Source organism: Allocoprococcus comes (assembly GCF_013300725.1).
GTDB lineage: Bacteria > Bacillota > Clostridia > Lachnospirales > Lachnospiraceae > Allocoprococcus > Allocoprococcus comes_A.
Map to the genome: position 1 here is coordinate 1 of NZ_JAAIMM010000009.1, position 113,062 is coordinate 113,062.

At 41.3% G+C, this 113,062-nt stretch carries 112 protein-coding genes, 2 tRNA genes and 4 pseudogenes; 85 read left to right on the plus strand and 33 right to left on the minus strand.

Features of this window, described 5'->3' with window-relative positions; translation table 11 throughout:
- Positions 1–399: 399 nt before the first annotated feature.
- The 5 genes from G4407_RS06390 to G4407_RS06410 form a co-directional block, all read right to left on the minus strand.
- Positions 400–487 (minus strand) — tRNA-Ser (locus G4407_RS06390).
- A 224-nt stretch (positions 488–711) separates the two neighbouring features.
- The gene (locus G4407_RS06395) at positions 712–1,434 is read right to left on the minus strand and encodes a lysophospholipid acyltransferase family protein (RefSeq protein WP_055158168.1); all 723 of its coding nucleotides are present in this window, start codon (positions 1,432–1,434) and stop codon (positions 712–714) included.
- 12 nt (positions 1,435–1,446) lie between these two features.
- Entirely contained in the window at positions 1,447–1,998 is a 552-nt protein-coding gene (locus G4407_RS06400; protein ID WP_173688204.1) for a Fe-S-containing hydro-lyase, read from the minus strand.
- Between the two features lie 65 nt (positions 1,999–2,063).
- Positions 2,064–2,504 carry a C-GCAxxG-C-C family protein gene (locus tag G4407_RS06405; RefSeq protein ID WP_173688205.1) on the minus strand — a complete coding sequence of 147 codons (441 nt, stop codon included), beginning with the start codon at positions 2,502–2,504 and terminating at the stop codon, positions 2,064–2,066.
- 131 nt (positions 2,505–2,635) lie between these two features.
- Positions 2,636–3,478 carry a fumarate hydratase gene (locus tag G4407_RS06410; protein WP_173688206.1) on the minus strand — a complete coding sequence of 281 codons (843 nt, stop codon included), beginning with the start codon at positions 3,476–3,478 and terminating at the stop codon, positions 2,636–2,638.
- 194 nt (positions 3,479–3,672) lie between these two features.
- Between G4407_RS06410 and bioB the strand changes: the two genes are divergently transcribed.
- Together bioB and G4407_RS06420 are read left to right on the plus strand one after the other, a co-directional pair.
- The gene (bioB, locus tag G4407_RS06415; protein ID WP_173688207.1) at positions 3,673–4,644 is read left to right on the plus strand and encodes a biotin synthase BioB; all 972 of its coding nucleotides are present in this window, start codon (positions 3,673–3,675) and stop codon (positions 4,642–4,644) included.
- A gap of 149 nt (positions 4,645–4,793) precedes the next feature.
- The gene (locus tag G4407_RS06420; protein WP_173688208.1) at positions 4,794–5,351 is read left to right on the plus strand and encodes a biotin transporter BioY; all 558 of its coding nucleotides are present in this window, start codon (positions 4,794–4,796) and stop codon (positions 5,349–5,351) included.
- Between the two features lie 280 nt (positions 5,352–5,631).
- Here G4407_RS06420 and gyrA read toward each other — a convergent pair whose 3' ends face one another.
- The 6 genes from gyrA to dnaA form a co-directional block, all read right to left on the minus strand.
- Entirely contained in the window at positions 5,632–8,166 is a 2,535-nt protein-coding gene (gyrA, locus tag G4407_RS06425; RefSeq protein ID WP_173688209.1) for a DNA gyrase subunit A, read from the minus strand.
- Positions 8,167–8,176: 10 nt separating this feature from the next.
- Positions 8,177–10,093 carry a DNA topoisomerase (ATP-hydrolyzing) subunit B gene (gene gyrB / locus G4407_RS06430; protein ID WP_173688210.1) on the minus strand — a complete coding sequence of 639 codons (1,917 nt, stop codon included), beginning with the start codon at positions 10,091–10,093 and terminating at the stop codon, positions 8,177–8,179.
- Positions 10,094–10,103: 10 nt separating this feature from the next.
- Positions 10,104–11,189 carry a DNA replication/repair protein RecF gene (gene recF / locus G4407_RS06435; protein ID WP_173688211.1) on the minus strand — a complete coding sequence of 362 codons (1,086 nt, stop codon included), beginning with the start codon at positions 11,187–11,189 and terminating at the stop codon, positions 10,104–10,106.
- A 12-nt stretch (positions 11,190–11,201) separates the two neighbouring features.
- Positions 11,202–11,411: an RNA-binding S4 domain-containing protein gene (locus G4407_RS06440; RefSeq protein ID WP_022220243.1), complete on the minus strand. Its 210-nt coding sequence runs from the start codon at positions 11,409–11,411 to the stop codon at positions 11,202–11,204.
- A 22-nt stretch (positions 11,412–11,433) separates the two neighbouring features.
- Positions 11,434–12,543 (minus strand): DNA polymerase III subunit beta, encoded by a 1,110-nt coding sequence (dnaN, locus tag G4407_RS06445; protein ID WP_173688212.1) that lies wholly within the window; start codon positions 12,541–12,543, stop codon positions 11,434–11,436.
- Between the two features lie 182 nt (positions 12,544–12,725).
- Entirely contained in the window at positions 12,726–14,126 is a 1,401-nt protein-coding gene (gene dnaA, locus G4407_RS06450; protein ID WP_173688213.1) for a chromosomal replication initiator protein DnaA, read from the minus strand.
- Positions 14,127–14,365: 239 nt separating this feature from the next.
- On the opposite strand from dnaA, the gene rpmH reads away from it, so the two are divergent.
- The 8 genes from rpmH to rsmG all read left to right on the plus strand — a co-directional run bounded on the left by rpmH (position 14,366) and on the right by rsmG (position 22,017).
- Positions 14,366–14,500: a 50S ribosomal protein L34 gene (rpmH, locus tag G4407_RS06455; protein WP_022220244.1), complete on the plus strand. Its 135-nt coding sequence runs from the start codon at positions 14,366–14,368 to the stop codon at positions 14,498–14,500.
- Between the two features lie 58 nt (positions 14,501–14,558).
- Positions 14,559–14,903 carry a ribonuclease P protein component gene (gene rnpA, locus G4407_RS06460; protein WP_173688214.1) on the plus strand — a complete coding sequence of 115 codons (345 nt, stop codon included), beginning with the start codon at positions 14,559–14,561 and terminating at the stop codon, positions 14,901–14,903.
- Between the two features lie 50 nt (positions 14,904–14,953).
- Positions 14,954–15,166: a membrane protein insertion efficiency factor YidD gene (gene yidD, locus G4407_RS06465; RefSeq protein WP_008371384.1), complete on the plus strand. Its 213-nt coding sequence runs from the start codon at positions 14,954–14,956 to the stop codon at positions 15,164–15,166.
- A 54-nt stretch (positions 15,167–15,220) separates the two neighbouring features.
- Complete coding sequence (locus G4407_RS06470; protein WP_173688215.1) at positions 15,221–16,492, plus strand: YidC/Oxa1 family membrane protein insertase; 1,272 nt, start codon at positions 15,221–15,223, stop codon at positions 16,490–16,492.
- Between the two features lie 13 nt (positions 16,493–16,505).
- Positions 16,506–17,405, plus strand: coding sequence for an RNA-binding cell elongation regulator Jag/EloR (jag, locus tag G4407_RS06475; protein ID WP_173688216.1), 900 nt, complete (start codon positions 16,506–16,508; stop codon positions 17,403–17,405).
- A 297-nt stretch (positions 17,406–17,702) separates the two neighbouring features.
- Entirely contained in the window at positions 17,703–19,082 is a 1,380-nt protein-coding gene (gene mnmE, locus G4407_RS06480; protein ID WP_173688217.1) for a tRNA uridine-5-carboxymethylaminomethyl(34) synthesis GTPase MnmE, read from the plus strand.
- A complete protein-coding gene (gene mnmG / locus G4407_RS06485; protein WP_173688218.1) occupies positions 19,048–20,940 on the plus strand; it encodes a tRNA uridine-5-carboxymethylaminomethyl(34) synthesis enzyme MnmG in 1,893 nt (630 codons plus the stop codon). Before mnmE ends, mnmG begins: the two co-directional genes overlap by 35 nt.
- A gap of 360 nt (positions 20,941–21,300) precedes the next feature.
- Entirely contained in the window at positions 21,301–22,017 is a 717-nt protein-coding gene (gene rsmG, locus G4407_RS06490) for a 16S rRNA (guanine(527)-N(7))-methyltransferase RsmG (RefSeq protein WP_173688219.1), read from the plus strand.
- Positions 22,018–22,617: 600 nt separating this feature from the next.
- Here rsmG and G4407_RS06495 read toward each other — a convergent pair.
- On the minus strand, positions 22,618–23,571 hold the full coding sequence (locus G4407_RS06495; RefSeq protein ID WP_243868775.1) for an alpha/beta fold hydrolase: 954 nt from the start codon (positions 23,569–23,571) through the stop codon (positions 22,618–22,620).
- Between the two features lie 653 nt (positions 23,572–24,224).
- Here G4407_RS06495 and G4407_RS06500 point away from each other — a divergent pair.
- From G4407_RS06500 to G4407_RS06555, 12 genes are all read left to right on the plus strand, one after another.
- The gene (locus tag G4407_RS06500; RefSeq protein WP_173688221.1) at positions 24,225–24,992 is read left to right on the plus strand and encodes a ParA family protein; all 768 of its coding nucleotides are present in this window, start codon (positions 24,225–24,227) and stop codon (positions 24,990–24,992) included.
- 2 nt (positions 24,993–24,994) lie between these two features.
- On the plus strand, positions 24,995–25,891 hold the full coding sequence (locus G4407_RS06505; RefSeq protein WP_173688222.1) for a ParB/RepB/Spo0J family partition protein: 897 nt from the start codon (positions 24,995–24,997) through the stop codon (positions 25,889–25,891).
- A 3-nt stretch (positions 25,892–25,894) separates the two neighbouring features.
- Positions 25,895–26,437, plus strand: a complete 543-nt coding sequence (locus G4407_RS06510; protein WP_173688223.1) for a DUF4446 family protein — start codon at positions 25,895–25,897, stop codon at positions 26,435–26,437.
- Positions 26,438–26,729: 292 nt separating this feature from the next.
- Entirely contained in the window at positions 26,730–28,010 is a 1,281-nt protein-coding gene (gene serS, locus G4407_RS06515; protein ID WP_173688224.1) for a serine--tRNA ligase, read from the plus strand.
- Between the two features lie 15 nt (positions 28,011–28,025).
- Complete coding sequence (locus G4407_RS06520) at positions 28,026–28,904, plus strand: DUF3881 family protein (protein ID WP_173688225.1); 879 nt, start codon at positions 28,026–28,028, stop codon at positions 28,902–28,904.
- Between the two features lie 784 nt (positions 28,905–29,688).
- Positions 29,689–29,762, plus strand: a tRNA-Arg gene (locus G4407_RS06525).
- Positions 29,763–30,088: 326 nt separating this feature from the next.
- Positions 30,089–31,054, plus strand: coding sequence for a ParB/RepB/Spo0J family partition protein (locus tag G4407_RS06530; RefSeq protein ID WP_055160129.1), 966 nt, complete (start codon positions 30,089–30,091; stop codon positions 31,052–31,054).
- Between the two features lie 14 nt (positions 31,055–31,068).
- Positions 31,069–31,854 (plus strand): ParA family protein, encoded by a 786-nt coding sequence (locus G4407_RS06535; RefSeq protein WP_055148854.1) that lies wholly within the window; start codon positions 31,069–31,071, stop codon positions 31,852–31,854.
- Positions 31,844–32,746 (plus strand): ParB/RepB/Spo0J family partition protein, encoded by a 903-nt coding sequence (locus G4407_RS06540; RefSeq protein WP_101872287.1) that lies wholly within the window; start codon positions 31,844–31,846, stop codon positions 32,744–32,746. Before G4407_RS06535 ends, G4407_RS06540 begins: the two co-directional genes overlap by 11 nt.
- 78 nt (positions 32,747–32,824) lie before the next feature.
- The gene (locus tag G4407_RS06545; RefSeq protein ID WP_101872286.1) at positions 32,825–33,823 is read left to right on the plus strand and encodes a DUF6017 domain-containing protein; all 999 of its coding nucleotides are present in this window, start codon (positions 32,825–32,827) and stop codon (positions 33,821–33,823) included.
- 9 nt (positions 33,824–33,832) lie between these two features.
- Positions 33,833–34,129, plus strand: a complete 297-nt coding sequence (locus tag G4407_RS06550; RefSeq protein WP_005349852.1) for a hypothetical protein — start codon at positions 33,833–33,835, stop codon at positions 34,127–34,129.
- Positions 34,130–34,136: 7 nt separating this feature from the next.
- Entirely contained in the window at positions 34,137–34,544 is a 408-nt protein-coding gene (locus tag G4407_RS06555; protein WP_101872289.1) for a hypothetical protein, read from the plus strand.
- A 198-nt stretch (positions 34,545–34,742) separates the two neighbouring features.
- On the opposite strand, the gene G4407_RS06560 is transcribed toward G4407_RS06555, so the two are convergent.
- A complete protein-coding gene (locus G4407_RS06560) occupies positions 34,743–35,102 on the minus strand; it encodes a helix-turn-helix transcriptional regulator (RefSeq protein ID WP_101872283.1) in 360 nt (119 codons plus the stop codon).
- A gap of 228 nt (positions 35,103–35,330) precedes the next feature.
- Here G4407_RS06560 and G4407_RS06565 point away from each other — a divergent pair, with 228 nt between their 5' ends.
- The 6 genes from G4407_RS06565 (at position 35,331) to G4407_RS06590 (ending at position 41,450) form a co-directional block, all read left to right on the plus strand.
- The gene (locus G4407_RS06565) at positions 35,331–36,023 is read left to right on the plus strand and encodes a response regulator transcription factor (protein ID WP_007890426.1); all 693 of its coding nucleotides are present in this window, start codon (positions 35,331–35,333) and stop codon (positions 36,021–36,023) included.
- On the plus strand, positions 36,020–37,051 hold the full coding sequence (locus tag G4407_RS06570) for a sensor histidine kinase (protein WP_101872282.1): 1,032 nt from the start codon (positions 36,020–36,022) through the stop codon (positions 37,049–37,051). Before G4407_RS06565 ends, G4407_RS06570 begins: the two co-directional genes overlap by 4 nt.
- A gap of 182 nt (positions 37,052–37,233) precedes the next feature.
- Positions 37,234–37,899 carry an ABC transporter ATP-binding protein gene (locus G4407_RS06575; protein ID WP_101872281.1) on the plus strand — a complete coding sequence of 222 codons (666 nt, stop codon included), beginning with the start codon at positions 37,234–37,236 and terminating at the stop codon, positions 37,897–37,899.
- A gap of 14 nt (positions 37,900–37,913) precedes the next feature.
- Positions 37,914–40,406 (plus strand): ABC transporter permease, encoded by a 2,493-nt coding sequence (locus G4407_RS06580; RefSeq protein ID WP_101872280.1) that lies wholly within the window; start codon positions 37,914–37,916, stop codon positions 40,404–40,406.
- A gap of 30 nt (positions 40,407–40,436) precedes the next feature.
- Positions 40,437–40,850 carry a hypothetical protein gene (locus G4407_RS06585; protein WP_243868777.1) on the plus strand — a complete coding sequence of 138 codons (414 nt, stop codon included), beginning with the start codon at positions 40,437–40,439 and terminating at the stop codon, positions 40,848–40,850.
- A 132-nt stretch (positions 40,851–40,982) separates the two neighbouring features.
- Complete coding sequence (locus G4407_RS06590; RefSeq protein WP_005340973.1) at positions 40,983–41,450, plus strand: hypothetical protein; 468 nt, start codon at positions 40,983–40,985, stop codon at positions 41,448–41,450.
- 147 nt (positions 41,451–41,597) lie between these two features.
- On the opposite strand, the gene G4407_RS06595 is transcribed toward G4407_RS06590, so the two are convergent.
- From G4407_RS06595 to G4407_RS06605, 3 genes are all read right to left on the minus strand, one after another.
- On the minus strand, positions 41,598–42,251 hold the full coding sequence (locus G4407_RS06595; RefSeq protein ID WP_101872278.1) for a CpXC domain-containing protein: 654 nt from the start codon (positions 42,249–42,251) through the stop codon (positions 41,598–41,600).
- A 65-nt stretch (positions 42,252–42,316) separates the two neighbouring features.
- Complete coding sequence (locus G4407_RS06600) at positions 42,317–42,832, minus strand: ImmA/IrrE family metallo-endopeptidase (RefSeq protein WP_243868778.1); 516 nt, start codon at positions 42,830–42,832, stop codon at positions 42,317–42,319.
- Between the two features lie 91 nt (positions 42,833–42,923).
- Positions 42,924–43,382, minus strand: coding sequence for a helix-turn-helix domain-containing protein (locus G4407_RS06605; RefSeq protein WP_096240145.1), 459 nt, complete (start codon positions 43,380–43,382; stop codon positions 42,924–42,926).
- 247 nt (positions 43,383–43,629) lie between these two features.
- Between G4407_RS06605 and G4407_RS06610 the strand changes: the two genes are divergently transcribed.
- The 28 genes and pseudogenes from G4407_RS06610 (at position 43,630) to G4407_RS06745 (ending at position 74,182) form a co-directional block, all read left to right on the plus strand.
- On the plus strand, positions 43,630–44,919 hold the full coding sequence (locus tag G4407_RS06610) for a Y-family DNA polymerase (RefSeq protein WP_459076695.1): 1,290 nt from the start codon (positions 43,630–43,632) through the stop codon (positions 44,917–44,919).
- A 14-nt stretch (positions 44,920–44,933) separates the two neighbouring features.
- On the plus strand, positions 44,934–45,350 hold the full coding sequence (locus G4407_RS06615) for a hypothetical protein (protein ID WP_330586000.1): 417 nt from the start codon (positions 44,934–44,936) through the stop codon (positions 45,348–45,350).
- A 234-nt stretch (positions 45,351–45,584) separates the two neighbouring features.
- Positions 45,585–45,812 carry a hypothetical protein gene (locus G4407_RS06620; RefSeq protein WP_173688227.1) on the plus strand — a complete coding sequence of 76 codons (228 nt, stop codon included), beginning with the start codon at positions 45,585–45,587 and terminating at the stop codon, positions 45,810–45,812.
- Between the two features lie 620 nt (positions 45,813–46,432).
- On the plus strand, positions 46,433–47,092 hold the full coding sequence (locus tag G4407_RS06625) for a sigma-70 family RNA polymerase sigma factor (protein ID WP_015514779.1): 660 nt from the start codon (positions 46,433–46,435) through the stop codon (positions 47,090–47,092).
- A 473-nt stretch (positions 47,093–47,565) separates the two neighbouring features.
- Entirely contained in the window at positions 47,566–52,827 is a 5,262-nt protein-coding gene (locus G4407_RS06630; RefSeq protein WP_173688228.1) for a SpaA isopeptide-forming pilin-related protein, read from the plus strand.
- Positions 52,828–52,895: 68 nt separating this feature from the next.
- A complete protein-coding gene (locus G4407_RS06635; protein ID WP_164492145.1) occupies positions 52,896–53,039 on the plus strand; it encodes a hypothetical protein in 144 nt (47 codons plus the stop codon).
- Positions 53,029–53,307: a hypothetical protein gene (locus G4407_RS06640; RefSeq protein ID WP_055183036.1), complete on the plus strand. Its 279-nt coding sequence runs from the start codon at positions 53,029–53,031 to the stop codon at positions 53,305–53,307. Before G4407_RS06635 ends, G4407_RS06640 begins: the two co-directional genes overlap by 11 nt.
- Positions 53,308–53,871, plus strand: coding sequence for a PcfB family protein (locus tag G4407_RS06645; RefSeq protein WP_118447861.1), 564 nt, complete (start codon positions 53,308–53,310; stop codon positions 53,869–53,871). It abuts the gene before it with no gap.
- Positions 53,868–54,629: pseudogene (locus G4407_RS06650) on the plus strand (type IV secretory system conjugative DNA transfer family protein); the annotation flags it as partial. The gene G4407_RS06645 and the pseudogene G4407_RS06650, both read left to right, overlap by 4 nt.
- Before the next feature lie 700 nt (positions 54,630–55,329).
- Positions 55,330–57,237: a group II intron reverse transcriptase/maturase gene (gene ltrA / locus G4407_RS06655; RefSeq protein ID WP_173688230.1), complete on the plus strand. Its 1,908-nt coding sequence runs from the start codon at positions 55,330–55,332 to the stop codon at positions 57,235–57,237.
- 446 nt (positions 57,238–57,683) lie between these two features.
- Positions 57,684–59,570: a recombinase family protein gene (locus G4407_RS06660; RefSeq protein ID WP_119217052.1), complete on the plus strand. Its 1,887-nt coding sequence runs from the start codon at positions 57,684–57,686 to the stop codon at positions 59,568–59,570.
- Complete coding sequence (locus G4407_RS06665) at positions 59,567–59,911, plus strand: TnpV protein (protein WP_002593326.1); 345 nt, start codon at positions 59,567–59,569, stop codon at positions 59,909–59,911. The genes G4407_RS06660 and G4407_RS06665 overlap by 4 nt, the downstream gene beginning before the upstream one ends.
- Before the next feature lie 215 nt (positions 59,912–60,126).
- Positions 60,127–62,091: a DUF1430 domain-containing protein gene (locus G4407_RS06670; protein ID WP_002593327.1), complete on the plus strand. Its 1,965-nt coding sequence runs from the start codon at positions 60,127–60,129 to the stop codon at positions 62,089–62,091.
- Complete coding sequence (locus G4407_RS06675) at positions 62,088–62,696, plus strand: ATP-binding cassette domain-containing protein (RefSeq protein WP_002593328.1); 609 nt, start codon at positions 62,088–62,090, stop codon at positions 62,694–62,696. The genes G4407_RS06670 and G4407_RS06675 overlap by 4 nt, the downstream gene beginning before the upstream one ends.
- Positions 62,697–63,078: 382 nt before the next feature.
- Positions 63,079–63,438, plus strand: coding sequence for a DUF3847 domain-containing protein (locus tag G4407_RS06680; RefSeq protein ID WP_002593329.1), 360 nt, complete (start codon positions 63,079–63,081; stop codon positions 63,436–63,438).
- Positions 63,404–64,900: a MobQ family relaxase gene (mobQ, locus tag G4407_RS06685; protein WP_173688231.1), complete on the plus strand. Its 1,497-nt coding sequence runs from the start codon at positions 63,404–63,406 to the stop codon at positions 64,898–64,900. The genes G4407_RS06680 and mobQ overlap by 35 nt, the downstream gene beginning before the upstream one ends.
- A complete protein-coding gene (locus G4407_RS06690; protein WP_173688232.1) occupies positions 64,897–66,768 on the plus strand; it encodes an AAA family ATPase in 1,872 nt (623 codons plus the stop codon). Before mobQ ends, G4407_RS06690 begins: the two co-directional genes overlap by 4 nt.
- 142 nt (positions 66,769–66,910) lie before the next feature.
- Positions 66,911–67,069 (plus strand): transposon-encoded TnpW family protein, encoded by a 159-nt coding sequence (locus G4407_RS06695; protein WP_009243220.1) that lies wholly within the window; start codon positions 66,911–66,913, stop codon positions 67,067–67,069.
- A 41-nt stretch (positions 67,070–67,110) separates the two neighbouring features.
- Positions 67,111–67,962, plus strand: a pseudogene (locus G4407_RS06700) (VirD4-like conjugal transfer protein, CD1115 family); the annotation flags it as partial.
- Positions 67,963–68,086: 124 nt separating this feature from the next.
- Complete coding sequence (locus G4407_RS06705; RefSeq protein ID WP_005334815.1) at positions 68,087–68,302, plus strand: Maff2 family mobile element protein; 216 nt, start codon at positions 68,087–68,089, stop codon at positions 68,300–68,302.
- A 19-nt stretch (positions 68,303–68,321) separates the two neighbouring features.
- Positions 68,322–68,801, plus strand: a pseudogene (locus G4407_RS06710) (VirB6/TrbL-like conjugal transfer protein, CD1112 family); the annotation flags it as partial.
- A gap of 19 nt (positions 68,802–68,820) precedes the next feature.
- Positions 68,821–69,570, plus strand: coding sequence for a DUF5688 family protein (locus G4407_RS06715; RefSeq protein WP_330586002.1), 750 nt, complete (start codon positions 68,821–68,823; stop codon positions 69,568–69,570).
- 82 nt (positions 69,571–69,652) lie between these two features.
- Entirely contained in the window at positions 69,653–71,674 is a 2,022-nt protein-coding gene (locus G4407_RS06720) for a YodL domain-containing protein (RefSeq protein ID WP_173688233.1), read from the plus strand.
- Positions 71,671–71,931 (plus strand): transposon-transfer assisting family protein, encoded by a 261-nt coding sequence (locus G4407_RS06725; RefSeq protein ID WP_173688234.1) that lies wholly within the window; start codon positions 71,671–71,673, stop codon positions 71,929–71,931. The genes G4407_RS06720 and G4407_RS06725 overlap by 4 nt, the downstream gene beginning before the upstream one ends.
- Positions 71,921–72,805 (plus strand): YodL domain-containing protein, encoded by an 885-nt coding sequence (locus G4407_RS06730; RefSeq protein WP_173688235.1) that lies wholly within the window; start codon positions 71,921–71,923, stop codon positions 72,803–72,805. The genes G4407_RS06725 and G4407_RS06730 overlap by 11 nt, the downstream gene beginning before the upstream one ends.
- A gap of 3 nt (positions 72,806–72,808) precedes the next feature.
- Positions 72,809–73,099 (plus strand): molecular chaperone, encoded by a 291-nt coding sequence (locus G4407_RS06735; protein WP_118001299.1) that lies wholly within the window; start codon positions 72,809–72,811, stop codon positions 73,097–73,099.
- Between the two features lie 224 nt (positions 73,100–73,323).
- Positions 73,324–73,638 carry a helix-turn-helix domain-containing protein gene (locus G4407_RS06740; protein ID WP_003864550.1) on the plus strand — a complete coding sequence of 105 codons (315 nt, stop codon included), beginning with the start codon at positions 73,324–73,326 and terminating at the stop codon, positions 73,636–73,638.
- Between the two features lie 115 nt (positions 73,639–73,753).
- Complete coding sequence (locus tag G4407_RS06745) at positions 73,754–74,182, plus strand: hypothetical protein (RefSeq protein WP_003864549.1); 429 nt, start codon at positions 73,754–73,756, stop codon at positions 74,180–74,182.
- Between the two features lie 130 nt (positions 74,183–74,312).
- On the opposite strand, the gene G4407_RS06750 is transcribed toward G4407_RS06745, so the two are convergent.
- The 6 genes from G4407_RS06750 to G4407_RS06775 are packed head-to-tail and all read right to left on the minus strand — an operon-like array spanning position 74,313 to position 78,038.
- Positions 74,313–74,591: a helix-turn-helix domain-containing protein gene (locus tag G4407_RS06750; protein ID WP_118001297.1), complete on the minus strand. Its 279-nt coding sequence runs from the start codon at positions 74,589–74,591 to the stop codon at positions 74,313–74,315.
- A 4-nt stretch (positions 74,592–74,595) separates the two neighbouring features.
- Positions 74,596–75,009 carry a dUTP diphosphatase gene (locus tag G4407_RS06755; RefSeq protein ID WP_118001296.1) on the minus strand — a complete coding sequence of 138 codons (414 nt, stop codon included), beginning with the start codon at positions 75,007–75,009 and terminating at the stop codon, positions 74,596–74,598.
- Entirely contained in the window at positions 74,999–75,778 is a 780-nt protein-coding gene (locus G4407_RS06760) for an FAD-dependent thymidylate synthase (protein ID WP_118700680.1), read from the minus strand. The genes G4407_RS06755 and G4407_RS06760 overlap by 11 nt, the downstream gene beginning before the upstream one ends.
- Positions 75,765–76,091: a hypothetical protein gene (locus tag G4407_RS06765; RefSeq protein ID WP_173688236.1), complete on the minus strand. Its 327-nt coding sequence runs from the start codon at positions 76,089–76,091 to the stop codon at positions 75,765–75,767. The genes G4407_RS06760 and G4407_RS06765 overlap by 14 nt, the downstream gene beginning before the upstream one ends.
- Before the next feature lie 29 nt (positions 76,092–76,120).
- Positions 76,121–77,674, minus strand: coding sequence for a relaxase/mobilization nuclease domain-containing protein (locus G4407_RS06770; protein ID WP_173688237.1), 1,554 nt, complete (start codon positions 77,672–77,674; stop codon positions 76,121–76,123).
- Positions 77,652–78,038, minus strand: coding sequence for a plasmid mobilization protein (locus tag G4407_RS06775; RefSeq protein WP_118700682.1), 387 nt, complete (start codon positions 78,036–78,038; stop codon positions 77,652–77,654). Before G4407_RS06775 ends, G4407_RS06770 begins: the two co-directional genes overlap by 23 nt.
- A gap of 185 nt (positions 78,039–78,223) precedes the next feature.
- Here G4407_RS06775 and G4407_RS06780 point away from each other — a divergent pair, with 185 nt between their 5' ends.
- Positions 78,224–78,424, plus strand: coding sequence for a hypothetical protein (locus tag G4407_RS06780; protein WP_015541494.1), 201 nt, complete (start codon positions 78,224–78,226; stop codon positions 78,422–78,424).
- Positions 78,421–78,852, plus strand: a complete 432-nt coding sequence (locus G4407_RS06785) for a GNAT family N-acetyltransferase (protein WP_173688238.1) — start codon at positions 78,421–78,423, stop codon at positions 78,850–78,852. The genes G4407_RS06780 and G4407_RS06785 overlap by 4 nt, the downstream gene beginning before the upstream one ends.
- A gap of 42 nt (positions 78,853–78,894) precedes the next feature.
- Here the strand turns inward: G4407_RS06785 and G4407_RS06790 are convergent, their stop codons facing one another.
- The 4 genes from G4407_RS06790 to G4407_RS06805 all read right to left on the minus strand — a co-directional run bounded on the left by G4407_RS06790 (position 78,895) and on the right by G4407_RS06805 (position 83,771).
- The gene (locus G4407_RS06790) at positions 78,895–81,222 is read right to left on the minus strand and encodes an ABC transporter permease (RefSeq protein WP_173688239.1); all 2,328 of its coding nucleotides are present in this window, start codon (positions 81,220–81,222) and stop codon (positions 78,895–78,897) included.
- Between the two features lie 14 nt (positions 81,223–81,236).
- A complete protein-coding gene (locus G4407_RS06795; RefSeq protein WP_173688240.1) occupies positions 81,237–81,902 on the minus strand; it encodes an ABC transporter ATP-binding protein in 666 nt (221 codons plus the stop codon).
- 151 nt (positions 81,903–82,053) lie between these two features.
- Complete coding sequence (locus tag G4407_RS06800) at positions 82,054–83,085, minus strand: sensor histidine kinase (protein ID WP_173688241.1); 1,032 nt, start codon at positions 83,083–83,085, stop codon at positions 82,054–82,056.
- Positions 83,082–83,771 (minus strand): response regulator transcription factor, encoded by a 690-nt coding sequence (locus G4407_RS06805; protein WP_201856663.1) that lies wholly within the window; start codon positions 83,769–83,771, stop codon positions 83,082–83,084. Before G4407_RS06805 ends, G4407_RS06800 begins: the two co-directional genes overlap by 4 nt.
- Positions 83,772–84,042: 271 nt before the next feature.
- Between G4407_RS06805 and G4407_RS06810 the strand changes: the two genes are divergently transcribed.
- The 7 genes from G4407_RS06810 (at position 84,043) to G4407_RS06840 (ending at position 91,011) form a co-directional block, all read left to right on the plus strand.
- Positions 84,043–84,318: a hypothetical protein gene (locus G4407_RS06810; protein ID WP_243269444.1), complete on the plus strand. Its 276-nt coding sequence runs from the start codon at positions 84,043–84,045 to the stop codon at positions 84,316–84,318.
- A 171-nt stretch (positions 84,319–84,489) separates the two neighbouring features.
- Complete coding sequence (locus G4407_RS06815; protein WP_173688243.1) at positions 84,490–85,224, plus strand: MerR family transcriptional regulator; 735 nt, start codon at positions 84,490–84,492, stop codon at positions 85,222–85,224.
- A 297-nt stretch (positions 85,225–85,521) separates the two neighbouring features.
- The gene (locus G4407_RS06820; protein WP_020994096.1) at positions 85,522–85,761 is read left to right on the plus strand and encodes a DUF6061 family protein; all 240 of its coding nucleotides are present in this window, start codon (positions 85,522–85,524) and stop codon (positions 85,759–85,761) included.
- A 227-nt stretch (positions 85,762–85,988) separates the two neighbouring features.
- Positions 85,989–86,663: a response regulator transcription factor gene (locus G4407_RS06825; protein ID WP_008707461.1), complete on the plus strand. Its 675-nt coding sequence runs from the start codon at positions 85,989–85,991 to the stop codon at positions 86,661–86,663.
- Between the two features lie 4 nt (positions 86,664–86,667).
- Complete coding sequence (locus tag G4407_RS06830; RefSeq protein WP_055066700.1) at positions 86,668–87,573, plus strand: sensor histidine kinase; 906 nt, start codon at positions 86,668–86,670, stop codon at positions 87,571–87,573.
- Between the two features lie 73 nt (positions 87,574–87,646).
- Positions 87,647–88,357 carry an ABC transporter ATP-binding protein gene (locus tag G4407_RS06835; RefSeq protein ID WP_008707470.1) on the plus strand — a complete coding sequence of 237 codons (711 nt, stop codon included), beginning with the start codon at positions 87,647–87,649 and terminating at the stop codon, positions 88,355–88,357.
- The gene (locus G4407_RS06840) at positions 88,351–91,011 is read left to right on the plus strand and encodes an ABC transporter permease (protein ID WP_008707471.1); all 2,661 of its coding nucleotides are present in this window, start codon (positions 88,351–88,353) and stop codon (positions 91,009–91,011) included. The genes G4407_RS06835 and G4407_RS06840 overlap by 7 nt, the downstream gene beginning before the upstream one ends.
- 128 nt (positions 91,012–91,139) lie before the next feature.
- On the opposite strand, the gene G4407_RS06845 is transcribed toward G4407_RS06840, so the two are convergent.
- The 4 genes from G4407_RS06845 to G4407_RS06860 all read right to left on the minus strand — a co-directional run bounded on the left by G4407_RS06845 (position 91,140) and on the right by G4407_RS06860 (position 94,556).
- A complete protein-coding gene (locus G4407_RS06845; RefSeq protein ID WP_044952226.1) occupies positions 91,140–91,844 on the minus strand; it encodes a DUF6040 family protein in 705 nt (234 codons plus the stop codon).
- A complete protein-coding gene (locus tag G4407_RS06850) occupies positions 91,822–93,543 on the minus strand; it encodes a MobA/MobL family protein (RefSeq protein ID WP_173688244.1) in 1,722 nt (573 codons plus the stop codon). The genes G4407_RS06845 and G4407_RS06850 overlap by 23 nt, the downstream gene beginning before the upstream one ends.
- Positions 93,544–93,870: 327 nt before the next feature.
- Positions 93,871–94,185 carry a hypothetical protein gene (locus G4407_RS06855; protein ID WP_006859613.1) on the minus strand — a complete coding sequence of 105 codons (315 nt, stop codon included), beginning with the start codon at positions 94,183–94,185 and terminating at the stop codon, positions 93,871–93,873.
- Positions 94,186–94,325: 140 nt separating this feature from the next.
- On the minus strand, positions 94,326–94,556 hold the full coding sequence (locus G4407_RS06860; protein WP_004843519.1) for a helix-turn-helix domain-containing protein: 231 nt from the start codon (positions 94,554–94,556) through the stop codon (positions 94,326–94,328).
- A gap of 171 nt (positions 94,557–94,727) precedes the next feature.
- Here G4407_RS06860 and G4407_RS06865 point away from each other — a divergent pair, with 171 nt between their 5' ends.
- From G4407_RS06865 to G4407_RS06920, 12 genes and pseudogenes are all read left to right on the plus strand, one after another.
- The gene (locus tag G4407_RS06865; RefSeq protein ID WP_015529844.1) at positions 94,728–95,357 is read left to right on the plus strand and encodes a helix-turn-helix domain-containing protein; all 630 of its coding nucleotides are present in this window, start codon (positions 94,728–94,730) and stop codon (positions 95,355–95,357) included.
- An 86-nt stretch (positions 95,358–95,443) separates the two neighbouring features.
- Positions 95,444–96,739 carry a tyrosine-type recombinase/integrase gene (locus tag G4407_RS06870; RefSeq protein ID WP_006859611.1) on the plus strand — a complete coding sequence of 432 codons (1,296 nt, stop codon included), beginning with the start codon at positions 95,444–95,446 and terminating at the stop codon, positions 96,737–96,739.
- A 404-nt stretch (positions 96,740–97,143) separates the two neighbouring features.
- Positions 97,144–97,320 (plus strand): helix-turn-helix domain-containing protein, encoded by a 177-nt coding sequence (locus G4407_RS06875; RefSeq protein WP_003864535.1) that lies wholly within the window; start codon positions 97,144–97,146, stop codon positions 97,318–97,320.
- Between the two features lie 120 nt (positions 97,321–97,440).
- Positions 97,441–98,430, plus strand: a complete 990-nt coding sequence (locus G4407_RS06880) for a helix-turn-helix domain-containing protein (RefSeq protein ID WP_173688245.1) — start codon at positions 97,441–97,443, stop codon at positions 98,428–98,430.
- A 1-nt stretch (position 98,431) separates the two neighbouring features.
- Entirely contained in the window at positions 98,432–99,823 is a 1,392-nt protein-coding gene (locus G4407_RS06885) for a tyrosine-type recombinase/integrase (protein ID WP_173688246.1), read from the plus strand.
- 839 nt (positions 99,824–100,662) lie between these two features.
- Positions 100,663–100,920, plus strand: coding sequence for a helix-turn-helix domain-containing protein (locus G4407_RS06890; RefSeq protein WP_243868781.1), 258 nt, complete (start codon positions 100,663–100,665; stop codon positions 100,918–100,920).
- Positions 100,921–101,095: 175 nt separating this feature from the next.
- Positions 101,096–102,529: a phospholipase D family protein gene (locus G4407_RS06895; protein ID WP_173688247.1), complete on the plus strand. Its 1,434-nt coding sequence runs from the start codon at positions 101,096–101,098 to the stop codon at positions 102,527–102,529.
- Complete coding sequence (locus tag G4407_RS06900; protein WP_173688248.1) at positions 102,508–103,218, plus strand: response regulator transcription factor; 711 nt, start codon at positions 102,508–102,510, stop codon at positions 103,216–103,218. The genes G4407_RS06895 and G4407_RS06900 overlap by 22 nt, the downstream gene beginning before the upstream one ends.
- Entirely contained in the window at positions 103,218–104,261 is a 1,044-nt protein-coding gene (locus G4407_RS06905; RefSeq protein WP_173688249.1) for a HAMP domain-containing sensor histidine kinase, read from the plus strand. Before G4407_RS06900 ends, G4407_RS06905 begins: the two co-directional genes overlap by 1 nt.
- A gap of 33 nt (positions 104,262–104,294) precedes the next feature.
- Positions 104,295–105,359 carry an FUSC family protein gene (locus G4407_RS06910; protein ID WP_173688250.1) on the plus strand — a complete coding sequence of 355 codons (1,065 nt, stop codon included), beginning with the start codon at positions 104,295–104,297 and terminating at the stop codon, positions 105,357–105,359.
- Positions 105,349–105,921, plus strand: a complete 573-nt coding sequence (locus tag G4407_RS06915; RefSeq protein WP_173688251.1) for a CDP-alcohol phosphatidyltransferase family protein — start codon at positions 105,349–105,351, stop codon at positions 105,919–105,921. Before G4407_RS06910 ends, G4407_RS06915 begins: the two co-directional genes overlap by 11 nt.
- Positions 105,922–106,100: 179 nt before the next feature.
- A pseudogene (locus G4407_RS06920) lies at positions 106,101–107,015 on the plus strand (ATP-binding protein); the annotation flags it as partial.
- A 144-nt stretch (positions 107,016–107,159) separates the two neighbouring features.
- Here G4407_RS06920 and G4407_RS06925 read toward each other — a convergent pair.
- Positions 107,160–108,392 carry an ATP-binding protein gene (locus G4407_RS06925; RefSeq protein ID WP_173688252.1) on the minus strand — a complete coding sequence of 411 codons (1,233 nt, stop codon included), beginning with the start codon at positions 108,390–108,392 and terminating at the stop codon, positions 107,160–107,162.
- Between the two features lie 275 nt (positions 108,393–108,667).
- Here G4407_RS06925 and G4407_RS06930 point away from each other — a divergent pair, with 275 nt between their 5' ends.
- From G4407_RS06930 to G4407_RS06945, 6 genes are all read left to right on the plus strand, one after another.
- Positions 108,668–108,910: a type II toxin-antitoxin system Phd/YefM family antitoxin gene (locus G4407_RS06930; RefSeq protein WP_173688253.1), complete on the plus strand. Its 243-nt coding sequence runs from the start codon at positions 108,668–108,670 to the stop codon at positions 108,908–108,910.
- A complete protein-coding gene (locus G4407_RS17020; RefSeq protein WP_334297095.1) occupies positions 108,907–109,002 on the plus strand; it encodes a cell filamentation protein Fic in 96 nt (31 codons plus the stop codon). Before G4407_RS06930 ends, G4407_RS17020 begins: the two co-directional genes overlap by 4 nt.
- A 12-nt stretch (positions 109,003–109,014) precedes the next feature.
- Positions 109,015–109,284, plus strand: coding sequence for a type II toxin-antitoxin system death-on-curing family toxin (locus G4407_RS06935; protein ID WP_330586004.1), 270 nt, complete (start codon positions 109,015–109,017; stop codon positions 109,282–109,284).
- Between the two features lie 159 nt (positions 109,285–109,443).
- Positions 109,444–109,584 carry a Maff2 family mobile element protein gene (locus tag G4407_RS06940; RefSeq protein WP_173688254.1) on the plus strand — a complete coding sequence of 47 codons (141 nt, stop codon included), beginning with the start codon at positions 109,444–109,446 and terminating at the stop codon, positions 109,582–109,584.
- A 166-nt stretch (positions 109,585–109,750) separates the two neighbouring features.
- Positions 109,751–109,879, plus strand: coding sequence for a hypothetical protein (locus G4407_RS16720; RefSeq protein ID WP_274597648.1), 129 nt, complete (start codon positions 109,751–109,753; stop codon positions 109,877–109,879).
- Between the two features lie 3 nt (positions 109,880–109,882).
- A complete protein-coding gene (locus G4407_RS06945; protein ID WP_274597649.1) occupies positions 109,883–110,341 on the plus strand; it encodes a DUF1349 domain-containing protein in 459 nt (152 codons plus the stop codon).
- Between the two features lie 77 nt (positions 110,342–110,418).
- Here the strand turns inward: G4407_RS06945 and G4407_RS06950 are convergent, their stop codons facing one another.
- Complete coding sequence (locus G4407_RS06950) at positions 110,419–110,751, minus strand: winged helix-turn-helix transcriptional regulator (protein ID WP_150310618.1); 333 nt, start codon at positions 110,749–110,751, stop codon at positions 110,419–110,421.
- Between the two features lie 146 nt (positions 110,752–110,897).
- Between G4407_RS06950 and G4407_RS06955 the strand changes: the two genes are divergently transcribed.
- Complete coding sequence (locus tag G4407_RS06955) at positions 110,898–111,443, plus strand: flavodoxin family protein (protein WP_173688255.1); 546 nt, start codon at positions 110,898–110,900, stop codon at positions 111,441–111,443.
- A 111-nt stretch (positions 111,444–111,554) separates the two neighbouring features.
- Here the strand turns inward: G4407_RS06955 and G4407_RS06960 are convergent, their stop codons facing one another.
- Complete coding sequence (locus G4407_RS06960; RefSeq protein ID WP_173688256.1) at positions 111,555–112,358, minus strand: aminotransferase class IV; 804 nt, start codon at positions 112,356–112,358, stop codon at positions 111,555–111,557.
- Positions 112,359–112,892: 534 nt separating this feature from the next.
- Here G4407_RS06960 and G4407_RS06965 point away from each other — a divergent pair.
- A complete protein-coding gene (locus tag G4407_RS06965) occupies positions 112,893–113,036 on the plus strand; it encodes a helix-turn-helix domain-containing protein (protein WP_173688257.1) in 144 nt (47 codons plus the stop codon).
- Positions 113,037–113,062: the final 26 nt, after the last annotated feature.

Genomic DNA, 113,062 nt, shown 5'->3' on the forward strand with positions numbered 1-113,062 from the left:
GCATGTGTTAAGCACGCCGCCAGCGTTCATCCTGAGCCAGGATCAAACTCTCGTTAAAAGTGTTTGTATCCAGTTCAAAATCACTGCTAGCAATTTCGTTCCTGTTTACTGTTCTGGTTTGACATCTTTCGATGTCCGTTCTTGAAAAATCTCTTTAAAGAATTTTCAGGGTTTGTTGTCTATTGTTCAGTTATCAATGTTCTTTTTTGTTGTTGCCGTTTCATGCGACAGCTTTTATATTATATCAAAGTGTCTCATGTTTGTCAACAACTTTTTTAAATTATTTTTTGATGCTTTTTTGAAATCTCTCAAGCAGCAACTCTGATATATTATCATATATCTTCTTGTCTGTCAACAACTTTTTTGAATTTTTTTCAGAAGTTATTTCCAAACAAAAAACGGAGAAAGAGGGATTCGAACCCTCGCGCCGGTTGCCCGACCTACACCCTTAGCAGGGGCGCCTCTTCGGCCTCTTGAGTATTTCTCCTCAGCCCGATCCAAGGTCTGTATTTAACTGTGCGTTTACATACTTTTAATGTAACTTCACAGCGCATTGATAATTATACCTAAGAACCCTCTTTCTGTCAACGGTTTTTTCGATTATTTTTTTCTTTTTTTGAGTTTGTTTTCTATTTATCTATATATAGAAGAAACAGGCTCTTTTTCACTATATCTAGCAAAGAGTCTGTCCCTTTTTACCTTATCTATATTTTATGCTTCCTTTGGTTCATATTCAGATATGGTTTCTTCTATTCTTCTTTTTACTTCTTTTGCGATCTCTGTCGTCTTCATATTCTGATATTCTTCATAATAAATCGGTTCCAGAAAATGTACCTGTACCGTTACCGGTGCGATACTATTTGTATCGAACGGTTTAAAAGAATCTATCAACGCAATCGGTATGATCGGGCATTTCGCTTTTGTTGCCGCCTTGAAGCTTCCACCTTTAAACTCAAGAAGCTTGTTTCCCATCTTTGAGCGGGTTCCTTCTGCAAAGATCAGATAGTTTCTTCCTTTCTTTACTTCTTCTGTAACATCCATGATCACCTGCATAGACTGGCGGATATCTTCGCGGTCGATCATGTAGGCCTTCATACATTTAAATGTCTGCTTGAGAAGCGGAACATTTGCCACTTCTTTTTTTGCCACCACTGAAAACGGGCGCGGGCAGGCATCAACAATTGCGAGTACATCATAAAGCCCTTGATGATTCGGAAAAAACATAAACCCTCCCTCTTTGGGGATATTTTCTTTTCCATATGCTTCGATTGTTACATTTCCGCCTTTATTGGCTCTTTTGACAATATATTTCAGAAGCTTATACCGGGTGATCTCCGGATACTTGTCTACATGTGCGGCATAGTAACACAGCTTGCACCACATAAACGGAACAAGCAGAATATTCCGAATTACCATAAGTGCAATTCTTTTCACACAATTCATTCTCTATTCCTCCGCATACTCTTTTACGGCTGTCTCGTATAAATTATTGCCCTCGGAGTCGATCACAACAATTGCCGGAAGGTCTTCGATCTCCAGGCGGCGGATCGCTTCTGTGCCGAGATCATCATATGCGATCACATCTGCTTTTTTGATACATTTTGAAAGGAGCGCTCCTGCTCCTCCGACTGCTGCAAAATAAACTGCTTTATTTCTCACGATCGCATCCCGGACAGCCTGGCTTCTTTTCCCTTTTCCTATCATTCCGCCAAGTCCCAGATCCAGAAGGCGTGGTGCATATTTGTCCATTCTGCTTGCTGTTGTCGGTCCTGCTGAGCCGATCGGTCTTCCTTCCCTCGCCGGAGATGGTCCCATATAATAAATCATCTGATTCTTAATATCAAGTGGAAGCTCCTTTCCTTCCGAAAGTGCTTCATCCATTCTTTTATGAGCAGCATCACGGGCGGTATAAATAACTCCCGTAAGATATACATAGTCTCCTGCTCTTAAATCCTGTATTTCTTCCTTTACTACAGGAACTGTAATATGTCTTTCCATATCCTTTTCCTTCCTGATTCTTTTTCTGTATTCTGCTGCGGCGTTTTTAACTGCCAACAGGAGTCTTATAATTCTCTTAAAATAATTTCAGCTAATTTTCCCACTGTAAATTCCACAAAACTGATGCACTGTGCTTTTCTCTCCGGAGAATTCTTTTCTTTTCCTCTTGTAAGCACACGACAACATGTAGCTCCGCAGTATTCTTTAAATGCATCGTGAAGCTCTTTTGTCAGTCTCTGGCATTTCAAAAATGCATCATCTCCCGGCGTTCTTCTTCCAAAGAAATAGCCAATACACATCGTTCCGCCAGCAAGTGCGCCGCAAATACAGCCGCCATCTCCAAGCCCCCACGGAAATCCGGATGACATGGCAATCGCATCGTCTGACATCTCAAGATCAAAACCTTTCTTGATTGCATAGATCACCGACTCTGAACAGGCGAACCCTTTCTGGAAAATCTCAACCGCATCTTTTCGCATTGCGTCTACATCTACATTTGTATTCATAATTGTCCTCTTTTCATTTTTCTTTAAATATTACACATCCTCTCACCGGCAGAAACCCTTTGTAACATGCTTCATCTTCACGCGAGTACATATCTTCGGCACAGAAAGTCTTTTCGGGATTCCCCGGTAAGTTAAATAGTACGGATCACATGGCGGTTAACATGACAGCAAATATTTACCGCTACCGGAAGTCCGGCAATATGAGTCGGATAAGTGTTGACATTGACAGCCAGTGCGGTTGTACTTCCCCCAAGTCCGCCCGGTCCGATTCCAATCTTGTTGATCCGCTCCAGTAATTCTTCTTCCAGTTCTTTTACATATGGAATGTCTGAATGGCTTCCTACCTCTCTTGTAAGTGCTTCTTTTGCCATCAGTGCACATTTTTCAAATGTGCCGCCGATTCCCACGCCGACAACCATCGGAGGACAGGCATTCGGTCCGGCATCTTTCACTGCCGTAAGAACTGCTTCTTTTACTCCTTCGATTCCATCTGCCGGTTTCAGCATAAACACACGGCTCATATTCTCACTTCCAAAACCTTTCGGTGCAACCTTGATCTTCACCTGATCGCCCGGAACGATTTTATAATGAATGATTCCCGGTGTATTATCTTTTGTATTCTCTCTGAGAATCGGATCTTTGACAACGGATTTTCTCAGATATCCATCGACATATCCGCGACGGATTCCTTCATTGACCGCATCTTCAAGGTCTCCACCTTCAAAATGCACATCCTGTCCGATCTCAAGAAATACAACTGCCATACCTGTATCCTGGCAGATCGGGATCATATCTTCTCCTGCGATCTTCAGGTTGTCCTGAAGCTGGCTTAAAATCTTTTTCCCAAGTGGAGACTTCTCTGTTGAAACTGCATTTTTCATCGCAATATCCATATCCTTTGAGAGAAAATGGTTCGCTTCAATGCACATTTCTTTGATATTCTTTGAAATCTCTTCCACGTTCACTGTACGCATTGGTTTTTCCTCCTGCATTTGTCTTAATCTGTTTTTATTATACTATGGTTTTTTTTCATCTGCAATGTAATCATCTTCAAATAAACCTGTATCGCCTCTATTGTTAACCTTATAAAATTTTAAGTTGACATTCTTTCTTTTGCATGGTAAAGTGTGAAATGTATTTGATATTTTTTACCAAGGAAGGTTTACTTATGATTTCTGAAATTGAAACAACTACAGATCCGGTGCTTTCACGAGAAGATGCGATTGCAATCCTGAATACACCGGACGAAGAACTCGACCAGCTCATTGCACAAGCTGAAAAACTGCGCAGAAAATACAAGGGCAATCATGTAAGTATTCATATTCTTACCAATGCCCGCAGCGGCAACTGCTCCCAGGACTGCGCTTACTGTGCACAATCCTGTCGTTCAAAGGCCGATATCGATAAATATAAATGGGTAGCCGATGAAAAATTATATAAAGACAATGATTTTGTAAATGAACATCATCTGTCCAGACACTGTATCGGACTCAGCGGTATGAAATTTACCGATGAAGAGATTGAAGAACTTGCTTCTAAGATCCGCAAGATGAAAGAAGAGGGAACTCACCTCTGCTGCTCCATCGGCTTTCTTACTGAAAAGCAGGCTCTGATGCTGAAAGAGGCCGGGCTTGACCGGATCAACCACAATCTGAACAGCAGCCGGGCTTATTACAGCCACATCTGCTCTACCCATACATTTGAACAGCGCGTTCAGAATATCAAGATGCTTCAGAGACTTGGATTCGAGATCTGCAGTGGCGGAATCATCGGAATGGGTGAAAGTAAAGAAGATGTTGTAGATATGCTTCTGGAACTTCGTGAGATTCAGCCGGAAGCCCTGCCGATCAACTTCCTGCTGCCGATTCCGGGAACTCCTCTCGGTGACGCTGATATCTCCGGACTTACAACTGAGTATTGCCTGAAGGTTCTCTGCCTTGCAAGACTTCTGGTTCCGCAGTCCGATATCCGCTGCGCTGCCGGACGCGAGGTTTATTTCAAAGGCGAAGAGAAGAAACTTCTCAGCGTTGTAGATTCCATTTTTGCTTCCGGTTATCTTACTGCGGACGGTCAGGGAATCAAAGATACGATCCAGGCGATTACGGATGCTGGTTTTACTTACGAGATCGAATCTGCTTAATTTATTGACACGCTGAACACCAAGGATGAATTAAAATAATGTGAATACTTTATTTTATGGGCGTTCGAGGTGTTCAAGGATTGCCGGAATTGTATAGCAATGAAACAATCCAATTACATTATTAACATTCTAAAAGGAGAGTACATAACATGACTCAGGGAAACACACAGACACTTCGTACAACCAATACTTATGCAATGGCGGTAACAGCTCTTATGACCGCTGTCACCTGCATTCTTGCACCGCTTTCCATCCCGATCGGACCGGTGCCGATTTCACTTACCAACTTTGCAATTTATCTGGCGCTTTATCTTCTGGACTGGAAGAAAGGAACGGTCAGCTATATCATTTACCTTCTCCTCGGGCTCGTCGGACTTCCTGTATTTTCCGGATTTACCGGAGGACTGGGAAAACTTGCCGGACCAACCGGCGGATACATCATTGGTTTCATCCCAATGGCAATCATTGCCGGTATCGTAATTGACAAATTCAGCCAGAGATGGATCCAGATTCTTGGAATGATCATCGGAACTGCCATCTGCTATGCATTCGGAACTGCATGGTTCTGTGTTCAGGCAGGTTACACTGTATCCGCTGCTCTTGCAGTATGTGTCATTCCATTTATCCCGGCGGACCTGATCAAGATGGTGATCGCTATGATCATCGGTCCTGAAATCCGCAAGAGACTTGGAGCTGTTGCACAGTAAGATGCACGCGCCTGCCAGAATATTTAAAGTCTGGCAAAATAATAATCCAGCCCCTCTACGAAGCCCGGAAATGCCTGTTTGTCGCAGCGTTTCCGGGCTTCTTTGTTTTCCATATTAAAAATTTGGCTTTTACCAGAGCAAATGTAAGACATACCATAACATTTTCTTTCCATGCAGCCTCACAAAACAAAGCAAGAGACCAGACAAGGCATTTGCATATCCTCTGTCCAGTCTCTTTATGATTTATCCTGCTTCTGTATTTCTACTTTCGCTCAGATTTTTATTCTTCTGTCTGCTCTTCTACAGCCGTCTCAGCAGTTTCTTCTGCATTTGCTTCTTCCGCTGTCTCTTCTGCATTCTCCTCCAGTTCACGAGAAGCCTTACGCACCTTTGCAATACTTGCAACTTCTTCATGTTCCTTCAGATTGATCAGCTTGACACCAGATGTGATTCTTCCAAGTACGGAGATGCCTGCACATTCCATACGGATCACGATACCGTCTGTATTGATGATCATGATCTCATCATCTGAATTGACTGCCTTCGCGCCGACTACATTACCGGTCTTCTCTGTGATCTTATAACACTTCACACCTTTTCCGCCACGGTTCTGAGCTGTGAATTCTTCCATACGGGTTCTCTTGCCCATACCCTTTTCAGATACGATCAGAAGCTCTTCACCCTGCACATCAAGCTGCATTGCAACCACTTCGTCCCGGTCACTTAAATTCATACCACGAACACCCATAGAGGTTCTTCCGGTTGAACGTACGTCAGATTCATGGAAACGGATGCACTGTCCATACTGGGTTACAAGAACAACATCTCTTTCGTTGTCTGTGATCTTAACCTCGATCAGTTCATCATCCTCGCGGAGTGTAATTGCGGCAAGTCCTGTCTTTCTTACATTTGCGTAATCCAGGATCGGGGTCTTCTTCACAAGACCTTTCTTGGTTGCCATGAACAGATAATCTCCTTCTTTGAATTCCTTGATCGGAATCATGGCAGTGATCTTCTCATCCGGCTGAAGCTGAAGGATGTTGATGATCGCTGTACCACGGGAAGTTCTTCCTGCTTCCGGAATCTCATATCCTTTCAGGCGATAACAGCGTCCGGTATTGGTAAAGAACATAATGTACTGGTGTGTATTGGTCATGAACAGCTCTTCTACATAGTCTTCATCCAGAGTCTGCATACCCTTGATACCCTTACCGCCACGGTTCTGGCTCTTGAAGGTATCGTTGCTCATTCTCTTAATGTATCCCATCTTTGTCATGGTGATCACCACATCTTCTCTCGGAATCAGATCCTCTGTGGAAATGTCGTATTCATCAAATCCGATGGCTGTTCTTCTGTCATCTCCGTATTTTTCAGAAATCACAAGGATTTCTTTCTTGATGACACCAAGCAGAAGCTTTCTGTCTGCAAGGATTGCCTTATATTCTGCAATCTTCTTCTCAAGCTCTGCATACTCTGCTTCCAGCTTCTCTCTTTCCAGACCGGTCAGAGCTCTCAGACGCATATCTACGATTGCCTGGGACTGCGCATCACTTAAGTTAAAGCGGCTCATCAACTCTGTCTTTGCGATCTGCACCGTCTTGGATCCACGGATGATCTTAATGACTTCATCAATGTTATCCAGTGCGATCAGCAGACCTTCCAAGATGTGTGCACGTTCTTCCGCCTTATTCAGTTCGTATTTGGTACGTCTGGTCACAACGTCTTCCTGATGTTTCAGATAATGGTTCAGGATTTCCAGAAGGCTCATAACCTTCGGCTCATTATTGACCAATGCAAGCATGATCACACCAAATGTATCCTGAAGCTGTGTATGCTTGTAAAGCTGGTTCAGAACGACATTCGGGTTCACATCTCTTCTCAGTTCGATGCAAACACGCATACCTTCACGGCTTGACTGGTCGCTCAGGTCTGTGATTCCATCGATCTTCTTATCTCTTACAAGCTCCGCGATCTTCTCGATCAGACGGGCTTTATTGACCATGTACGGAAGCTCGGTTACAACGATTCTGTGCTTTCCGTTTGCCATTGGCTCGATATTGGATACCGCACGTACACGGATCTTTCCGCGTCCTGTACGGTAAGCCTCCTCGATCCCTCTTGTTCCAAGGATGGTTGCTCCCGTCGGAAAGTCAGGTCCTTTGATGATCTCCATGATCTCTTCGATCGTAGTCTCATCTTTATCTTCGATCTGGTCATCAATGATTTTCACAACCGCACCAATGACTTCTCTCAAGTTGTGCGGCGGAATATTGGTTGCCATACCTACCGCGATGCCGGATGTTCCATTTACCAGAAGGTTCGGGAATCTTGCCGGAAGTACGGTCGGTTCTTTTTCTGTCTCATCAAAGTTCGGTGCAAAATCAACGGTGTCTTTGTTGATATCCGCTGTCATTTCCATCGAGATCTTACTAAGTCTTGCTTCGGTATATCGCATTGCGGCAGCACCGTCACCGTCCACAGAACCAAAGTTGCCGTGACCGTCTACAAGAATGTAGCGGGTAGACCAGTCCTGTGCCATATTAACGAGGGCTCCGTAAATAGAACTGTCACCATGCGGGTGATATTTACCCATGGTATCACCGACGATACGCGCACATTTACGGTGCGGTTTGTCAGGACCGTTGTTCAGCTCGATCATCGAATAAAGAATACGTCTCTGAACAGGTTTCAGACCGTCTCTTACATCCGGAAGCGCACGAGAAGCAATAACACTCATGGCATAATCGATATAGAACTCTTCCATGGTTTTTTTCATATCCACTTCATGAACTTTATCAAAAATATTATCTTCCATTGGTTTTCTCCTATATATCTAAGTTCTTAACAAATTTTGCATTCTCTTCGATAAATTCTCGTCTTGGTTCTACTTTATCTCCCATCAGGGTTGTAAAGGTAAGATCCAGTTCGGAAGATGTCTCATCGTCCATTGTCACTCTTCTCAAGATTCGATGCTGCGGGTCCATTGTGGTATCCCATAACTGCTCTGCGTCCATCTCACCCAGACCTTTGTATCGCTGAATCTTATTGTTCTGATCACGTCCGACTTCGCTGATGATCTTCGCCAGCTCTTCATCGCTGTATGCATACCAGACTTTTTTATTCTTCTCCAGCTTATAAAGCGGTGGCTGTGCCAGATATACATAACCCTGCTTGATCAGTTCTGGCATGAAACGATAGAGGAAAGTCAGAAGCAGGGTACTGATGTGTGCTCCATCGACATCGGCATCGGTCATGATGATGATCTTGTGATATCTCAGTTTGGAAATATCGAAGTCGTCATGGATTCCGGTACCAAACGCCGTAATCATCGCCTTGATCTCGGCATTGCCATAGATCTTATCCAGTCTTGCCTTCTCAACATTCAGGATCTTTCCACGAAGCGGCAGGATCGCCTGGGTTGCTCTGTCACGGGCTGTCTTCGCAGAACCTCCCGCAGAGTCTCCCTCTACGATGTAGATCTCGCACTTGGACGGATCCTTGTCAGAACAGTCTGCAAGCTTTCCAGGAAGTGACATGCCTTCCAACGCGGATTTTCTTCTGGTAAGATCTCTCGCCTTTCTGGCTGCCTCTCTTGCTCTCTGTGCCATGACAGACTTCTCAACAATAGATTTTCCAATAGCAGGATTCTGTTCCAGAAAGATCTGAAGCTGGCTGCTGACGATACTGTCAACCGCGCCTCTCGCTTCACTGTTTCCCAGCTTCTGCTTGGTCTGTCCTTCAAACTGAGGATCCTCGATCTTGACACTGATGATCGCAGTCAGACCTTCTCTGATATCCTCTCCGGAAAGATTCGGCTCGCTGTCCTTTAATAATTTGTTCTTTCTTGCGTAGTCGTTAAATGTTTTTGTAATGGCATTTCTAAAGCCGACTACATGGGTTCCGCCTTCCGGTGTTGTGATATTATTTACAAAACCATAGGTGTTATCTGTATAAGAATCGTTGTGCTGCATAGCAACTTCAACTTCTACGTTATCTTTTGTTCCTTCACAGTAGATGATCTGCTCGTAAAGCGGAGTCTTGCTGCGATTTAAGTACTGGACAAACTCCTTGATACCGCCTTCATAGTGGAAAACTCTTTCCTTCGGTTCTTCATCCCGAAGATCAGTCAGGCTGATGCGAAGTCCCTTGGTAAGGAACGCCATCTCACGGAATCTCTGTTTTAACACATCATAATCAAATACTGTATCTTCAAAAATGGTTTCGTCCGGAAGGAAGGTTACCTTGGTTCCTGTCTTTTCCGGATCACATTCGTCTACAACCTTCAGCTTGTAAACAACATGTCCTTTTTCATATCTCTGTCTGTATACCTTTCCTTCGTGGCAGATCTCAACTTCAAGCCAGTCAGAAAGTGCGTTTACAACGGAAGCTCCTACTCCGTGAAGTCCACCGGATACCTTGTATCCTCCACCGCCGAATTTACCGCCGGCATGAAGCACGGTAAATACAACCTCTACCGCAGGGAGTCCTGCTTTGTGATTGATCCCCACCGGAATACCACGTCCGTTATCTATAACCGTAATTGAATTATCCGGATTGATGAACACCTGGATATGATCACAGTATCCTGCAAGCGCTTCATCCACCGAGTTGTCAACAATCTCATAGACAAGATGGTGAAGTCCTCTTGAAGATGTACTGCCGATATACATACCAGGTCTCTTTCTTACTGCTTCCAGCCCTTCCAGTATCTGGATTTGGTCTGCTCCATATTCTGCACTCATATTGATCCTCCTAATTCTCTTTTGATACATGTCCGTTCTGAACATGAAATACTTTATTTATTGAAAATCGATGATTGACAAACTCGTCAAGTCCCGTACAGGTGATCAGAGTCTGTATATCATGAATACTGTCCAGTAAATAGTTTTGCCTGTGTTTGTCAAGTTCAGACAATACATCGTCAAGCAGCAGCACCGGCGTATCCTTTATGATCTGCCGTACCAGCTCGATCTCAGACAGTTTCAGCGAAAGTGCCGCTGTCCTCTGCTGCCCCTGCGATCCAAATCTGCGGATGTCGATCCCTCCTGCCATAAAACAGATGTCGTCCCGGTGAGGTCCCACCGAGGTACTCTTCATCCTGATATCGCGCTCCCTGTTCTTCTCAAGCGCCGCCTCAAGCGAAAGTGCTCCGCATCCAGGCTCATACGAAAGGCTGATCCTTTCCCTGCCTCCCGTCAGTTTATGGTGAATGTCTCCGATTATCGCATTGACCTCCTCAATAAACCGGATCCTTCTCTGAATAATCTTTTCTCCATACTGAACCAGCTGCATATCCCACACATCCAGCGTATCCAGTATGTCATCTCTGTAATAGGTATCCTTCAGCAGACGGTTCCGCTGATTAAGTGTACGGTTATAATTTGCCAGGTCACTTAAATACACCTTGTCGAGCTGTGAAAGCTCCAGGTCCATGAACCTTCTCCTCTCCGCCGGACCATTTTTAATAATGTTCAGATCCTCCGGCGAGAAAAACACAAAATTCGTCAGTCCAAAAAGCTCACTCGCCCTCCGGATCGGAACCTTGTTGATCGCGATTCCCTTCGGACTGTTCTTCTTCAGGTGCATGTCAATCTGCCATGGAACACCATTTTTCTCGATAACCGTCTCGATATGAGCTTCATCCTGCCCGAACCGGATCAGATCCCGGTCCTTCGTCCCCCTGTGAGACTTTGTGGTTCCTGACAGATACACCCCTTCCAGGATATTCGTCTTGCCCTGCGCATTATCACCGTAAAAAATATTCGTGGCATGATCAAATTCAATATTCAATATTTCATAATTTCTGTAATCTTTTAACTTTAATGATTTGATAATCATACCTGCGCCAGCCTATTTTTCAATCTTGATCTCTTCTCCGTTAAATGTGACAACGTCACCGTCGTATAATTTTTTACCACGTCTGGTATCTACTTCTCCGTTCACTTTTACCAGACCTTCGGTAATGACTTCCTTTGCTTCCACACCGGATCCTACAAGACCTGCCGCCTTCAGTGCCTGGCCAAGCTTGATAAATTCGTCTCTGAGTTTGATTGTCTCCATAATTTTTGTCCTCTCTAAATTCCTATACTGCTCCGCTGAAGTTTACCGGAAGGATCAGGTATACATAGCTTTCTCCTTCATCCTTGATAAAGCAAGGAGCTTTTGCGTTCATAAAGTAAAGATCTACTTCTTCATCATCGATGACACGAAGTGCGTCGATCAGGAACTTCGGATTGAAGCCGATCAGAAGGTCTTTTCCTTCTTTGGTGATCAGAATCTCTTCATCCATCGTACCCATCTGTGACTTGATCTTAAGTTCCATCATTTCATCCTGGATATTGATGATGATCGGTTTTTTATCGCCTTCTTTTACAAGAAGTGTCGCACGGTCAATACAGTTCAGAAGTTCTCTTTTATTGATTCTTACCTTTGTCTCATAATCATTGGACAGCATCTGCTCGATACGGAAATATTCACCTTCGATCAGTCTGGATACCACAACTGTATCATCAAATTCAAATACAATGTGGTTGGCTGTGAAATACAGTCTCACTTCGCTGTCCGCTTCGCCTGACAGGATCTTGCTGACTTCGATCAGAGTCTTTCCCGGAACCACGATCTTCTTCGGTTCATAAGATTCCTTCAGCTCGATCTTGCGGATGGAAATACGGTGTCCGTCAAGGGATACCACTTTCAGAAGATCTCCGTTCATATCGAAAAGCTCTCCTGTCATCAACTTGTTGCTGTCATTATCTGCAATTGAGAAAATGGTCTGGCGGATCACTTCCTTCAGTGTGAACTGGGAAATGACAACCGGATTCTCTCTCTCAATATATGGCAGATAAGAAAAATCTTCGCCGGATTTGCCGGAGATGTTGAATTTCGCTTTTTCACAGGTAATGAGCGTCTGAAGGTTTGCTTCACTTTCGATCACGATTTCATTATCAGGAAGCTTTCTTACGATGTCAGAGAAAATCCTCGCATCCAGTGCGATCATTCCCTTCTCGTCGATCTGACCTCTGATCACAGTCTCGATCCCAAGCTCCATATCGTTTGCTGTAAGTTTGATAATATCTGTAGTTGCATCTATCAGAATGCATTCCAGGATCGGCATGGTTGTCTTTGTCGGAACAGCCTTTGATACAATGCTGACCCCTTTCACAAGATCTGATTTAAGACATCTGATTTTCATAATGTGTAAAACTCCTTTCGACGCGCAAAATATATATTTATATAAAACAAATCCGTAGTTATCTTAGTAGTATCTGTTGAATTGCGGACAAGTACTTTAAGGCCTTAATATGAAAGGATTTAAGGCTTTGACAAGTCCGTGGACAGTCCTTTTTCTTCCCTGGCAGATCATGGAAAACTTTTCTACAGCGGGCTGATCTTTTTCTGAATGATCTCGATCGTGTTTCTTAAGGCTTCATCTTTTTCCACATCCCGGGCAATCTTGTCCACACCATGGTTCACAGTGGAATGGTCACGCCCTCCGAGCAGATCGCCGATCCTCTGAAGAGATGCATCCGTCATCTGTCTGCACAGATACATCACGATCTGTCTGGCTCCTGCCGTTCTCGCATTCCTCCGGCTGCCTTTCAGTTCGGAAACAGAAACGTTGAAATGATCAGAGACAACATCCAGAACCAGCTCCGGCGTCACCTTGCGGCTCTCGTCCGGTGCGATCATATCCTTCAGTGCCTCTGCCGCCAGAGAAACATCAAAGTTCTTTCTTCCACCGATCCGGTATAATGCGATCAGCTTGTTAAGTGAGCCTTCCAGCTCCCGGATATTGGTCTTGATGTTCATCGCGATATACTGGATCACCTCATCCGGAATCTGATATCTTTCCAGTTGGTCCAGTTCTATTTTCTTATAAAGAATCGCCATACGTGTCTCGTAATCCGGCACCGAAATATCTGCGATCAGTCCCCATTCAAACCTTGTCCGCAGACGCGCCTCCAGTGTCGTCATATCCTTCGGTGGTTTATCACTGGAAATGACGATCTGCTTTCCGGAGTTGTGCAGATGATTGAACGTATGGAAAAATTCTTCCTGTGTACTTTCTTTGCCGATAATAAACTGTACGTCATCGATCAGAAGTACGTCGTTGTTGCGGTACTTATCGCGGAATGCATTCATCGCCAGATCGTTGCCGGTCTTTCCGTTGCGGATCGCCGTGATCAGGTCATTGGTAAATGTCTCACTTGTCACATACAGGACTTTCTTCGATGGTTCCCGGTCCAGTATGTAGTGTGCGATCGAATGCATCAGATGAGTCTTGCCAAGTCCTACCCCGCCATATAAAAACAGAGGATTGTAAACCTCACCGGGAGATTCGGCAACTGCCAGTGATGCGGCATGTGCAAAATTATTATTCCCTCCTACCACAAAGGTATCAAACGTATACTTCGGATTCAGATTCGCTTTTTCAGCTATCGGGCTTACCGCTTTATGCTTATGTGTCTTCTCTTTTACGGGCACAGTCTCCTCCAGATATCTGCGCTGCTGCTCGCGCGGCAGATCTCTCGGAATAAACTTGATCTGATACTCTGTCCCGGTAACTTCCGCGATACATACTTTAAGCGGAAGAAGATATTTATTCTGAATGTGTTCGATGCTCGCCTTAAAATTAACGGTAAGATACAGGGTGTTGCCTCTGATCTCATATACCTCCAGCGGGCGTATCCACGTTTCAAAAGAAATGTTCGATAGAAAATATTCTACTTTCAGCTTTTGAATGATCTCTTCCCATTTTTCTTTTATGACGTCCATGTTCCTGCCCCATTCATCTTCAAAATAAGCATAATCATACTCTTATATTCTACCTTAAAATGATTTCAGAATCAATCAAAAACCGTAAACTTATTCATAATTTCCTTAAAATAAGGATCGAAACTTTATTAAAACTGCTTGACGGAGACAGCTTTTTTGATTATAATGAAGTACGATGTCTTAAAAACGTAAATAAGCTTCTATTCATATAAGAAGGAATCGATAGGAGGTGGATATCAATGAAGATGACATTCCAGCCAAAGAAACGTTCCAGAGCGAAAGTTCATGGATTCAGAGCAAGAATGGCCACAGCAGGTGGAAGAAAAGTTCTTGCAGCAAGAAGAGCAAAAGGAAGAAAAGTATTATCAGCATAGGTCACATATATGTGGCCTTTTCTTCTATGCAAATTTATGTAAATCGGGAGAATAAAGCATGAAATTTTCCGAATCATTGAAGAAAAACAGGGATTTCCAGTCTGTATACAGAAAGGGAAAACCTTATGGCAACAAGTACCTTGTAATGTATCTCCTGGCGAATGATCTCGGACGCAACCGCGTCGGAATTTCCGTCAGCAAAAAAGTTGGGAACAGCATCATAAGACATCATTTAACACGGCTGATCCGTGAGAGTTACAGGTTACACGAAGAACAGTTCCAATGTGGATATGATATCGTGATCATCGCAAGGACGACCGCCAAAGACCGGTCATACCATGAGATCGAAAGCGCTCTCATCCATCTGGGCAAACTTCATCACATTTATTCGGACTGCGTTTAGTCAGTTCAGTATATCGAGAAGACGGATATACACAACGAGGCACTGAAATTATGAAAAAGATATTACTATATTTGATTCGTTTTTACAGAAAGTATTTATCACCTATGAAGGTATATACCCATTGCATTTACATTCCCACCTGCTCAGAATATGCGCTGGAGGCAATTGAAAAATATGGGGCATTTAAAGGAGGCCTTCTGACCGTATGGAGGATCTTAAGATGTAATCCATTCGCAAAAGGTGGATATGATCCGGTGCCTTAACTAACCTACGAGCCGTCCAAACACCGGGGCGGAAATGTTAATGGAGGAAAGGTTATGACAGGTATTTTAATGACACAGGTCAGCACACCGATCATCGGACAGGCTGCCTGGGTACTCGGTAAGATCATGAACGGTATTTACCGGGTAATGGATTTAGTCGGCATTCACAACCTGGGTATTTGTATTATCCTTTTGACAATCGTCATCTATACTTTACTCATGCCGCTTACAATCAAACAGCAGAAATTTTCCAAAATGTCCGCTGCAATGAACCCTGAGCTTCAGAAGGTTCAGCAGAAGTACAAAGGAAAAAATGATCAGGCTTCCATGCAGAAGATGCAGGAAGAAACACAGTTAGTATATGAAAAATACGGAGTATCACCAACCGGCGGATGCTTAAGTATGTTCATCCAGTTCCCAATCCTGTGGGCGATGTACTATGTAATCCGTAATATCCCGGCTTATGTAACACAGGTAAAAGACGTCTACACACCTCTTGTTACCTCAATCATGGCTCAGGACGGATGGCAGAAAGTTATGGAAAAGATCGGAGAAGCGAAACCGATCCTGATGTCTGCCTCCAAATATGACTACTCTGATAAGAATGTACTGATCGACGTACTCTACAAATTCCAGACTTCAACATGGGATACCCTTGGCAAGAAGCTTCCGGATCTGCAGACTACCATCGACAGCACTGTTAATACATTAAAGTCCATGAACAACTTCCTTGGACTTAATATCGCAGAGACACCTATGAACCTCATCAGTACCGGTGTCAAAGCCGGAACATGGGGAATTGTGATCATGGCAGTCCTGATCCCGATCCTTTCCGGTCTGTCACAGTACTTAAGTGTTAAACTTTCTCAGCAGACAACAGCTACAACCAACAATCCGCAGGCAGACCAGATGGCTGCTACTATGAAGTCCATGAACGTAACGCTTCCGCTTGTATCTGTATTTATGTGCTTCACATTACCTACAGGTCTTGGAATCTACTGGGTTGTCAGTGCCGTTGTCCGTATGGTACAGCAGTATTTCATCAACAAACATCTGAACAAGATTCCAATGGACGAACTGATCAAGGAGAACATGGAAAAAGCTGCTGAAAAGCGTAAAAACAAAAAAGAAGTTGATGCAAGCAATGTAAATAAAATGGCTCACAAGAACGTAAAGAATATTCACGAGCCTGTAAGATCAGCTGCTCAGACAAAAGAACTTGAAGAAAAGCTTGAAGAAGCGAAAAAGAAAAATGAAAATGCAAAGGCAGGAAGCCTTGCAGACAAAGCAAACCTTGTAAAGCGCTTTAACGAAGGCCAGAAATAGGGGGACAAGTCAAATGAATGAGATTACAGTATCAGCAAAAACTTTAGATGATGCCATCACAGAAGCTTCTATCCAGCTCGGTGTAGCAAGCGACCAGATGGAATATGATGTTATCGAAAAAGGAAGCGCAGGTTTCCTCGGAATCGGAAGCCGTCAGGCAGTTATCCGTGCCCGTATCAAAAAATCTGTAACAGAAGAGATCAAAGCCGAAGAAATCAAACCGGAAGAGATCAAAAAAGAATTCAAGAAGGAATTCAAAAAAGACCGCAAGGATTTTGGCGGACACAAAGAACGTAAAGAGTACAAAGAATACAAAAAAGATTCGAAAAAGGACTTCAAGAAAGAACCTAAGAAAGAATTTGTAAAAGAAAACAAAACAGAAACAGTCTCTGCCGTAACAGCAGCAGCTCCGGTTCAGGAAGAGAAGAAAGAGCTTCATGTAGCCGTTGTAACCGAAGAGACACAGAAGATCTGTGAGAAATTCTTACAGGAAGTACTTCAGGCAATGGGAATGGGCGAAGTAAATATCGTATCCTCCATCGATGAAGAAGGTGCTCTTGCAATCGAGATGAACGGCGAAAACATGGGAATCCTGATCGGTAAGCGTGGACAGACACTGGATTCTCTCCAGTACCTCACCAACCGTGTAGCTAACAAATCACAGGATGGTTATGTACGTGTCAAACTCGACACAGAAGACTACCGCAAGAGAAGAAAACAGACTCTTGAAAATCTCGCAAAGAATATCGCTTACAAAGTAAAACGAAGCAGAAAGCCGATCTCACTGGAACCGATGAATCCTTATGAAAGAAGAATCATCCATTCCGCTCTGCAGGCTGATGACAGAGTTTCTACTCACAGCGAAGGCGAAGAACCATACAGACGTGTTGTTGTAACACCGAACCGCCGTTAATGTTAATTGGTCTGGCAAATATGGTACGTGCACCGTTATAACAGAATTTTTTACAGTAAACCGCAGTCATTTGATGGCTGCGGTTTTTTGCTGCCATCATCTCTGCAATTCATCTGTTACTATTTATTCCCAGGTCAGTCACTTTGCTGCTTCACACCAGGGGGATACACATTTTATCTATGATACATTCGCCTTTGTAAAAGCACATTCTTCACAATAGGCACTTCCATTTTGACTGCATTCGGGGTAAAATGGTAGCATCGCATTTATTACAAATATATAGAAGGAAGCAATATAATGGGATTTAAAACAGACACAATCGCAGCAATCTCCACAGCAATGACTAATTCCGGAATCGGAATCGTGCGTCTCAGCGGAGAAGATGCGTTTTCTATTATTGACAAGATTTACAAAGGCAAAAGCCCGAAGCTTCTGTCCGAACAAAAAAGCCATACCATTCACTATGGCTATATCATGGACGGAGAGCAGACGATTGATGAAGTGCTGGTTCTTTTAATGCGTGGACCGCACAGCTACACCGGTGAAGATACTGTGGAAATCGACTGTCACGGCGGTGTATTTGTCACAAGAAAGATCCTTGAGACCGTGATCAAATACGGTGCAAGGCCTGCTGAACCCGGTGAATTTTCCAAAAGGGCTTTTCTGAACGGCCGGATGGATCTGTCACAGGCCGAAGCCGTGATCGATATCATCAGCTCCAAGAATGACTATGCACTACAAAGCTCTGTAAACCAGTTGAAAGGCTCTGTCCACAATAAGATCAAAGAGATCCGTGAAGTAATCCTTTACCATACCGCATTTATCGAAAGCGCACTGGATGATCCAGAGCATATCAGCGTAGACGGATATGGTGACAGCCTTCTGGGCGTCGTAAAGGATCTGCAGCAGAAAATCCAGCGTCTTCTGGATACTGCCGATGACGGACGTATCATCAAAGAAGGCATCAAAACGGTAATCGTCGGGAAACCGAACGCCGGGAAATCCTCTCTGATGAACGTTCTGGTTGGCGAAGAAAAGGCGATCGTAACTGAGATTGCCGGAACCACAAGAGATGTTCTGGAGGAAAATATCCAGCTTCAGGGCGTATCTTTAAACATCATGGATACCGCCGGAATCCGCGATACCTCTGATATCGTAGAGAAGATCGGTGTGGATAAAGCAAAAGAAAATGCGGAAAAAGCCGATCTGATCATCTATGTGGTCGACGCATCCAGACCTCTTGATGAAAATGATCACGAGATCATCGAAATGATCCGGGATAAGAAAGCAGTGATCCTGCTGAATAAGAGCGACTTATCCACAGTTGTTGACAAAAAGGCATTAGAAACGTTGATAACTAAGCCAATGATCGATATTTCCGCAAAAGAGGAGACTGGGATCCACGAACTGGAATCTACTTTAAAAGAGATGTTTTATCACGGTGATATCTCATTTAACGATGAGGTTTATATCACCAATATCCGGCACAAAACAGCTCTTGCCGATGCACTTTCCAGCCTGAAAAAGGTAGCAGAGAGCATTGAAAACCAGATGCCGGAAGACTTTTTCACAATTGACTTAATGGATGCATATGAATCTCTGGGAAGCATTACCGGAGAAACGATAGGAGAAGATTTAGTAAATGAAATATTCAGCAAATTCTGTATGGGAAAATAAAGACGCATACGACATCGTTGTAGTTGGTGCAGGACATGCCGGCTGCGAAGCTGCCCTTGCCTGCGCAAGACTCGGCCTGAAAACGATTGTTTTCACCGTAAGTGTGGAAAGTATCGCCATGATGCCATGCAACCCGAATATCGGCGGTACCTCAAAGGGACACCTGGTACGTGAGCTGGATGCGCTCGGCGGTGAAATGGGAAAGAACATCGACAAGACATTTATTCAGTCAAAGATGCTGAATAAATCTAAAGGACCTGCCGTTCATTCCCTGCGCGCCCAGGCAGATAAGAACAAATACAGCAATACCATGCGACAGACGCTGGAAAACCAGGAGAACCTGGAGATCCGGCAGGGCGAAGTCGTCAATATCCTTGTGGAAGATAGTTCTGTAACGGGCGTTCAGACCTATTCTGGCGCTATATACCGCTGCAAGGCCGTTGTACTGTGTACCGGAACCTACCTGAAGGCAAGATGCATTTACGGTGATGTCAGCACACATACCGGTCCAAACGGGCTGCAGGCAGCAAATTATCTGACCGATTGTCTGAAGGAGCTTGGTATTAAGATGTACCGCTTCAAAACCGGTACACCGGCACGTATCGACAAGCGCAGCATTGATTTCAGTAAAATGGAAGAGCAGTTCGGCGACGAAAGGGTTGTACCTTTTTCGTTCACAACAAATCCGGAAGATGTGCAGATTGAGCAGACTTCCTGCTGGCTTACCTATACCAATCCGACAACCCATGAGATCATCCGTAAAAACCTGGATCGTTCCCCTCTTTATTCCGGTATGATCGAAGGCACCGGTCCACGTTATTGTCCGTCTATCGAGGACAAAATCGTAAAATTCGCCGATAAAGAACGGCATCAGGTATTCATTGAACCAGAAGGTCTGGAGACCAACGAAATGTACATTGGCGGAATGTCAAGTTCACTTCCCGAAGATGTTCAATATGAAATGTACAGAAGTGTCCCAGGACTTGAACATGCAAAAATAGTTAAAAACGCATACGCTATTGAATATGACTGTATCGACGCAAGGCAGCTTCATCCGACGCTTGAGTTCAAATCTATTCATGGTTTGTTCAGCGGCGGTCAGTTCAACGGAAGTTCAGGATATGAAGAAGCCGCCGCTCAGGGACTTATTGCCGGAATCAATGCCGCACTGGAGGTTCTTGGAAGAGAGCAGTTAATTTTAGACCGTTCCCAGGCTTATATCGGTGTTCTGATCGATGATCTGGTTACAAAAGAAAGCCACGAACCATATCGTATGATGACTTCACGTGCCGAATACCGGTTACTCCTGCGCCAGGACAACGCCGATCAGAGACTAACCGAAATAGGACACAAAATAGGGCTTATTTCAGATGAGAGATACCAGATGTTGTTAGACAAAGAAGAAATCATCCGCAAAGAGATCCACAGGCTTGAACATACCAACGTTGGAACTTCCCGGGAAATCACGGATTTTCTCACAAATTGCGGCAGTACACCTCTTACTTCAGGATCTACACTTGCTGAGCTTATTAAGCGTCCTGAGCTGAATTACGAGCTTCTGGAACCTATCGATCATATGCGGACAGAAAGCTTCAGCCGGGAGATTATGGAACAAATTGATATCAACATCAAATATGAAGGCTATATCAAGCGCCAGTTAAAACAGGTAGAACAGTTTAAAAAGCTTGAAACCAGGAAAATACCGGCAGATATCGATTACGATGCAGTTCCGAGCCTGCGAATCGAAGCTGTGCAGAAATTAAAGCAGTTCCGACCGCTTTCCATCGGTCAGGCATCCCGTATTTCCGGTGTCTCACCTGCCGATATTTCTGTATTACTGGTATATTTAGGACATTAGACCGCCAGATAACCCGACCTGTATTTTGATCTTTTTTTGGATATTACAGAATCCATTATTTCTGGTTTCTGTTTTTCCCTTTATATAGATGTGTACTTTTGGGGGCATCACCCAAAAAGTACACATCTATTTTCAAAGAAAGGGTTTTATCGTGTACTTTATAGGGTAAAAAGTATGTATTTCATCTTTTCGTATACCTTTTAGGTGCATGATTGTATTTATTTAAAAACATTATCACTTTATCGTGTACCTTGAAGGTGCTATCTTTCCATAAATTGTGTACCTATTTGGTGCAAAACAGTGTAAATTACTGTTTATTTTCCGCAAAGATGTGTACTTTTAGGGGGAAAAAGGAGCAATATGAGTAAAAGATTTGAGCAACAGCTTGCAGAATTAGGTATTGCATTAACGCATACCCAGTTTAATCAGTTTGATAAATATTACGAAATGCTGGTGGAATGGAACAAGGTTATGAATCTCACCGGTATCACCGAGTACGAAGAAGTAAACGAAAAGCATTTCATCGACAGCCTTGCATTAGTAAAGGCTCTGGATATCAGTAAAGTTCAAACCGTGATCGATATAGGAACAGGCGCCGGATTCCCCGGAATTCCTTTAAAAATCGCCTTTCCGCACCTGAAAATCACGTTGCTTGACTCTTTAAATAAGAGAATCCGTTTCCTTGACAGTGTGATTGAAGAGTTAAATCTTACGGATATCCATACAATCCACGGCAGAGCAGAAGATTTTGCCCGCCAGGCAGACTACAGGGAACAGTTTGACCTCTGTGTTTCACGTGCAGTGGCCAATTTATCTACATTATCCGAATACTGCCTCCCTTATGTAAAGGTTGGTGGATTCTTTATTTCTTACAAATCCGGTGATATTGTCAATGAACTTTCCGCTGCAAAAACCGCAGTACATGTCCTTGGAGGTACACAAAATAAACCAGTTGTATTCCAGCTTCCAGGCAGTGATATCAGCCGTTCATTTGTAAAGATCAAAAAAATCAAACCTACAGGGAAGAAGTTTCCGCGAAAAGCAGGGCTTCCTTCCAAAGAACCTATCCATGGATAAACAGCTGCACATGCCTGTAGTCTGTATATGCCGCAAGTGGAATTGAACTTTTTTTCTTTATCCCGACCTTCTGCTACTAATTCTTTTTTATGGCAGTTCAATTTTGGTTGTGTAGTATGTTCAATTTTTATCAGTTCAATTCTGTATGTTTTAAAAATGCATTTTTATTTCGCATACAGTTCTGCCAGAAATTTGTTTTTCTGTTTCATTTCAAAAAAGCGGGTAAGTTCAATTTCTTACCCGCTTAAAATCTGATTTTTTATTTTCATTTAGCTTGATCATTTTTATAAAAAGCCCAATAATCATCCTTTCGTTGTGTTTTTCAGAGAAAGACATTTTACATAGAAATTTTCTAGAGTTGCATGTCGGTTTTCATGGTGCTCATGAGCAGAATAAGCACCAGTTCTGTTTGTTATGATACCAGGGTCAAAAGGTCAGAAAGCCGATGCAAGTTTGCTTGCAAGAGGATTTTTGACCCCAACATTTTGTTATTAAATAATCATAAAAGTTGGGCAAGAACCATATATAACCAAATGCGGGATGTACGCTTCGGTGTACATCCCGCATTTGACTATATTGTGTACCTGAAAGTACTTTATATTATTCAGCAGAGAAAAGGATATCCAGCTGTTCTGCAAATTCTTCCGGTTGTTCAATTTGAGGAAGATGTTTCGTATCCTTTATACACATGCATTCTATAGCAGGCACATGCTTCTGATATTGTTTAGCAATTTCAATACTGTTTTCATCATATTGTCCAGAGATAATGCAGATACTATTTGTCGCCTTGCGAATGCAATGATAAATATTTGTCTTTGTATATCCACCTTTGATGCTTGCAAACAAATATTTTGAATGTGCGTTTTCATTATGAGCAGATTCATGATATATCTTCGTCATCTGATAATCTACCGCATCTTCGTCGTACAGATACTTATCCACAAATTTTTCATCAATCGCTTCTTTTGAATGAATAATGTTGTACAGCAGCGTACCAATAATCGGTATTTCGATAAGGAACTTCAGCGTCTTGGTTCTCTTATTCGGACATTTTGCAAGTTCCGTAAGTGACAGTGGATTCACCATACAGATCTTTCCAATCACGTTTTCATCATTTGCACATGCCATAACTGCAATAGCAGCCGATTCTCCTGTAGCCACAACATCTGCCTTTTCGCCAATGATATGTTTAATAAAATCCGTCAGCATTTGTACATAAAGGAAATTAGTATAAGTAATATTTGGTTTTTCAGATCGCCCACAGCCTAGCAGATCCACGGTATAAACAGTATGCTTTTCTGCAAGAATTGCTGCTACTTTTTTCCATTCTACGCCAGAGCTTTCTGCATCCAGATCATGAAGAAGCAGTAGTGGTTTACCATTTCCCTGTTTTCTATAATAGATTTTTCCAAATCTCCAGTCATAATAATTTCCTTCAGATAAGTTTAACAAACTGTCTTTTGTTGCCATTTCTATAAGCGTTTTATTTATCAGATGGATTGTAATCGTACCAAGTGTTGCTAAAATCGCGCAACTTTTCAATTTATTTTTCATTGTCAATTGCTCCCTTCTCCGAATCTTTTTTGTTCCGATTCAGCAAGATCATACTCGCAAATAATATCTGTTTTGTCTATTATTCCACCTTGCGGCTTATAGATAAGTATACCATAATCTCCTCACAGTTTAAAGATTTACATCATGTTATTGTTCCTTGGTTTTCGACAAAATGTTTCACGTGAAACATTTCGTCTCCTCTTTTCAGTTGCTCATAGCCAAATATATTTTCTTTTATCCATAATATGAGGTTGGTGTCAAAAGGTATTTTGACCCCTTTGATACCAGATTGCTACATGCTTGCACTCTCGCAATTCCCAAAAAAATTCGTAATCCGCTCATTTTTCTTTTAAAAAATAGCTACTTACTCATGTTTTTGACTGATCAAGAGGTCAAAAATCCTCTTGCAAGCAAGCTTGCATCGGCTTTCTGACCTGTTAACCTTGGTATCATAATATTTTCATACATTTTTTACATTTCACTTTATGTAGAATGTTTCACGTGAAACATTCCCTTATTTATAAAAAATGCCGAAATAAATGTTTCACGTGAAACATTTAGTAGATTTAGATAAAGTTTAGTGCTACAATTATACCTAGATGTAAATAAGACTTCATATATATTTGCACACTATTAGAAAGGAGGTAATTACAATGGGACGAATAATTGCCGTTGCCAACCAAAAGGGTGGTGTTGGAAAAACTACAACAGCGATCAATTTATCCTCGTGTTTAGCGGCGAAAGGGCAGAAAGTTCTCTCAATCGACATGGACCCACAGGGAAATATGTCCAGTGGTCTTGGTATAGATAAGGATAATGTTGACTATACTGTATATGATCTTTTAATCGGCGAAGCCACTATAGATCAGGTGTTACAGAAAGAAGCGATTGAAAATCTCGACGTAATTCCCGCAAACATTGATCTGTCTGGCGCCGAAATAGAGTTGCTCGATACCGAGAACAAAGAATACATTTTAAGAGATGAGGTGCTTAAGATAAGAAGTAATTACGATTACGTCATTATCGACTGCCCACCTTCACTTAGTATGCTGACAATCAATTCAATGACTACAGCAGATACAGTATTGGTTCCAATACAATGTGAATACTATGCACTCGAAGGATTGAGCCAGCTGATTAAAACAATCGAGCTTGTAAAAGAAAGATTGAATGAAAACCTTGAAATGGAAGGTGTTGTATTTACCATGTATGATGCCAGAACCAATCTTTCTCTGCAAGTTGTTGAAAATGTAAAAGATAATCTTGATCAGACAATTTACAAAACTATCATTCCACGTAATATACGACTTGCAGAGGCCCCAAGTCATGGTTTACCAATCAACTTATATGATCCTCGTTCAACAGGAGCAGAAAGTTATATGTTATTAGCAGATGAAGTAATTCATAAAGGAGAAGAGTAAGCATGACAGCAAAACGAGGCGGACTTGGAAAAGGTCTGGATAGTTTAATCAAAGAAAACAAAACCGCAAAACATACTGCACCGGTTAAAAAAGAAGTAGTGAATGCCGGACCAATCATGATGAAGATCAATGATGTGGAGCCAAACCGTGACCAGCCGAGAAAACATTTTGAGGAAGATGCTCTCTTGGAACTTGCCGATTCAATAAAACAGTTTGGAATCCTGCAGCCACTGATTGTTCAGAAACGGAACGATTACTACGAGATCATCGCCGGCGAGCGTCGTTGGCGTGCGGCAAAGCAGGCCGGTATCAAAGAGGTTCCTGTCATCATTAAAGAATACACAGATCAGGAAATCGTTGAGATTTCTCTTATTGAAAATATTCAGCGTGAAAATCTGAATCCAATCGAAGAAGCGCAGGCATACAAACGCCTGCTAAATGAATTCAGTCTGAAACAGGACGAGGTAGCCGAGCGAGTTTCAAAGAGCAGAACTGCTGTTACAAACTCCATGCGTCTTCTAAAGCTGGACGAGAGAGTACAGCAGATGATCATCGATGACATGATTTCAACCGGACATGCACGTGCTCTTCTTGCAATCGAGGATAAAGAGCAGCAGTACATTCTTGCCAATAAAGTATTTGATGAGAAGCTCAGTGTCCGGGATACTGAAAAACTTGTCAAAGAACTAAAGAAACCCAAAAAAGAAAAAGAAAAGCCTGTTATCCAGAATGCATTTGTATATGAAGATCTGGAGGAACGTATAAAGTCAATCATCGGTTCCAAAGTCCATGTCAATCATAAAGCAAACGGAAAAGGCAGAATTGAAATTGAATATTATTCGGACAACGATCTGGAACGTATATTTGAATTGTTAATGTCAATACAGGAAGGAAAATAATATATGGAAAGTAAAATTCTAAAGTCACTTGGAATTGATCCGGCGTATATATTTCTTTTTCTTATCATGCTGATCATATTGATGTTTCTTCTTTATATTAATGTCAATATGAAATACAACCGTCTGAAATCGAGCTATAACGTATTCATGCGTGGACAGGACGGCAAAACGCTTGAAGAAAGCTTCATCGCAAGATTCAATGAGCTCGATGAGCTTTCCAATATTGCCCACGAGAATAAAGCGGATATCCGCATATTGTATCGTGCGTTGCGAAGCAGCTATCAGAAAGTCGGTATTGTAAAATACGATGCTTTCGGTGAAATGGGTGGAAAACTCAGCTTTGCCCTCACAATGCTTGACAATGACAACAATGGATGGATCCTCAATTCCATGCACAGCCGAGATGGCTGTTACACTTATATAAAAGAAATTGTGCGTGGTGAAAGTTACATTGAACTCTCTGAAGAAGAGGCCGAATCACTAGATCAGGCCGTTTACCAGGAAATGTATGATCCGGATGTACAGGATGCGATCAAACCACAGTAATTTTGCCTGAATCCCTTGATAATCCTCAGGCAATAGAATAAGATGATGTTACCAGGGTCAAAAGGTCTGAAAGCTGATGCAAGCTTGCTTGCAAGAGGATTTTTGACCTCTTGACCCGCCAAAAGCATGAGTAAGCAGCCATTTTTCAAAGAAAAATGAGCGGATTACGAATGTTTTTGAGGATTGCGAGAGTGCAAAGCACGTAGCAATCTGGTATCAAAGGGTCAAAATACCTTTTGGCACTTACATCATAAAATATAAAAAAATAAAGGAATAAGACAGGAGAACAATTATGTTAGATATTAAATTTTTAAGACAGAACCCGGATGTTGTAAAAGAAAACATCAAGAAAAAATTCCAGGATGAAAAGCTTCCACTTGTAGACGAAGTAATCGAGCTTGACAAGAGAAACCGTGAAATCAAAGGTGAAGTAGAAGCACTTCGCGCTGAGAAAAATAAAGTTTCCAAAGAAATCGGTGCATGCATGGCTCATGGCGAAAAAGAGAAAGCAGAAGAGCTTAAGAAAAAAGTTCAGGAAAACGCTACCCGTATGGAAGAACTTTCTGCTGAAGAAAAAGAAGTAGAAGCAAAAATCAAAAAAGATATGATGGTTATCCCGAATATCATCGATCCATCTGTACCGATTGGTAAAGACGACAGCCAGAATGTTGAAATTGAAAAATTCGGTGAACCGGTTGTTCCGGACTTTGAGATCCCATACCATACAGAAATTATGGAAAAATTCAACGGAATCGATCTTGAAAGTGCAGGAAAGGTTGCCGGAAATGGTTTCTATTATCTGATGGGAGATATTGCACGTCTTCACTCAGCAGTTATCTCTTATGCACGTGACTTTATGATCGATCGTGGATTCACATACTGTATCCCACCTTTCATGATCAGAAGCAATGTTGTTACAGGCGTTATGAGCTTTGCCGAAATGGATTCTATGATGTATAAAATCGAAGGCGAAGACTTATATCTGATCGGAACAAGTGAGCATTCTATGATCGGTAAATTCATCGATACCATGCTTGATGAAACTGAACTTCCAAAGACACTGACTTCTTATTCTCCATGCTTCCGTAAAGAAAAAGGAGCTCATGGAATCGAAGAACGTGGTGTATACAGAATCCATCAGTTTGAAAAGCAGGAAATGATCGTTGTATGCAAACCGGAAGAAAGCAAAGAATGGTATGATAAGTTATGGAAAAACACTGTTGATCTGTTCCGTTCTCTTGATATCCCGGTTCGTACACTGGAATGCTGTTCAGGTGACCTTGCCGACCTTAAAGTAAAATCTTGTGACGTAGAGGCATGGTCTCCAAGACAGAAGAAATACTTTGAAGTAGGAAGCTGCTCTAACCTTGGTGATGCACAGGCAAGACGTCTTGGCATCCGTGTAAAAGGAAGCGACGGAAACAAATACTTCGCACACACACTGAACAACACAGTGGTAGCTCCTCCGAGAATGCTGATCGCATTTCTCGAGAACAATCTTCAGGCAGACGGTTCTGTCCGCATTCCTGAAGTACTTCGTCCATACATGGGCGGTAAGTCTGAAATCAGATAGAAAACGAGGTAAATTTTGCATAAATATTTAAACGCTATCGGATTCCACGATATCGCATCTGAACGCGAATGGTATCAGATTCTTCTTGAATCCGAAAAGAAATTTTCCGGATATGACCGTATTGCCCTGGACGAACACACAGATCTCTGTGAGCTTCGCAGGGAATACGGCAACGGAATTGGCATTTCTTCCTGCGGCTTTATCGATGAAAATGATGAAGAGTTCCGCAGAGAATGCTATTTCCCATATTTTTCAGGCAGTGGAGTCAGCTCTTATGCTGATATTGCAGTAGAGCAGAAAGCATCCTCACCGATCTATGTTGGTGTCTGCGAGGATGTAAAGCTCGGCTGCAGTATCATTTTCCATATCCAGAACGGAATGGAGTACATAAAAGAAGCCACTCTCGGCGGTCTGAACAAAAGTTCAATCTCTGTAACATTTTCCGGGCTTGCCTTAAGTGGGAAAATTTTGCTTCCGGTCACAAAGGATGAAGGCGCTGTGGACAAGAGAGCGGAAGATCTCCGCAACCGGATGATGCTTATGAGTGCAGCAAAGGAAGGAAATCCCGATGCCATTGAAAGCCTTACACTTGACGACATCGACACCTATGCTGCAGTATCAAAAAGGATCCGTGGGGAAGATATTTACAGTATTGTCGATACGCATTTTATGCCATCTGGTCTTGAATGTGACCAGTATGCGATCCTTGGTGAGATTCTGAATATCGATACCATCGAAAATCTTCTTACCGGGAAAGAACTTTATGTTCTTACAGTTGAAACCAATGAGCTTCAATTTGATGTATGCGTACCGGTTGAAAAGGTGATTGGCGAACCGGCAGTTGGAAGACGGCTAAAGGCACAGATCTGGCTGCAGGGGCATATTAATTTTTAGGAAAGAATTTTGACTTATATAAAAAGCATGACCAAATTTCTTTTGATTGAAAAATGGTCGTGCTTTTTGTATATGATACCAGGGTCAAAAGGTCAGAAAGCCGATGCAAGCTTGCTTGCAAGAGGATTTTTGACCTCTTGACCTGCCAAAACATGAGTAAGTAGCCATTTTTCAAAGAAAAATGAGCGGATTACGATTGTTTTTGAGGATTGCGAGAGTGCAAAGCACGTAGCAATCTGGTATCAAAGGGGTCAAAATACCTTTTGGCCCCAACATCTGTATATGCGTTTCAGGACATTCGGCTTTACATAAAAAAGTCCTGTAAAAGCTATTTCACATACCAAATCCCGCTCTGTTACCTCACACCATGATCATCCTCTTAGAAAAGCATTTGACATTTTCATGTTCAAAAGGTATGATATATGTATATGTTCTATTAGTTAAATGAGTATAACAAGCATCTCCTAAGCGCTTGTTGGGACGAAGATTTTTTGCTAACTGAATATGATGTGTCTCAGTACCTCAGTAGGATAGAGGGTTCGCCTCCTAAGAGAAAGCCGAGGCATTCCACAAGGGGAAAAAATGAAAAACAACTTTCAGTTCGAATCTATTCTGAAAAATGCCAAAGGTGACAACAAAGCATTCCCCAATTTGGGGAACGTTCTAATGTTACCGAATCGAAAAAATCTGTAGATTGACAACTCGAAAAAAGAGTTGATAATCTTATATATGGCCGAAGGGAAAAATCCCAGAAACCCAGTAAAATCAAGGGTTTGCGGCATGTGTCGTCATAGCTCAGCTGGATAGAGCACTCGCCTCCTAAGCGAGGGGTCGGAGGTTCAAATCCTCTTGGCGACGGGCTTCAAAGCGTTCGAAAATGTTAGCTGGATTAGCTGACAGCGAACGCTTTTGTTATTTTCTAATCACGTTCGTGACACAAAATTCCATTCAAAATGATCAATTTCCAGCTAACGCAATCCGATTTTTGTTAGCTGACAGCTAATCAAAATTACCGGTTTGCAAACATGGGTTTTAAGAAGTCCAGCTAACATTTGGGTTCCGCTCCGTTGTCACCCCTTATTCGGGGATGTAAATCAGAGAAAAGGCGGGAAAAGAAACAATCTTTCCAAAACCTGCAAACATGAATTAGCTGAAACAGTATTCAATTCTATTAGCTGTAGCTAATGGTCAAACAGCAATGTCTGTTTGGAACTTTACTATCTATAAAAGTTCCAGGCAGGCATTTTTTATTTCCTGAATCCTGGAGGAAAGGAGTCAAGATGACTGAGCCAAACAGACAATCAGGAGAAAACGAAGAAAGAATCATAGAAATTGAGATTGAGCGTCTTCGTCCGTTCAAAGAGCACCCGTTTCAGGTAAAAGATGATAAGGAAATGTTTCTTTTGCAGGAAAGCATTGAGAAGTATGGAATTTTAAATCCGCTGATCGTCAGACCAGTACCGGATGGATACTATGAGATCATATCCGGTCACAGAAGAAAACATGCTGCGGAGAAACTGGGATACCGTAAAGTACCGGTAATCATCCGGGTATTAAGTGAAGATGATTCCATCTTGAGCATGGTAGATTCCAATCTTCACAGAGAACGGATCAGCTACAGTGAAAAAGCTTTTGCTTACAAACTGAAGAATGACGTATTAAAAAGAAAAAGTGGTCGAAAAAAGAGCCAAGTTGACCACAAAACACCAAGAAAGCGGGCAATAGAAATCATCAGTGAAGATTGTGGTGATAGCCCAAAACAAGTGCAGCGTTATATTTCACTGACAAAACTGATACCGGAAATGTTGCAGAAACTGGATGATGAGATTATTTCTTTTTGTCCGGCTGTAGAGATAGCTGCATTAAGTGAAAAAGAACAAAGAGAACTGCTTGTAGCAATGGAGTATGCACAGGCAATCCCATCACTCTCACAGGCCCAGAGGATCCGGCAACTGAGTAAAGAAAAACAGTTGTCACTGGAAAAGATGGAAGAGATCATGTGTGAAGTGAAAAAGGGTGAGATCACAAGAGTGGCATTCACAAACGAGCAGTTGCACAAGTATTTTCCAAATTCTTATACACCGGCAATGATGAAACGGGAAATACTGGCACTGTTGAAATTATGGAAAAAAGAATCATGGGAAAGTTAAAGGAGGAAGAAATCATGTGTAAAGTTATATCCGTAGTAAACCAGAAAGGTGGCGTCGGAAAGACCACCACAACCGTAAATGTAGGCATTGGACTGGCAAGAGAAGGTAAGAAAGTGTTGTTGATCGACGCGGATCCACAGGGAAGTTTAACCGCAAGTCTTGGATATGAGGAACCGGATGATCTTCGCATCACATTGGCAACGATCATGATGGATGTCATCAACGAAGAAGAAATCTCTCTGGAAGATGGGATTTTACATCACCAGGAAAATGTAGATCTTCTCCCGGCAAATATTGAGCTTTCCGCACTGGAAGTAACGATGGGAAATGTTATGAGCAGAGAAATGATCATGAAAGAATATATCGATGCGATACGATGCCGATACGATTATATCCTGATCGACTGTATGCCGAGCCTTGGTATGATGACAATCAATGCACTGGTCTCTTCCGATTCTGTGTTGATACCTGTGCAAGCCGCATATCTGCCGGTGAAAGGACTTCAGCAGCTGATCAAGACCATTCTTACAGTAAAGAAAAGACTGAACCGGAAACTGGCGATTGAGGGCATTCTCCTGACCATGGTAGATTTCAGAACCAATTACGCAAGGGATATTGCATCGAGAGTACATACAACCTACGGAAGTCAGATCGAGGTATTTGAAAATGTGATCCCGATGTCTGTAAAAGCTGCTGAGACCAGTGCAGAGGGAAAAAGCATCTACATGCACTGCCCGAAAGGAAAAGTTGCCGAAGCATATAAGAACTTAACACAGGAGGTTTTGAAAAATGAAAAATAGAAGTGGCGAAAAGATTAAATTGGCAAGCATTGATGAACTGCTGGGTGTGGTAAATGAAGAATCTGCAATGGAGATAGAAATCAGTAAGATCCATCCGTTTAAAAATCATCCGTTCAAGGTGCTGGATGATGAAAAGATGCAGGATCTGGTTGAAAGTGTAAGGATCAATGGAGTACTGACACCGGTACTGCTTCGAATGGATGATAATGAAGAATATGAAATGGTATCCGGTCATAGAAGAATGCATGCAGCACAGCTTGCAGGACTTACGACTATTCCGGCAATCGTAAGAGAATTATCGGATGATGATGCCGTGATTGCGATGGTGGACGCTAACATTCAGCGAGAGGAACTGTTGCCCAGTGAGAAAGCCTTTGCTTATAAGATGAAACTTGATGCAATGAAAAGACAGGGGAGTCGGACAGATTTAACTTTGTGCCAAAGTGGCACGAAGTCGAGAACAGATCAGTTATTAGGAGAACAGGTTGGAGAAAGTGCACGAAGTGTTCAGCGGTATATCCGACTGACAGAATTAATTCCGGAACTTCTTGATCTGGTAGATAACAAAAAGCTTCAATTCACGGTTGCTGTCGATATCTCCTATATCGACAAGGAAGTACAGGAATGGATTTACGAATATATCAGCGACACCGGATTTATCAAGCCAAAACAGATTGCAGCACTCAGAAATCAGCTGAATGATGGACCAATCAATCAGATCCAGATGTTATCAATTTTCAATAACTGTGTGATGGCAAAGAAAGTATCCCGGTCTCTTACTTTCTCAGAAAAGAAACTGACAAAGTACTTTCCGGATGATTATACAGCCAAAGATATGGAGCAGGTGATTGAATCATTATTAGAAAAATGGATGCAGGAACAGTCCTGTTAAGGATAGAAAAAGCTAAGAAAACAAAGTCAAAGAAGTTTAAAAAGAGGACTTCTTAGCAGAAAATGAAAGGAGGAAATTATGGAGAAAAAAATGACATTTAATTATTTTTACGGTACTGAAGCTGATCAGTTCAGCTTCTACCGCATACCAAAAGCATTATTTACAGACAGTTACTTTAAAGATTTATCAAGCGATGCTAAAATTTTATATGGACTGATGTTGGATCGAATGTCTCTTTCCATCAAGAATCAGTGGTTTGACGACAAAAATAGAGCATATATCTACTTTTCCATCGAAGATATCATGGAATTACTGAACTGTGGCAGAAATAAAGCCATCAAATCCATGAGAGAACTGGATGACGAAACAGGGATTGGCCTGATTGAGAAACGCAGACAGGGATTTGGAAAGGTAAACGTCATCTACGTGAAAACCTTTATGCCTGAGAAAACAGATGAGAAAAAATTTGAAGAGGAATTAAAGAAGTTTAAAAAACAAACTTCTGTGGAAAATGAGGAACCCGCAGAAGTTTACAATTCAAACTTCATGAAGTCCCAAAATCAAACTTCTAGAAGTCCCGAAAACAAACTTCAAGAAGTTTACATTTCAAACCCTAATAATACTAATCTTAGTGATACTGAAATGAATGATAATAAATCTAATCATATCATATCTGTGGATGAGAAAAGATTTGATAGCGATAATCGCTCTGAGGATTATCAGGCTTATGAAAACCTTGTCAAAGAGACCATTGATTATGAATCACTGGAAGTAACCCATCGTGACGATATGCGGCAGGTAGATGAAATCGTGAACCTGATTGTAGAGACTGTGATGTGTAAAAATGACAAGATCTTGATTGCCAGCAACTGGTATCCGGCATCACTGGTGAAGAAAAAATTTCTGATGCTGACCTATTCACATATCGAGTATGTCTTACACTGTATGAGTGGTAACACCACAAAGGTGAAGAACATCAAGAAATATTTATTAGCAGCTTTGTTTAATGCACCGTCAACGATGAACGGGTATTATCAGGCAGAGGTGAACCATGATATGCCAGGACTGGTAAGATAGGAGGTGCACATGTTTATTTTAAAACTTGTTGGGAAGATATTATTACTGCCGGTATGGCTGATCCTTTTTGTGATCGGCTTGGCAGTAAAAATGACAGTACAGACTTATGCGGTTGTCAGAGGAATCCTTGGGTTTATATTCACTTTATTGATCATAGCGACTGCATACTGTTACCATGACTGGGTACAGGTTGCATTCCTGTTTTCGCTGAGTGTTATTCTGTATCTGATCCTTTTTGCAGGAGTGTTCGTAGATACTGTACTGGACATGACAAGAGAACGTATTATTGATTTTATTATATCGTGAGGAGAATATGAAAATGAGTGAAAACAATGATTATATTCAGTTACCACCACTAAAAAAAGACACACCATCTGATATGGTAGCATTTATGTGGGAGTACATGAAAGTACCGGAGAATTCAAGAGAAAAAGTTAAGAATCTGCTTAAAGATGCAAATGAAAATGGAGTAAAATTAAGTCATCAGACACCAACCCTGTATGATGTTGTCCCAAAAGAAGAAATTGCTGAATTTGAAGAGCTTATGCGCAAAACCATAGCTGACATTGTATCAGAAGCCAGTAGCGTTGCCTGTTGGGTGTATGTGCAGAAATATGTGAAACAGAAAACTCTTGATGAAATGCTGCAAGAATTGCCAGGAGCAGGCCAGTTTATCATTGTCATGGATACCTGGTTCGAAAGACTGATGGTGGATCAATAGAAGTTATGATAGAATGAAGAAAACGATTTGATGTGCAAATCGAAATTTGTAGGATTAGTAAATCTCGATTTTGGGAAATACAAGAATGTGTCTCATTATGGTTTTAATGCGGTTTGTAAGGAGAAACAATATGATTGGGTTTGTTATTGCTTGCCACTTAGCGACAGCCCCTAAAATGGCGCAAAAAAACAGAGGCCCTTATTCTGGAACCTCCGTTTCTCTGGCTTTCTTAATGCCCTCGGCTGTGGCTTCTATTACAACAAGCTCTTTTTCATTCATAGAATTTAGGAGCACATCAATGTGCTTTCTGCAAGAACTTGACCTTGCCCCTCCGTCCGCATGAATAAACTGGTCAACTGAAACGTCAAACATCGTAATGAGTTTAACAAAAAGGTCGAAGCTGGGATAATGACCTTTGTTCTCAATATTCATAATGGTACGGGAGTCACGGTCTACTAATTCCGCAACGTAGGCTTGTGTCCAGCCCTTTTCTTCTCTGGCTCTTTTGAGAGCTGCCCCGAGGCCGTGAAAGTCAAACCTTCTTTCATCTTGGTTCATTCTCATATCACCCTATATCATTGTACATTTCGGGTTGGATTATGAGAATGTAATGAAACTTTATGTAAGGTAGTATTTCATTTCACTATTCACTTGTAAAATCTTTATGTAAAAGCCAACAGGCTATATAATTTATGAAGAAATAATTTTTTCAAAAATTCGTCCGCTGTAACATTTCACGGACATTTGCCTGTTATACTATCTGCAAAAAGCAAAGGAAGTGAGGATATGAAGCAGATTTTAATTGTCGAGGACGACAGTTTTTTGAATAAGATGTTGGCCTATAACCTGACCGCAGACGGCTACGGCGTGACTTCTGCCCTAAATGCCAGAACCGCAGCCGAAGCCATCCGCCAGCGGGAATTTAATTTAGTGCTGCTGGACATCAACCTGCCGGACGGGAACGGTTTTGAACTGTGCAAGCTGATAAAGCCCCAGCACCCGGATACCATCGTGATTTTCCTGACCGCCAACGATCAGGAGAGCGACCAGATACGGGGCTATGAGGTGGGCGCGGTGGACTACATCACAAAGCCCTTTGTGATCGGGGCCTTGCAGCGGAAAATCAAAGCCATGTTCGCCATGCTGGAACACCACAAACCGGCCAAGGACATTTACGACGACGGGCGGCTGTTTCTGGACTTCTCGGAACAGACGGCTTCCTTAAATGGCAAGCCCCTGACCCTATCCCCGATGGAGTACAAAATGCTGAACCTGTTCCGCAAAAATCCCCGGCAAGTGCTGACCCGTGGGCAGCTTTTGGAAAAGCTGTGGGATATAGACGAAAGGTTTGTAGACGAACACACCCTGACAACTTCTATCAGCCGGATTCGCAGCAAGATTGAATCCGACGGCGGCGCGCCCTACATCAAGACCGTTTACGGCATGGGCTATCAATGGACGGGAGGCGAGGCAAAATGAAGTTTCAAAACCTCTCGGTAAAGCGGCTGTTTGGCCGGGTGGCAATAGGGTTTGCCCTCTCCATGTCCGGGATCACCATAGCCCTTTTTCTTGTGACAAAACAGACGGCGGTGCTGCTGACGGGCGGGGCGTTGCTGTTGTGCGCCCTTGTAGGGATTTTTGTACTGACGCAGGCGTTTGGAAAACGGTTATCACAGTTTACCGCTGACCTGTGCCAGACCTTAGACCACATGATTGCCGGAAATGAAGCGCCCCAGCGGCCAGAGGACAGCGAAACCCAGCTTGCCAGAATCGGACACCGGCTGGCAAGGCTTTACCAGATCATGCAGGAGAACCGTCGCCGGGTGGACGAGGAACGGCAGGAGTTACAGACCCTTGTATCGGATATTTCCCATCAGGTGAAAACGCCGGTAAGCAATCTGAAAATGGCGACGGACACCCTGCTGGAAAAGCCTATGGCCGAGGCAGAGCGCACCGACTTTATCCGGGGAATCCGCAGCCAGACGGATAAGCTGGACTTTCTCTTTCAGGCCCTTGTGAAAACCTCCCGTCTGGAAACAGGCGTGATCCAGTTGGACAAGAAACCGGGCCGCCTCTTTGATACCGTGGCACAGGCCATGAGTGGGATCGTGTATGCAGCGGAGAAAAAGGAAATCGCCGTGTCCGTGGACTGCCCGGAGGATTTGACCGTTTCCCATGACAGCAAGTGGACATCGGAAGCCCTCTTTAACCTGCTGGACAATGCGGTGAAGTACACCCCGGCAAGCGGGAAAATCGCTGTGTCTGTGGTGCTGTGGGAAATGTATGTGGAAATCAAAGTGACCGACACTGGCAAGGGCATTTCCGAAAGCAATCAGGCTGCTATCTTCCAGCGCTTCTATCGTGAGGAAGAAGTACACGAACAGCAGGGTGTGGGCATTGGCCTGTATCTGGCCCGCGAGATCGTAATGCGTCAGGGCGGCTATATCAAAGTGGTTTCGGAGCCGGGCAAGGGTTCGGAATTTTCCATTATGCTTCCATTGCGTTGAGAGAAACTTTCTGCTTCGGGTCAAGTTGGCCCGAAGTGCAGAGATAAAATGAAATGTCCGAGCGTTGTAACATTTCACCTCAATTTTCAATGAGTTTTTTTAGCCGCTGTAACATTTCGCGGACATTTGGGTTTTACAATACACTTATCAACAGGTAGGAAGCCTTGAAAGGAGTTTTGAATATGAGCGTTTTACAGACGATTGACCTGAAAAAGTATTACGGTACAGAACCGAACATTACCCGCGCCCTTGACGGCGTAAATTTCTCCGTGGAGGACGGCGAGTTTGTGGCTGTTGTGGGAACCTCTGGTAGCGGCAAGTCCACCCTGCTTCACATGATGGGCGGGTTGGACACTCCCACCAGCGGAACCGTGATTGTCCGAGGCGAAGAACTGGCAAAGAAGAACGACGAGCAGCTTACCATCTTTCGCCGCCGCAACATCGGCTTTATCTTCCAGAACTATAACCTTGTTCCCATCTTGAATGTGTATGAGAACATTGTCCTGCCGGTGGAGTTGGACGGGGACACGGTGGATCAGAAGTTTTTGGACGAAATTGTTCACCTACTGGGGCTGGAAGATAAACTGAAAAATATGCCGAACAATCTATCCGGCGGACAGCAGCAGCGTGTGGCGATTGCCCGCGCTCTGATTACCAAACCGGCTATTGTGCTGGCCGATGAGCCAACCGGTAACCTTGACAGCAAGACCAGCGCCGAGGTGCTGGGACTTATCAAGCGCACCAGCGCGGAGTTCCGGCAAACCGTTGTAATGATTACCCACAATGACGACATAGCCCGCCTTGCAGATCGGATTGTCCGCATTGAGGATGGCAGGATTGTGGAATAAGGAGGTGGCAAGCTATGACATGGCCTTTTGAAAATGATACCAGTGACATTGAAAAGAAGCTGGCAAAGCGCAGTTTGCATCGTGAACGGCAGCGTAATTTATTTGCAATCATTGCTCTTGTGCTAACTGCATTTATGATAACTGCGACATTCAGTATTGGTTTTAGTTACTTTGAAACCTACCAAATGCAACAAATTCGGTTAATGGGAACTACCGCTGATGTCGGAATCACAAATGTAACAGAAAATCAGTTGGTTGAAATTTCAAAATCAAACCTTGTCCTTGACGTAGGTATACAGCAGCGTTTAGGCAGTGTTGATACAGAGCAACTGCAAAATGCGAGATTAGGTATAGTTTGGATAGATGATACCGAGTGGGGAACCCACCGTCTGCCTACTATATCAAGTGTTGTAGGAAATTACCCATCAAGTAAAAACGAAATTATGCTACCTACATGGGTGCTTGAACAGATGGGCATTTCTGATCCGCAAATAGGGATGGAGATTGTGTTGTCGTACCAAATTGGCGATAGCTATAATTATGTCTCAGACACCTTTTTGCTGTCGGGCTACTATACGGACTACATTCCAATGCGCACAAATAATCGTGGTTATGTTTATGTTTCATCCGCTTTTAAGGATAGCTTAAATGTATCACTGGATAATAGTGTTACGGCAATGATCCGTTTTCAAGGCAATGATAATGCTGACAAAAACTGTGAAAGATTGCGGCGTGAGATTGACTTTACAGAAGGGCAAACATTTGAAATTGTACCATTAGAACAGGCAAATGGTGGAACTATTATTTTAGCTGTAATAATTTTAGCAGTTTTTATATCCTTTAGCGGCTATCTGCTGATTTATAATATTCTTTATGTCTCTGTCGTAAAAGATGTGCAATTCTATGGCCGTCTTAAAACGATTGGAACGACCCAAAGGCAGATAAAGAGAATTATCTATAAGCAGGCAATCAGAATCTCTTGTATTGGTATTCCGATTGGTCTGTTACTTGGTGCGGTTGTTTCCTTTGGCATTGTTCCTTACTTCCTGAATATGATGTATTCAACAAATTCTGATGTGGGAACAAAAGTATCTTTTTCGCCGTTTATTTTCATAGGAGCGGCCATATTTACGTTCATTACCGTTATGATTGCAAGCATGAAGCCCGCCAAAATTGCCGGAAATGTTTCACCAATAGCAGCACTCCAATATACAGCAGCCAGCACAAAGAGCAGCGCCAGAAATTGTAGCAAAATGAAGTTGTCCAGAATGGCATGGAACAATGTCTTTCGTAATGCTAAGAGTACAACCCTTGTTTTTGCATCGCTTTTTTTCGGCCTTTCCTTGTTCCTTGTCGTCACAGGGCTATTACATGGTTTAAGCCCGGAGAATTATGTGAGCCAATGGGGAGTAAGCGATTTTGCACTCACATATAGTATCCACGAAAGAGAAGATTTAATTTCCAGCGAAATGGTTTCAGAGATTGGTCAGCTTGACGGCATTGAGAATTTGAGGTTGACCTATGCACCTTATCCTCAAGTAGCAGCAGATGTTGTATATGACGATGCTGTATTTCACGAGTTTCTTGCGTCATTAGACGGAGTAAACGGCATTGATTTTTCTGATCCGGCAGAATTAGAAAATTATCAGCAAAACTTTTTTAGCGGGGTTTTTGGAATTGACAGTGCATATTTGGAAGAAATCAATAAAACCTTAAACTTGCCTATTGACACGTCTGCCTTTGAACAAGGAAAGGTTGTGCTGCTGTCCAAAACAGTAGAAGACCTTATTCAGCCGGGGCAGGAAATAACAATCCAGACGCAGAACGGACAGCATTCCTTTATTGTAGCGAACGGTTATTTGAATGAAGGGTTTCGAGCAGGAGGAAGCAATGAGAGAGGGACGGCTCCTGATTTGTATATTAGTCAAACAGCTTTGAAAGAACTCTTTCCGCAATATAGAGTGTTCCGCGTGGCCTTTGATACGGATGGTCAACATGACGAAAGTATACTGCAAGAATTAAAGCAAATCACCGCATCACAAGCTAACATTGATATTATATCCCGATATGAACGGCGAGAAGAAATGCAGGAATATCTCATTACAGTAAAGGTTTTAGGAACAGGGTTGTCCGTGATTCTGCTGCTTGTTGGTGTCATGAACTTTGTCAATACAATGGTTGTCAATGTAAATACTCGGCGCTATGAATTAGCTGTTCTTGAAAGCATTGGAATGACAAAGCGACAAATCAAACGAATGCTATTTATGGAAGGTTTCTATTATTGGGGCGTTTCCCTTTCCCTTGCAGTCACCATTGGAACAGCAATCTTCATCTTGCTATATATGATTTTTAGTAAAGTGGCCTATTATGCTGTTTTCTCCTATCCATTTATCCCACTGGTGCTGGTGTCTGGACTGGTGTTGCTAATCTGCCTTATTGTGCCTATATGGGTCTACAAAACTGACGTTAACCTTCCAGTTGTGGAGCGATTGCGGTTGACAGAGTGAGTTTAATCAAATAGCAAAATGTGTTTATTTTTGATTACTCTTGGAGAACCAGTCTCTTATCCTGTCAATCAGGTTGACGGCTTTGAATTGACCATTGAAAAGCCCACATGGTCTCCGTTTAAGGGATATACCATTCGCTGGGCTGTTACTGCGAATTCTAAAGAAATCTATTCCTTCGGTGAGGATGGTAGTCCTGGCTTTGAGTATCTCGAACGCCACATTGACGGGCAATGGTATCGTTTGACATATTCGCAGGATATATTTTCTTTTAATAATTTAGAATTCTCATTGGGTGGAGACAGTACGGGCTTGCAGGGAAGTATTGTTCAAAAATATGATTATTATGGAACTCGCTTGGAGGCGGGAATCTATCGTGTAGTATTAGAAATGAAGGCAAAGGACGGAACACCGCATTATTTGGCGGCTGAATTTGATGTTGAGTAAATAAGCAGAAAGACAACTTCAAGTTTACAGAACTGAATCAAAAGAGCTCGAAGGAGCTCTTTTTCCTTTTTTATAATAGTATCATTATGGTATAATAGAGACATTAAAATCGGAATTTCAGGAGGTGTTTTTATGCCACAAATGAATAAGGGAGGAAAATTTATTTTCGGGAAATCACTCATTCGGACGGATGGAACATTGCGGATTCCACCGCAGGCAATGGAAGAATATCACATTGCAGATGAAGGAAAAGTATATCTTTTTACCGGAAGTAAGATTACCGGTGGCTTCTGCGTCACCCGGAAAGGCCTTTTGCATCCGTCGAAACTTGGTCACATTTTGGACGATACTCCACCGTTGCTTGACTACTCAGCAGGTTCTGGCGAATTCATCAAATACAAGGGGCGTTCCTACTGCTGGGTAGAGATTTCACAGGAGGGGCAAATTCTTCTTACGAAGAAAATGATGGATTTTTTGAAGGTGAGACCCGGAATGGAGCTGCTCTCTATCCGCAGTAGCGACATCGCGTTTACGATGGGAGCTAAAGGACCGCTATTGGAAAAAGCAGAAAACTATGATGGTGAAATTCCGCTTTTTTAAGTGTAACAATTCCAGTTTGCAGAGCTGACAATCTATCATTTTATCAAAGTAAGATAATTACAATCAATAACGCCGGTGCGGGATTTTGATATCCAGTACCGGCGTTATTGATTCTACAGGGGCTTGGGGGTGTAGCCACCAAATATACTATTCGTTTTCTGCTTCAGCAAGTTTGTTAAGAATCCACTCCCGATTGATAACAATATCCTCATCATCTCGGAGATCTTTGAAATCAGTGCAGTGTGAAGAAGCAAATTCATACATATTGTCAATGTCAACTGCACCAGTGATCTCACCCTTATTAATGATTATAAGAATATTTGTTCCGTTGTCGTCGACAGCAAAGCGCAGTTCATCAAATTCTTTATCAGGATTATTCTCGTGAAGAGAATCTGTCACAAGTAATTTAACAAGTTCCATTACCCTGTCATCTTTACCTGCATCAAAGATCTGGATCTTTTCAACGAGCTGATTTGCTGATGTCACAATCCGGTATAAGTACTTTTCGGTACGATAATCAGCCAAAGCATTTTTTTCATAAAATATTTCATATGTCTTCTTTACTTCTGATTCAGGAACCAGATAAATCATGACAAGATCTTCCATCTGGTGATAGAGTGTGGAGTAGTTTAAACGAAAGGTCTCTCCACAGCTTGGGCAGGTATAAAGAAAAATAGATTGATTAAGTACCTTCTCTTTCATTTCAGGATCCAGTGCAGTATTAATACTGTCCCAGAGCTCAAAATCTCCCTCATGATGGCAGGAAGGACAAGTTACCTTTTCTATATGATGTCTTGACATAAATGTTCCTCCTTTCAGTGAGATAAATCTATAGTTTTCTTATTGTAGAATGCGCTTATCCTTTATTATTTTGCCAGGAAATTACTCTGAATCTCCATCGGCATATGATAAGCCTGGCCTCGTTTTGTCAGGCTGTATAGTTTAAAGCTCATGAGTTCCGGAGTTGCATTCAGAGAACTGCAGAGTCCGAAATAATCCAGGTCTTCGTTCTGAACCATATCTTCGATCTCCTCATCATCAATCAGAAGATCGGCAGCAAACAGATTGGCCTGGTATTCTGTATTATCCGTCATATTATAGAGTGTATCATCTTGCATCGGAGCCATTTTCAGCTGGGAACGATGCAGCATGATATGCCCTAATTCATGGGCGGCAACGATCATCTTTTCTTCTTCTGAAAGGAAACTGCTGATCATGACATAGATCGTCTTGCAGCTCATAAAACAATATCCTTTCAGTGTCTTATATCTGGAAGTTTCCCCGACCACAATGTTCATCTGATCCATGATCTCAAATGGATCTCGGGTTCCATATTTCTTGATTAATTTCTTTGTTTCTGTATATATGTAAGTGTTTCTCAAATAAATCACCTCAAAAGTAAAAAATAAAAGGGCAGAAATATCCTTGTAACTATAAGGTAACAGATTAGGTGTACAATAATCCCGCCTTCTATTATTTTTCCTCTTGGTTTTTCAGATATTTTTTCGGTGTAAATTTCTTTGCACGTCTTTTGGAATCCAGATAAAGGCTCTGGATCTCATCCATAAAAGCTATTTTATCTTCGTCTGTCAGTGATCCACCGGCAAACATAGCTGCAGCCTGTTCCAGAATCTGCTGAGCCTGTTTGGCACCGCGGTTACCAAACTGTTCGGATGCCTCTGTGATAAAAGCTTCATTCTCACTCATGAGATAAGAAACATCACACTGTAATGCATCTGCCAGTTTCTGATACAGAACATTTTGTTTTGGGAAACGTCCTTCTACTTCCCAGGATCGAATGGTCCTATATGAAACACCAACCATGCTGGCCAGTTCCTGCTGACTCATCTTTTTTTCTTTTCTTAATGATCTTACTTTTTCACCGAATGTCATAAACATACCTCTTTCTAAGCCTTGTCTTATAAGTTTCATTAGCCGCTTCAAGGCAAAACGGGAAATGTGTCTCCTGAAAAATAAAAATTAATCTTGACAAAGGGAAATATCTCTCCTATAATGTGAATCACAGATAAGGGAAACATCTTTCCTATAAGATACACAATATTTCCTCTTTTGTCAATGAATATGTGAAATGAATTTCCTATATTTTGAAGAAAACAGGAAAGATAGACAGTCATTGATAGTTAAAATGGGATACATGTTACAGAAAGAGGAAAGACGTATGGGAGGTGGCAATGTGAGTCAGGATCAGACTTCTATTATCTGTATTGATCTAAAGTCCTTTTATGCTTCTGTGGAATGCGTAGAACGTGGGCTGGATCCATTTAAAGCAAACCTGGTGGTTGCAGATCCGACCAGATCAAAGTCAACAATCTGCCTGGCAATCACTCCGGCTATGAAGGCTCTTGGCATCAAGAACCGGTGCCGGATCCATGAGATACCGGATTGTGTGAAGTACATCACAGCCATGCCAAGGATGCAGCTGTATATGGATTATTCCGCAAAGATCTATGGAATCTATCTGCGGTACGTCTCAAAAGAAGATATCCATGTGTACAGTGTCGATGAGTGTTTTATTGATGTGACAAACTATCTGCAGCTTTATCATCTCACTGCAAAAGAAATGGTGGTAAAGCTTATGCAGGAGGTTATGGAAGAAACAGGTATCACTGCAACCGCTGGTGTGGGAACCAATCTGTATCTTGCTAAGATCGCAATGGATATCGTAGCAAAGCATGTGGATGACCATATTGGAATCCTGGATGAATTCTCTTACAGAGAGCAGCTATGGGATCATAAACCATTAAGTGACTTCTGGAGGATTGGATCCCGGACTGAAAAAAAACTGGCCGGTTATGGAATCCATACGATGGGCGATATTGCAATGGCTTCTTTAAGATCCGAAGACTGGCTGTATAAGATGTTTGGGATTGATGCAGAGCTGTTGATCGATCATGCATGGGGATATGAAACATGCCGGATGAGTGACATCAAGAACTATCATTCGGAGGAACACAGCCTTTCAAATGGTCAGGTGCTGATGCGAAATTATTCTTTTGATGAAGCACTTGTGATCGTAAGGGAAATGACAGATAATCTGGTCCTGGATCTGTTTGAAAAAGGACTGGTAACAAGCTCTCTCACCTTATGGATCGCCTATGACCACAGGTATGAGCATGAGGCATCCAAAGGAACCGTAAAACTCGAAAGAGAAAGTAACAGTTCCAAAAAGATCATAGATGCAGTGGAAGATTTATATCTCAGGATTGCAGACAGATATACCGGAATCCGAAGAATCGAGGTGTGTGCGAACAGGGTTGTTCCTGAAAGTTATGTGCAGTACAGCCTGTTTGATGATCCCAAACAGACCGATAAGGAACGGCATTTACAGGAAGCAGTATTGAATGTAAAGCAGCGTTATGGGAAGAATGCGATCATGCGGGGATCCAACCTGCTAGAGTGTTCTACTTATAGAGAACGCAACGAGCAAATAGGTGGTCACCGTGCTTAGAGGAGGTGCAAAAAGTGCTGGCAAGTGCATATCAACCGTATTTATATTTACCAAGACCGGTTTCCAGGAGACATCCAATGGATGTAGGACGCAGGGCAAAACAGTTTGCTCCATTTGCGGCACTTCGTGGATTGGATGAAACGATCCGGCAACAGGAAATCATTTACGAACCGAAAAGAGATTTATCCGACGAAAAGAAAAATGAGCTGGATATGAAATTAAGGATTCTGGCATATGGAATGAAGATACAGGCAACTTATTTTCAAAAGTCCTGGAAGAATCCATCAGTTGGTCAGTACCATACATTATCTGGAACCGTAGAATTTTTTGATACATCAGTCCACTTACGGATCGATGATACTGAGATTCAGATCCAGGATATCTGTGATCTGACTGGTGATGTATTTGAAACTATAGAAATACCGTGTTAATTAATCACAGCAGAATTTTTTATACTGGAAAGAGCGTGTGGTAGCTGGTGGAAGGATAAAAAAGGATGCACAGATCGACAAAGCAGATCTGATCAGAATAGAAATCGTGCTGTTCGTGCAGCTTTGGCACTTACGGAATGGATGGCATGATGCTCATAAGGCGGATTTGATTTCCCTTTGATCCGTTGAGTAATAAATGGAGAAATATCTTATTGCTTAAAGGAGGAAGCCTATATGGGATCAGGTGCTATTAAATGGCATGTACACTGCTCTGTATGCGGAGCATTTATTGAAAAGAGCGCACAAAGCGATTCAGAAGTGGAGTGCAAAAAATGTCGCAGTACATTGGAAATATTTGTAAATGATGATATGGTGTCGGTTCGTCCGATCCACATTCGTGATGAACAATTAAAGTCCAGGATGCGGACGTATTCCCGAAAGATGATGAATCAGGGATCATAACAGAATAGAATGAGCTGTCTGTAGTAAGCGTTGGATTTGGCAAGAACCATCAAGAACGCACCAGACAGCAAGAGTTTGTCAAGGAGCTGAACCTGACTGGAATCACTAAGAGCCCGGCAAAACATTTACGGATACACTGCAAGATCAGAAGTCTTTTCTGGTTTTGGAGATTGTTGAAGTATTTGTTTTGTCGGGCTTTTTTGACGTATTTCGAAAAATTTTTAAATTTTTTTGTCGTACCCCACTGTAAAACAGGCTCTCAGCGTTTCGTTATATAGAGGTTGAATTCTTTTTTGCAAAAATAATTGTAAATAGAGATTTTGATAATATGACACAAAGGAGGAAGCAAAGATGACTGAAATCGAATACCAGGAATTTGTAAGGCATTGTCCTTACGATGCTATGGGCGATTATTCCATGTTTCGCAAAGAGCAAACAGAGAATGAATCAGAAGATGCACATATCAACTGAATAAGCCAGGCAATCTGGCAAACTTAATCTAAACGCAGATACATGCGTTACAAAGGAGTCGCGGACTCCCGTTCAAAAAAAACGGGTGAGTTCGTGACCTCTTGTACTGCAGTTCTTTATGTCTGTGCAGAAATTTCATAAAAGATGGAATGGACCACCCGGAGCCGAAAGGCAGAAAGGTGGTCTTTATGTTGACATTAAAAGAACTGAAAAAAATCGTGAAAGTTGCTGATGTGGAGAAGAGAATCCCAAGCGTGAAATCCTTGAAGGAACACAAAGTTGTAGTAAAGGAAATGATCAATGCAGATACAACAATCTCTGTTTATGATCACGGATATGTACTTTATACAGCAGGAAATCAATCAACCGTATTTCCGCTTCATAGTTGTGATGACTATGAATATGTGAGTGTAACTGGCGATAACAAGGAATTCAATAAAGAGTTCTTTGATAATGAAAACTGGTATATCCGTCTGCTGATGGAGGCTGAAGACCGTATGGCATACAGCCAGAGCAAAATCAGCACCAATCATGGTGTGTTTTCTAACAGCGATGTTACAGATGATGCGGAGATTATGAGAGGATCTTCAAAAGATTTTGTTGACGATGTTATCGACAGAGAAATTCTGCATGCGCTGATCAAGGAATTGACAGAGAGGCAAAAGATGGTACTCAATCTGGTTTATTTCGAAGAAATGCGTCAGCAGGATGTCGCAGATTATCTGGGAATCAAACAACAGAGTGTAAATGACCTCCTGAACAGAGCATTAAAAACGATGAAAAAAAAGGCGGAAAACGAAGAATTTTAAAAAAATTTCAAAAAAATTGAATTAGACCACTGTAAAACAGGCTCTGAGCGTTTCGTTATATGAAGGGTTTGCATAGAACACCTTCATGTACCTTGAAAAATGAATAGCCTGCCCGGAGTGATATTTGATTTGAACATGCATAGAGCGAAAAGCTGCGTGTCTGCCAGAAGAAAACGTATCAGAGATGGAAACTGATATAGGAACGGATCCGGGAAAGAAAACAGGAAAACGCTTAAATCTTAAATCAAAATAAAATGTCTGAATCTAAAAAGAGGATGACAGTAGAAATCATGTGGCGGTATTTGTGACAAACAGGTACCGCCATATATTTGTGCTGTTATCTCAGCTTGTGCTGACTGTCCCAAATAGCACAAATTTCAGGAAAGGAGGCGATCATCTTCGTATAAAAGATAATATGCAGAAACTAACAGATAACCATACACAAAAGAATCAGAAAGGAAGGATTTAAGAGAATGAACGTGAAAAAGAAAGCACGCAGGGTGATGTCCGGTTTACTGACTGCAGTAACGGTTCTATCGACGGTACTCTCTCCCGCTGTTGCCTATGCTTCTGATGATGCTGGATCTGTAAAAAAGATTCCGTATTATGAGGAGATCAAGGATCAGTTGGATGAAGATGAAGTGGTAACTGCAAAGGATTATGAGATCAAGGTTGGAGACAATTTCGATGTAAAGAGTGATTATACCGGTCTTACGATCCAGGATGACAGCAAAGTAAAAGTTACATTTCAGGAAGCAAAAGATGCGGACGGGAATGATTTTTCTACCGATTATGCCAATTCCTATAAGGCAGTCTATTATGTAGAACCACAGACAACGGATCACCCAACCTACCAGATCAATCGAAAGATCGTGGTAAAAGAAGCGGATCAGCAGAAAGATTCGCAGTCAGAAAGTTCTTCTGATCAGGATGCTGGTTCTTCCGATAAGACAGAAACTGAGGATTCTGAGGCTGACTCGTCTACAGAGGAAACTGGTGCTGCTGAAACGGAGAGCAAAACAGAACTGACAGAAAAAGAATTTGATGCAGAGATCGAAGCAACGGAGAATCAGGAGACCGTTGATCCGGAAACAGGGATCACACTCTCAGAGGTTATGCAGGAAGCTGTTGACCAGGAAGTTGCTCTTGCGGATCTTGAAGCAGGCGAAAGTATTACTTTTGATATGCCAATGATGCTTGCTTCCGGTGAAACAGGAACAAAATCAGTCACAGTCACAGCCGGTTCCTGGTACTATTACGCAGATTATGGATTAGGTTCTTATCTGACTTGTCCGTATTATGTGAAATGGGGAAGCATCAATGCGACAGCATACTGTGTTGAACCATCGAAAAAAGGACCGGGAAATGGAACTTATACGATCCAGAAACTTGCCGATGGAAAGACACTTGCAAAGGTCTGCTATTACGGAACAAAAGCAAGTGATGAGAATGGTTTCTTCGATGAGAAACATCCGGATTTTCCGGCAGGAAAGAGATTCATCATTACCCATCTTGCAGCAGCTTATGCAAATGGATCCAGTGACTGGGCATCCGGAACCAATGCAACAGGAAAGAACCTGGCAATGGAACTTTACAATTATTGTGTAAATATGCCGGACATTCCGTCTGTAGATATGAGCTTTTCCGAATCTAATGTAAAGGCTTATGTGGAAGGAAACAGCCAGCGAACAAGCGTGATCACATTCAAAGCAGATAAACTGCAGACAATCACATTTAAGTTGCCAAGCGGTGTAAAGCTTGTAAATGTGACAACCGGTAAAACAAGTGCTGCAGGAGCAAGTGTAGAAATCAGTGGAGGTACACAGTTTTATCTGACAGCACCACTTGATCAGGCAGAGAGCGTCAGTGCTACATTTTCTTCTCGGATGAAGGGAAGCATTGATAAAGAATACTCTGCTTACAAGATTGTAACAGGATCCGGAACACAGGACCTGGCTCTTGTTTTCGGTGAAGGTGTCGGAAATGAGAAATATGTGGATTTTAAAGTAACCTGGACAAAAGAATGCAAAGTATCCATTGTAAAGAAAGATCAGGATACAGGAAATGCACTGGCTGGTGCAGTGTACGGGATCTATTCCGATGCTGCATATACAAAGCTGATCGCAGAGATGCCTGCAACTGATCAGAATGGTGCTTCACAGCTCACAATGGAGAAAACACAGGAAGTTGTTTATCTGAAAGAAATCTCTGTTCCAACAGGGTATCAGATCGATACAAAGTCTTATAATGTGACTCTTGCTATCGGAAAGACAACGACCAAAAATGTAACAGACAAACGTGTAAATGCAAAGATCAACATTGCAAAACAGGATGCTGAGACAGGGAATGCAGCACAGGGTGATGCAACGCTGGAAGGTGCAGTATATGGCCTTTATGCAAGGGAAGATATTGTTCATCCGGATGGAAGAACCGGAACGATCCATAAGAAAGACAGCCTGATCACATCCCTGACAACGGATAAGAATGGCGAAGCTTCTGTATCGGATCTCTATCTTGGAAAGTATTATCTGAAAGAGCTTAGTGCTCCGGTGGGATACGTACTGGATCCGACAGAACATGAGGTGGACTGTACTTACGAAGGTGCTACTGTTCCGACAGTAGAAAGAACTTCTGTATGTAAAGAAACTGTCATCAAACAGCCATTTCAGATCATCAAGGCAGCAAACAACGGGAAGACCGATGCAGATCTTCTGCAGGGAGTTGGTTTTTCAGCATGGCTTGTCAGTGATCTGAAAGTAAAAGCAGATGGAAGTTATGATTTTGACTCAGCCAGACCAGTTGTACTGACTGCAGATGGCCAGGCAGAAATGTTTACCGATGAAAAAGGATATGCAAGATCGATTCCGCTTCCATATGGAACTTATGTGGTAAGAGAAACCACAAGCAAACACAACTATGCACCGGTTGATGATTTTATAGTGAAGATCACAGAGAATCATCCGGATACACCGCAGACATGGCGAGTGCTTCTGGATAAAGAATTCAAAGCAAAATTAAAGATCATCAAAAAGGATGCAGAAACACAGAAATCTGTACTCCTGGCAAATACAGAATTCAAGGTATATGACCTGGATAACCAGAAATATGTGGAACAGACAACATCCTATCCGAAGCCAACGGTACACAAATCCTATTTCACAAATGAGGAAGGATACCTGGTACTGCCAAAGAATCTGAAACCTGGCAACTACCGGATTGAGGAAGTGACGGCACCCGATGGGTACACAATATCCAAAAACTATGTGACAGTTGCAGTTGATACAGATACTGCTTATCTGACCGATCCTGTCACAGGAGATGCAGTCATTGATGTGGAATATACCAATGCCCCGGTCAAAGGTCAGTTAAAGATCTATAAACAGGGTGAAGTGTTAAAGGGATTTGATAAGGACTTCCAGTATGAAATGGCTGGACTTGCAGGTGCTGAATTTGAAGTCTATGCGGCAGAGGATATCTATACTGCCGATCATCAGGTAGATGCAGATGGACAGAGAACTTTGTACTTTGCAAAGGATGCACTGGTGGCAACCGTTACAACGGATACAGATGGTTATGCAACTGTAAAGAATCTTCCACTTGGCAGATACTATGTCAAAGAGAAGAATGCACCGGACACTTATGTGTTAAATACGGTGCCGGAAAATGTCGAATTTGCTTATGCAGATCAGGATACCGCAGTGATCGAGAAAGAAATCTCTGTCACAGATGAACGACAGAAAGTGTCGATTACGGTCGAAAAACAGGATGCTGAGACAGGCAATACAGTAGCCGGAGCAGTGTTCGGTATTTACAATGCAAAAGACATTCAGACGAAAGATGGAAAAGTGATCGTCAAAGCAGATACTCTTTTACAGGAAATGACTTCTGATGAAAAAGGTCAGGCAGCATGTACACTGGATCTTCCACTTGGAAGCTATTATGTAAAAGAACTGAAAGCACCAGATGGATTCGTATCTTCGGATGAAGTACTGAGATTTGATGCTTCTTATCAGGGGCAGGATGTACAGACAGTAACATTAAAATCCGTAAAGAAGAACCAGCCGACAACTGTTGAGATCACAAAATCAGATGCAACAACCGGTGTAGAACTGGATGGAGCTTATCTGAAAGTAACGGATAAAGATGGAAATGTAGTAGATAGCTGGACATCTTCCAAAGATGCACCGCATGTGATCAAATATCTGAAAGTGGGTGAGACTTATACCCTACATGAAGAGTTTGCACCGCATGGTTATCTGGTAGCCAATGATGTGACATTCACAGTCAAAGATACCGGAGAGGTTCAGAAAGTGGAAATGAAGGACGAGGTACCGGTTGGTGAACTCATCATCAACAAAAAGGGAGAATTTCTGGATTCTGTTACGCTGGCCGATAAGGTCAAAGGTGTGGTGGAACACATTTTCAACTATGTAACCGGAAAACTGACAGATGTTACGTTTGAAGTCTATGCTGAGGAAGACATTAAGGCTGCCGATGGCGTCAGTGACGATTACTATAAAAAGGATGAACTGATCGCAACGATCAAGACAGATGAAACCGGTATTGCAAAACTGGAAAATCTTCCACTTGGTAAATACTATGTGAAAGAAACAGGAACTGCTTACGGTTATGTACTGGATGGTGAGATTCGTCATGTAGATCTGACTTACGTGGATCAGAATACACCAGTTGTAGTCTATGACAAAGACTGGCAGAACAACCGCCAGAGAGTAGAAGTCAATGTACTTAAGAAAGAAAAAGATTCTGACCGTACATTGGAAGGCGCTATCTTTGGATTATTTGCCAAAGAAGACATTAAGTCTGAGACAACAGGTAAAGTCCTGATCGAAGCCGATGAGATCATTGAGCTGAAATCTACGGATGAAGAAGGAAAGATCACATTTGTTGCAGATCTTCCAATAGGAGCAACTTACTATGTAAAAGAGCTCTATGCACCGGACGGATTCGTAACCAACGATGAAGTAAAGGAATTTACCTTTGAGTATGCAGGTGAAGATCAGCCGACAGTCACTTATGATTTTACCTTTGATAATCAGCCAACCGTCGTTGAATTTACCAAATCCAGTCTGACAACCGGAAAAGAACTTCCAGGATGTAAGCTGAAAGTGGTAGATGCTGATGGAAATATCGTGGATGAATGGACTTCCGGTAAAGAAGCACATGTGATCCGTGAGCTGACTGTCGGAAAAGAATACACACTGGTTGAAACAAAACCTGCTGATGGTTACGTGACAGCTGAAAGCGTAAAGTTCACGATCAAAGATACTGCCGATGTGCAGAAAGTTGAGATGAAGGATGATGTAACGAAGGTGAAAATCTCCAAACAGGATATCGCCGGAAAAGAACTTCCGGGAGCGAAACTCACAATCCTTGATCAGGATGGAAAAGTTGTGGAAAGCTGGACCAGTACAGAGAAAGCACATTACATCGAAATGCTTCCGATCGGAAAATACACTCTCCGTGAAGAAACGGCACCGGATGGCTATCTGGTTGCAAAAGATGTGGAATTCGAAGTAAAGGATACCTGTGAAGTACAGCATGTAACTATGGTGGATGAGAAAAAACCGGCAGAAAAGACACCGGAAGGTGGAAAACCTGTCAGTGATTCACCAAAGACTGGGGATAACACCAATCTGTGGCTGTGGTTTATGCTTCTCGGCATTGGTGCGACTGGTACAGGAGCCCTTGCATTTATGAGAAAAAAGAAACACTAATTAAATAAGAATGAGCGTTCATGGAAACCGAAAGGAATCTGTGGACGCTTTTTTAGATGGGAGAAACCATGAGAAATATCATTATTTTTGTTGCTCTTCTGGGAGCAGCGGCAATATTTACAGTTTTGTATTGTCTCATTGCTGCCGGAAGTCAGGCAGAGAAAAAACTGACAGAAATCATGAGAAAAGAGGAAGAACAGAATGAAGACTAATAAAGATCTGATCATAGAACCAAATGCAGCTATTGAGGGAAGAAAGTACAGCGAAGAAAAGCCATGGTCCTGCAAGTACTGTTACTGGTGGGGAGGCAAAAAGAAAGGCTGTAGCTTGAAACAGTGCCACTATCTGCTTCCGGAAAAGAAAAAAGCAGTAAAAACAACACCATGTGGTGGCTGTCCGTATGGAAAACATGTTCCATGCATCGGATATTGTATTGCCCGTCTTCATTCTGAAATGAAAGGAAAGAAAGGACGTGGGTAATTGCAGGAAGAAGTAAATCAGAAAGTGATCAGCCTGAGCATCCAGGGAGTCAAGATCACTGCCAGTGTGCTAAAAGCAGCCCTTCGGAAGTTCCTGGAAATGGACAACCGGAGGAAACAGGAAACAACGCAGGTGAAAATGGCTGAAAAGACCGGACGGGCCCAGGAGAAAGGAAGGGAAAAAGCCCGAAAAAAGATTGAAAAGAAAAAGCCACATGGAAAGCAGACCATCAAGCAACTGAATGCACAGGGAGTACAGCTTTCCAACATAAAGATCACAGATGAAAATATCAAATCCTTTGACCGTGTGGCAAGAAAGTACGGGATTGATTACAGCCTGAAAAAAGAAGTCGGTGCTGATCCACCAAAATATCTGGTCTTCTTTAAGGCTAAAGATGTGGATGTGATGACAGCGGCTTTCCGGGAATATGCCGGAGTAGAACTGAAAAAGAAACAGGCGAAGAAACCATCCGTCAGAAAGAAACTGCAGAAATCTGTAGAAAGAAAAGCAAAGCACCGCCAGCGTGTGAAGCAGAGACAAAAATCCAGAGGTCAGGAACGATGATCCGGGAAAAATTACAGAAGATCCAGGTCAAACGACTGGTGATCTTAAATCTCCCATATTTCTTTATCTTCTATGTAGCAGATAAAGGATCCTGGCTGTACCGGCATTGCCTGGGAGAAAGCATGGTCCAGAGACTTGGCGTGATGTTAGTCAATTTCCGACTGGCATTTTTAAGCTGGCTGCCAAGTATCGCTTTGCAGGATCTTACAGTAGGTGTTCTGGTTGCAGGTGCATTAAAACTGGTGGTCTACTATCGTTCTAAAAATGCAAAGAAGTTCCGACAAGGTGTGGAGTATGGATCTGCAAGATGGGGAAACAGAAAAGACATCGAACCCTTTATGGATCCGGTCTTTGAAAACAATGTCATCCTCACAGAAACGGAACGTCTGACCATGAACAGCCGGCCAAAAGCCCCAAAGTATGCCAGAAATAAGAATGTGATCGTCATCGGTGGTTCCGGATCCGGAAAGACAAGATTCTATGTAAAACCCAATCTTATGCAGATGACGGATCACGTGTCCTATGTGGTCACTGATCCGAAGGGAACGATCATCGTTGAATGCGGGAAGATGCTGGTAAATGGAGGATACCGGATCAAGGTATTAAATACGATCAACTTTAAAAAGTCCATGCATTACAATCCGTTCCATTATATCCGGAGTGAAAAAGACATCTTAAAGCTGGTCAATACCATTATTGCAAATACCAAGGGTGAAGGCGAAAAATCAACGGAAGATTTCTGGGTCAGTGCGACACGTTCGCAGGCGGTAAAAAGTCTGCGCACAGTGTTGGTTTATTAAATCATAACCAGTCTGTGAACTGGTAATCCGATAGGTGGAATGATGGGGTAACGCCCTGAAACGTCTATCCTTGACGGACTTGCGTCAGCTGTAATGGTTGGGGTGAGAAGCTCCGTGACAACGACCGAGAGTAGTCGTAGGAATCTGCCAAAAGATTCTCGAAAACGCCCCAGAGGTGGGGTGCGCTACCTATAGGTCTAGGATCTATAAAATATCTATGATTAGAATGTTTACTTTGGCGAGTAAACTGACGAAAACTGCGAATGTACGGTTCTAAAAGAAGACCATATAGAAATGTATGGGTGCGTTAAAGCGCAGTCAGTGTGGTTCAGTAGAAATTCGCCCTACGAACGACCATGTTGTGTTACAGGCACATCCAAGCTGACAGGACTATAGCAGAGATCTAAGGATATATGTACAGATAGGATTATCGGAACGTGGAAAGGCACCAGATTCCATTAGAGGATAGCCTGACGAAGAAAATAAGCAGGTGAACTGGTGCTGAAAAGCCGTGATCGAACTTATGATGAGTTCTGCGAAAAAGAGGAACTCGGAGGAATGGTCACAAGTCGGTTGAAATAAACAGGCATTATTCAGTCTAATGATAAGGATTACGAGTAAGACCAAAAGGGTCACTTTCGAGAGGAGGTGATGCCTTATGCCAAAGAAAAGTAAAACATTATGTGTAGATGACCTGCGTCATGCGGAGTACTACGGAATGCAAGGTACTTTTGATGAACTATATCAAAAAAGTCAGAACGGTGAAGTATTTGAGAATCTTATGGATTTGATACTGAGCAGGGATAACATTTTACTTGCGTACCGAAACATCAAAGCGAACAAAGGCAGCTACACGGCAGGAACAGACAAAAAGAACATCACAGATATTGGGAGTCAAACTCCTGATGATGTGATAAAAAGAGTGAGATTTATTGTTACGGGAAGCGAACACGGCTACAGACCAAAGCCTGTAAGACGGAAAGATATCCCGAAACCAAACGGAAAAACACGTCCGCTGGGAATCCCATGCATATGGGATAGGTTGATACAGCAATGTATCAAGCAGATCATGGAACCAATCTGCGAAGCAAAGTTCTGCAATAATAGTTATGGATTTCGTCCGAATAGATCCGTTGAACATGCCATTAACAGAACCTACACCATGCTTCAAATGATGAATCTTCATTATGTTATTGAGTTTGATATTAAAGGATTTTTCGATAACGTAAATCATAGCAAGTTAATCAGACAGATATGGTCGCTGGGTATCCATGATAAAACGCTGATTTTTATTATCAAGCGAATACTAACAGCTCCAATTAAAATGCCCGATAATACAACGGTACTGCCCAACAAGGGTACACCACAGGGAGGAATTATCTCACCACTACTGGCAAACATCGTTCTAAATGAATTGGATTGGTGGATAGCTAGTCAATGGGAGGAAAATCCGATTGCTATAAGCAGAGGGCGAGAAAGAATAATCGGAAAAACTAAAGTTTTTGATAAAAGCCATGGTTATAGGATTATGAAAAACACAGAAATGAAAGAAATGCATATCATTCGGTATGCGGATGATTTTAGGATTTTCTGTAGAACGAAAGAGGACGCAGTCAGGACAAAAGAAGCGGTTACGGCGTGGATTGAAGAGAGGTTGAAATTAGAGGTGTCCCCTGAGAAAACAAGGATTGTGAACACCAGAAAACGGTGGTCAGAGTTTCTTGGATTCAAAATAAGGGTAAGGCTGAAGCATCATAAATATGTGGTGCAGTCGGCAATCTGTGACAAAAAGGTTGAAATTGAAAGAGCAAAGCTAGTGGAACAAGCGAAAAACATCGCAAAACCCAGAGAGAAAAAAAGTTGTTTATCAGAAATTCAGCTATATAACTCTATGGTGTTAGGCATACAGAATTACTATCAGCTTGCCACCTGTATCAGTATTGATTGCAGAGAACTCCATAGGCGAGTAATGACAGTTTTGACGAACAGGTTAAATACAGAAACAGGAAGTATGCTAAAACATGAGGGTGGAACTATCACCCAAGCAGAAAAGGAAAGATTCGGACAGTCAAAAATGATTCGATATGTTTCAGGAATTGACCAGATGATCTATCCGATTGCATTCATCAAAAATAAAATACCGATGGCGAAGCGATCAATCGTTTGTAGTTATACAAAAGAAGGTCGTGCTCCGATTCATACAGAACTTAACCTTAATCAGTATGTTCTGAAAGGACTGAGAGAAAAAATATCCGTTGGTCATAGCACAGAATACCATGACAGTAAAATATCTTTATTTTCTGCTCAAAAGGGAAAATGTGCAATCAGTGGAGAAGAATTCGCAGATGCGGAACATGTAGCTGTATGGCTCAAAGTACCAAGAGCACTTGGTGGATTTGAAAGATATAAAAACATGGTTCTGATTCACAAAAAATATCTGATTCTGTTACAAGAACTGCCCCAAGCAGTAATAAAAGACCTGATAAAAACACTCAATATCACAAAAAAGATGCTCGTGAAAATCAATAGTCTGCGAGAGCAGGCGAACCTGTCAGCAATAATATAAAACTTAAATTTGGTGACTGATTAAATGTCTCGTGAAGACAATCGATGGAGCGCCGGATGCGGTGAAAGTCGCATGTCCGGTGTGAAGTGGGGGAAAAGGTGGAGATAATATCAAAACCTTACCTATCACTATAGGCCGAACGTCTTTTGTATTCTGCACTAATCGGATACATCTGGTATGAGGCACCAGAGGAAGAACAGAACTTTTCTACTCTGTTGGAATTTATCAATGCCAGTGAGACCAGGGAGGATGATGAAGAATTTAAAAATGCAGTGGATGAATTGTTTGAAGAACTGGAAGCAGAAAATCCGGAACACTTTGCAGTAAGGCAATATCGCAAGTACAAGCTTGCAGCCGGTGTTGTATGCTCTAAAAGACTTCTTAATCAAGCGGTTGGGAAGTCTCTTAGAACACACAACCTAAAACCGAAGAAAGGAGCGCAAGTTATGAGAAAAAATGAGAAAATCACAGCTCTGTACGAACGACTGAGCCGTGATGACTTTGGCAAAGATGATGACCAACAGCGTGAGAGCAATTCCATATCCAATCAAAAGGCAATGTTGGAGGAGTTCGCCGCACGGCAGGGCTTTACAAACATTGTCCATTTCACGGACGATGGCATTAGTGGTACTTGCTTTGACCGTCCCGGATTTTTAGCAATGATGAAAGAAGTGGAAGCCGGGAATGTGGAGTATTTGTGCATCAAGGACATGAGCCGCATGGGTCGTGACTATCTGAAAGTCGGTCAGATTATGGAAATCCTGCGTCAGCGTGGCGTTCGCCTTATCGCCATCAATGACGGCGTGGACAGTGCCAGAGGGGACGATGATTTTACCCCTTTCCGCAACATTATGAACGAATACTACGCCAGAGACACCAGCCGTAAAATCCGTTCCACTTTCCAGTCCAAAGGCAAGTCCGGCAAGCACCTCACAGGCACGGTCATTTACGGCTATCTTTGGAACGAAGCCAGAGACCAATGGTTGGTTGACCCCGAAGCCGCCGAGGTGGTCAAGCGCATCTTTGCCATGACGATTGACGGCTACGGTCCGTATCAGATCGCCAGCAAGCTGAAAGAAGAAAAAGTCCTCATTCCGTCCGCTTACCTTGCCCGGCACGGCGAGGGCGTGAACAAAAATAAGACCTTCAAAGATGTGTACGGCTGGGGTTCTTCCACCATCTGCAACATTCTTGAAAAGCGTGAATATCTGGGACACACCATCAACTTCAAGACCCGAAAGCACTTCAAGGACAAGAAAAGCCATTATGTCCCGGAGGACGAATGGACAATTTTCGAGAATACCCATGAAGCTATCATTGACCAGCAGACCTTTGACCTTGTGCAGAAAATCCGTGGGAATGTCAGACGCTACCCGGACGGCTGGGGCGAAGCAGCTCCCCTCACAGGCTTGCTTTATTGTGCCGATTGCGGCGGCAAGATGTATGTCCACCGTACCAACAACGGCAAGCGTATTTCTCAATATACCTGTTCCCAATACAGCAAAGTCCCAGTTGGAAAGCTCTGCACGACACAGCACCGTATCAATGAAGATGTGGTACTGTCCCTTGTTTCCGAAATGCTCAAAGCTATTGCCGAGTATGCGAAGCATGACAGAGCCGAGTTTGTCCGAGTGGTGCAGGAAGCGCAGTCCAGCCAGCAGACGGCAGAGGTCAAGAAACAGCGGATACGCCTTGCCACCGCAAAGCAGAGAGTTTCCGAGCTGGAAGTCCTGCTCTGCAAAATCTATGAGGACAACATTTTAGGAAAGCTGTCTGACAGCAGATATGCCACTCTGGACGCTCAATATGAAAAGGAGCAGACCGAGCTTACCGCTGAAATCTCTGTTCTGGAAAAGGCTATCAAGAGCTACGAGAAGCACGAAAAGGACGCTGACCGTTTTATCGCTCTGATTGACAAGTATGAGAACTTCGACAAGCTGACGATTGCCATGCTCAATGAGTTTATTGAGAAAATCCTTGTGCATGAGCGTGACCGCAAGGGCAGTATTCAGACCACACAGGAGGTCGAGATTTACTTCAATTTCGTGGGTCGTTTCGTTCCCCCTGCGTTTGGCGAAGTGGAGCTTACCCCGGAGGAATTAGAGGAAATCCGCAAGCGTGAGGAACGCAAGGACAGGCTCCACCAGAACTACTTGAAGCGGAAAGCCAGCGGAGCACAGAAGCGATACGAGGACAAAATCAAAAAGCGGAAAAAGGCAGAAATCGAAGCCAAGAAAGCCGCCATTCGTGCGGAGGACATTGCAAAGGGCGTGTTCGTCCCTGTCAGCAGTTTACCGCAGAGAGAGCCGATGAAAGGAGTACAAACAGCATGAATATCACTTACACACAGAACGGCGATTATCTTATCCCAAACATCATTATCCGCAAGACCAAGCCCCTCGGACACTACGGCAGACTTCGCAAGGCGTATCTGGAAATGCACCGTCCGATACTGTTCAATGAGCTGGTGCTATCCGACAAGCTCTTTGAGCATTGCGCCGAGATTGACGAAACAGCACGAAACCGCATGGAGCTGATCGTGCGGTCACTGGCAGAGCAAAACGGCGTGACCGAGCAACTGAAAGCCGAAAACCAAATGGAATGGGTGCGGCAGATGAACGCTTGCAAGGCACAGGCAGAGGAGATTGTGAAAGTGGAATTGATTTATGATTGAGCGAGGAAGTCCGGGCAGAAAACTGTTCGGACTTTTCTCATGTAGTCCAAAGTTGCGGTAGAATTGTTCACGAGTTTTATGGTACAATTTATGCGAATAAAGAAAACGGAAAATTAGAATCTAACAAGAGAATGTGGTTGTATGAAAAAATCCATATTAGTATTTTGGGCAATCGTGTGTCTGTTACCTATTCAAAGGAGGTTTAAGAATTTTAAATGAAACATATAAGAAATATATTGCTGTTGATTACGATTATTTTTGCTTTTGTTATGCAAGCTGAAGTATATCAAAATATGCTCTGGAACTTTAATGGTGCTTATTATTTATCGTCCAGATACACAACTACTAATGACGATATGGATTCATTTTTAGCCAATGCAGAAGATACAGCTGAGAAGCATGGTGTTCATATTTTTTCGACTTTTAATCAGAGAGTTTCTAATTATCAGACAAGACTTTATATTTATGGTGATGATACCGTTGTTCGGGATAGTCTTAAAAGCACAATGGATATTGAGGAAAAAACATATACGGCTTTGATAGGCGGAATCACCGTAATAGAATTTGAAGATTTTAGAGAAGCAAAAAACACAGGCAATGGACAGGAAATAATGGTCAGCTATATCGGTGACGATGATGACATTATTGCCACATATCAAGATTTGGCAAAAGAATATTCTATATCGCAGCCAGAGTTTTGGCAATCAACCGAAACTGATATGATGTTCATTGTTTGGGGCCTGGTTGCCATATTGATGATTGTACTTAATATGATTGAGGTGATACGCAGACAAAAGGAAGTAGTTGTACGAGCTTCTCTGGGCGAAAATGCTGCTGTGATTGCTCTAAAAGCTGTAGTGGCTGATATGATTTCATATGCTGCATTATTCGTCTTAGCAAAGTTGCTTGTTTCTCAATTTATATCGGGAGCGTATGAAGATCATCTCATTTTGGCAGTGTATTGTGCCGGAGCAGTTCTTTCCGTAATTCCTTATGCTGCTTTTGTCCGCTTTGATGTAAAAAAAGCCTTTGCCAATGCTTCAGATAAAAAAGGTATGTTTTATCTTCTGAACGGTCTTAAAGTATTTGCTACTGCTATGACGATTTTTACAATAACTACAAATCTCAGTAGCATTCAAGGTAATTTACTTACAAACACTACTCTTTTAGAAAATCATTATAATGATTACTATTTTGGAGTTATGCAGATTGAACCTCCTTTTGAAGAAAATGAGGAGGAATCCAAAGAGAGCGAATTTTGGAATGACCTTTACGAAAATGAATACAACACTATAAATCCGGTGGTCTGCATAGGCAGCCGGATAAGCGATACGGATAATTATATTTTTGTAAATCATAATGCCAGAGATATGCTGCAAGGGTTTTCTGATATGCTTACTGAAGATGATGAAAAAGAGGATATCGTGGTCTTCGTGCCAAAGGGAAAAAATGCGGAATCATACAAAGATATCGCAAAAGAGGAAATTGACTCTCTTACCCAAAATGCAGAAGAACTGCGTGTTGTTTATAAAGAATATTCTGGCAGAGAGCAATTTTATTATCTCAATTCGAACAGAGAAGAGGCTATTGACGGATTGTCAAGAGCAACAAATCCGATTGTTATTTATCAGGCAAATGAGGCTGTTGCTTTGAATGGAAGTTATATCGAAACAGGAACATATAATGGTGAGGTGATCTACGGATGCGATGAAAGCACAATTCGTAATGCTGCGAAAAAATATGCAGAACAGCTTGGTCCACACTATTTTATGCTGACGAATGTCGGGGAGGATTATACTTATAGTCATAGTTTCCTCGTGAAACTGATTGGCTTTATAAGCTCTCTTTGCGTATTAGTATTGCTGTTAGATATCGCTATCATCATATCTGAAGTGAAAATGGAATTTAGACTTAATGCGATGGAAATCTCCCTCAAAAAGGTTTTGGGCTATCGCTTTTATGAAAGGCACAAAAGATTTATTTCCGTTAATCTCTTAGAAAATATAGCCGTTGTGATATTGATTTGCATTGTTTCGCTTTTTATATCTAACGCAAGTGTCGGGATTGCTTTACTGGTTGGAGCATTGCTCACCATTATTGAAATGGCAATCATTTTCACAAATGTTATGTGGGTTGAAAAAACAAATATCTCAAAGTCCTTGAAAGGTGGATGTTTATGATTATAATTCGTGGCTTAAATAAAGCATTTGGAGAGAAAATAATTTTCTCCAACTTTAATTTGGAAATTCCGGATGGAAGTTTTGTAGTAATCAGCGGGGATAGCGGCAGTGGAAAAAGTACTTTGCTCAATATGATTGGTGGTATCGAAAAGCCGGATAGCGGCAGTATCATAATCGAAGGGCTGAATATTACCCGGCTTAAAAATAAAAACAGTTTTTTTGCGGATACAGTGGGGTTTCTTTTTCAGAATTTTGCACTGCTTGAAAATAAGACAGTTAAAGAAAATTTAAGTTTGATTAAAAAATCAAGCCGAACTAAAGTATCACTTAAAGAAGCTCTTAATCGTGTGGGGTTATCAAAGGAAGTTAACAAAAAAGTTTATCAGCTTTCCGGTGGTGAACAACAGAGAGTTGCTTTAGCTCGTCTTATGATGAAAAAATGTTCTGTTGTTTTGGCAGATGAACCTACTGGCTCACTTGACAAGAAAAATAGAGATATTGTTATGAGGTTATTGCACGAACTCAATGAAGAAGGTAAAACGGTTATCATTGTTACCCACGATCAGGGTATTATTGAAGATGAACCTTATGTTGTGAAAATCTGAGAGTACCTCTTAGAAATGTCTTGATCTACATTTTATGTAATTTGGGTCAGAAGAAAATCCCTTTAGGAACTAAAGGGCGCACTTCTATACTCTCCTATCGGGAGTATGTGCGTCCTGCGGAGCTTCATTCCCGGTCAGCAGAGAAAAACTGCTTGACCGAAAATGTTTCGTCACTTCGTTCCGTCAAGGGAGCTACACTCCCTTGCGACGCTTGTGCGTCTATCCCTTGTGGACTTGCCGTCCGCAAACAGCATGAAATGCTGTTCGCCGCCAGCAAGTTTGGAAAAATAAATACCGAAAATCAGACCGTTGACTGGTCGCAATGTGCGAAAAGTTGACGGTCTTTTTTTATCCCAAAAATCAAAAAAGGAGGTCAATCACAATGACAAAACCGAAAACCCTCGATCAGCTTCGAGCCGAAAAGGAACGAGCTGAGACGCAGCTTGCACAGGAGAAGCACAAGCTGGAGCGTCTGGAGAACAGAAAGAAGTATCTGGAGAAAGGCGAACGCACCAAGCGCACCCACCGCCTTTGCAATCTGGGCGGCACGATTGAGAGCCTTGCCCCGGAGGTCAAAGATCTCACACGCACCGAAATGACAGAGCTGATGGAACACATCTTTTCTCTGTCCGAAGTCCAGCGAGCCGTCCGGCACATGGCGATTACTCACACCAACCAAGCGAACAGAGAAAAGGAGCTGAAAGCCGATGGCACTATTTCATCTGAGCGTCACGCAGACTAAGCGAAGCGCAGGACAGTCCGCTATTGCTTCTGCCGCCTACCGTGCCGGGGAGCGATTGTATAGCGAGTATTACGGCGAATACAGCGACTACACCCGCAAGGGCGGCGTGATCTGCTCCGACATTCTCCTGCCGTCCCATGCACCGCCAGAATACGCAGACCGTCAGACCCTATGGAACGCCGTGGAAAAAGCCGAGCGTGGGAAGAACGCCCAGCTTGCATACAGCTTTGACATTGCCTTGCAGAATGAATTTTCCCTTGAGGAAAACATCGCTCTTGCAAGGCAATTTTTATTGGAGAACTTTGTGAGCCGGGGCATGGTGGTTGACTTCGCCGTACACCAGCCAGACCGGGAGGACGGCGGCATACCAAACCCGCATTTTCATGTGCTTTGCCCTATCCGCCCCATCGAGCAGGACGGCAAATGGGGGCTAAAGCAACGCCGGGTGTATGAGCTGGACGAGGACGGCAACCGTATCCGAGACCAGAACGGCGAGTTTGTTTTCAACGCCGTTCCCGCTACCGACTGGGGCAGTCCCGAAACGCTGGAACATTGGCGGCAGACATGGGCGGAACTATGCAACGCCAAGTTTGCGGAAAAAGGGCTTGATGTTCGTATCGACCACCGCAGCTATAAACGGCAAGGCGTGGATTTACTTCCCACTATCCATGAAGGCGCAACCGTCCGGGCAATGGAGAAGAAAGGTATACGCACCGAGAAAGGCGAGTTCAATCGCTGGATCAGAGCGACCAATGCCGTTATCCGGGACATTAAGAAGAAAATCGCTCTCCTGTTTGATTGGATTGCCGAAGCAAAAGCGGAGCTTGCCAAGCCGCAGGCACCCGACCTTGTTTCTCTGCTGAACGCCTATTACACCCAGCGCAGAGCCGGGGCTTATTCGCAGAAAGGCAAGGTCAGCAACCTAAAGGAGATGAACGAAACTTTCAATTATCTCCGGGCAAACGGCATTTACTCCCTTGAAGATTTGGAACACCGTGTCAGCGAACACAGTGCTGCCACAGAGAGCTTGAAGAAAACGCTGGACGAACAGACCGCCCGAATGAAAGCAATTAAGCAGCTCTATGACAGCTCCGCTGCTTTCCAGAGCTTGAAGCCTGTCTATGACGGCTTGCAGAAAATCAAGTTTGAGAAGCCCAGAGCCAAGTACAAGGCAGAGCATGAAGCGAAACTGAAACAGTTCTACGCCGCCAGACGAAAGCTGACCGGAGAGTTCCCGGACGGCAAGGTGGATATGAAAAAGCTGACCGAAGAGTATGACGAGTTGGAACAGGCGCATGAAACCACCTACGGCGAGTTCAAGACCGTAAGAGACGATTTACACCGTCTTTGGAAGGTCAAGTCATGCGTAGATACTGCCACCCGATTTAACGAGCGCACAGAGGAACAAAAGCTCCAAAATCGACCCCAAACACGACACAAAAAGGAGGAACTATCCCGATGAATTATACCCAAGCACAGATTGACCGGGCGAACGCCGTCAGTCTGGAAGATTTTCTCCGCACACAGGGAGAGACGCTAATCAAAAGCGGACGAGAATACCGCTGGAAAGAACATGACAGCTTGACCGTCCGGGGAAACAAGTGGTTTCGCCACAGCCAGAGCAAGGGCGGCTATCCCATTGATTTCGTCATGGAGTTTTACGGCAAGTCCTTTCCCGAAGCTGTCCAGATGTTGACAGGCGAAAACGGCGAGGGACAGACCGAAGCCACCACAGCACCGCCCACAGCGTTCCACTTGCCCTTGCACAACAGAACAGCCGACAGAGCAATTCAATATCTTTGCGAAAGCCGAGGTCTCAACAAAACGCTTGTTGAGACTTTTCTTCTTTCCGGGGATATTTACGAGGACGCAAAGCGGCACAATGTTGTGTTTGTCGGCAGAGACCGAAGTGGTACGCCGAGATACGCCCATGTGCGAGGAACGGCAGACCCATTCAGACAGGACATTGCCGGGGCTGACAAGTCCTATCCGTTCCGCTATGAGGGAAACGGCAATCAGCTCTTTGTCTTTGAAGCACCGATTGACCTGTTATCATTCATCTGCCTTTATCCGCAGGACTGGCAGACAAGAAGCTATCTTGCCCTGGGCGGCGTTTCTGGCAAAGCCCTTGACCGTTTTCTTTCTGAGCGCAAGGACACCCAAAAAGTGTTCCTCTGCCTTGACAGCGACACCGCAGGAAGCGAAGCCTGTACCCGACTGGCACAGTCCATTCCCAGCGAGATCGCCGTCATTCGCCTTGTCCCGGCAAGGAAAGACTGGAACGATGTTCTCCGTCAGCAAGGGGACATTCCGAGCCGAAAATTCATAGCCGAGACAATCACGCTGCGAGAGCTGCCCACCGCCCAGCCTGTTCCCATGCTCCGCATGGCAGATGTGGAGCTGACGAGCGTGAAATGGCTATGGTTTCCCTATATCCCCTTTGGAAAGCTGACGATCATACAGGGCAACCCCGGCGAGGGCAAGACCTACTTTGCCATGCGTCTTGCGGCGGCTTGCACCAACCGAAAGCCCTTGCCCGGTATGGAAACCCTTGAACCGTTCAATATCATTTACCAGACTGCCGAGGACGGTCTGGGTGATACGGTCAAGCCCCGACTGATGGAAGCAGACGCAGACCTTGAAAAAGTGCTTGTCATTGACGATAGAGACACACCACTGACCCTTGCCGATGAACGCATCGCAAGGGCAATCCGGGAAAACAACGCAAGGCTTGTTATCATTGACCCGGTACAGGCGTTTCTGGGCGCAGATGTGGACATGAACCGGGCAAACGAGGTGCGCCCGATATTCCGCAGTCTGGGAGACATTGCACAGGCTACCGGGTGCGCTATCGTGCTGATCGGACACCTCAACAAAGCCGCAGGAACGCAAAGCACCTACCGGGGATTAGGGTCTATCGACATTACGGCGGCAGTCCGCAGCCTACTCTTTATCGGCAAGCTGAAGGACAGTCCCACAACAAGGGTACTGATCCATGAGAAAAGCTCTCTTGCGCCGCCCGGACAGTCCCTTGCCTTTTCTCTGGGAGACGAGAAAGGCTTTGAATGGAAAGGAGTTTATGACATTACCGCTGATGAGCTTCTTGCCGGGACGGACACCGCCAAGACCGAGAGTAAGACCGCACAGGCAGAAATGCTCATTCTGGAACTGCTTGCAGACGGAAAGAAAATGCCAAGTGCAGAGCTGGAAAAGACGGTCAATGAGCGTGGGATTTCCTCACGCACCATGCGAACGGCGAAAAGCCGTATCGGGGACAGACTTGTGACCGAGAAAGACGGCACAGCATGGGTCTGCTATCTCCGAAACTGACAACAGGAACACGGCAAGCGTGGCAAAGACGGCAAGGTTTTTATAGATACCTTAATGTTGCCGCCTTGCCTTGTTCCCTCATACCGACATCGCCCGATGATGAACAGTCACCGGACATTTTTCATTTACAGGAGGATTTTGAATGAACAATACCGCAACCAACACCGCCCCTTGCCCGACTGTCAGAAAGCAGATCGGAAAGACAACCTATATCGTCCGTGTGCATTTCAGCCAGACCGCAAAAGAGACGATGGAGGACAAAATCAAGCGTCTGCTCCGTGAGGAAGTCCGCAAAATGTAACTTCTTTTTGAATTTGATGAAAAAGTCCTTGACTTTTCGTCTCTGGCAAAACTGCAAAATCGATTTTGATTTCCTGTGGTGCCAGACTTGCACCATTTGACATTCAGGAACTAAGAGAAATTATGTCGTATGACGAAATGGAACTGGATATGATCGGTGATCAGAGAACAGCCATGTTTGTCATCATCAGCGACACAGATGACACATTCAACTTTGTGGTAGCGATCATGTACACCCAGCTTTTTAACCTGCTTTGTGATAAGGCGGATGATGAGCATGGCGGCAGGCTTCCCTATCATGTACGACTGCTTCTTGATGAGTTCAGCAATATCGGACAGATCCCAAAATTCGACAAATTGATTGCTACGATCCGAAGCAGGGAAATTTCCGCTTCTATCATTCTGCAGTCACAATCTCAGCTGAAAACCATCTATAAGGATGCTGCTGAGACGATCACAGGTAACTGTGACACTGTTCTTTTCCTGGGGGGAAAGGAAAGTTCCACACTGAAAGAAATATCAGAAACCCTGGGAAAGGAAACCATTGATCTTTACAACACATCCGACACCAGAGGCAGCAACCGGTCCTATGGACTGAACTATCAAAAGACTGGAAAAGAACTGATGAGTAGAGATGAGCTGGCGGTCATGGATGGAGAAAAATGTATCCTACAGCTTCGAGGAGTCCGGCCGTTTTTAAGCAACAAATATGACATCACAAAGCATAAACGGTACAAAGAGCTTGCCGATTTCAATAAGAATAATGCGTTTGATGTCGAAAAGTATCTGGCACACCGACTGGTGATGTCCGAAGATACAGAATTTGAAATGTATGAAGTAACTGTAACACAAGAAGACGTATCAGCGATTGAAGCTGAGGAAGGTGAGGACTGATATGAAAGAAAGAATTCGAGCACCCTGTTGTTGAGCGGGGGTACAAAAAGGTCTGAATAAAAGGGAAAGGAGTAGAGCCAAACGCTTACAGACCATAAGAAAAAGCGTTTGTTCACACATGATTATGGCTTTTTTTAGCAGTGCAATCAATATTCTTCAGACACTGGTCGTTGCAATCGGTGCCGGCCTTGGTGTCTGGGGCGTAATCAACCTGATGGAAGGTTATGGAAACGACAACCCGGGTGCAAAATCCCAGGGAATTAAGCAGCTGATGAGCGGTGGTGGTGTTATCCTGATCGGAACACAGCTGATCCCGCTTCTGAGTGGATTATTTGGTTAAGAGAAAGGAGTAGAGATCCATGTTCAGTCAGATTTTTGATGCGATTGAGGAATGGATGAGGGAACTCTTAACCGGGATGATCACTTCCAACCTAGACACGATGTTTACTGATGTCAATCAAAAGACCGGTGAGATCGCTACCCAGGTTGGACAGACCCCGCAAGGGTGGAACGGCAGCATATTCAGTATGATCCGGAACTTATCAGATTCCGTGATCATGCCGATCGCAGGTATTATTATTACACTCGTACTCTGCTACGAATTGATTTCTATGCTGACCGAGCGTAACAACATGCATGATATTGATACCTGGATGTTTTTCAAGTACTTCGTAAAAATGTGGATCGCTGTGTATCTGGTGAGTAACACATTTACGATCACAATGGCGGTATTCGATGTGGGTCAGCACGTAGTTAATTCTGCGGCCGGTGTTATCACAGGAAGCACCGCCATTGATATTTCTTCGGCATTGACGGATCTTTCCACAACACTGGAAAGCTATTTTAAACTATGAAGATGTGAAGGACAAGCTGTTTATCCGTGTGTCATCAGCCGAAGCAAATAAGGAAGTCCTCGAAATTGTGCCACACCAGTTAAAGGAAGATCTTGCAATTACCTATCATGTGGCAGTAGGCAAGAATCAGGATGGATTAAGTTCCATGCTGATTACAAATGAAATGATGAAGGAATATGGAGTGACACAGGAGCAGATTCATGAAGACGCTATGAAAAGTTCACCGCGTGTCATGGTCCCAGAGGTATCAAGTATAGGTGTACTGATAGATGAAATATATCAGAAAAATATTCTCATGCTGACACCAGATGAACGTGAAATGCTGCTAGAAACATTGCAGGAGTCAAGCGAGATGCCGACATTCTTTGTTGTTACAAATACAGAAAGAATTGATGGAGCCGGTGTGATCTTTTATCCGGAATTCATGGATAACATGGGGGAACTTCTGGGAAATGATTTCTTCATTTTGCCATCATCCATCCATCAAATGCTGATCTTGCCGGATGACGGTCAAGTGGATGCGGAAATGTTAAGAGATATGGTAAAAGAAGTTAATGCCACTCAGGTAGCACCAGCAGAACGCCTTACCAATGATGTATATCACTTTGACACAAAGGATCACGTCTTTGAAAAGGCAGACAGGTTCACAGAACGTCAGAAAGAAAAAGAAGCGCAGGCTGCAAAAACAGAGAAAGTTGGAAAAGAACAGCCGGATCAGAAACCGAAAACAAAGAAACATGATATGGAACTTTAATAAAAAATAATCATCTCATCAACTAATAAAAAGCCCTGCGGCATAAGCACAATGTCGTGGGGCGTTTTTGGAAAGGAGTATTATGACAGAACAAAATAAAACTACTACTATTCCACTGCCGGTCCATGGAAAAGATATGGACAGCATTATGCAGTCACTGGAATCTGGTGTGGAAGAACTTTTTACAAGTAACCGCTATCAGGAATTTCTTAAAACCATGGCAAAGTTTCACAATTATTCCTTTAACAACACAATGCTGATTGCTATGCAGCGACCGGATGCCACACTTGTTACCAGCTACAAAAACTGGCAGTCCATGGGTAGACAGGTCATGAAAGGTGAAAAAGGAATTACAATCATTGCACCGGCACCATATAAGAAAATGAAGGAAAAAGAGGTTCTGGATGAAAATCAGCGACCGATCATGGGAACCGATGGAAAACCTAAGACTGAACAGGTGGAAGTTACGGTTCCACATTTTAAAGCAGTTACCGTCTTTGATATTGCTCAGACATCCGGGGAACCAATCCAGACACTGGCACCGGAATTATTGACTGCAGCTGTACAGGATTTTGATTCTTTCATGCAGGCTATTCAGAAAATATCCCCAGTGCCGATTCGATTCGATGAGATCGATGGCAATGCCAATGGATATTATCACAATGCAGACAAGGAAATCGTGATCAAAAAAGGGCTCAGTGAAAGTCAGACCTTAAAGACTGCTATTCATGAAACCGTCCATGCTAAACTGCATGACAAGGAAATCATGGAAAGCCTGGGTGTAGAAAAAGACCGTCTGACAAAAGAGGTTGAAGCAGAATCCGTTGCTTACTGTGTGTGTTCTTCCTTTGGTTTGGATACATCGGATTACAGTTTTCCTTATATTGCAGGTTGGAGCAGCAGCCGGGAAATGAAGGAAATGAAAGCATCTATGGATGTGATCCGCAAGACAGCCGGTGAAATGATCAATCAGCTTACAGAAGAACTGGAAATCATTCTTGAAGAAAAACAAAAGACAGAATTACATGAAAAATACGGCATTTTGGTAGATGCACTGGAAGCAGCCGGATACCGCTATGATTATCGGGAAAGCGAACCGGGACATATTGTACTGGCACCGGATGGGACACATGAAATTGCTGGGTATTTGCAGTTTGAATCATGGGGAGATATCAAAGACTGGCTGGAAGATACGATTGCAGAAGGAACAGATATTTCGGAAAGAGTTGATCGGGCTTTGTATCCATTTAAGTTTGATTATACCCTAGAGGAAGAAATGTTCAGAGGTAATGGTGACCGCTATGCGATTTATCATGTGGATGAAGACACACCGGGAAAACAACATTTATTTATGAATATGGAAATGGTCAAAGAAGATGGCATTACAATCGATGCAGCAAATTATAAGTGTGTTTATTCCGGCAGATTGCATGAAAATGAAAAGCTGGATGATTTGTATGCCGTATTCAACGATAATCCACCAGCAGATTATAAAGCACATTCTATGTCGGTCAGTGATGTCATCATTACAAACCATGGTGGGAATATGCAGGCATATTACGTGGATCGATTTGGATTTGCAGAACTTCCAGACTTTGCAGCACAAAGAGAAAAAATACTCGATATTGTCCCGGAAATTGAAAATGTGGATTATGAAAATGATCTTACATGTATTAGTTTTTATGCGGCTGAATGCGCAGAATTTCCCGTGATGGGTGAAGTTCACTATGATCTGACATTACCGGAAGCCCTGGAAGCTTATGAGAAAATCCCATCAGAACGTATGCATGGCTTGAAATGTGTTGGCTTTGATCTGAAAGACGGAAGTGATTATGAAGGAATGCAGAGCCTGATGATCGAAGGAAAAATACAGAAAGAATTTTTGAATTCGATTCCTGGATTTAGAGAAAATTCTTATGTGCAAAATGCAATCAGTCGTGTGGAAAAGTACTTGGAAGAAAGACATCCAAATGTGGAAAATCCTCTGAAATCCAATAAGAAAGTGGATAACGCAAAAAATATAAGCGAAGAAAAAAACGAGAAGGAGCTGAATATACAGATGAAACCAATACCGAAAAAGAAAAGGGGGGAAATGAGCCTATGAGAAATGTAAACCTGGAAGAAAACGAACTGACTATTACTGCTATCTTCCAGCAGCACACAAAGGAAGAAACAATCCAAACACTGAAAGAAGCTTTGGAAGTTTTTGAACAGGAAGAAAGTGATCCTGAGAATGATGAAATGATTGAAATCATCAATTCTACAGTTGGAAAATTACAGCAGATCGAAGACAAATACTACTATTCTCTGGATCTGAATTATTATCTGAATAACTTGGAGGACGATGCCTATGAAGCTTAATCAATTTGCAGTCTACCGAGTAGATCAGCAGACAGCAGGAAAAGCACTGTGGCATCTGCCATATCAAGAGGCAAGACAGCAGAATGTGTCGATTACTGTCGAAAATTACCGATTAATCTCGATTCATGAAATGCAGGAAAATGAAAAAGTCGCTGACATCTGGAAACGGACGAAAAATCAATGCGAAGTCAGTGACGTGCTCGTATTGAACAAGAATGGAGAAATCAGCTGCTACTATGTAGATGAGAACTATCCACAGTATCTGGCCGGATTTATTCGCATCAACACATCCGGTACACTGATCACTATGGAAACTGAGAATTATCAGATTGATGGGAAAAAGGGGAACTGGATTGCAACAGACACCGTCATTATTGATGGAAAACAGTTTTATTTGATGGAACATCAGGTATACCGAGATCAGGCCCAGGGTGTTATCCTGGATGCTTATGGAAAAATGGTTGTCGAAGAATGTAAGAAATTCGATGAAAAGACAAAACAAAAGATTCATGATTACATCCAACAGCAGGTACCGCTAAATCCGGTCGAACAGCTAAAACAAGATGGTAAAATCCGTCTGGAACATTACCAGAAATTCTACCAGAACGGCACTTATGAACGAAGCAGAGAATCTGGTACAGAAGCTAACTATGATATGGTGGACGGTCTGGTGAATAATCAGAAGAAGAACCTGGAAAAAATTTCTGATGCACGCAATAACAAACAGACGTCCCGAAATCAACAAAATAATAAACCTAAGAAACGAAGGTCCGTAATCAAACGACTGCATCAGAAACAGATTGCCATTGCTCGCCGGTCCGGAAAGCCGATACCAAAGTACCTGGATCAGGAAATGGAAAGAAAGCGGGGATAGAATATGCGAAGGTTAAAGTGTGAAAAAGAAACGATTATTCTGACTAATGAAGATGATGGATTCTATGATGTGTATACCTTCAATCAGAACTTGCAGAAACGGTTGAGGTCTTTTGCGGAGAAGTATCCGGATGATTGCTGGTTGAAAGGATCTTCGGAGGATGGTAGTGAAACGTATATGATTAAAAAAGGGCGGTTATCATTGAATTTAAGACCACCTTATTCCAAGGATAGAATTCATAAAGCAACCGAACGAATTATTGAAGAACAGAAAGAGCAATCGAAGGATTCATAGAATGCGATTTAAGAGAAAAAAGCCTCATGACCATGAGAAAAAATGAAAGCAAAATACGTTAGCTGATAAAGTGTATAGGCTCAAAAGGGAAAGTGCCCTTTTGGGCCTTTTTAATTTAAAATAGTTCTAAAGAACAAGTTGACAATCTGTAGATTCTGTATGTTTTAAAGATCAATCGTTATACTAATTTTAGACCGAATTATCGTTCTAAAGGAGGTGTCACAATGGATTTAAAGGCGGTTGGTCAGAGAATAAAAGCTGCAAGGGAAGCTAAGAATCTTACACAAGAAGAATTGGCAGCACTGGTAAACTTGAGTCCAACTCATGTAAGTGTTATAGAGAGAGGACTGAAAGTAACAAAACTTGATACTTTTATTGCGATTGCAAATGCATTAGATGTTTCAGCAGATACACTATTGATTGATGTTGTGACACATTCGGTTAGCGGCGTTACGAATGAATTATCTGAAATGATAGAGAAACTACCTAAAGAAAAGCAACAGAGAATTATCAATGCAGTGAGAGCATTGGTGGAATAAATACGTGAATAAGAAGATGGAAGGGCTAATTGCTCTTCTTTTTTATTTGGTTTAACGTGAAAATATGATATAGTAGTTCTAAAGACTTATATATAATTCTAAGGAACTTGATAAAATGAAGAAAAAAAATATAACACTTGTATTTGTTGCTATCGTTTTTTCGATTATTGTTGGAATGATAATTGGGAAAAGCTTATTAAAGCATAAAGAAGGTGAGCCAGATGTAGTTGGCAGTTTTTCTATGAATAGAGATGAGAATCTTACAGTAGTTGCTAACAGAAAAAATATTTCTGATAAAGAAGCATTTACAAGACTGCTTTTAAAAATGTACAAAGAGAATTCATTTCATTCAATAAAATTTTCTACAGATCATGGATATGCAACCAGCCTTGATATGACCGTATATTCTTGGAAAGAAGATATCGAAAATGGAAAATCCATTATGCAGATAGAATTTAGACCGATTGAATATGGAAAAGATTATGATATTGTTCATAATCCGGATAAATATGTGCTTTTTATCGATGGAACAGAAATAAAATGAAATATATAGATATGCAGATAAAGCGCAGAAAAAGAGGATTGCTCAACACAGGAGGATATTTTCAATTACCCTCAAAATGATAAAAGCGAGGCAGCGGAAAATCCGTTGCCTCATATCAGTATTATGACAATTAATCTAGTTCCGCCCCTAACTCATACCTCCAATACTCCGCCGCCTCATATTCCCTAGGTTCTGAGAGTACCGGTACAGTAAAGAGTTCAACCGGAACACCGAGTGTTGATGCAAAGATTTTCATAAGATCCTCTTTTGGTGTTCGGACATCGCTTTCATACTGAGCAATCCGGACATCAGCACAGCTGTCGGGAAATCCAACAGCCATGCCAAGTTCTTTCTGGGTGAGATGATTTTTCTGTCTTAAGTGTTTTAATTTTCTTCCAAATGTAATCATAGTATTATTCTCCTGTGCTTCCAAAAGCCCCAGTTCCTCGTTCTTCACCGAGATCCAGGACAAAGTCTGCAATCACAACCGGTGTGATCACCAGCTGACCGACGCGTGTGTCTTTATGAATGATCTGAGAAGATGTGCTCACGTTGCTGATAATGGCATGGATCTCACCACGGTAACCGGAGTCAATCGGTGGAAGTTCGCATACCAGTCCTTTTGCAGCCATGCTGCTTCGTGGAAAGACATATCCGGCAAATCCATCCGGGATGATGAGACCAAATCCAAGCGGAATTCTCGCAACTTCGCCTGGCTTTAATACGCAATCATAAGGCATGAATACATCCGCACCGGCATCATTTTCATGTGGCCGGAAGGGATGATGATCTGCTTTCAGACCAAAGTCAATCAGTTTAATCTTTATGGCTGCTCACCTCCTTCCTGATGAGCAATGGATAATCTGCTTTTAAGATATCTGACGGTATCCAAAGCTTTGAAATAGGATTCTGGCAGGACATCTGTTTTTCCATGCAGCTTCCTCTCTGACAGAATGGACCGGTAAGATCCGGTGCAAAAAGGATTGGGCTTAATTTGTACAATCTTTGCCAGATCTGTAGCATCACAATCCTTGTTTCATCCGTATTTCTTCGGCAGGTTCTTTGGCCAATCATATGCTTCCACTGGTAAGGTGTCGCGCTGATGATCAGTACGTTTCGAAGTCCCTGAGGTGTGGCATATCCGGCTGAATCATGATCAATGCCTAAGGCACAAAGCTCTGCATAATGATCCAGATCTGACTGACAGCTTTTCTTGTAAATATCCTGGATTTCTTTATCTGCTTTCATGATTCCATATGGAATAGCAAATGCAGCATGACCGGAATAATTGCTGTACTGCAGAGATGCACTCATGTACTTTACTTCGTTCTGATGTCTTGTGATCTGTGCCAGGAAGCGTCTGCTTGCACCAACAACAGCTACGGTAATGACCATGAATTTCTGCACGGTTGGATGCGGAAGCCCTGCAATGTTTTCTACAGTCTTCTGACTGTAGGATTGACGGTAAAGATCCATCAGATCTGCCATGTTCTGGATCGTATGACCGTGTTGTGTGAGTCTGGCAGCAAAGACCATATTCTGTTCTGCTTCCCGGATTCCATAGCAGTTTAAGATAGCTGTTTCAATGTGATCCATAGGTCTGTTCCTCCTTTACCAGAGCTTTTAAAAGGATCAGATAATTGATGCAGTCTGTGATTTTTTCATCCCACTGTTCCATGTCAAAATGTAACAGAGTGGAATAACACATATCGTAAAGGGATACGACATGTTTCGACATCATACCGGCCAGTGCTGCTTTTGGATCGCAGTTTTGTAAAGCGGCAGCAATCTTGAATGCACTGAGGCGGTCAATATTATCACCGGTATATTCTTTCTTTTTATGTGCCAGAATATCGGCACACTTTCTCATCTGAAGTTCAAATACAACATTAAATTCTTCTTGTGTCATGTGATAGTTCCTCCTTTGTTTTGTAATAGTTATCGTTCGAGATCTTTGGTTTTTGATTTCACTGGTTCTGGAATCTGCATCTGAAGAATGGCATCAACATTCTGATCGGCAGTGTCCAGATCTTTTAATTTTTCTTTCAAGCTGCTTATTGCTTCTTCTTCGGAAGCTATCTGCTGTTGCAGTTTTTCTTTTTGTAAAGTCAGGGTTTTTAGGCTTGTCATCTTTCCATCCTGATAAAAGGATCTCAGCCAATCTCTGGCTTCTTCATATTTCTGAATTTCCTTCGCATGTTCTTTCCGGTACTTTCCTTTGTACTTTGCTTTTGAAAACTGGGAATAAACTTCCTTATTTGCATAGTATTGTCCGGTATAACGAATTTGCTCGTTTAGGATTCTTAGATTAGATCGATGCTGAGTAAACTGTGTCTGCAGTTCAGCCAGTTCCTGCTTTGATGCAAGCAATGTGTTTTTCAGATCTGACTGTGTATCAAATCCATGCTCCTGCACATAGATAATGGTATTTGCCATTTGCTGCAGGTTAGAAAGTTTTACCCGATGAGCATAAGCCGGACTCTGCATTGCTTTCACATTTGTCTGGAGATTTACAACCAGGCGCAGGTGAGCTCTGACGTAGAGAATGGTCAGTGGATCCTTGCGTAAGAAGGTCTGTTCCAGGTGTGCTTTTCCATATCGTGTTCCAAGTGCACGTTCAGTGATCCTCTTCTGTCGATCAGGATGAAGATAGCTGTATCTGCCACGATGCTCAATTACAGAAATCTGAAATTGTTCCAGAAGTTTGGATTGGAATTCATCAAAACTATTGGAAGTGGCAGCACATTCATTAATCGCATTTCGCAAATATTCCTTCTGTGTAAGGAACACGGTGGATGTTGGTTTGAGACCATCTTCGATGATTTTCTGATTGATCTCATCAAATTTTTGCTGACCATGTTTCTGTGCCATATACTCTTTCTGAGTGATTTTTCTTTCAGCTGGAGCAAGAAGATCTATCTGGTGAAGTCCTTCCTGTCGGCACCGATCCATGACAATTTTCTTAAAAGTGCTCATGAATTTATCAGTGGAACGATGCTTGTAACCGGCGGCTTCCTCATGTGGTTTATCCATATATGGCTGCCTTTCCACTGCAGTCTTTCGCACACTGTTGATAACGATGTGAGTATGGATATTTCCGGATTCATTGTGGCCATCGGTGTGAGTAACTACCAGTGCCTGATATCCGGGAAACATCTGCTTTGCAAGTTCCAAACTGATTGCCTGTGCTCTCTTTCCGGTAAGACCGTTTTCTGTAACATCGGCTGGATCGTAGCTGATAATGTAGTGATGACTTTTGATATCTTCACGTTTCTTATTCTTATGAAAATGAGCATTTGTCAGTTCGCATTCTTTGTCAAAAGACATCGGATCACAGTTCAGCCCATCCATATAAAACTCTTTTCGCAAGATGCTTCGACCGGATTCATCTACAATCTTTTTCCCGGTTTTTTCATCATGTTCAAACAGAAGGTAATTGATAGCAGCCGAGTAATTAGCATTTCTGCTTTTAATGTGTTTTACGATTGCCATTCATACCACCTGCCAGTTTCAGTACCTCTTTTCTCAATAGGAATAAGTCCGTGATACACTGATGGATTTCGTTTTCTATAGCACGTGACTGACTGCCACCACTGTTAAAATGCTTGGCGATCTGATTGAGATTCGATCCAATTTTTCCATATTCACTGACCAGTTTTCTGAGATCATTCATGTCTGCAACAACTTCAATCTGATGATTGATTTGCTTCTCAAGTAGTAGTTTTCTCAGATATTCTGATCGACTAATGGACAAACAAGCTGCACCTTGGTCTAATAAATCCAGTTCGACATCTGTAAGACGTAATCCTATAAAATGTCTGTGATTCAGTTCTTTATCTTTGTTTTCTGTTCTCATACTCCTCCTTCCGCTGAGACTATTCCTCCCGCCGGGAGTCCACGTATTTCAATATCGGCTGTCCCTTCCGATATTAGAAATAGTGCTGTGAACACCTTTAGGTGGAACCAACAGACGAGTGAAACGTCTGTTATTGAGAGGGTATGGGGAGATCCCCATCAAGATAAATCCCATAGGAGAACAGGATGCCAAACGGCAATACTGTTAAACATGGGTGGATCTTGCTCTTATTTGTATCCCTCTATATAACGAAACGCTCAGAGGCTGTTTTACAGTGGGGGAAAAGAAAAAATATCAAAAAATTGATGATTAATGGTGAGCTTGTGATAGAATGGAAAAAAGAGAAAATGCATAAAGGATGTAGTTGTGGAGAATATTTGTTATGATTAGAAAGTTGCTGAACGGAGATATCAATAGAGTTGCTGACATATGGTTAAAGACAAATCTGAAAGCACATTATTTTATTTCCAATCAATACTGGAAAAGTAATTATGAATTAGTAAAAGAAATGATGTCACAATACGAAGTTTATGTGTTTGAAGCAGATAAAATGATACAAGGATTTGTAGGACTAAATGATAAATATATAGAAGGTATTTTTGTCTCCGATGAAATGCAGTCATGTGGCATAGGTAAGCTTTTATTAGATTATGTTAAGGATAAAAAAGTTAGCTTACGATTAAATGTATACCAGAAGAATGCCAGAGCAATTTCTTTTTACCAAAGAGAAGGGTTCATTGCAGAGAAAAAAGGCTGTAAAAACAGGAACAGCCAGCCCGAAAGAATTTACGGACTGGCTGTATCAGCAGAGTAATGTAATTGTTGAGCTGACCGAGATATGAAAAACTTTCTATCGTCAATTTCGCATTATTGCAATAACAGATTGCTTCTTCCATGAATGAATAAGCAATATTGTCATCAAACTTTCAAGCATAAACATAGCAACAGCAAAAAGAGTAAAAGCAACAACCGGAAATACAAATCCCGTAGACATGCCTGCATTTTTCAAAAATATACCGATTGCATATCCGCCGGGGATTCCAACAACAGCAGTTATAAGCAATGCAATCAAAGTAGTAAAAAGACCTTCCATCATAAATTCTTGCTCCAACTGCTTATTTGTCATACCAATAGATTTTAGTGTGCCCATTTCCTGTTTCTGTGATAAAAGATTTGTCACAGTAAGATTGATTTGATTGATGACCGCAAATATCCACAAGATGGCTGCAATCGCATAAGCTAATGTAAAACCTGCACGATTGTCTGATTGGTGTTCTACAATAAAATCTTGAAGGGTTTGTAAGCGAACATCCCTATTGTCAGAAACGAGTAATTTGAGTTCTTGCTCGATTATCTCCTGATATTCAGCTTCTGCTTGTATTTCGATTGCGTATGTACAGTCATAACCTGCAAGTTCTTTGAGCATATTTTCCGGCATTCTGAAAATATAGCCACCCATTCCATCATTGCTGGAAGTGATTGCACCAATTTTGAATGCTTTTGTTATTGTTTTACCACTATGATTTTTGAAATTAAAGGTCACAGTATCCCCAATTTGAGGTTTCCAATGGTAAACATCATAAATACGTTCGGGATCACTTACAACTAATTCTGTATCATCAGTAATATTTCCAGACAAAACCGCTGCATTTAGCGACGCCAAATCCTTTTCATTATAGCCGAGCATCAAGGTGCTATCTGAAATATCATTGTCTGTTGAGAAATCAACTGGTACGGTAGCATAAGTAAATATATTGCTAACTCCCTCTATATCTCCAACACGCTTTACATAATCAGAAAAATATTCTTTCTGCAAGAGAGCATCCAAATTTTCACTTTCGTTTTCTAAATCAATGCTGATTTTGAAATCTCCGTACTTCATATCCCAATAACGAGCCATACTCTCGGCATTAAAAGAACTCTGATAACTTGCTGCAAGGAAAAATATAACTCCGCACAGTCCCAATGATAAAATGGTCAATAGAGATTTTTTTCTGTTTCTGGAAAAGCTGATTTTCGCTAAATATACAGGCGTAATACGATGTCTTTTGTGAGTGCGGTAATTTACAATTCCCACTGGATTTTTCAGGGCGGAAATTGGAGAAGTATTCGCTGCAATTTTTGCTGGTTTACGAACACTAATATAAACAAGCAGTATTCCAAAAAGGCATGCGCCACATAGAGAAACAATAAATGCAAATACTGACCAGCCTTTTGATTGCAGACAATAGCTGATGATTGTTCCCATGATACTACCAATTAAAATCCCCGGAACTGCAAGCATATAACCCTGTTTAAGAACTATTTTATAAATTTGCTTTTTACTTGCCCCTATTGTCCGAAGCTGTCCGAACTCAGCAACTTTTTGTCCAACCGAAATATAGAAAATGCTGTAAATTACAAGTGCGGCAGCTAAAAACAAAATGGCAGCAACTACACCATATACCGCATAATTACTGAAGGACAAAGTTGTATTTACATAATCATAGTAACTGCTGACTGTCCAATTATTCAGTCCAGTCTCCTCTGAAATTTGAGATAATATTTCTGTTGCTTCGTCTTTTGTAAGGGTATCTGCATTTTCAAGCCAAACATATCCATTAAGCAGGTCATTTCCACGTAATTCCCGGCATTTTTCAAGTGAAACAAAAACAGGATAAGCGGTAGAAGTTTTATCATGGTAAATACCAACAATAGTATAATTCTTCAAAGTACCATCCAGATTCAACTGAACTATGGCGTTGATTTCCGGAGACTTATTTTCACTGGCAAAAAAGGCATCTGTAACAGCAATTTCACTTGCTTTCTCTGGATATTTTCCGTCAAAGGCAGGAATCAAACTAAGCATGTCATCATCATAATAAATCAGAGACAGTTCTTTAGAATTTTCTTTCACTGTTTTGATATTACAGGAAAGTCCTACACTTTTTACTTCTTCGTTTGCTAACAACTTTTCTTTACTGTCCTGCGTAATGTCAAAGAAAATCCCTTGATGTAATCCTTCGATTTCTTTCTGATTTTGATAAATGATATTTTGCACTGTGAGCAACGACATCATTATCATAGCAACGGCTACAATAATTGCCGAAAGGCAAAATAAGTTTTTCTTCTTATCAAAACGCACACTTTTTCGTGCTAATTTTTTAATTACTGCACTGGTATCATTTTCAAAAGGATAATTCATAATTCCCACCTCCTTTAGCCAACAATTTTACCATCTTCAATCCGTACAATGCGGTCTGCGAGTTGAGCGATCTCGTTGTTGTGAGTAATCATTACAATGGTCTGATTAAATTCTCCGCTGGTACGCTTCAAAAGCCCTAACACATCTGCACTGGTCTTGCTATCAAGATTTCCGGTCGGTTCATCAGCAAGGATAATCGCAGGCTTCGTAATTAAAGCTCGTGCAATCGCTACACGTTGCTGTTGACCGCCTGAAAGATTGTTCGGCATATTTTCCAGTTTATTTTCTAAAGCCAACATATACACAACTTCGTCCATAAATTTCTGGTCTACTGTATCGCCATCCAGTTCCACAGGCAGGACGATATTTTCATATACATTCAAAATCGGAACCAGATTATAATTTTGGAAGATAAATCCGATGTTACGACGGCGGAAAATTGTCAATTCATCATCATTCTTTTTTGCGAGTTCTTCTCCCCGTACAATCACGCTGCCGGAAGTGGGGGTATCAAGTCCTCCCATCATGTGAAGCAATGTAGACTTACCGCTGCCGGAAGTTCCAACTACGGCAACAAATTCTCCCTGTTCCACAGTAAAATTTACACCATTAAGGGCACGAGTAATATTTGGTTCTGTGCCGTAATACTTCTTTAAGTCGATTGTTTGTAAAATGCTCATATTCAAATGCTCCTTTCAAGGCTTTCTATCTGTTGATAAAGCCATTGTAAACCACAAATGTTACACAAATGTCCGAGATAGAAAAAATTTTTATCGAAAATCAGGGTGAAATGTTACAACGCTCGGACATTTCAAAAAAAGTGGTTATATCTTACCTTACAGGAAGCATAATAGAAAATTCTGAGCCTTGCCCCAGCTCTGAAACGACCTTGATATAGCCCCCTTGCCTTGTTACAATCTCACGAGCCAAATACAAACCTATTCCTACACCCTGTTGATCGTGTACTTCTTCCTCACGATAGAAGCGCCGGAAGATGGCAGCCTGATTGCTTTCTGAAATGCCCTTGCCGGTGTCGGTCACTTTGACCTCTACGTACATTTCCCACTGAACCACTGATACAGAAATCTTTCCACCTGACGGAGTGTATTTTACTGCATTGTCCAGCAGATTGAAAAGGGCTTCGCTTGTCCACTTGCTATCATGGGAGATTATCAAATTTTCCGGGCAATCCACGGATACAGCAATTTCTTTTTTCTCTGCGGCATATACAATACTGCTCATGGCTTGTGCAAGCGTATGGAATAAGCTGCTGTCTTTCTTTTCTAATCGTATCGCTCCGGTTTCCAACCGGGATGTTTTAACCAGTGCTTGGAACAGAAAATCCAGTTTATCAGTCTGACTGCGTATGCCTTGTAAAAAGTCCATCCGTTCTTCTTCTGAAACAGGCTTTGTTAAAAGTGTGTCCGTTACCATTTGCAAATTGCTGACAGGCGTTTTTACTTGATGCGAAATATCAGAAATCAGCATTTGAAGCTCCTGTCGTTCCATGTCTACCTTGTGTCGGTTTTTCTGCATAATCTCATACAACCGGATTAAGCGGTGGTTGATACGGGCAAAAAGAGTTTCACTATCATTTGACTTTTGTAATTCCTCGCTTCCATCAATCATGTTGTCCAGCGTCCGGCACAAATTAGAAGTAAGATGAGAAAGGCGTTTTCCAAAAAACAGCACCAATAGCCAAATCCAGAAAAATGCACAGAGTGTCAATGTTCCACCCGCTATGAAAATTCGTGTATCCTGCATTATACCGCCGAAAATACCAGTAATTACCAGCATAGAGAAAACCATGCCAGCACTAATCAGTCTACAAATTTTCTTAGCAGAAAGGTTATTCAGTTTCATTTCTTTTCGCCTCCTGTCCATTGATAACCCATACCGTAAACCGTTTTGATATATGTGTCGCCATCCGCTTCAATCTTACTGCGAACGCGGCTGATAGAAGTAGTAAGGGTATGTTCATCTACATATTTTTCATCAATGTCCCACAGCCTTTCCAAAAGTTGTTGGCGGGTAAGTACCTGCTTCGGATTTTTAAGAAATAGGTTCAGCATTTTATATTCCATCGCAGAAAGCGCTAATGGTTTCCCGTTCAAACTTGCAAATTGTTCCGAAAAATCCAGAAACAGGCTACCATCCTCGTAAATATCCTTAGCTGGTTTGTGATGTTCCAACATAGCGAACATGGCTTTGATCTTTCGCTGCAAAGCACTAATCGAAAAAGGTTTCGTGATATAATCCACTGCACCAGCTTCATATCCTTGTATCTGATCGCTTTCCTGATCGTTGGCAGTTAGAAATATAACTACTGTATCAGGATGCTCTGGCTTGATAAGACGGCATAGGTCATAACCATTTCCGTCTGGTAAATTTATATCCAGCAATACCAAATCAAAAATGTTTGTTTTTAATGATTCAGCGGCTGTCCTTGCATTCAGAACAGAAGTTATTGTGTAACCGTCCAATTCCAAATTATAAGTAAGCGTTTTATTCAAAAGATTATCGTCTTCGACAATTAAAATCTGCTTCATATTGTCACTTCCTTTTCTTTTTGCAGATAATATAACAGGCAAATGTCCGAGAATTGTTACAAGGACAAATATATTTTTCATTTTACAGCTTTTTTCTGTGTACTGCAATTTTATAAAAGAAAGGACAGCAGTGTCAAATTGCTGTCCTTACGGCTTATTATAGCTGGTAGTGTATAAGCGTGGGTTCATCATATTTGGTGTGGTATCTTTAACTAGTTGCGGCCTTTCCGTTGGATTGCTGCTATTCATACTTGCAATAGGAGTGAATCTGTTGGTTCGTGTTGGGATGGTAAAAAGCAGTTACGATACCCTTCTTCAGGAAGGCGAATATACAAAAGAAGAAAAACTGTTTAAGAAAAAGACTGACACGTTTTCTGGTGTATATTGGTGCTTGACTACAGCGATTTACCTTGCATGGAGCTTCTGGACGATGAGCTGGGATATTACATGGATTGTATGGCCGGTTGCTGGTGTTTTGTTTGCAGCATTGCTCGGTGTGGTGAAAATGGTGTTAAAGAATGGCAGTGAAACTCAGCACTATATTTAAGATGGAGTTAAGTTTATTTTCCGCATATTATACTCATCCAGAAATTCAAGTTTGTTAAATTGGAAAATTAGAATTTATCAAGCTGTTAATTTTGAAAATTTCTTTGAAAAACTATTGACTCCTACGCAACGTAATAGTTTACGATATGTTTATCGAGAGGAGGAAATGACAATGATGACAGTGAATGAGGTAAGTAAATTAACAGGAGTGAGTATACGCACTCTGCAGTATTATGATACCATTGGTCTCTTAAAACCTATTGAATATACAGAGTCAGGTTATAGGTTGTATGACGATACATCCTTGGAAAGGCTGCAACAAATTTTACTGTTTAAAGAATTGGAATTTCCGCTTAAGGAGATTAAAAAGATAATTGATGCCCCTAACTTTGACAGGAACAAAGCATTAGAGCAGCAGATTGAATTGCTAACTATGAAAAAAGAGCATCTTGAAAATCTTATTAGTTTCGCTCGAGGAATAAAAGGAATAGGAGTGAAATATATGGATTTTAAAGTATTTGATACAACAAAGATTGATGAGTATTCTAAACGAGCAAAAGAACAATGGGGACAAACCTCTGAGTATAAGGAGTTTGAAGAGAAAACAAAGAACTGGACGAAAGACGATGAAGCTACTGTTGCAAATGAGTTTATGCAATTATTTGTTGAATTCGGACAAATGAAAGAAATGGACCCAGAAGATGAACAGGTGCAGTTGCAGGTAAGGAAACTTCAGGATTACATTACAGATCATTTTTATACATGTTCTGATAAGATTTTATGCGGTCTTGGAAGAATGTATGCCGGTGGAGGAGAACTTACGGAAAATATTGATGATGTTGGAGGAGTTGGCACAGCAGAGTTTGCAAGTAAAGCTATTGATATATTTTATATGAGCAGAATGTAAATTCCAGTTGATATTTCACATATTTTAGGAAATTTAATAACTGTTATATTTGATTATCAAATTCTTCGCAAACCCTTGAAAATACTAAGTTTGTAGCAAGTGAACTTTCCCTTACTCTTTCCCTTGTGTTACATTCTCCCATTGGTTTTTATGAACCTTAATATGGGAAAAATTAAGGGAAAGAAAATTTCATAACACAATATAACATATAACAATAACGACATGGTGAACTGATTGAAATGTTTTCGATATTTAACTTTATAACTGATTATCAAAAGAAAATGGAGATAAGATACGATGAGAACAATTTATGCAGAATACAACATAAACCACGATAGTATTGATGTTTACACAAGTGCCGGATATATGCTTCGCATTGATTGCTGGGAAGCTGAAAAAAATTTAAAAACCACATATGGATCAGAATGTGCGCTTACTTCATTGGCTGTGGATGAGCCTTTGGAATATGCAAGATTATATCTTGATGGCAATTTACAGATGTGGGTGGATGCAGAAGATTCATTAGAACTTTATTAAGCAAGAAGTGAAATATTGTTGTAGATCTATCTCATTTCTTGAGGGTTCTTAAGATGCAAGATGATTGCTAATACGCATTTTACAATAGAGTTTAATTTTTAAAACTGTATGGTGGAAAGCAAGTCTGAAATGGCTTGCTTTTTGCTTTACAACGAGGGTGGTTACTGTATAATGAAATATGAAGTAAAAAGCAGTAATTTGATATGAAGCAATAAAGGAAATACATGATGGAAAAATATAAAATTCTAATAGTTGAAGATGATGTTGATTTGAGAGAGGGACTTTCCTTCTCCTTTTCTGGTGATGGATATGATGTGACAGAGACAGGGACAAAAAAGGATGGTTTACAAGAAATCGCAAACGGTGGTTATGATATTGTATTTTTGGATTGTAACCTGCCGGACGGAACGGGCTTTGAACTCTGTAAAGAAGTTCGTAGCTACAGCAATATCCCAATCATTATGCTGACTGCTCGTGATACAGAAATGGATGAGATAAAGGCTTTAGAATTAGGGGTAAATGATTACTTGTCAAAACCATTTTCTCTGGGTGTATTAAAAGCAAGAATGAAGCGGATACTTCAAGAAAAATCTGAAAGTACAAAGATTGTTACAGGTTCATTAAGCATAGACCAGAGTACTTGTAAAGTATATAAAAGAGGTTCAGAAATCTCTCTTAGCAAATTGGAATACCGTCTGTTGGTGTATTTGATTGAAAATAAGAATCATATCCTTTCTAAGGAGCAGATTTTAGAGAAGATATGGGATAGTGATGGAAAATATGTAGATAACAATACGGTGTCTGTGAATATCAGCAGGCTTCGTACAAAGATAGAGGATGATGTATCGAAACCAAAATGGATTCAAACAGTTCATGGAATCGGATATATCTGGAAGGAATAAAGAGATGTGGATTACGATACTTTTAGCAGTGCTTTTGTGTTTGTCGATTGGATATAGCATATATCAAAAAAGAAAAACATATCGCCTGATTGACCGTTTGCTGGACAGTGTGTTAAATCGGGAAATGATTGCAGCTTCTGATGTGGAAGAAGGAGAATATTCTGCCCTTGTCAGTAAAATCAAGCAGATACAGGAAGTGCTTGATAATCACGTGAATAGTGCCGAACAAGAAAAAGAGCAGGTGAAAAGTCTGGTATCTAATATGTCTCATCAATTAAAAACGCCCTTAGCGAATATTTCTCTCTATGCAGAAATCTTAAGTAAAGAGGAAATTACATCAGAACGGAAAACATTGTTTTCTGAAAAAATGCAACGACAGATTGACAAGCTGAGTTGGATTGTGGAGTCTTTATCGAAGATGGTAAAATTGGAGCAAAATATTGATGGCTTTGAAGGAAAAGCAATAGGGATCAAGCAGACGATTTTAGACGCAGTAGATACGCTTTATGAGAAACTGGAAAAAAAGGAAATCAACTTTACATTGGAACCATTTGAGGACAGATTACTGTATCATAATCGAAAATGGACAGCAGAAGTATTTGTAAATTTGTTGGAAAATGCTGTTAAGTACACCGATAGAGGAGGAACTATTTCCATTTGTGTAAAAAGTTATGATTTATACACAGAGATTCAGATTGCAGATAATGGGCGTGGTATCCGGCAGGAGGAAATGACCGATATATTCAAACGATTTTATAGAAGCCCAGAAGTTGAGAATATGGAAGGTTCTGGGATTGGTTTGTATCTTTCTAATCTGATTTTGGAAAAAGAAAAAGGATATATGACGGTAGATTCCGAGTATGGAAAGGGAAGCTGTTTTTCTGTGTTCTTACAAAACTGTAAGAACTAATCATCCGTTTGTAAAGAAATTGCAAGATACGGCAGTTATACTGGATGTATCAAGAAAAGAGGAGTGATGACGGATGAGTATTTTAGAATTACGAAATGTTGAGAAAATATATGGAGAAAAAGATAATCAGGTAAAGGCACTACGGAATATCAATCTAAAAGTAGAAGAAGGCGAGTTTGTTGCCATTGTAGGCACATCTGGTTCAGGCAAATCTACTTGTCTTAATTTAATCGGTGGTCTGGATAATCCGACAAGTGGACAGATTTTTATAAAGAATAAAGAGATTGGTTCTCTTTCAAGAAAAGAACTGACGATTTTCCGTAGAAGAAATATAGGGTTTGTATTCCAGAATTATAGTTTAATGCCTGTGTTGAATGTGTATGATAACGTGGCATTGCCGGTTACATTTGACTGTGGAAAACATATTAACCGCAAATATATCGAAGAATTGTTGCGGGAACTGGGCATTTGGGAGAAACGCAAGAAATATCCAAACGAATTATCCGGCGGTCAGCAGCAAAGAGTTGCAATCGCCAGAGCTTTGGCAAATAAACCGAGTATCCTGCTTTGCGATGAACCGACAGGTAATTTGGACTCAGCCACAACCATTGAGGTTATGGGGTTATTAAAAACGAGTTGTCGTAAGTACAATCAGACGATTCTCATGGTAACGCATAATGAAGCCATTGCACAGACTTGCGACAGAGTAATTCATATTGAAGATGGTCAGATTGTTACAGGAAAGAGAAGATTTCCGGCAAAAGGCGGTGATGTCGTATGTTAAAGCTGGCATGGAAATATATGCGGTATTACAAGAGCCAGACATTTGCAATTTTTGCAAGTATTTTATTAACAGCATCATTGCTTTCCGGGATTTCTTCTTTGATTTACAGCAGTCAGAAAAGTGATCTGGCGAACAGCAAAACTATTTACGGAGACTGGCATTATTATATTGAAACGGATAAGGAACTTTTTAATTCTGTAGAAAGCGGTGAGAAAGGAAAAGGATATACGCTGGAACAGTGTGGAAAAATGGAAATCCGTGACGTTGTGGCAGAAGAATTTATGATCTGTTTTATCCATGCCGATGAAACTTATCGTCAAATGGCACACAGAGACTTGTTGGAAGGAACATTCCCTGAGAAAGAAAATGAAATTGCAGCGGATGGATTTGTGCTTAGTAATCTTGGATTTTCAGGGAATTTAGGAGATTCCCTTCGCATTGGTGAAAAAGAGTATATTGTTACTGGTGTTCTGAAAAGCGAATGGGCGGCAAGTTCCAGTGAAATGGAAGTTTTTGTAAGTGATTCTTTTAAAGGTCGAGGAAGCCAGACGTTTTTATATCTCAGTTTTAATGAAGATGAGAAGTTATATAAACAGTTGGATGCTTTTTTACAGGAACATAAATTATCTTCTGAATCGGTAGCAGAAAATGATGAAGTAATACAGTATCTTGGCGGAGAAGCACCAAGCAGCATTTCTGAAATCGTGAAATTTGGTCTGTTTGAAGAAGAAGGAAACTTCACTTATATCGTTTTGAAATTGCAGAGCGACTACAATCTGGCTTACAACGGAATGATTTTCCTGTTATGTCTGTTCAGTCTTTTCGTAGTTTACAGCGTATTCAGTATTTCTGTATCGAAGAGAACTTCTGAGTACGGAATATTACAGACATTAGGTATCAGTGAAGCGCAGATTGGTGGCACCTTACTTTTGGAACTTTGGACGTTATTTTTCATTGGATATCCGTTAGGATGTCTTTTAGGAAATGGTGTTTTAAGCCTTATGTATCAGAAATTTAGCGGTGTATTTGGTGGAAAAGGAATCAGTGGAGCAGGGAATGGTCTTTCTGTTGCGGACCATACGTTAGCAGAAGGAGAAAATACAGTAGAGTTTTTTGTTTCAAAGGAAGCTGTTGTGTTTGGTTTTGTATTTCTACTGATTTCGTTAGCACTCGTTGCCTTTCTCGTGGTTCGTTCCATGCGGAAAGATTCGCTGAAAACTGTGATGAGTGGAGATACTTCTTTTGTAAAAAGAAGAAAAATATACGCTATGCGAAATGTTAATATGGCAAATGTAGTGGTGCGGAAATTCATGTTTGCCAATAAACGAAAGGTAATAGGGATTTTATTATCCTTGTCTATCGGCGGTTGCATTTTCTTATGTACCACCTATATGGTAGAAAATTTGAAGGTTCACGCAGAACTTTCGCTGATATCGGATGATGGGCTTGGTTCTGAGTACCGTATTTCTTTAAAATCTGACTCGCTGAAGGATACGATTCCGGAGGCGGTAGCAGATAAGATTAAAAACATGCCGGAAACAGAGAATGTATATGCGACAAAGTATACGATGGGGGAATTACAGATTTCCAAAAACGAATTTTTGTCAGAAGAAGAATGGAGTGACTATTTCAAATATCAAAATCAGGAGCCGTATTATATCCAGAGATATGATGGGATCTGTAAGCAGCAGGAAGATGGAAATTATCGGATTAAATATAATGTGTACGGTTACGATGAAGCGATGATAGAACAGCTTCGGGATTTTATTCTGGAGGGAGAGATTCAGCCGGAAACAATAAAGAATAATAATCAAGTGATTGTGACGGCGAATATGGACGGTCAGGGAAATTACTTTTTTTATGGAAAGAAGCCGGGCGATACCATTACTCTTCGAGTACCAAAGACAGAAAACTATACAGATGAACTGTTAAAATTCCAAAGTGGCGAAGAAAACTATATTGAAAAAGAGTTTGAGATTGCGGCAATCGTAAACAGACCGTTGGCGCAGGAGAAAGATTTTCTGAATACAGAAGTCTGGAAAAATGCGCAGAGTGTGATTATGACAGGCGAACAGATGGAAGAAAACTTTGGAATTACAGATTATAGTTTTATCAATGCATCGCCGGCTGATAGTGCGGATGCAAAGATCGTGAGCAATCAGTTATTACAAGTAATCCGAGATGTTCCCAAGGCAGTATTGCAGGATTATACGACCGCAATTGCAACACAGAAAGGTTATCTTGGACAGCAGCAGATCTTCTTTTCCAGTATTGCAGTGATTCTGCTGATTATCAGCCTGTTCCATATCGTAAACAGCATGAGTCATACGATTCTGACCAGAAGAAGAGAGTACGGGATTATCAGAGCAATAGGGATTACGGACGGCGGATTTTACAAGATGATTTTACAGACAGGTATTCTGTATGGATTGTTGGCGGATGTATTTATCTATCTTATTTATAACAGAGTTCTTCGCAGAGTGATGAATTATTATCTGGCTCATGTGCTGCAGTTTTTACATTATACTACTAATATTCCGAATCTGGTTCTGAATGGAATTATGGTGCTGAATGTAGTGATTGCAGTAGTGGCAGTAATGTTTCCGGCTTGGAAGATGGGAAAAGAGAATATCATAAGTGAGATTAGAAGATAGATTTATAATCAGGATTTTTAGAATTTCTTTAGTGGTTAGTATCATTGGATATAGCAATAGAATTAGAGAGAATACCCAATCTTTATAAGTAACCAGAGGGCGACAGTAAAATACTGCCGCCCTTTCTTTTATCGGTTTGTCCAGTAAAGAGTGTTCAGATAACACCGGATTCCAAGATATATTCCCTGTATAAATAATAAAAGAAACAAAAGATTTATGGGCATTACTTTTTTGATTGATTCTCCAAAATAAATGATGACAACAGCACTTGTCAGTATCATTAGTAGAGTAATAACATCCCAACAGTTTTTCTTATATAATTCTATAATCTTTATTTCTATCAGTATCGCAAGTATCCCTGTTCCTGCTACGTATATTCCAACAACTAATATCAGCAATAACCAATATATGATTCCGGCTATAAACGCATTGGGAATTTTTGTACTGATCTGTGCCACAGATTGCCCAGCATCAATCGTCCATCCGATAAAAGTTTGTATGAATGACGCTGCATCATGGAAGAATGATTTACAATCGGAAAGGAGCACATCTGACTGTACTGCCTGAAAAAGAGTGGTTGTCAGCGAATACCATGCAAGAAGGAACAAGGTTGTTTGGAACATTACCGTTTTTGCTTTATATTGTCCTGCAAGTCGCTCTTTTTGTGTTTCGTATTTTGCTTTTGCATTCTGATAGTCTGTCCGGTCACAGGCTTCACATTTTTCATAGAGTACCGGCTTTTCTACCGGTATCTCTACGATTTTCTGATGTGTCCGGGCATAATCCCGTTGTTGTGTTAAGCATCGTATTTTATCTTGACATTCCCCGATCATGACGTTTGCGCTTCGCAGCTTCTCTTTCTCGATCTGCAATGCTCTGTCTGCCAGCTTCAAGTCGTTCTTTAATGCTTGAATATTCCCGGCTTTGTTCTCTTTGTTTAATTTCTCGTTCAAGGTCAGAGATTCGCTGAGCTGCGTCTTCAGTTCCTCGATAAGCTGGTCTTTCTGTTCCAGTTCTTCTTGTATCTCCTCGGTCAAGAGCAGAAGTTCTTCCAACTGTTCGGCGTTCTTTGATTCTCTGGATTCGTTCATCTATATCACGTCCTTTCCTTATTTGCTGTTCCAGTTCAGCAATTCGGTGTTCTGTTTCAGCAATAAACTGTTTTCGCTGTTCAGAGTCTGTGCCAATTTCTGCCATTGCTGATTTTCGTTTTCCAAAAGTTCTATCTTCGTTTTCTGTTCTTCCATCTTGGAAAGCAGTTCCTCGGTATTTGGCAAAATGTTGAGCAGCTCGGATAACTCGCTGTTTAATTTTTGCAATTTCTGATTCTGTTCCTGCATAAGAGAGAGTTGGGTGTCCCGGTTCTGCATTTCCAGAATCATTTCTGCCATTAAGGTCTGCTGTTCTTCGATTTGCCCAATCATGGATTCCATTAAGGGTATAATTTCCCGGCTTTCTTCTAATGTCATTTAATCGCTCCTTCCATAATGATAATGCACCCGATACTTTTCCAAAGGTGTCCAGTATCTTTTGCAATAACGTGTTTTGTTGTTTTATGATTTGATTTTCCGCTACTTTCCACGAACCTTTTATTTCCTGCCCGGCAAGAAACTTTTGTTCAATCTTTCTTGCGTCAGCGCCTTCATGGGTGGTAGGAATCTGGAGTTTTCCCTGTTTTTCATAAGAACGGTGATCGACCTGATTATGCAAAGGAAGATGTTCATTACACACCTTTGCCCATTCACTCCGCCACAGTTCACAATTTTTTGGATTGTTCCATCCGGTAGCATCGGTCAGCACCCGTTTCCATTGCAGGCGGTTTCTTGCACCCATCTTCTGAATTCCGTTTTCGTCTAATACAGGGATACGGATTCCATGACGGTCAGGGTTTTTCTTATCCTGCCACCAGTTCGGATGGGATTCATCAATCACGATATTTCCGTTTTTATCTCTGAGAAAATCCCAATCCTTGACTTCTTTCTTTCCCCAAGAATGATCCGGGTTAAAAGGACGCATAGTCAGAAGCAGATGGACATGGGGGTTGCCATCCCCTTTATCGTGGATACTCCAATCAGCACACATTCCTCTATCTACAAAAGTTTTTTGAATATAGTCAGTTGTATATTGAATTTGTTCCTGTCTGTTCCATTCTTTGGGAAGGGCAAATTCAAATGACCTGCCAAGTTGGGCATCTGCATTTTTTTCAATCTTCAATACCTCATTCCATAACCTTTGTTTCTGAAATGTGATTTTAAATTTTTCTAAAGCAGCTTCTTTATCTTCTGATCTTTTGTATCGGACAGATTTTTGAAAGCGTTTTATATTTTCTTCTGGTACTATCTGCCATTCAGGAGGTGCGTTTTCACACATCATCAGCCGAGTGTAGACCACTTCTTTTTTAGAAGTGTAATAACTGATTCTCCCGGTTTCCTCGTTTTTCATCACATCCCCATTGAGATATGCGGAAGCGGAGATAACAGATTTCCCTTTACTTCGTCCGACTATTTTGACTGTGTAATGAAAAATCGCCATGTCTGGATTCCTCCTTTCTGCACATCCGGCATAGATTTCCGGCAACATTGCTTTCGGTTTTAGGAAAAGCAGCATTGCCGGAACGCCCTCTGCGTAAGAGTGCCCTGCGCATAGCAGCCTGCATGGAATGCGCCTCTCTGGCGAAGAGTGCCTCCTGCGGCATGAGCAGGTCTGGCTGAAAGCCCCGCCGACGGAACGAGCCCGGCAAGCGTGAACGCAGACCGGTTGCCACTTGTGGCAAACTTATTGGGACGACCTCTGGTTGTCCATAAGTGCGCCCTTCATGAAAAAGCAATGAAGGGAATGAAAAACTCATCCCCTCCGCCATTACACTTCCTCCATATCGGTATTGACTTCTTTCTGCATTGCCTTTGAGAAAAATTTCCCGTTGGCTTCCTGCCTTTTCAGAAAACCAATCAGCTTTGGGATGTCTTCTTCCTCAATAGGCGCACCGAGAACGGATTCCACCGCACCGCCAATCTGACAGAGCCTATGGGTTCGTTTTTTACTTTCTTCGGCTTTCTTTCGCTTCAGAAGTTCTTTCTTCTGTGCCGCATATCGTTTCGCCTTTTCAAGGCTTTCCTGCTCTTTCTTTTCCATTTCAAGCATTCGTGCTTCATAACTTTTTGTTGATTTTGCCATTCTTACATTCTCCTTTCCTTCACAAACATAAGTTCTTGGTTGCGTATCAGAAGAAGCACATGGTATAATCTTCTTGCGTGTAGGTATATCATGGCTTCGGTCTGATAGAACCTTTGGCGGTTTCTTGGGAAGCCGCCTTTTTAATTTGCCGCAGTTCTTGTTACGGCTTTTACATTTCCTCTATCCCTCAAATCACGACCTTCATTCGCTTCCATAAACATTTCCAGAATATCGGTTTTAATCAGGACTTTACGACCAACCTTTAATACCGGAAGTTTCTTCCATTCTACAAGCTGTCTTAAGGTGTTTCTGCCGATTCCCGTATAGTCGGCAGCTTCTTCGATGGATAATGCAATTTTTCTTTGCGTCATATAATCACCTCCTTATAAATTGCATTATGCAATTCCTGTGATGTAAGTATATCCTTTTCACATCTTTTTGTCAAGCGTTACGAAATGTTAAAAATAAATATTGCATTGCATATTGCAATTTCGGAAAAACAATGCTATAATTCATACATACCGAAAAAGGAGGCAGTCAGCATGAAAGATAAAGAATTACGCAAGCTGATAGGCAGCAGAATAAAACAGCGCCGTCTGGAATTGAATCTGACACAGCCTTATGTCGCAGAGAAGATGGGAGTTACCGCTTCTACAATCCTGCGTTATGAGAATGGTTCGATTGACAATACGAAAAAAATGGTGCTGGAAGGTCTTTCGGAAGCACTCCATGTATCTGTGGAATGGCTCAAAGGGGAAACAGATGAATATGAAACCGACATTACGGATAAGAGAGAATTACAGATTCGTGATGCGATGGGAGATATTCTGGAACAGTTACCGCTTGCCCTTACCAAAGAAGAAGATGCTTTTTCAAAAGATTTATTACTGCTGATGTTAAAACAATATGGTCTGTTTTTGGATTCCTTCCAGTTCGCCTGCAAAAACTTCAAGGGAAATGCTGGTCAGACGGATATTGCCAAAACAATAGGGTTTGAATCGAATGAGGAATATAATGAGATTATGTTCTTAAGGGAAATCACTCATACCATCAATGCTTTTAATGAGATGGCAGACATTGTAAGGCTCTATTCCAAGAAACCAAAAACAGCAGAACAAAGGCTTGCAAATCTTTTATCAGAAGTCTTATACGAAGATTCCGAATCGGTATAGTAAGACAACCGGAGTTATGATATACTTACACGCACGAAGCATTTCATCAGTTCCGATTGTCTAATATCGAAAGGAGACATACGATTATGGCAAAAGGATCTGTAAGAAAAAAAGGAAAGAAATGGTACTACCGCTTCTATGTAGAGGACGCAAGCGGCAATCTTGTTCAGAAAGAATGCGTTGGAACAGAAAGCAAAAGTGAAACTGAAAAACTGCTCCGTCAGGCAATGGATGATTATGAGAAAAAGAAATTTGTTGCCAAAGCGGATAATCTCACAGTCGGACAGCTTTTGGATGTGTGGGCAGAGGAGGAATTAAAAACAGGTACGCTCAGCAATGGTACGGTGGAGAATTACCTCGGAACAATCCGAAATATTAAGAAACACCCATTGGCAGAACGTAAACTGAAAAATGTAACCTCTGAACATTTGCAATCTTTCTTCGATTTGCTTTCCTTCGGGGGAGTTCATCCCGATGGAAAAGAGAGAAAGGGTTACAGCAAAGATTACATCCATTCTTTTTCCGCAGTCATGCAGCAATCATTCCGCTTTGCAGTATTTCCAAAGCAGTATATTACGTTCAATCCTATGCAGTATATTAAACTGCGGTATCAGACGGATGAAGTGGATTTGTTTTCTGATGAGGATATGGACGGAAATGTCCAACCAATTTCACGAGAAGATTATGAAAGACTGCTTGCTTATCTGCAAAAAAAGAACCCAGCCGCAATACTTCCAATCCAGATAGCCTATTATGCCGGGCTTCGTATTGGAGAAGCCTGTGGTTTGGCATGGCAGGACGTAAATCTGGAAGAACAATGCCTTACCATAAGACGCAGCATCCGATATGATGGCTCAAAGCGCAAATATATCATCGGACCAACCAAGCGGAAAAAAGTAAGGGTTGTTGATTTTGGAGATACACTGGTAGAGATTTTCCGTAATGCCCGGAAAGAGCAGTTAAAAAATCGAATGCAGTACGAAGAACTTTATCACACGAACTACTACAAAGAGGTCAAAGAGAAAAACAGAGTGTACTACGAATATTATTGCTTAGACAGAACGCAGGAAGTCCCGGCAGATTATAAAGAAATTTCTTTTGTCTGCTTAAGACCGGATGGTTGTCTGGAACTTCCGACTACTTTGGGGACGGTATGCAGAAAGGTGGCAAAAGCATTAGAGGGATTTGAAGGCTTTCATTTCCACCAGTTACGTCACACCTATACAAGCAACCTTTTAGCAAATGGAGCAGCCCCAAAAGATGTACAGGAATTGTTGGGACACTCAGATGTCAGTACCACAATGAATGTCTATGCTCACTCCACAAGAGATGCGAAACGAAAATCGGTTCGGCTTCTTGATAAAGTGGTAGGTAATGACTAAAAAAATTCCCTTATTTCCCTTGTGATTATCTCATAAGGGCAAAAATAAGGGAAACTACATATCATTTCACTAATGGACAGGCGGAAAAGCCTGTAAAATGGGGAAAGTTAGAGGAATAATTATATAAATTCCAGTTTGTTGAATTAAAAATGAAATAAAGTTCCAGTAATCATAGAGTGTATGGATTCAATTCCATATGCTCTTTTTCTTTACTTAATTTCATGAAAAATATAAAAATCTAATGTTACGAGTTTCTTACGAATTGCATTAAAAAAACTCGCAAGAAAACTCGTAAAAAAAAAGTAAAAAAATTTGCTTTTGACCACTGTAAAACATGCTCTGAGCGTTTCGTTATATGAAGGGATAATTTTTCTTTCATATTTCAAAGAAAAGAGGATAAAGAAATGTCAGAGAAAAGATGTTATACAGTTCAAGAGTTACAGGAAATCTTAGGAGTCAGCAGACCTACTATTTATAACCTTTTGAAGAAAAAGGAATTCCGGTGGATCCAGTTGGATGGCGGAAAGTATCGCATCTCTAAGAAGAGTTTCGATGACTGGCTCGATAACTTGGAACAGTAAAAAACAGGGTGTTGATCAGGCAGATTTTATCTGCAATCGACATCCTAAATTTTTATCTGGATTTGAGATATGATATAAGAAAAAACACTAACACTAAAAAAGACAGGAAGTGAAGAATAAATGGCAACAGCAATTATGAAACAAAAAGAAGTTCCGGAAATGGACGATGTTGAAGAAATCATTTCGAAAATATCAGAAGAAAGTCCTTACAAACGGCGTCCAACACAAAAGAGGACCTGGATGACCGTGCCGGAAATGGGAAAGCTACTGGGATTAAAAAAGACAGATCGATATTGGCTGGTGCATAAAAACGTTTTTGAATCAAAAGAGATTGCCGGAAAGATACGAATCAATATTGCCAGCTTTGAAAAATGGTATGCCAATCAGATTAAATACCATAAAGTTACCGGAGAAGAACCGGGGAAAGAATTGAAATCCTGGTCCTATTCTGTTAAGGAAGTCGCGGATCTGTTGGGTGTTGATGAATATCTTGTTTATGATTTACTCAAGAAAAATCAAATGGAAGCTGTTATTGTCGATTACTGGAAACGAATACCAAAAGAATCTTTTCGGAATTGGTATAAAAGCCAGTCCCGGTATCGAACAAAGGAAGACAGAGAAAAAGACGCTCTTTTGGAAAATGCAACTATTACGATGCCTGAGATGGCACAGCTGCTTGGAACAACCAGAAGTTCAGTATATACAATTCTTGATAATCCGAAGTATAGTCATTTTTTTGAATTCATTGTGATTGCAGAAAAGAAAAGGATCACAAAAGAGAGTTTTCAAAAATTCCTGGAAGGTCAGGACCGTTATAAGCTGGATCCATCGAATGATTATGAAGAACTTGCACAGGAACAGAATATTGCCCTGGCTAATTTCCGGCGGAAGAAATTATCACAAATCGGAATACGAGGAAGCAATGGAAATATAAAATATCTTACTTTTGATGAAGCTTCCTATCTGGCAAAGGTCAGCAGAAGCATGATCAACAAGTGGGCGGATAAAGGGAAGTTCACAGTAATAAAAGTTGGCAGTCGAGTAAGGATCTGTCGGGATGAATTTGAGGACTGGATGGAACAAAGAGATTTGGAAAGGAGCATGCAATAATATGGCATCTATAAGAGAACGAAATGGAAAATTTAATGTAATCTATTCTTATACGAATGAAAAAGGTGAGAGGAAACAGAAGTGGGAAACCTATGAAACGAAAGCCGAAGCAAAGAGAAGAAAAAAAGAAATTGAATATAAAAAAGAGATGGGATCATTTGTCGTCCGTAAATGCAAAACACTGGACGAGCTTATTACAGAATATGTTGCACTTTATGGCAAAGAAAACTGGGCGCTTTCTACATATGAAGGAAATGTCTCTCTTATCAATAACTATATTCTTCCGATCATTGGTGATACGAAACTCTCAGAGATCAATACCAGATTCATCGAAAGATATTATCAGAGTCTTTTGAAGAGACGTGCAGTTATCAATCCATTGAATAAAACCAGTCGAAATGAATTTGTATCTTCCAGTACGGTCAGGGATATTAATAAGCTGCTTAGAAACTGTTTTGAACAGGCAGTGAAATGGGAGTTGATGGAGAAGAATCCTTGCACCCATGCGACTGTACCAAAACATAAATCACAAAAAAGAGACATCTGGACAGCGGATACATTAATGTATGCGCTCAGTGTCTGTGAAGATGAGCGATTAAAGCTTGCAATAAATCTATCCTTTTCATGTTCCTTACGACTTGGTGAGCTGCTTGGTCTTACCTGGGATTGTGTAGATATTTCTCCTGAGGCAATTGAAGAAAACCGTGCATATGTCTTCATCAACAAAGAATCACAGCGTATAAGAAAAGAATCGTTGAATGCATTGGATGGAAAAGATGTGTTGTTGGTATTCCCGACAAATCATAAGAAGAATTCTACGGTCCGTATTCTGAAAACACCAAAGACAGAAAGCAGTGTGCGTAAGATATTCTTACCAAAGAGTGTCGCTAATATGTTGGTAGACTGGAAAGCGGAACAGGATGAAATGAAAGAAATCCTTGGTGATGAATATATGGACTATAACCTGGTTATGGCAAGTACCTTTGGGCTTCCTCTAGGAGATGGAGCAATACGTGGTCCTTTAAAAAAACTGATCGAGGACTATAATCTCCCACCGGTTGTATTTCACAGTTTTCGTCATAGCAGCGTTACTTATAAGCTGAAATTGAATGGTGGAGACATCAAGGCGGTACAGGGTGATTCCGGCCATGCTCAGGTCAATATGGTTACGGATGTGTACTCTCATATTCTGGATGATGACCGAAGGAAAAATGCAGAGCTTTTTGAAGAAGCGTTTTATGAGAAAAAGAATCTGGATCCACAGATGCATGTACAGCAGGAAAATAATAATGCAACTGTTGCTGATGAAGTCGATCCGGAACTTCTGGCAAAAGTGTTGGCAAATCCAGAGATGCGGGCATTGCTCAATTCACTGGCGAAGACGATGAAGTAATTAGTCTATCTCCATCATATCTATTGGAATCTCCATCATTTGATGATGGAATGATGGAGATTCAGTTACAAAAAAGGTTACAGATATTTTTACTGAATAAAATTTGCCAGTCAAAAACGCATGGACAAACCGTCTCGTATGCGTTATATTATTTATAGACAAGAAAATATCTTGTGCTTTCGATAGGAAGTTTAATTGAATACTGTTTACCATGATCGAACGTACGAAGCATGGTGGTCATATAACAGATGTCGATGGTAATATCAAGGCATTCCCCAATTATTAGCTGGAGCAAACAATCAGCTAACTTTCAGAGCTTTACAGAGCTTGACAGAGGGGGTATTCAGAATAACTCGAATTGAATCGGAAACAGTTTTATATAGTATCCCACTTGGGTTTACCTTACCTCAGATTGACAGAGAGTGACAATAGGTTGGAGCTCTCCTAAGCGAGGGGTCGGAGGTTCAAATCCTCTTGGCGACGGGCTTCAAAGCGTTCGAAAATGTTAGCTGGATTAGCTGACAGCGAACGCTTTTGTTATTTTCTAATCACGTTCGTGACATGATTTTCCATTCAAAATGATCAATTACCAGCTAACGCAATTCGATTTTTGTTAGCTGACAGCTAATCAAAATCACCTGTTTGCAAACATGGGTTTTAGGAAGTTCAGCTAACATTTGGGTTCCGCTCTGTTGTCACCTCTTATTCGGGGATGTAAATCAGAGAAAAGGCGGGAAAAGAAACAATCTCTCCCAAACCTGCAAACATATAGTATAAAGGAATGTGTTGAAAAATCAGACTGTCATGAAGGAGTATATCTTTCAGAAGTGGCAGAACACATGAAATTATCGATTCCAGAAACATCTAAGATGGTAAAAAGTCTTGAAAATAAAGGATATATTATCTGGAAATTAGATGAAAAAAAAGAAAGAACATACCTTGTTTTGACGAACAAGGCAATTGAATTAAGTCATTGTCAGAAAGAAAAAATGATAGAAGCCTATGAAAAAATCATATCGAATATACAAGAAGATGAATTGGCAGTTACACGGTGTACATTGAGAAAAATCCGACAGCTTATGGAAGAAATAAAATAGTGATTAATACACCAGAGTAAGAAAAGCTCCTTCATATATTAGAATAAAAATATGACTGTTTCTTTAAAAAGAAGCCGGTCATATTTTTTTATGAAAAATAAATTTTGTTGAGGTTAAATTGAGATTGACTTTGTATTGTATAAGTATGAAATAAAAAGGAATCAGGTGATGCACAATGAAAAAGCATAAAATATGTAAAATCCTTCTTGTTATACTGGCAATTTTTTTATGTGTGGCTTTTTATGAATTGCTCGGAATCTGCGTTGCATATAAAAAGCAGCCGGAAGTGTCCAATACAACCAAAAAAGAAACAAAAAATGGATCATGGAACGAATGCAGTGAAAATACAGAACGGGCAGTAATCATAGAAAAGAATCCTGAAGCACTTTTACAAAGAGTGCGTTTGATTAAGAATGCAAAAGAGGAAATTATTCTTTCTACTTTTGCATTTCAATCCGATGAAAGTGGGAAATTGATCTTAGGAGCACTGCATGATGCGGCAGACAGAGGTGTACATATTTGTCTGTTAGTAGATGGAATGGAGAGCTGGATTGATATGGAAGGAAATCCGTATTTCTATGGATTATCTTCCCATGAGAATGTTGAAATTAAACTGTATAATAAGGCCAATCCGTTGAAACCGTGGAAAATGATGGGTAGAATGCATGATAAATATTTAATTGCAGATGGTAAGACATATATTCTTGGTGGAAGAAATACATACAATTATTTCCTGGGTGATTTTCCGGGACATAAGAACTATGACAGAGATGTGTTAGTGGTTTGCGATGAACCTGAGAAAGAAAATTCAGTTAACCAGTTGTTAGAGTATTTTGAAACGATATGGGATCAGGAAGACAGTGGTTATTTTCATGACAATAAAAAACTGGCAAATAGAAAATCTGTAAAGAACGCAGTTTTAGAGCTGCAGAACGGCTATCAGAAATATTTTGAAGAGAATAAGGAAAGAATCTGCGATACCGATTACACGGACGAAACTTTTGAGACAGAAAAGATTGCATTAGTGTCAAATCCTATCCACACAGGTCCCAAGGAACCAGTAGTCTGGTATCAACTGGGAGAACTAATGAAAAATGCAAAAGAGCGCGTGAAAATTCATACACCATATATTATCTGCAATGATATGATGTATAATACATGGAAAGAGATTGCGGAGAGAGTTCCGGATTTTTCTATCATGACAAATTCAGTTGCGAATAATGGGAATCCATTTGGGTCTGCTGATTATGCGAAAAACAGAAACAGAATCTTAAGTACAGGAATTGATATCTGGGAATATGAAGATGGTTATTCATACCACGGAAAAAGTATTCTGATTGATGATGATCTGTCTGTAATCGGTTCCTTTAATATGGACATGAGAAGTGCATATCTGGATACGGAACTGATGCTTGTAATACGCAGTAAAGATATTAATAAACAGTTGGAAGAGGGCATGATAGAATATGAAAAAGTGTCCCGCCAGATATTAGAAGGCGGAACTTATAATGATCCATATCATGTAGAGCCAATCGAATTAACAAAGAAACGTCAGAGAAAAATATTTTTGGTACAGCATCTGCTTGGATGGGCAAGGTATCTGTTTTAATGAGGAGGAAGGAAAACGTGTTTCAAATATTGATTGTAGAAGATGATAAAGAATTAAGCCAGCTATTCCAAAAAGTGCTTGAGAAGAATGGATATCAAGTCAAAAGTGCATCGGATGGAACACAGGCATTAGAAGTATTGGATAAGGAATATATTGATTTGATCATTTCTGATATTATGATGCCGGTTATGGATGGCTATGAACTGGTGTCAGAACTTCGTTCAGCAGGATATCAGATACCAGTGCTTATGATCACTGCGAAAGGTTCCTTTGATGATATGCGTCAGGGATTTTTTTCGGGAAGTGATGATTATATGGTAAAACCGGTAAATGTGAATGAAATGGTTTTAAGAGTCGGAGCACTGCTTCGCCGTGCACAGATACTGAATGAACACAAAATTGTGATCGGTTCAACAGAGTTTGATTATGATGCAATGACGGTTACAACTGATAAGGAAAGTCTTGTTTTACCTAAAAAAGAATTCCTGCTTTTATATAAGCTTGCAGCTTCGCCAGGCAGAACATTTACAAAACAACAGTTGATGGATGAAGTATGGGGATACGAGACGGAGGCAGACCCACATACGATAGAGGTACATATAGGAAGAATCAGAGAGCGTTTTAAAGATAACTCGGATTTTGAAATCGTAACAATGCGTGGAATTGGATACAAGGTGGTGAAAAAATAATGGAACAAAAGAAAGAAAAAGGATTGCGGATCCGATCCTGTCTGACTGGTGCAATCTGGCTGGCACTTGTATTTTCAACAGTCATATCTGCTTTATTATTTGCTTTTTTGAATCATTTTTTTAATCTGCCGGGCAGCATACCTGTGCTTGGCTGGCTTTTGATTTTCAATACATTGATTGCAGGGCTGATCACTTCCTTTATCAATGCAAAGTTACTGGAACCAATTACCAGACTTAGTAAAGCAATGAAGGAAGTTTCTCAGGGAGATTTTGAACAGCATTTGGAAACGAACAGCCGTATAGCAGAAGTTGGAGAATCTTATCAAAGTTTTAACGTTATGACAAAAGAACTTCGTGCAACAGAGGTGCTGCAGATGGATTTTGTATCTAATGTTTCTCATGAGTTTAAGACCCCGATCAATGCCATTGAAGGATATACAATGCTGCTTCAGGGAGAAGAACTGTCTCCGGATCAAGAGGAATATGTAGAAAAAATCTTATTTAACACCCAAAGACTTTCCGGATTGGTTGGTAATATTTTGCTGTTATCCAAGTTAGAGAATCAGAATATACCAATGAAAAAAACAGAATATCGTCTGGATGAACAGATCCGCCAGGCATTTCTTTCATTGGAAACAAAATGGGCAGAAAAAGAAATTGGTTTTCAGGTAGAATTGGAGGAAGTTAAATATACTGGAAATGAAGGACTTTTTATGCATATCTGGATAAATCTTTTGGATAATGCTATTAAATTCAGCCCTGCAAAGGGGACAATTACGATGTTTCTGAAACAAGAACAGGATTCTGTTAAGTTCATTCTGGAAGATGAAGGACCAGGAATAGAGGATGATGTAAAATCCAGAATATTTGACAAGTTCTATCAGGTAGATGGATCTCATAAAGCAGAAGGAAATGGCCTAGGTCTTGCACTTGTAAAACGGATTGTAGATAGTGCCGGAGGAACAATCAAAGCAGAAAACCGTGAATATGGTGGATGCAGATTTGTTATAGAGCTGCCAAAGCAGAAAGATGAGATTATATAGTTTTAAGATAAATTAGAAGATAGGAGGATTTATATGACATTTTATCAGGAGTTGCAGTTAAATCAGGCAGGTTCTAAAAACCTATTGAAAAAGAGTGAAACACTAAAAGAAAAATTATATCATATGTGGGTATATCTGATGAAGATAGCTGTTACAATGGCATTTTGTTTTTTCTTTGTTAGTATTTTCAGCATCCTATTTGGAAATGAGAACAGCATTGTAGGTGTAGTAGTCTTATTATGTCTCATGGTGTTTAGAAATGCGGATCTGGGGATCCACACCGGCCAATCTACGATGCTTTTGGCTTTGTTCTTTGTAATTATGACTGTATGTCCGCATTTAGCAAATCAGTTTTCACCAGTATTGGGAATGCTGTTAAATATTGCGGCACTGGCTGTGTTGATTCTGTTCGGATGCCATAATCCATTCATGTTTAATCAATCTACATTGGTTCTTGGGTATCTGCTACTATATGGTTATGATGTTACGGGAAAAAGCTATCAGATGCGATTAGTCGGAATGGCTTTAGGTGCAGCACTTACCTGCTTCGTATTTTATCGAAATCATAAAAACAGAACTTATAAAAGAAATCTGAAAGATCTGATACAAGAATTTGATATCACTTCTTCCAGAACAAAATGGCAGATATGTCAGATTTTATGCGTACCGATTGTCCTTTGCATTGCAGAACTTTGTAATATGCCACGTGCAATGTGGGCTGGTATTGCGGCCATGTCCGCGATTTTGCCGTTTATGGAAGATATGCACTACAGAGTCCGTAAAAGGATTGTCGGAAATATTGCAGGTGTTATATGTTTTACAGTATTATATTTTCTGCTTCCTTCGTCAATCTATGCATATATAGGAATTCTTGGTGGAATCGGTGTAGGATTTTCAGCACAATATGGCTGGCAGGCAGTATTTAACACATTTGGTGCTTTAGCCATTGCTGCAGAGACTTATGGACTAAAAGGAGCGGTTAGTCTTAGAGTGATTCAAAATGTTTTTGGTGTTGTGTTTGCTTTAGCATTTTGTGTTATATTTTATTGGTTTATGTCTAAAAAAAAGGAAAGTGAGTTGACCGTACATGCAGAGTAAAGTGAATCAGGAAGAAAATTTGAATAGAATTATTACGGTTCCTAATCTTCTTTCTTTTTTTCGGCTTTGTCTGATTCCGGTAATTATATGGAATTATTGTGTAAAAAAAAATCCTCTGTTAGCTGGAGAAATCTTATTGCTGTCTGGTCTTACGGATCTTGCTGATGGATATATCGCAAGAAGATTCCATAGGATTAGTAATTTAGGAAAAATACTTGATCCGGTGGCTGATAAGCTGACACAGGCAGCGATGTTAATCTGTCTGTTTACTCGTTTTCCGCATATGCTTCTTTTAATCGTAATAATGGCAGGTAAGGAGCTGTATATGGTAGTCAGTGGATGTCTTGTGATACGAAAGACAGGAAAAGTAGACGGTGCAGACTGGCATGGAAAGATAGCAACCTTTTTATTATATGGAACTGCAGCGGTGCATATTATATGGTTCCACATTACACCGATGGTATCAGATCTGTTGATTGGTTTGTGCGCTATAATGATGGTCATATCGGTCGCTCTGTATATTATCCAGAATACCAAGACCCTTAAGGGAGAGACTGTATAAGCAATTTTATATTGCAATGAATAGAAAAATATTTAGGAGAAGATAGATATAAACAGTAAGTCAAACACACAAACTATGGAGTCTTTAGTCGGTTTAATAAAATTTTAGATAGAAAATAAATCATTATAAAAAGATCCTGTTCATACTATGATATATAGAACAGGATCTTTATTTACTTTGATGTGTATGTCACCAGAAGTAATTCCAAGTTCCTGTCCAGTGACATTGTGACCGAATTCCGTGGCAGAGGTGATGAAATCAGAATCTATCCCCTCTCCTTTGCTGAGTTTTATTCTGCCTGTGACAGTGATTATGATGATGCCTGGGATGACTACATGATCTATGGAGGATTGCCGCAGGTTGTTGGTTTCCAGAGTGAGCGACAGAAAGCAGACTATCTGAAGAACATCTTTGCTAATGTTTATCTGAAGGATGTTATAGAAAGAAATAAAATTCAGAATGTGGATGAAATTGGTATTCTGGTTGATGTGCTTGCATCTGCAATCGGCGCACCAACCAACCCTTCAAAGATTGCTAATACCTTTTCCAGTGAGCGTCAGATGACTTATACCAATAAAACTATCTCAAACCACATTGACTATTTGGCAGATGCGTTTTTGATTTCCAAGGCAAGCCGGTACGACATTAAGGGACGAAAATATATCGGTGCAAATCTGAAATATTACTTTACTGATCTGGGACTGAGAAATGCTCGTTTGAATTTCAGACAGCAGGAGCCTACTCATATCATGGAGAACATTGTTTATAATGAGCTGCTGATCCGTGGCTACAATGTTGATGTGGGCGTCGTGCAGATCTTTGATAAAGATAAAGAGGACAAGCGTGTCCGTAAGCAGCTGGAAGTTGACTTTGTGGTTAACCAAGGCAATCAGAGGTACTATATTCAGGTTGCATATGACATGATTTCGAAAGAAAAGCAAACTCAGGAGTTCAACTCCTTGCGTAATATCCCAGACTCTTTCAAGAAGATTGTCATTGTAAATGGCAGCAAGAAACCTTGGAGAAATGATGAAGGATTTGTCATCATGGGAATGAAGTATTTCCTTTTAAATGCAGATAGTTTAGAGTTCTGACATCGGTTATAGATAGCTGAAAAAATCAGGGTTAGAAAAGGAAAAGAATAACAAAGATAAGTGACAAATAGAAAATAATTACAACCTTAATAATGCCGGTGCAGAATTTTGATATCCAGTACCGGCGTTATTGATTCTACCTGTTTATTCTTGTAGTAACCAATCGGCTATATCGTGAATTTCGATTCCTTCATAGCTATATTGGGGATGTTTGGTTCTGGCAATAATCATTTTCGGATAAGCATCTCGGATCTGGAGCAGAGGTGAGTATTCTCTCTCAAATGTTTCCTGCCTGGAAATGTCGTCGCTTACCTGAATATAAATCTTCTCGCTGCCTCTCTGAGCAACAAAGTCGATTTCCTTTTGATAAAGCTTGCCGACATAAACATCATATCCACGGCGAAGAAGCTCGATGCAAACGATGTTTTCATATACTCTGCCATAATCCATATTTCTGCTTCCCAGTATTGCATATCGAATACCGTTGTCACACAAATAGAATTTTTCAGAGCTTTCAAGGTATTTCTTACCTCGGATGTCGTATCTCTTAATATCATAAAATACAAAAGCATTGCACAAATACTTAATGTACTTGCCGACGGTTACATGATTAGTTGGAGTCTCATTTGCTGTCAGCAACTGACTGACCTTATTAGGCGAAGTCAGGTTGCTGATATTATCCATAAGGAACTCGCTCAGACGTTGCAAAACCAAAGTGTCAGGGAGAGAATATTTCTGTACCAAATCCCTTGTAACAATAGTTTCGTAGACCTCTTTGATATAGTTTGTTTTGTCTTTTTCGGTTCTATAAGCATAGGAACCTGCTAAACCGCCCTTGATAGCGTACTCATCAAAGAGCTTATCTTTGTCACTAATATCATCATAATATTGGCAATATTCCTGGAAGCTGAAAGGAAACACATGAATTTCAATATAGCGTCCGGTAAACAGAGTTGCCAGATCTGCACTCAACAGGAAAGCATTAGAGCCTGTTACATAGATGTCGTATTTTCCCTTAGAGTACAGGCTGTTGATTGCCAGCTCAAACTTGGGACACATCTGAACCTCGTCTACAAACAGGTAGTTCGTTTTGCCTTCCTGATAATGTTGTTCCACATAGGAGTGTAAGGCATGGTATTCCTTGATTTCTTCATACGCCAAATCCATGAAGTCAATGAAGATAATATTGATGTTTTCAAAGTTGCTTTTCAGATACGCAATATACGCCTGCATCAGTTTAGACTTACCAGATCGACGAATACCCGTAATGATCTTGATGTCAGGAGTGCCATTCAGTTCAATGATTCTATCGAGATATTTTGCTCTTGTGATTGTTTTCATATAGTCACCCACTTTCAAAAATTGAAATTTTTTCATTTTTCGAAACTGCTTCGTTGTACTTAGTATACTGTCTGCTAATAGTATATGCAAGATGTCGCTTTCAAAAACACAATTTTTTTTATTTTTTGAAAGTGGAAACTATGTAAAGGCAACCCGATTCTTTACTTAATTTCAGGAAAAATGCAGAAGAAGAGATAAAATCTATGGAATCCTTAACAGAAAATTATGATTAAAAGATAAGATGCGAGAAAATAGGTTGTATTCTAGCTAGAATTTGCATATAATAAAGGTAAAAGAGAGGTGTATGCAATATGACAGTTGATACAAATACAATGATATCTATTACAGAAGCAAATCAGAATTTTTCAAAAGTTGCACGATTGGTTGATGAACATGGAACCGCTGTTATTTTAAAAAATAATGTTCCCCGATATCTTGTTATAGATTTCAGTAAGGCAGATCAGGAAAAAACAGCACCAACTGAAGATGTAATGGCGATATCAGAACGTCTGATTAAAGAAAATATGGAAGCATATAAGGTACTTGCGAAATGATTACATTGACTAAAGAACAGGTATTGATGCTTCATGATCAGCTGATAGAAGCCACTGGTGGCAGCAAGGGCATAAGAGATGAGGGAATGTAGGAATCAGCACTTATGAATCCATACCAATCATTTGGCGGGATAGAACTTTATCCAAGCATTCAAGCCAAAGCAGCTCAGCTGTGTTTTGGAATTGTGAAAGATCATCCTATGATTGATGGAAACAAACGACTTGGTACTCATGTAATGCTTGTGTTTTTAGCATTGAATGGTTATGAATTATCATATAGCCAAAAAGAATTGAGTGATACGATATTATTACTTGCAGCGGGGAAATTACAGTCGGAAGATATTTTGCAATGGATTATTGAGCATCAAAAATAAATAAAGATTTTAAGCAGTTACAGACCGGAAAAGTTTGTAACTGTTTTTTTGTGCCTAAAAACGAGGAGGTAGCGATGAAATTATATAATATTCGGTCACCAACAAAATGAAACTATAACAAAAAACACAGAAAAATTAAGAAGGGAGGTGAACATGCATATGGGATTTTTCAGTAATGCTATCAATATCCTTCAGACACTGGTCGTTGCAATCGGTGCCGGTCTTGGTGTATGGGGAGTAATCAACCTGATGGAAGGTTATGGTAATGACAATCCTGGCGCGAATGCTCATGTGCGGTAAAGTAACACACAAGAATTTGATAGACAGCAGCCCCTCTATTCCGAATATTGAGCTACTTTTCACCTTATTACTTTGAGGTAAGTATCTTACGCCAAAGTGCGTACTTTACAAAGGCTTTCTATGGAACTATGATAAGTTTGTGGCTTTCAACAAGGAGGACGTTTCTATGGATTTCAAATGGCTAAATGAGGGACAGGTAAAAACGAATGGGGACAAGATAGAAATATTTGCTCCCGCACAAAGCGATTTTTTCTTTAACAACGGCGCAATCGGAGAAGAAGGAATCACGCCGTAATCTTTGTGCAACGCTCCGTTTTATTACACAGAGATTACGGGCGATTTTGTAATGAGAGTAAAGGTATCACATGACTTTAAAGATACCTATGATTCTGCTTCCATTATGGTAATGCAGGACATGAAAAACTGGGCGAAAGCGTGCTTTGAAATGACGGATTTTGGAACACACGCCGCAGTCAGCGTTATCGCACGAAACGGAGAATCAGACGACGCAAACGGGTGCAATATTGACGGTAACATAGCATGGCTACAGGTGTGCAGATGTGGAAACTCTTTTGCGTTTCATTACTCCGTTGACGGAAAGAACTTTTACATGATGAGGTTTTTCAATCTTCCTGCGGGCAACACTGTAAAAGTGGGGCTGCTTGCACAAGCTCCTGTTGGAAACAGAGGAAGCAGAGTTTATTCAAACCTCACATTCGAGCAGAAAACAGTAAAAAATATCCGTATGGGCGAATAAGAAATTATGTGCCGCTATCACAAGCGAAATGCAATGAAGAAGCAGACCGAAACCGTTTCAGATTTCAGTCTGCTTTTTTACAATCTGTTTTCTTCTCCCCAATCGCACATTGTTTCCAATATAGGAATGAGAGATTTTCCACGCTCTGTAAGACTGTATTCGACTTTGGGGGGAATTTGCGGATATTCTTCTCTATGGACTAATTTATCTGCTTCTAATTCTTTCAAGGTAGAGCTTAATGTTTTATAGGAGATTTCATCAATGTATTTTTTCATTTCATTGAAACGGACAACGCCAAACTCAGCCAGAACATATAGTATCGTCATTTTATATTTTCCGTTAATCAGAGATAAAGTGTAGCTAAATCCTGTACTTCTAAAGCATTCATTTGAAATATTACGTTCACTCATTTTACACTTTCCTTTTCGTAAGTATATTACACGAATTTTAGTATCGCACTTAATTGTGCGTACTTGATTTTCATTTCATTCTTGCTATTATGATAATATCGAAAGAGGGAAAAGTCAATCCCGCTATCATAAGGAGGATCAATTTTATGAGCAAAAAAATTGTTGTAATCACAGGCAGCCCCCGCAAAAAAGGAAACAGCTTCGCAATGACAGCGGCTTTTATCAAAGCTGCGGAAGAAAAAGGACATACGGTAAAGCGGTTTGACGCTGCCATGATGAATGTGAGTGGTTGCCATGCCTGCGAAACATGCTTTAAGACAGGAAAAGCCTGTTCATTTGATGATGATTTCAATGTGATAGCCCCGGCTATTCAGGAAGCCGACGCTATTGTTTTTTCCATGCCGGTTTACTGGTACACGATTCCGTCACAGATAAAGGCGGTCATTGATAAGCTGTTTTCATTCTATCATGCAGAGGTAGACCTTTCTGGAAAAGAATACGCTATCATTACTTGCTGCGAGGAAGATGATAAATCTGTCATGGACGGTATTCGGATTCCTATTGAACGGTCTGCTGCATTGTTGAAATGGAAAATGGTCGGTGCGGTAATGATTCCCGCAGTTGTAAATACAGGCGATATTGACAAGACAGATGGGTGCGAACAGGCAGCGACTTTAGCTGATAAATTCTAATTGCAAACTATCTATCAGATATTTCTACTCTGTTTAGAAATAGCAAAGCCAGCCGGAGCAGTCAACGGTCAAGATGAACTGGCATGCGCCCTGAACTGCTCCTCTGATCATTTACATGGTCTCATTTTCAAATTTTTCTGTATACTTTTTCTGGATCAAATCCACTAACTCCGGTGCCTTTCCTCCGATCGGGGTGCCGTTCATTTCGCAGACCGGGGAGCAGAATTTTGTGGAGCTGGAGACGATGATCTCGTCGACGATGATCCCGTTATCCTTGCAGATCTGGATGATGTGCATTCTTGTGATTCCCGGTAAAATATAGTGGTCTGTCGGGTGGGTCTTAAATACGCCGTCCTTGATGATGGAAACGTTGCTGTGGGCACACTCGGTGACGATATCACCGCGGTGGAAGACGCACTCGCCGCATCCGAGAGACTCCGCTTTCTCTGCCGCCATGACGTTGACGAGAAGGTTTAATGTCTTGATATTGCAGTGGAGGAAACGGGTGTCTTCCATGTCTGTAAGTTTCAGACGTTTGCTGGAGTCAGCCGATTTCCCAGGCTTCATGAAAATCCAGAGATTCGGCTTTGTGCCTGCAGCTGGGAACTGGTGCTGACGGATGCCGGTTCCCCGGGTCATCTGCCAGTAGATGAAGATATCCTTATCGTCCATTTTTGCCAGCATATCGTAGAGGATCGCCGCAAGCTCGTCCTTTGTGTAAGGGATATCGATCTTAATGAGTCCGGCGCTGTTGAAGAAACGGTCCAGGTGCTCTTTTAAAGCGAAGATCTTTCCGTTTCTCGCCAGTGTCGCCTCGTACACACCATCACCGAAATAACATGCGCGGTCGTTCATCGGAACGGTCATCTCTTCCAGAGGTCCGAATTTACCGTTGTAGTAGCCAAGTGTTTTCATTTACATTTCCTCCTGAATTTACGAAAAATTTTTCGGATATAACTGAAATATTCTATCGCTATCATAGCATGGAACAGGAGGAAAGTAAAGGAAAGAGGAAGGATTTCAGCTAATGTTTTTGGACATATTGTATAAAAGGTCCTATATTTTCCCATTGTCATATGTAAAATTTTTCTGTATAATATAGAATAATTATAACTGTTCAGTAGGTCTGCGCATTTACTGCGCTGACCGTAAGAAAAATTAGGCTGGAAGGCAAAAATCCTATCGGAGCAGCTGATTTGGAATGGATTTTTGCGCGTAACTGTGAGGGTACTGAACCAATGTCATTTAGTTAACGTTTAATAGGGAGCGAATTCTTACAGAACAAATTACAGATGGGCCTTAGTGGAACAGTTTTACAGATATGTTTACGATTTACTCATGAAGGAAAGCACGACAAAAAGACAGATTGCAAATCTGCCTCAAAACGGATTATAATGATGCAAGTAGCCTTGCCCATATTTCCTGTTTCACGTATTCGGGTTTATATGCATGGAAATTACTCAGCCCAATGGTATATTTCAGTTTCCTGAAGAGTTACAGGAAATCCTAGGAGTCAGCAGACCTACTATTTATAACCTTTTAAAGAAAAAGGAATTCCGGTGGATGATATGCTACCCTCATATAGGACAATGAAATATAAAAGTCCTATATGGGGGTAT

What these genes read in the sequence shown, in the direction of transcription:
- G4407_RS06400 (WP_173688204.1), bottom strand. Translation starts at nt 1,998, where the DNA reads ATGGAAAGACATATTACAGTTCCTGTAGTAAAGGAAGAAATACAGGAT.
- G4407_RS06405 (WP_173688205.1), bottom strand. Translation starts at nt 2,504, where the DNA reads ATGAATACAAATGTAGATGTAGACGCAATGCGAAAAGATGCGGTTGAG.
- G4407_RS06410 (WP_173688206.1), bottom strand. Translation starts at nt 3,478, where the DNA reads ATGCGTACAGTGAACGTGGAAGAGATTTCAAAGAATATCAAAGAAATG.
- bioB (WP_173688207.1), top strand. Translation starts at nt 3,673, where the DNA reads ATGATTTCTGAAATTGAAACAACTACAGATCCGGTGCTTTCACGAGAA.
- G4407_RS06420 (WP_173688208.1), top strand. Translation starts at nt 4,794, where the DNA reads ATGACTCAGGGAAACACACAGACACTTCGTACAACCAATACTTATGCA.
- gyrA (WP_173688209.1), bottom strand. Translation starts at nt 8,166, where the DNA reads ATGGAAGATAATATTTTTGATAAAGTTCATGAAGTGGATATGAAAAAA.
- gyrB (WP_173688210.1), bottom strand. Translation starts at nt 10,093, where the DNA reads ATGAGTGCAGAATATGGAGCAGACCAAATCCAGATACTGGAAGGGCTG.
- recF (WP_173688211.1), bottom strand. Translation starts at nt 11,189, where the DNA reads ATGATTATCAAATCATTAAAGTTAAAAGATTACAGAAATTATGAAATA.
- G4407_RS06440 (WP_022220243.1), bottom strand. Translation starts at nt 11,411, where the DNA reads ATGGAGACAATCAAACTCAGAGACGAATTTATCAAGCTTGGCCAGGCA.
- dnaN (WP_173688212.1), bottom strand. Translation starts at nt 12,543, where the DNA reads ATGAAAATCAGATGTCTTAAATCAGATCTTGTGAAAGGGGTCAGCATT.
- dnaA (WP_173688213.1), bottom strand. Translation starts at nt 14,126, where the DNA reads ATGGACGTCATAAAAGAAAAATGGGAAGAGATCATTCAAAAGCTGAAA.
- rpmH (WP_022220244.1), top strand. Translation starts at nt 14,366, where the DNA reads ATGAAGATGACATTCCAGCCAAAGAAACGTTCCAGAGCGAAAGTTCAT.
- rnpA (WP_173688214.1), top strand. Translation starts at nt 14,559, where the DNA reads ATGAAATTTTCCGAATCATTGAAGAAAAACAGGGATTTCCAGTCTGTA.
- yidD (WP_008371384.1), top strand. Translation starts at nt 14,954, where the DNA reads ATGAAAAAGATATTACTATATTTGATTCGTTTTTACAGAAAGTATTTA.
- G4407_RS06470 (WP_173688215.1), top strand. Translation starts at nt 15,221, where the DNA reads ATGACAGGTATTTTAATGACACAGGTCAGCACACCGATCATCGGACAG.
- jag (WP_173688216.1), top strand. Translation starts at nt 16,506, where the DNA reads ATGAATGAGATTACAGTATCAGCAAAAACTTTAGATGATGCCATCACA.
- mnmE (WP_173688217.1), top strand. Translation starts at nt 17,703, where the DNA reads ATGGGATTTAAAACAGACACAATCGCAGCAATCTCCACAGCAATGACT.
- mnmG (WP_173688218.1), top strand. Translation starts at nt 19,048, where the DNA reads ATGAAATATTCAGCAAATTCTGTATGGGAAAATAAAGACGCATACGAC.
- rsmG (WP_173688219.1), top strand. Translation starts at nt 21,301, where the DNA reads ATGAGTAAAAGATTTGAGCAACAGCTTGCAGAATTAGGTATTGCATTA.
- G4407_RS06495 (WP_243868775.1), bottom strand. Translation starts at nt 23,571, where the DNA reads ATGAAAAATAAATTGAAAAGTTGCGCGATTTTAGCAACACTTGGTACG.
- G4407_RS06500 (WP_173688221.1), top strand. Translation starts at nt 24,225, where the DNA reads ATGGGACGAATAATTGCCGTTGCCAACCAAAAGGGTGGTGTTGGAAAA.
- G4407_RS06505 (WP_173688222.1), top strand. Translation starts at nt 24,995, where the DNA reads ATGACAGCAAAACGAGGCGGACTTGGAAAAGGTCTGGATAGTTTAATC.
- G4407_RS06510 (WP_173688223.1), top strand. Translation starts at nt 25,895, where the DNA reads ATGGAAAGTAAAATTCTAAAGTCACTTGGAATTGATCCGGCGTATATA.
- serS (WP_173688224.1), top strand. Translation starts at nt 26,730, where the DNA reads ATGTTAGATATTAAATTTTTAAGACAGAACCCGGATGTTGTAAAAGAA.
- G4407_RS06530 (WP_055160129.1), top strand. Translation starts at nt 30,089, where the DNA reads ATGGTCAAACAGCAATGTCTGTTTGGAACTTTACTATCTATAAAAGTT.
- G4407_RS06535 (WP_055148854.1), top strand. Translation starts at nt 31,069, where the DNA reads ATGTGTAAAGTTATATCCGTAGTAAACCAGAAAGGTGGCGTCGGAAAG.
- G4407_RS06540 (WP_101872287.1), top strand. Translation starts at nt 31,844, where the DNA reads ATGAAAAATAGAAGTGGCGAAAAGATTAAATTGGCAAGCATTGATGAA.
- G4407_RS06545 (WP_101872286.1), top strand. Translation starts at nt 32,825, where the DNA reads ATGGAGAAAAAAATGACATTTAATTATTTTTACGGTACTGAAGCTGAT.
- G4407_RS06550 (WP_005349852.1), top strand. Translation starts at nt 33,833, where the DNA reads ATGTTTATTTTAAAACTTGTTGGGAAGATATTATTACTGCCGGTATGG.
- G4407_RS06555 (WP_101872289.1), top strand. Translation starts at nt 34,137, where the DNA reads ATGAAAATGAGTGAAAACAATGATTATATTCAGTTACCACCACTAAAA.
- G4407_RS06560 (WP_101872283.1), bottom strand. Translation starts at nt 35,102, where the DNA reads ATGAACCAAGATGAAAGAAGGTTTGACTTTCACGGCCTCGGGGCAGCT.
- G4407_RS06565 (WP_007890426.1), top strand. Translation starts at nt 35,331, where the DNA reads ATGAAGCAGATTTTAATTGTCGAGGACGACAGTTTTTTGAATAAGATG.
- G4407_RS06570 (WP_101872282.1), top strand. Translation starts at nt 36,020, where the DNA reads ATGAAGTTTCAAAACCTCTCGGTAAAGCGGCTGTTTGGCCGGGTGGCA.
- G4407_RS06575 (WP_101872281.1), top strand. Translation starts at nt 37,234, where the DNA reads ATGAGCGTTTTACAGACGATTGACCTGAAAAAGTATTACGGTACAGAA.
- G4407_RS06580 (WP_101872280.1), top strand. Translation starts at nt 37,914, where the DNA reads ATGACATGGCCTTTTGAAAATGATACCAGTGACATTGAAAAGAAGCTG.
- G4407_RS06590 (WP_005340973.1), top strand. Translation starts at nt 40,983, where the DNA reads ATGCCACAAATGAATAAGGGAGGAAAATTTATTTTCGGGAAATCACTC.
- G4407_RS06595 (WP_101872278.1), bottom strand. Translation starts at nt 42,251, where the DNA reads ATGTCAAGACATCATATAGAAAAGGTAACTTGTCCTTCCTGCCATCAT.
- G4407_RS06605 (WP_096240145.1), bottom strand. Translation starts at nt 43,382, where the DNA reads ATGAAACTTATAAGACAAGGCTTAGAAAGAGGTATGTTTATGACATTC.
- G4407_RS06610 (WP_459076695.1), top strand. Translation starts at nt 43,630, where the DNA reads ATGGGAGGTGGCAATGTGAGTCAGGATCAGACTTCTATTATCTGTATT.
- G4407_RS06620 (WP_173688227.1), top strand. Translation starts at nt 45,585, where the DNA reads ATGGGATCAGGTGCTATTAAATGGCATGTACACTGCTCTGTATGCGGA.
- G4407_RS06625 (WP_015514779.1), top strand. Translation starts at nt 46,433, where the DNA reads ATGGACCACCCGGAGCCGAAAGGCAGAAAGGTGGTCTTTATGTTGACA.
- G4407_RS06630 (WP_173688228.1), top strand. Translation starts at nt 47,566, where the DNA reads ATGAACGTGAAAAAGAAAGCACGCAGGGTGATGTCCGGTTTACTGACT.
- G4407_RS06635 (WP_164492145.1), top strand. Translation starts at nt 52,896, where the DNA reads ATGAGAAATATCATTATTTTTGTTGCTCTTCTGGGAGCAGCGGCAATA.
- G4407_RS06640 (WP_055183036.1), top strand. Translation starts at nt 53,029, where the DNA reads ATGAAGACTAATAAAGATCTGATCATAGAACCAAATGCAGCTATTGAG.
- ltrA (WP_173688230.1), top strand. Translation starts at nt 55,330, where the DNA reads ATGCCAAAGAAAAGTAAAACATTATGTGTAGATGACCTGCGTCATGCG.
- G4407_RS06660 (WP_119217052.1), top strand. Translation starts at nt 57,684, where the DNA reads ATGAGAAAAAATGAGAAAATCACAGCTCTGTACGAACGACTGAGCCGT.
- G4407_RS06665 (WP_002593326.1), top strand. Translation starts at nt 59,567, where the DNA reads ATGAATATCACTTACACACAGAACGGCGATTATCTTATCCCAAACATC.
- G4407_RS06670 (WP_002593327.1), top strand. Translation starts at nt 60,127, where the DNA reads ATGAAACATATAAGAAATATATTGCTGTTGATTACGATTATTTTTGCT.
- G4407_RS06675 (WP_002593328.1), top strand. Translation starts at nt 62,088, where the DNA reads ATGATTATAATTCGTGGCTTAAATAAAGCATTTGGAGAGAAAATAATT.
- G4407_RS06680 (WP_002593329.1), top strand. Translation starts at nt 63,079, where the DNA reads ATGACAAAACCGAAAACCCTCGATCAGCTTCGAGCCGAAAAGGAACGA.
- mobQ (WP_173688231.1), top strand. Translation starts at nt 63,404, where the DNA reads ATGGCACTATTTCATCTGAGCGTCACGCAGACTAAGCGAAGCGCAGGA.
- G4407_RS06690 (WP_173688232.1), top strand. Translation starts at nt 64,897, where the DNA reads ATGAATTATACCCAAGCACAGATTGACCGGGCGAACGCCGTCAGTCTG.
- G4407_RS06695 (WP_009243220.1), top strand. Translation starts at nt 66,911, where the DNA reads ATGAACAATACCGCAACCAACACCGCCCCTTGCCCGACTGTCAGAAAG.
- G4407_RS06705 (WP_005334815.1), top strand. Translation starts at nt 68,087, where the DNA reads ATGGCTTTTTTTAGCAGTGCAATCAATATTCTTCAGACACTGGTCGTT.
- G4407_RS06720 (WP_173688233.1), top strand. Translation starts at nt 69,653, where the DNA reads ATGACAGAACAAAATAAAACTACTACTATTCCACTGCCGGTCCATGGA.
- G4407_RS06725 (WP_173688234.1), top strand. Translation starts at nt 71,671, where the DNA reads ATGAGAAATGTAAACCTGGAAGAAAACGAACTGACTATTACTGCTATC.
- G4407_RS06730 (WP_173688235.1), top strand. Translation starts at nt 71,921, where the DNA reads ATGAAGCTTAATCAATTTGCAGTCTACCGAGTAGATCAGCAGACAGCA.
- G4407_RS06735 (WP_118001299.1), top strand. Translation starts at nt 72,809, where the DNA reads ATGCGAAGGTTAAAGTGTGAAAAAGAAACGATTATTCTGACTAATGAA.
- G4407_RS06740 (WP_003864550.1), top strand. Translation starts at nt 73,324, where the DNA reads ATGGATTTAAAGGCGGTTGGTCAGAGAATAAAAGCTGCAAGGGAAGCT.
- G4407_RS06745 (WP_003864549.1), top strand. Translation starts at nt 73,754, where the DNA reads ATGAAGAAAAAAAATATAACACTTGTATTTGTTGCTATCGTTTTTTCG.
- G4407_RS06750 (WP_118001297.1), bottom strand. Translation starts at nt 74,591, where the DNA reads ATGATTACATTTGGAAGAAAATTAAAACACTTAAGACAGAAAAATCAT.
- G4407_RS06760 (WP_118700680.1), bottom strand. Translation starts at nt 75,778, where the DNA reads ATGGATCACATTGAAACAGCTATCTTAAACTGCTATGGAATCCGGGAA.
- G4407_RS06765 (WP_173688236.1), bottom strand. Translation starts at nt 76,091, where the DNA reads ATGACACAAGAAGAATTTAATGTTGTATTTGAACTTCAGATGAGAAAG.
- G4407_RS06770 (WP_173688237.1), bottom strand. Translation starts at nt 77,674, where the DNA reads ATGGCAATCGTAAAACACATTAAAAGCAGAAATGCTAATTACTCGGCT.
- G4407_RS06775 (WP_118700682.1), bottom strand. Translation starts at nt 78,038, where the DNA reads ATGAGAACAGAAAACAAAGATAAAGAACTGAATCACAGACATTTTATA.
- G4407_RS06780 (WP_015541494.1), top strand. Translation starts at nt 78,224, where the DNA reads ATGCCAAACGGCAATACTGTTAAACATGGGTGGATCTTGCTCTTATTT.
- G4407_RS06785 (WP_173688238.1), top strand. Translation starts at nt 78,421, where the DNA reads ATGATTAGAAAGTTGCTGAACGGAGATATCAATAGAGTTGCTGACATA.
- G4407_RS06790 (WP_173688239.1), bottom strand. Translation starts at nt 81,222, where the DNA reads ATGAATTATCCTTTTGAAAATGATACCAGTGCAGTAATTAAAAAATTA.
- G4407_RS06795 (WP_173688240.1), bottom strand. Translation starts at nt 81,902, where the DNA reads ATGAGCATTTTACAAACAATCGACTTAAAGAAGTATTACGGCACAGAA.
- G4407_RS06800 (WP_173688241.1), bottom strand. Translation starts at nt 83,085, where the DNA reads ATGAAACTGAATAACCTTTCTGCTAAGAAAATTTGTAGACTGATTAGT.
- G4407_RS06805 (WP_201856663.1), bottom strand. Translation starts at nt 83,771, where the DNA reads ATGAAGCAGATTTTAATTGTCGAAGACGATAATCTTTTGAATAAAACG.
- G4407_RS06815 (WP_173688243.1), top strand. Translation starts at nt 84,490, where the DNA reads ATGATGACAGTGAATGAGGTAAGTAAATTAACAGGAGTGAGTATACGC.
- G4407_RS06820 (WP_020994096.1), top strand. Translation starts at nt 85,522, where the DNA reads ATGAGAACAATTTATGCAGAATACAACATAAACCACGATAGTATTGAT.
- G4407_RS06825 (WP_008707461.1), top strand. Translation starts at nt 85,989, where the DNA reads ATGGAAAAATATAAAATTCTAATAGTTGAAGATGATGTTGATTTGAGA.
- G4407_RS06830 (WP_055066700.1), top strand. Translation starts at nt 86,668, where the DNA reads ATGTGGATTACGATACTTTTAGCAGTGCTTTTGTGTTTGTCGATTGGA.
- G4407_RS06835 (WP_008707470.1), top strand. Translation starts at nt 87,647, where the DNA reads ATGAGTATTTTAGAATTACGAAATGTTGAGAAAATATATGGAGAAAAA.
- G4407_RS06840 (WP_008707471.1), top strand. Translation starts at nt 88,351, where the DNA reads ATGTTAAAGCTGGCATGGAAATATATGCGGTATTACAAGAGCCAGACA.
- G4407_RS06845 (WP_044952226.1), bottom strand. Translation starts at nt 91,844, where the DNA reads ATGATCGGGGAATGTCAAGATAAAATACGATGCTTAACACAACAACGG.
- G4407_RS06850 (WP_173688244.1), bottom strand. Translation starts at nt 93,543, where the DNA reads ATGGCGATTTTTCATTACACAGTCAAAATAGTCGGACGAAGTAAAGGG.
- G4407_RS06855 (WP_006859613.1), bottom strand. Translation starts at nt 94,185, where the DNA reads ATGGCAAAATCAACAAAAAGTTATGAAGCACGAATGCTTGAAATGGAA.
- G4407_RS06860 (WP_004843519.1), bottom strand. Translation starts at nt 94,556, where the DNA reads ATGACGCAAAGAAAAATTGCATTATCCATCGAAGAAGCTGCCGACTAT.
- G4407_RS06865 (WP_015529844.1), top strand. Translation starts at nt 94,728, where the DNA reads ATGAAAGATAAAGAATTACGCAAGCTGATAGGCAGCAGAATAAAACAG.
- G4407_RS06870 (WP_006859611.1), top strand. Translation starts at nt 95,444, where the DNA reads ATGGCAAAAGGATCTGTAAGAAAAAAAGGAAAGAAATGGTACTACCGC.
- G4407_RS06875 (WP_003864535.1), top strand. Translation starts at nt 97,144, where the DNA reads ATGTCAGAGAAAAGATGTTATACAGTTCAAGAGTTACAGGAAATCTTA.
- G4407_RS06880 (WP_173688245.1), top strand. Translation starts at nt 97,441, where the DNA reads ATGGCAACAGCAATTATGAAACAAAAAGAAGTTCCGGAAATGGACGAT.
- G4407_RS06885 (WP_173688246.1), top strand. Translation starts at nt 98,432, where the DNA reads ATGGCATCTATAAGAGAACGAAATGGAAAATTTAATGTAATCTATTCT.
- G4407_RS06890 (WP_243868781.1), top strand. Translation starts at nt 100,663, where the DNA reads ATGAAATTATCGATTCCAGAAACATCTAAGATGGTAAAAAGTCTTGAA.
- G4407_RS06895 (WP_173688247.1), top strand. Translation starts at nt 101,096, where the DNA reads ATGAAAAAGCATAAAATATGTAAAATCCTTCTTGTTATACTGGCAATT.
- G4407_RS06900 (WP_173688248.1), top strand. Translation starts at nt 102,508, where the DNA reads ATGGGCAAGGTATCTGTTTTAATGAGGAGGAAGGAAAACGTGTTTCAA.
- G4407_RS06905 (WP_173688249.1), top strand. Translation starts at nt 103,218, where the DNA reads ATGGAACAAAAGAAAGAAAAAGGATTGCGGATCCGATCCTGTCTGACT.
- G4407_RS06910 (WP_173688250.1), top strand. Translation starts at nt 104,295, where the DNA reads ATGACATTTTATCAGGAGTTGCAGTTAAATCAGGCAGGTTCTAAAAAC.
- G4407_RS06915 (WP_173688251.1), top strand. Translation starts at nt 105,349, where the DNA reads ATGCAGAGTAAAGTGAATCAGGAAGAAAATTTGAATAGAATTATTACG.
- G4407_RS06925 (WP_173688252.1), bottom strand. Translation starts at nt 108,392, where the DNA reads ATGAAAAAATTTCAATTTTTGAAAGTGGGTGACTATATGAAAACAATC.
- G4407_RS06930 (WP_173688253.1), top strand. Translation starts at nt 108,668, where the DNA reads ATGACAGTTGATACAAATACAATGATATCTATTACAGAAGCAAATCAG.
- G4407_RS17020 (WP_334297095.1), top strand. Translation starts at nt 108,907, where the DNA reads ATGATTACATTGACTAAAGAACAGGTATTGATGCTTCATGATCAGCTG.
- G4407_RS06935 (WP_330586004.1), top strand. Translation starts at nt 109,015, where the DNA reads ATGAATCCATACCAATCATTTGGCGGGATAGAACTTTATCCAAGCATT.
- G4407_RS06940 (WP_173688254.1), top strand. Translation starts at nt 109,444, where the DNA reads ATGGGATTTTTCAGTAATGCTATCAATATCCTTCAGACACTGGTCGTT.
- G4407_RS16720 (WP_274597648.1), top strand. Translation starts at nt 109,751, where the DNA reads ATGGATTTCAAATGGCTAAATGAGGGACAGGTAAAAACGAATGGGGAC.
- G4407_RS06950 (WP_150310618.1), bottom strand. Translation starts at nt 110,751, where the DNA reads ATGAGTGAACGTAATATTTCAAATGAATGCTTTAGAAGTACAGGATTT.
- G4407_RS06955 (WP_173688255.1), top strand. Translation starts at nt 110,898, where the DNA reads ATGAGCAAAAAAATTGTTGTAATCACAGGCAGCCCCCGCAAAAAAGGA.
- G4407_RS06960 (WP_173688256.1), bottom strand. Translation starts at nt 112,358, where the DNA reads ATGAAAACACTTGGCTACTACAACGGTAAATTCGGACCTCTGGAAGAG.
- G4407_RS06965 (WP_173688257.1), top strand. Translation starts at nt 112,893, where the DNA reads ATGGAAATTACTCAGCCCAATGGTATATTTCAGTTTCCTGAAGAGTTA.